The sequence below is a fragment of the uncultured Acidaminococcus sp. genome, assembly GCA_900538365.1.
In the GTDB taxonomy this organism is placed as follows: domain Bacteria; phylum Bacillota; class Negativicutes; order Acidaminococcales; family Acidaminococcaceae; genus Acidaminococcus.
The window spans coordinates 1-93,348 of sequence record UPXT01000001.1 but is presented as its reverse complement, the minus strand read 5'-3'; the positions used below and the strand labels follow the sequence as shown (position 1 = coordinate 93,348).

The following is a 93,348-nucleotide window of genomic DNA, read 5'->3' as shown; positions in this document are numbered from 1 at the left end:
TGGCCTTGCAATGAGGGCAGATGTGTTCTTGAGGCGGCAGCTGAATCGCTAAAACCAAGGCTGATTCCGTTTCCTTTAAATTTTGAATCCAGTCCTCTTTAATTCCTGTTAATTTTTCGATATAATCTAGGGAAGGCATATGTATTCAACTCACTTTCTTTATTGTTTAGTCACTTTAATTGTAAAGGATTTGAGTGCATATGCCTATTTTTTTATTGAAAAAAGTAGGCGCTGAGAGGACACGAATCTGGACGGTCACTTTAGCGCCCCAAAATAAATTATAGAACCTTTCTATTGCCTAAAAGTTATTTAGCCGCAGCCAGCGCTTTTTCCACGGCTTCGTAGATGACTTCATACGTATCGCCGGGATGGGCCTCGTAACTCTTATTATGATCCACGAAAAGGGTCGGGACATAGTAATACGCACCGGCATAAGGTTTTACTTTGTCGGCTTCACTTGTTTCATCGACAAGTTCCACAGGAATATCCTGGTAGACTGTCTCTTTCTGAAGGGCTGCCAGTGCCTTTTTGGCATTGGCACAGTAGGGACAGCCCGGCATAACAATCATCGTTACTTTTTTCATGGAAACTCCTCCTTTTACCAGGCGGCGACAGTGCCATCCGCCCGGGGTTCTGTGGCTCCAGCAAGGGAACCGTTTTTTTGACGCATAATCATTTGACCTCGGCCAAAGCTGGTAAAGTCCTCTTTGACTGTCACTTCATGGCCGCGACGTTTCAGATCTTCAATCACAGTGGGGCCAAACCCCGGTTCGATTTCAATCTTCTTGCCGCCCATCCACTGCCAGCGCGGTGCATCAAGGGCTTCCTGTTCATCAAGGCCAAAGTCGATATAGTTCATCATGACCTGGAGATGACCCTGGGGCTGCATATAGCCGCCCATGACTCCGAAGGGGCCAAGGGGTTCTCCCTGTTTCATGAGGAAACCAGGAATAATGGTATGGTAAGGCTTTTTACCCGGTACGAGGACATTTGCCGTCTTTTCGTCAAGACGGAAGGAACTAGCCCGATCATTAAGGGAAATGCCATACCCAGGAATGACGATTCCGCTGCCAAAACCACGGAAGTTGCTCTGAATGAAGGACGCCATATTGCCTTCTCCATCGGCAGCGCAAAGATAGACCGTACCGCCGCAGTCCGGATCGATAGGACGCGGCATTTCAGCGTCTTCCATAAGACCTTGGGAGCGACGGTCAGCATAGGCATCGCTTAAAAGATCGTTCACGTCTACTTTCATATGACAGGGATCGGTAATATATTCCATGCCATCCACAAATGCACGCTTCATGGCTTCAATGGCGTAATGGACGCTCCGCGGCTCCGTCCGGTCCTTGATGGGAAGGCGGCTGGCAAGGGCTAGGGCCATGAGGGCCACAATGCCGTGACCATTGGGCGGGATTTCACAGATTTCGTATCCGTGGTAGGAACGGGACACAGGCGTCACCCATTCTGCCTCATATTGGGCCAAGTCCTCTGCACGCAGATAACCGCCCGTTTTTTGGGAAAAGTCGTCAATGGCACGGGCAATCTCACCACGGTAATAGCTTTCGCAGTGGCTTTCAGCAAGAAGGCGTAGGGTCTTTGCATGATCTGGAAGGCGGACCAAGTCGCCAGGCCCAGGGGACCCGTTCTGGAAGAAAGTTTCAAATAGCGGAGCAAAGGCTTCTTCCTGTTGGAAGGGCGCAAACGTTTGGGCGCTCCGGTTCCAGAGAAGACTCGTCACAGGCTGGACAGGATACCCGTCTTCGGCGTAGGACAGCGCCGGTTCAAAGAGACTTTGAAAGGGCAGCTGCCCAAAACGGCGATGCAGGACGGCCCAAGCTGAAACGGCTCCTGGGACGGTCACGGAAGCCCAGCCCCGTTCCGGCATGGCGGCATAGCCTTTTTTGCGCATGGCCTCAAGTGTCAGGGCCCGAGGCGCCCAGCCGCTGCCATTGAGGCCGAATAGCTGATGATCCTTTTCGCTCCAATAAAGAGCAAAAGCATCACTGCCCAGGCCATTGCTGGTTGGTTCAAGAACGGTCATGGCAATTGCTGTGGCGATAATGGCATCGGCAGCGTTCCCGCCTTTTTTCAGCATGGCAAGGCCCGCCTGCGCTGCAAGGGTCTGGCTGGTAGCCACCATGCCGCGTCTGCCATAGGTCACACTGCGGCGCGAAGGATAAGGATGCCTAATTTGCGAAAAGTCCATGAAAGGACCTCCTTTACGTATCGTCAACTACCGCCACTTATAGAAGTAGCGGCTTGTAAGTCGGAATTGCATAGGTGCTAACGATACATAAGTATCTTCCTAAATCCGCCTACATTATCGGGTGGCTGACAGCACCCGCTTTGCCAAGGAGTTTACTCCGAGGCAGTTGTTATTCGTTCGTAGTGGGGATTATTGTCCCCAGAAATCCACATAGTTCCGAGAAGCTGGATATTCATAGCTCCAATTCGGTCGTCGTTTGATTTATAACCACATTGGCAACTGTATAAATGTTTTTTGTGATCTCGATTTTCTTTATGGATAGTTCCACATTTGGGACAACGCTGGGATGTGTATCTTGCTGATACTTTTAAAACTTCAGATCGGTTTTCGTGAGCTTTGTAGGTTAAAAATTGTTCTAATTGGTAAAATGCCCAACTTCGTAGATCATAGTTCTGTTTAGTTGTTTTAGAAAGATTTCTCTCTTCAAAACTAACGCCAGCTAAATCTTCCAGAACAAAAAGCGTATCTTTGCCGTATTTCTGCACGAGTGTCTTAGAAATCTGATGATTTACATCGGACATCCAACGGTTCTCTCGTCCAGAAATAGCTTTGAGTTTACGCTTTGCAGATTTCGTCCCTTTCGACTGAAGTTGTTTTCTTAGCTCTTGAAATTTATGACGTTTAGTGGCAATCTTTTTACCAGAAACAAATTCTGTCTTGCCTTGCTCGTCATAACTGACCGTAAGAAAACGAAGTCCACGGTCAATACCAACAACATGGCGGACGTTTTCTTTCTGAAAATCTTCCACAGTTTCTGTAACAGGGATATGGAGATACCACCAGCCTTTAAGCTTTACAAGTTTTGCTGTCCCGAGTTTATAAGAACCGTTAAGATATTCAGTAAAATGCTTGCTTTCAAATGGGCATTTGGTTCTCCGATCAAGGGTATTAATAGACAGTGTTTGTCCATCGTTTACAAAACTGTAGTCTCGATTACGAACAAGGTCAGCTTGTGGACGGCTGAAAAATATAGGCTTCCAGAGCCATTCCAGGGTTTTGGGAATACGTTGCCAATCGTTATTCTCATCCTTGTATCTATAAGGATTTTGGAAAAGCTGCTGTTTAACGGTCTTGTATTTAGCAATAGTTGTCTTAATGGAAGATTGTGCCAACTGTGATTTTAGCCCGAATAAATGTCGGAGGTTGCTATAAAGTTCTTTATTGAGGTTTTGATATGCTAGATCAAATTGATGATCAAAGATATATTGAGATACGAAGTTGCAAGCTAAGCGGTATTGTTCAGTCATTTGACGAAACAATATTTCCTGTTCAGGAGTAACGTATATACGAAGTTTTATCGTTTTGGTTAGGTTGGACATTTTTTTCACCTGCCTTTCTAAAATAGATATTACTTCATCAAGAAAATTATATTATAGATTTTGCTGAAATTCTAGCTATTTAGAAAGCGAGGTGAAGCGGGCTTCCTCCCCGACCTAAGAGGTCGGAGTATCCAGCCCGCATTTAGATGAAGCAAGTCCATGGAATCTGACAGCATATTCATATTGCTCATTATAACATGAAAGGACATGGAAAACACAGCATTCTCATCAAGATTCATTTTTTTCGACTTCCTTGACCACAGATGGTTAAAAAATTCTGGAAATGTCCATGCTTTCAAAGAATTCAATTGTCAAATATATTACATAATTTTCCTTTATATCTGGAAATCCCCTTTTTGTCATTGTGTCTGCCTAGGCCCTTTGCTATAATAAAAAACAAGGAAGTACCTTAGTTTTTTCTTATGCTTCCCGTGGAGCAAACTTGAACGGAGGGGTCCTCATGTATTTACGGAGATTATCTCAACCTGCTAAGGAAGTCTTTATTGAAATTGCCAAATATTTGTGCAACGCTGATGGAATTGTCGATAAACGGGAAGAAAAACTGCTGGCAGCCTATGGCGAGGAACTGCAGATGAGCATTTCCCCCGACTTGCCGAAAAAATCTCTGGAAGCCCTGGCAATGGACCTCAATGCCGCAACGGACCGCATCCAAAAACGCATTGTCGTCTTTGAACTGATGGGGCTTGCCCTTGTGGATGGGACCTATGCCGATGAGGAAAAGGCCTTTTTCAAGCTCCTTGGTAAAAAACTCGACCTGCGCCCCACCTTCACGGAACGGTGCGAAGCCTCCATTCGGGAGTATATGGCCGTGCAGAAAAAGATTGATGAAGTCATTTTTGGATAAGAAAAAAACACTCCTGCAAGGGCGGGGGTGTTTTTTTAGAAAAAAACAATGAGGGAAAAGCTGGGAAGCCGGCTCCAAACCGTTTCCTTCGGACGGGGGCGCCGAATAGGCCCTTTACTTCAGACTTAGCATCACCACTGTCCCTACAATGCATATAACGCCCAAATAATCTGGCAGGGCAAGGAAGGTTCCTAAAAAAGCGACAGAAAACAAGACGGAACAAAGAGGTTCACTGCAGCTGATGAGGGAGGCCTTGACTGGGCCGATGACCTTGAGTCCGCCAAAGTACATGAGAAAAGGCACAACCGTCCCAAAGACAATGATATAGCCCATGGCCCCCATGCTAATAAAAGTCCAGTTTTCTACGCCGGAATGAAAGGGGCTGCATAAAGGCAGAAGAACGAGTCCTGAAAGGAGCTGCCCCCACCCCATCAGATAAGGACTGCTGTATTCTTTAAGGATATGTGCCGGTGCCACCGTGTAAAGGGTCATGGCGATGGCCGATAAGATCGCCCAAAAAAGAGCAGCCGGCGAAATGACAAGGTTGGTCGGACTGCCATGGGTGGAGACAAGAAAGACGCCCAAGAGGGCCGTAAAGATTCCCACCACCTCCTTTTTTTCCACAGGCCGATGCTGCATCAGCACTTGCTGGAGCACGACAAAAACCGGCGCTGTATAGATAAGGACCGTTGCTGTAGGAGCGTTTGACAGCTTGATGGCGTAATAAAAACCATACTGGGAGCCTAATAGGCCCAAAGTAAAAAAGAGCATTTCCCAAAAGGTCTGCCGCTTCGCCCTGAAAATGGCAAAAAGCGGTTCCTTTCCCCTTTGGATAATCACCATCATATAGATGAGACCGGCAAGAATCTGCCTCACGGCAATCAGCCAGGTCGAATCAATCTGCGTGTGTTCAAAAAGATACTGGCCGCACACGCCAGAGATGCCCCACATGCCTGTCGATAAAAGGACAATGAGGGTTCCCATGGTTTGGGTCATTTTAGCTTTCTCCTATTTTGCCCTTAGGCGCATCGTCGATCACTTCCGCCGGCCTTGCCGTTTCTGCCGAAAGGCCACGGCAAAAATCCTTGACTTCATCCATACGGAGCACGCCGTAGGCAAATCCTTTCTTTATAAGTTCCTCGGGCAAATATTCGTCATATTTATCAAATAAAGGGACCTCATTCGGATACACCAGGTCCATTGGATTGCTCAGCTTTTCCCCCTCTTCCCGCAGGACAGCATAAAAAGCAGCTGCATCCGCTTCCATGGTAAACTGCATGAAAAAGGGCCGAAAGGATTCCAAATTCTTTAGGCCAAGCTTTTCTCCGCATTTCAGACGCAGGAAACGTTCCATAGCAAGAAAGCCATAGGTGCCAAGCCAGGGAATAAAGCACCACATCTTGCCGCCCAAAAAGATCAGGTTTTCATCAGCAGCGCCGCTCTGGGTTGCTGTATAGCGCGCCTGCGTCAGACGGCTGACGGCATTTTTCATAAGATAAGGATAGATGGTGTCTTCCCGCAGGACCTGGCGCATCCGTTTCAGGACCTTGGTATGAAGGTCACCGGGGCATTCGCCAAAGTAGGCAGGCACTTTGCCCTTTACCATTTCGCAGTAGATCAGATGTCGTTTGCGGTCCACCTCAAGGACACGCCAGACGTGGCCGGCAAGGGCAATCTTTTCACCCGGCGGCGGTGGTGCGACAACGGTACCCAGTTCCTGGGATTCGCTGCGAACCGTGTATTCCTCGCTTTCCTGAAAAACGCCATAGAACTTAAAGGAATTGATGACCCGCTCCCCGGCAAGGCCAACAATGAGGCCGCCTTTTTCCGTAAGCTGGATGTGGTCCGTTGTGATGAGATGATGCAGGAGAACGCGGTAATCATCAGGAGTAATGCGGTGAAAATAATGCAGTGTCAACACGCGGGACGCAAGGGCAGCAGGACTCATCTCCCCACAGGAAGCAAGGACACTCATGGTCTGGTGATAAAGAAGGCTGAAAGGCAGTCGGTCAAGCCGCGGCGGTTCCACCCAGCGCTCTTCCAGGTACAGCTGAATCAAAGCACAGGCCTGAAGAAGCTTCCAGGGGATGGTCGCTGGCAGCATGGCCCGGATTTCCGGTTCATCTTCCCGAATGACAAACCACATTTCCTGAGGCAGGGCACGCCGCCCCGTGCGTCCCATGCGCTGCAGGAAGCTCGAGACCGTCCAAGGCGCGTCGATTTGGAAGGCTCGTTCCAAGCGTCCAATGTCAATTCCTAGTTCAAGGGTCGACGTCGTGACCGTCGTAAGGGGCTTGGTCTCGTCCTTCATGAGCATTTCGGCGGTTTCCCGGTAGCTTGCGCTAAGATTGCCGTGGTGAATCAGGAACCGATCCGCCTCGTGGTTCAGGTCGCAGTATTGGCGCAGGCTCGTCGTCACGCCTTCACACTCTTCGCGGGAATTGACAAAGACAAGGCACTTTTTTCCCCGCGTATGTTCAAAGATGAAGCCAAGACCGGGATCCGCCTCACGAGGGGCCGTATCGGTCTTTTCATCGAGGGCGGGCAGGGCTTTGATATCGGTCCGTCCTTCACCGGCCTGGGCATCCTTGACATAAAAATGTTCAAGGCAAAGGCGCCAGCGGCTCCCTTTTGACTTTATACGGGGGATGATGGTGCGCCGCCCTGTGCCGAGAGACAGAAAGGCCCCCGTTCGTTCAGGGTCCCCCATTGTGGCCGACAGCCCAATGCGGCGGGGATTGACGCCGGCAAGACGGCTGACTCGTTCAATCAGGCACAAGGTCTGCCCGCCCCTATCACCGCGCAAAAGGGAATGGACCTCGTCAATGACAATAAAGCGCAAATCCCCAAAGAGCTTGGGAACAGCCATATGCTTATGGAGCAGGATGGCTTCCAGGGATTCCGGTGTCAGCTGCAGGATGCCTGATGGATGACGCATGAGTCCTGCTTTGTGGGACTGGGACACATCACCGTGCCAGTGCCAAATGGGGATATTCCCATCGGAACAAAGGTCGGTCAGGCGCTGGAATTGGTCATTGATGAGGGCTTTTAACGGGCCGATGTAGATACAGCCCACAGAACTTGGCGGATTGGCATCAAAAAGGCTCAGGATGGGGAAAAAGGCGGCTTCCGTCTTCCCTGACGCCGTCGATGCCGTAAGGAGCAGGTTATCATCGGTATGAAAGATGGCGTCCCCCGCGGCCACTTGGATGGGGCGCAGTTCATCCCAGCCATTTCGATAGATGAAATCCTGCACAAAAGGGGCATATTCATCAAAAATAGACAAAATCAGGATCCTTTCCTGTTAACAAACAGCAAGCGGGTCAAAGGGTAAATTCGGCAAACTTTGTGTCAGGGGCTTCCTCACTTTTGGCATAGGCAAACTCACCGCTCTGGAGGAAATCACCGATCCTTTTATCGGGATGCTGGTAGACAAGGTCAAGCAGCTCGATAAAATCACGGATGATTTCCCGGGGCGTAATATGCGAATCGGCCCCAACGCGGGCAAATTCCTGGCGAATGAAAGCAATGCGGTCTTCCTGGGTCACTTTATTGTCATACGCATAGAGCAAGCCGTGGATCTCGGTCAGTTTTTCCGTCAAGATGAGCAGTTCTTCCGGCGTCAGGGGCTGGAGGTAGATTACAGGCGCCAGCAGGTCTTTATAATCACCGCTGAAATGCCCTGATGCCAAGCGGGAGCGCAGTGCTTCGTAGCTATAGACGCCGCGACGCGGGTCTTCCATGCATTGAGGCGTACCGCTGAGGATGATGCCTAGATAGTGGGCCTTTCCCTGCATGGTATCGTTAAACATGGTGAGGATTTTCTCATAGTTATACTGACGAGAAATGGCATTGGGAATCTTATAGATATTGACCAGTTCATCGATTAGGATAAAAAAGCCGGCATAACCTGCCTGTTTTAGGAAATAGGCAAAGATTTTCAGGTATTCATACCAGTCATCATCAGTAATGATGATATTGACGCCGAGCTCCTTTTTGGCCTCTGTCTTTGTGTCATATTCCCCACGGAACCATTTGATGACAAGAGACTTCAGGGCATCGTCACCGTTGCGGTAGGCTTCGTAGTAAAGACTCAAGAGACGGGCAAAATCAAAGCCGTGGACCATATCCCCCAGGGAATATAGAACCTTGCGGATCTTTATTTCCACAGCGTCCATGAGGGCCCCATCCCCTATGGCAAGGCCAGTTTCTTCCATGGTCAGTTCCTGGACGCGGTCAATCCAGCGGTCGAGGATGAGCGTGAGGGCACCCCCTTCGGGCCGGGTCTTGGTCGACATGTTGCGTACAAGCTCACGGTACGTGGCAAGTCCCTGCCCATGGGTCCCTTGAAGCCGCCTCTCCGGTGACAGGTCTCCGTCCACCACGACAAAATTCTTTTCAAGGATATAGTTGCGAATGGTTTGGAGAAGGAAGCTCTTGCCGCTTCCGTAGCGCCCGACAACAAAACGGAAGGAGGCTCCGCCTTCTTCAATCACCGAAACATCGTGGAGCAACGCGTCAATCTCGTTCTTGCGCCCCACTGTGATATAAGGCAGACCAATGCGGGGCACGACACCGCCCTTTAAGGAACTAATGAGGGTCCGAGCAATTCTTTTTGGGATCTTGATCAAAGTAGGACTCCTTTCAGGTCATCAACGTAATCAGCAAGGATCACAGGTCCTCCGTCGTCAGCAAGGACCGTATCCATAAATTCATCGTAAAGTTTCTCATTGATCCGGTCAATCATGAGGGAAACCATCATGCCAGGGGGAAGCGTCTCCTCATAGGATGCATGCGTAAGCAGCGCCCTGAGAAAAGCTGCTTCCGGCTCCGCAAGGCCATAGGGAAGCGCCTTCTGGTCCGCCACGGGCGGGCATTCAGGAAGCGTTTGGGCTGCATCTTTTTCTATTTTCAAGGAGGCGAACTGCGGCCTTTGTTCAAAGACTTTTAAGGCGGCAGGCTCATGAGAGGAAGCCTCATGTTCTTCCTTTTTTAGGTCATGGAGACTTTCTTCCCGCATTTCCTCTTCGGTCATGAGCTTATCCCGCGTATGTGCGGCATCCTTACGGATTGAGCCCAATTTACTCAAATCAAAGGAAACTTCCTTTCGGGCCTTGCGTACGGCCTCTTCCTGAAACCCCGCCACAATGGCATCTACACTTTTCACCAGCCATTTAGGCGGCGTTTCAAGCGGCTGGAGGGGCGGCTCTCCCATGACCTTTCGATAATGAACCTCGGCCATGCGCAGATAGGACCCCAGTCTTCGCTTATGCTTATTATCTGCCGTGCGGTACCATAGGGTCCAGATCTCCCCATCCGTCTTTACGTACGCATACTGATCGAACCGATAAATCAGTTTTTTTCGTTCCCGCCGTTCGGGAAGAAAATACGCCGTTTCAAAAATGTCGAGCCAGCGATAGGTTTCACTGGCAAGGCACGTATCCATGAACCCCATCTGTCGATGGTCCTTGAAATAGGCCACAATCTTTTGATAGATTAGGGCAATGAAGCGTTCATAACGCAGGGGATCTTTATGATAGAGAAGGGATTTCTTAATGTTGTAATTGGAATGTCTAGAAAGGACCTCAACGGTCTCATGATGATGAAGAACAAGGTCTTCCGTTTCCAGATACGTAAGGTCCTTACCAAGGACCATGAGATTCTGAACGACGGGCGGGAGTTTTTTGGGCGTCACCCCATAATAGACCATGAAATGAAAGAGCCACTCATTGAGGCGCATAATGAGGGTCGGTTCCTTTGGCCCATAGTCGTCTCGCAGCTTTAGGAGCCGTTCGTACCCCTCCTCCGGAGATTTGACACCAATGAGATTGATCAGTTCATTGGCATAAAGGGTGTAAAAAGTGAGGTTTGATGGTTCCACCTGCCCTCTGCGAACTCGCGTACGCCAGCCAAAGTAGCCCCGCAGCTCGCGGTCACTAAGTGCTGAATAGCATGGATAATAGTGAAGGCATGGATCTTTATAGACCGTTTCATCGCTATAGTTTTCCGCGGCTTTACCCTGCAGGACAAACAGTTCGGAAGGGCTATACTTGTTGCGTGCCTGCCATTGATATTCCCGAAGCTTCTGCAGCGTCGCAGGAAGCGGTTCCTGCCGTTTCCTGCGCCCGATACTTTCCCTGTCATATTCCACATCAGGCAGATGGAGAAGCTTCCGCATCATATCAGTGGTCACAAACCCCATTGTCACCCCTCCTATTATAAACATGTATTCACTTTCATTATAGTGCAAGTTGGTGAAAAAGCAATGCTTTGTCCTTCATTTTACCAAAGAAACGGAGGTCGGTACAACTTGACTTCCAAAAATCTCGAAAGAAGGAACAAAAGACGATAAAAACAAGACCTGCAGCGCTCATTCCACGCTTACAGATCTTGTTGACTGTTCATTTCTAGGTTTTACATCCCTCTTTAACGGATATGCAAATGGCAAAAGGAAACGGCTTTATTCCCACTTGCCCCAATGGACTCGGAAAGGTCTCGCGTCAGCCAGCTGCCTTGGACGAATGGGATGGAGCGGATATCCCAGGGAAAGGATGGCCTCCACCTCAAGCCCATCCGGAAAATGGAGCAGTTCCTGCAGATCCTTACTCGACGTAAGAGGCTTTCCGTCAGGCCCTATTTTTTCAGAGACCATATGCCTCACCTGCACCCAACAGCTGCCAATTCCCAGTTCCTGGGCCTCCAGCATCATGGCAAACATAGCAAGGGATGCGTCTTCTACCCAGGCGTGGGATTCGAGCCGGCCCAGAACAACGATGGCTGCCGATGCCTGTTGGAGCATTTCCCCAAAGCGAGGCTTGCAGTGGGCCATCTGGGAAATCAGCGTCCGGTCCTCGACAACAAGAAACTCCGTACTGCGCAGATTCTTGCTGCTCGGCGTCATCAGTCCAGCGGCGGCAATCTGTTGGAGCTTATCGTGCTCAATTGGTTCTTTTGTATACTGGCGCACGCTTCGGCGGGCAGATAAAAGATCAAAAAGGTTCATGATAGCGTTCTCCTTTCGGGCAATCAATGCAACTAACATAGGATATTTTGAAGGCTGCAGGTGCACAAGCGTTGCTTGATGGGAGGGATCCCTTTAGCCAGGCAGCAACACAGCAAAGACTGAAACACCGCATCAGTCCTTATGTAAAGACTCATGCGGTGTTATTTGAATTTATGTGGAAACCGTTCGCATAGGATATTTTCAATTGGCGGAGAGGGTGGGATTCGAACCCACGGTCCCTCGCAGGATCGCCAGTTTTCAAGACTGGTGCCTTAAACCACTCGGCCACCTCTCCATAACATAAGAAGTATATCGGAATGGAACGAACTTGTCAAGATGAGGCATTTATTCACCCCCATCTAGTAACAAGCTTTGCAATATAGTATAATGGGAATGTTAAGTAGATGTTAGTGACCGACTATAGGGAAGTTGAGGAATTGTCATGGATGTTGTCGACCTGCTGATGCAGCGTTCATCCCTTGCGGATGAACAATATTTGGAACTTCTGCGCTCCCAGGACCCCTTACTGCGCAATAAGCTTTTTGCGGCCGCGCAGGAAGCGGTGAATTATTTGTTTCATCGCCGGGTCTATATGCAGGGCATTCTGGAGTTTACCAATCACTGCCCGCGAAACTGTTTTTATTGTGACCTCAGGGAAGAAAACAGGGATAAAAATAGGTTCCGCCTCAATTCAGAGGAAATCCGAGGCGCCCTGAAAGAAGGGTATGAACTCGGTCTGCGCTCGTTCATCCTGGAATCAGGAGAGGATCATTACTATACGGACATGATTATGGGCAACCTCATCTCGACACTCAAAGGAGAGTTTTCCGACTGCGCGCTGGGCCTTTCCATTGGTGAGCGAAGTCGCCGTTCGTACAGCCGGATGAAGAAATCCGGTGCCGAGAGATATCTCCTGCGTTTTGAAACGGCAGATCCCCTGCACTTTTCAAGGCTCCATCCCCCGTCAGATTCTCTATCCACCAAGATTGACTGCCTAAACGACCTTAAGCTCCTCGGCTATGAGCTTGATACCGGGTTCCTTGTCGGGGCCCCTTATGAGATGGCTGAGTACCTCGCCCGCGACCTCACCATGCTCCAGGAAATCAATCCGGATACGATCAGCCTTTCCCCTTTTGTGCCTAGGGAAGGAACGAGTTTCCGTCATCAGCTGCCATGCAGCCTGGAAACGATCCTGCGCCTTACGGCCATCCTGCGCGTGATGTTCCCGAAGGCCAATATCGCCGCCTCTCCCCTTCTTGACAGCATCCATGTCCAAGGACAAGTCATGGCGATTTACTCCGGAGCCAACGTACTTCGTGTTCCCCTCTTCCCGCCGCCTGTGCCCGGCGTCACAAGGCGCAGGGGAGGCGTTTCCCTCCTGCGCCGTCTCCAGTCCCTTTATTCGAGTCTTTCAAGCCACAACTATGAAATGGTCGTGGACCGCGGTGACTCCTTACGATTCCTGGAACACCATCCTAAAGTAACCTCTGAAGATAACTAATTGATTTTATTCTAATGCTCTCAGCCCGTCTTTGATTTTTCAAAGGCGGGCTCATTTTATAAAACAGATGTTTTATATCGCCTGTGATTTTTCTCCTCCAGCTAGCGGCTCTTTTCCTTATCCAAAAGTTCTTTTCCCTGTGTCTTCATTTTATAAGAAAACATACTTTCGCCGCAAAGATTCTGCTATAATAGACGAAGTACCCAACTTCGGCAGAAAGGAACGATGTTACGATGATTCTCATCACATGTGTCGACGATGCAGGCGGTCTGCTCTTTAATAAGCGCCGTCAAAGTCAGGACCGGATTCTTAGAAAGGAAATCCTTGCCCAAACATCTGGTCAAAAACTTTGGATGGACGCCTATACGGCAGCCCTTTTTGAAGGGGAAACGGCTTCCATTGAGGTGGCTGAAGATTTTCTTCAAAAGGCTGGTCTTGGGGAATATGCCCTTCTTGAAGACCGGGAGGCGACTCCTTATCTGGACCGGATTGAAAAAATTGTGCTCTATCACTGGAACCGCTCCTATCCAGGCGATTTTTTCTTTGATATCGATCTCACAAAGGACTGGCACTGCATCTTTACAAGGGAGTTTGCCGGTTCTTCCCATGATAAGATTACAGAAGAGGTATACGAAAAATGAAAAAAATCATGAACCTTGCGGCTTCCCTTTTACTTTCCCTTTCACTTATTGCAGCAGGCTGCGGCCAGTCCAAGGAAGCAGCATCAAAAAAGAGCGCGCCCGCGGCGGCACCTGTCAGCACCCAAAAAGCCTCGGCAGCCCAAGCCTCATTTGATCTGACAAGCATTCCGGAATTTTCCGGCAAACCTTATGTTGTCATCAATGATAATATACCGAGCTTTTCCGATAAGGACAAAGCTTCTACCAGTTCCTTTGAACACTACAGCAAACTTGACAGTCTAGGGCGCTGCGGCGTGGCCTTTGCCAACGTGAGTCGATCTACCATGCCGACAAAAAAACGCGGAGCCATTGGAAGCATCAAACCTTCGGGCTGGCAAACCATCAAGTATGATGGCATTGACGGCAAGTACCTCTACAACCGCTGTCATTTGATTGGGTATCAGTTGACAGCAGAAAACGCCAACCCGCGCAATCTGATTACGGGAACAAGATATCTTAACGTAACAGGAATGCTGCCCTTTGAAAACATGGTGGCTGACTATGTCAAAGAAACCAATCACCATGTGCTCTATCGGGTCACTCCCATCTTTAAGGATCGGGAACTTGTGGCGCGGGGCGTTCAAATGGAAGCCTACAGTGTCGAAGATAAAGGCGCTGGAGTCCAGTTCAACGTCTATGTATATAACAACCAACCAGGGATTACCATCAATTACGAAACCGGTCGGAGCAAAAAAGCATAACGCTTAAGTCGGGATAAACATCGCTTCGCTTTGCTGCAAGCTATGAGCCCACTCTTTGGAGACGATACATCTGAAGAGATGGGCTCATTTACTTTATCGCCCGCGGGCCTCAATCTCCTCAATGTACACAAGACATGGTTTTTTACTCGAAGCAAAAATCGCTCCGACTCGATATACAAGTTGCCTTCATTGCCTTTTTTTATATTCAGGAGATGACAATGAAGACATGACGCATCGCACAAGGGTGCATAGATCAATCTCATGTTAACATTGTCCGAAATATGCTTTCGTGCGTCTTTTTTGTCCATCCAGAAATCGGGCTGAATTGATGAAGTGCATGAGCCATTGCTAAAAAAGAGTGAGGTGAAACAATGGTCTCATCGCCTATCGTACAATGGAAGAAAATACGGAGGTGTTAATAAACTGTGATTGCAGAAATTTCGCCGTCGTCGGTGGAAGCGGGGTGCTTCTCGCAGCTGGACCCATCTGAATCAAATTCGCAAAAGCAAATTGGAAAGTGGTACGGAGCATTCATTGTGCGGCGCCACCCTTCTGCTGTGCGTTTTTCTGAGCATCTGAGCCAATCGGGGGCCATATTCGAAAAAGGTACATGAAAAAAAAGACCGGAAGGAAAGACCCAACCATCAGGGTTTTTCCTAAGGCGTCCATACCAAAGGGCAATGAAAAATGACCTGCCGTCACTATACAGTGATGACAGTTCATCTTGATTTTTATTATTCAGCGGTTTGGTCTCGCACGATATCAAGGATGAGATTTCCGACATCTTCTTTTGACATGAGACCCGGTTCCTTGATGGTTCCATCGGGAAAAAGAAGCTTGACAATGTTCGTATCCGTACTGAAACCAGCACCTGGGGCCGTGACGTCGTTTGCAACAATCATATCAAGATGCTTTTTCTGCACCTTGGCGGCCGCGTTGACAATGAGGTTCTGCGTTTCTGCGGCAAACCCGACGAGGAACTGATGGGTCTTCTTTTCTCCCAATAGTTTCAGGATATCAGGGTTCTTATCAAGATCGATGGTGAGACTCTCCTCATTTTTCTTGATCTTCTGCAGCGCTTTTTCATGAGGCCGGTAATCGGCAACGGCAGCAGCCTTGATTACGGCATCCACCGAGTCATAGACATTGAGGCAGGCATCCAGCATCTCCTGGGTCGACTCCACAGGAACCAGCGTTACATTCCGTGGGACAGCAAGGGCCGTCGGTCCTGAAACAAGAATCACATCAGCGCCGCGGCGCGCGGCATCGCGGGCAATAGCATAACCCATCTTGCCGCTCGACCGGTTGCCGATAAAGCGTACCGGGTCAATGGCTTCCCGAGTTCCCCCCGCAGTCACGAGGATGCGGCGCCCCCGAAGGTCGCCGTCGCGTTTTGCAAAAAAGTCGTCAAGATAGGCTTTGATATCTTCCGGTTCAGGAAGGCGTCCTGCCCCATTGATACCGCAGGCCAAATAGCCCGCTCCGCTAGGCATGATGAGGATGCCATCCCTGCGCAGCGTTTCCAGGTTGCGCACGACAGCCGGATTATTGAGCATATTCGTGTTCATGGCCGGGCAGATGATCTTGGGCTTATCACAGGCCATGAGCGTCGTCGACAGGAGATCATCAGCAATGCCGCCAGCCATCTTACCGATGATATTGGCGGTAGCCGGTGCCACAACCATAAGATCGCACCAACGGCCCAAAGCCACGTGTTCCACATTGAATTCATCATTGCCGCGCCACATGTCATAGGCAACAGGCGCGCCGCTGATTTCCTTGAATAACAGAGGGGACACAAGCTTAGTGGCTGCTTCCGTCATCACGACACGGACCTCTGCCCCCGCCTGGACAAGACGGCTGACGAGGGTGACCACCTTATAGCAGGCAATCCCACCGGTTACACCGATTGCAATCTTTTTGCCCTCTAACACAGTGGACTCCTTTTATTTCTTGGTGTTCGCTTTGGGTTCTGCCGTTATAAGCCCTTGGGCAATTTCTTCCATGGCGATGGAAACGGGCTTATTGGAATTGCTTTCGACAAGGGCCGGTGCATGGTCAACAAGCTGACGTGCCCGTTTGGCGGCCATGATGACAAGGCCGTATTTGGAACCCACTTTTTCAGCCAGATAATCAATGGACGGATCGATCATAGTCATGATAACAACACTCCTTTAGTCTTGTTCAGTCGTCTTTTGTTGGCAGATTTCATCAACAATGTAATAGGTTCGGCCTACTTTGAGATGTTCCACATCGATGATCTTACTGACCTTGTCCGTGGCCTTTTCCACTTCATCGTTGACGACAATATAATCATACTTCGAAGCATAGGCAAGTTCTGACGTTGCTGCACTAAGTCGGCGCTTAATGACATCAACAGCATCGGTCCCGCGTTTATAGATGCGCTTGCTGAGTTCGTCAAGGGACGGCGGGACGATGAAAACAAACACCCCGTCAGGATAGCTCTTTTTGACCTGCAGCGCGCCTTGAGGATCGATTTCAAGAACGACGTCAAGACCTTCGTTCAGCTTATCAAGAACGTACTGGCGAGGGGTCCCATAGTAGTTTCCATAAACGGAAGCATGTTCCAGAAGTCCGCCATTTTTGATCATTTCCTCAAATTCCTCACGGGTTTTGAAGAAATAGTTCTTGCCGTCCACTTCACCCTTGCGGGGTTCACGGGTCGTGCAGGAAACAGAATAGGCCATTTGGTCCCGTTTTTCAAGGAGCCGTCCGCAGATAGTTCCTTTGCCGGCACCGCTTGGTCCAGAAAGGACAAGTAAGATTCCCTGGGGTTTATTCATGGTCTCCTCCTTCTCCAGCTTCGTCGTCAATGTCATCGTCAACGGCAAACCGGTTGGCAATGGTCTCTGGCTGCAGGGCCGAAAGGACCAAATGTCCGCTGTCCATGATGAGGACGGAACGGGTTCGGCGCCCATAGGTTGCATCAATGACGACACCTTTGTCGCGGCCATCCTGGATGATCCGCTTGATAGGCGCCGATTCCGGGCCGATGATGGTAACGACCCGTTGGGCCGATACAATATTGCCAAATCCTATATTGATCAGTTTGATGTCCATTTCCTACTCCTTGCCACTATTGAATATTTTGGATCTGTTCCCGGACCTTTTCAATTTCGCCCTTCATTTCAACGACAGTCTGGGTCATCGTCGAATCACTGCATTTGGAGGCAATGGTGTTGGCTTCACGGTTAAATTCCTGTATCAAGAAGTCCATACGCCGACCGACAGGATGATCTTCCTGAAGCATCTGGCGGAACTGCTTGATATGACTGTGGAGACGGACCATCTCCTCTGTCGTGTTCACCTTGTCCGCATAGAGGGCAACTTCCTGAATGAGACGCGATTCATCAAGGTCCCCTACTCCATGGGCCCGCAGGGCATCAAGGAGCCGCTCTTCAAGGCGCTTTTCATAGTCCTTGACCGCTTCGGGGGCACGTTTTTCGATGAGGAAAAGCTTTTCCTCGATGAGGTCTACGCGGCGTGCCACATCTTGGGAGATGTTACGGCCTTCTTCCTCCCGCATCGCGTCCAAATGGAGCAGTCCCGTCTTGATGGCATCCAGCATATGGGGCCAGAGCGCTTCAAGATCGATCTTTGCCTCCCCGGGGATGACCACTTCAGGACATTTTGCCACAAAAAGAACCTCCCGCCCCTCATCAACCGCGCCTTCACGAGCGCCCAAAAGGGCTGAAAGTTCCTCTAAACTATCATGATAAGCCTTTGCAAGTCCTTTGTCAATTGTAATCTGACGGCCTTCCGTTCCCGTATAGGCGGCATTGACAAAAACGTCCATATGTCCCCGGCTCACATCATCCAAGATCACCTTGCGCATCCGGTTTTCAAGGGGTGCCAAGAAACGCGGCATGCGGATGGACAGTTCCGCATAACGGTGATTCACGGTCTTGATTTCAAAGGTAAAGGAAAACGAATCATCCTGATAATCGCCACGTCCGTAGCCGGTCATACTCTTTAACAACTTAAGGCCCCCTTAGTTCACTTTGTCCAGTTTCAGCACGTATTCCCGCGTCCCGCCGACTTCATCGGTTACGGCAAGGACCATGGTCCGTTTGGGATCGAGCTTCTTAAGGTCAAAATAGATATAATACTGATCATCCCAGACATTGACCGTAACGACACCGCCCGCGGCGGCACTGTTGATCTTCATCTTGCGTCTAGCCGCATGGTTGAGATTCGTATAATAGGGTTCCACCACATTAGTGCCCTGATACATCTTAACCTTGAGGAATTTCGGTTCAAGCTTGGTCGTTGTACTAATCGTGACCCCAAGGGCAAGCACGCCGTCATAGGCCTTGGCCACCTTCATGCCCCGGCTGACTGTTGGATTTCCCCCATTTTCCGCAGCACTCTTGGCATCGATGGCAGCCATCAGATAGGGCGTGTACATGATTGCTTTTTCCCCGACGCCATAGCGGTTCGTCTGCTTGCGGTCGTAAACGGTCCAAGGCGCCACCAATTCAAGGTCCGACGCCCCTTTGCGCTGGGTTCCGTAAAGCTGGGCAGCAGCAATATTGTTTTCCGTAAGGGGGAGCATGGCGTAAGCCGATTGGGTCAATGTCAAAAGGGCAGCAAGCAGCAATCCTGTTTTTTTCATTCCATAATCTCCTTTGCGGTTTGACCAGAAGGAATCCGCATATTATACTGTGTAAAGTGCCGTCTGGCATCTTACAATTACGGACCACGCACAATGTATCCATATATTATATAGAAAAACGGAAAATCGTGCAAATATAAGCCAAAAGGAGGCTTTTTTATGAACCTCGAAGGCATGACCTTAAGCGTTCTAGCTAAAGAGCTGCGGGACCATCTGGAAAACGGCAGGATCTATAAGATTTTCATGCCGAGCCGCAATTCCCTGCTCCTTGAGATTACGCTTCCAACCCATACCGACAACCTGCTCATTGACCTATCTGGGGATTCCCCCCTCGTGACCCTTCCCGAGCGTCTTCCTGAACGTCCTGATATGCCGCCCAGTTTCTGCATGCTTCTCCGTAAGCACCTTGAAGAAGGCCGCATTACGTCCATCACGCAGCTGGGCCTTGACCGCGTCCTTGTCATAGGCATTGATTTGATTGGCCGGGAACGCAAGATCGTAACCAAAAAACTGATCCTCGAACTGACGGGGAAAAACAGCAACATCATCTTTGTCGATGAAGCAGGACTCATCGTCGACTCTTTGCGCCACATTGGAAAGAAAGAAAGCCGCGTACGTCAGATCCTGCCAAATAAGCCCTATGAAGCGCCGCCCCTTATGGAGGGCATTTCCTTTCTGGAGGGCGATCCCCATGCCATCAGGGAGGCTTGTGTGGCAAGCGGAAAAGACAGTCTTACCGCTGCCCTTATTGCCGTAACCGTAGGCATCGGAAAAGAAACAGCCCAGGAAATCGTCTACCGTGCTGGCTTTGACAAGAAACCGGCCCTTATTTCCCTGACGGAAGCAGACGCCCTTGAAAAAGCCATTGCCTCCATCCAGGAAGAAGTAAAAGCCCGTCTCACAGGGGAAAACCAGACTGTCATGGCCCAAATCGATGGGCGCAACCGGATGAAGCACCTAGCGGCCTATGAAGCCCATGTAGGGGAAAAGATGACGCCTCGCTCCTTCCCCTGTCTGCTAGCCGCCCTGCTCTACAGTGCAAGCCTTGTTCCCATCCAGATTCCCGAAAAGGATACCCTGCAAAAGCTGGTCCTCAGCCATATTGCAAAAACCAAGAAAAAACAAAAGGCGCTCCAGAACGATCTCTTGCGGGCCGAAGACGCCGATACCCATAAAATCATGGCCGATACGCTCATGGCTTATGGAACTGCCTTAAAGAAGGGGCAAAAGGCAGTAACGCTCCCTAACATCTATACCAATGAGCCCCTTACCATCCCGCTCCAGCCCCAGCTGACAGCCATGGAAAATGCCCAAGCCTACTACAAGCGCTATAACAAGTACAAACGAGCGGTGAGCGAGATCCATACCCAGCAGGAAGAAACAGACAGTCTCCTTACCTATCTAGAAAGTCTTGACGCCTCCCTTGATACAGCAATCACCAAAGGGGACGTTTCAGAGATTAAGGAAGAAATCATTGCCCTTGGCCTCCTTCCCCGGCCTCGCAAAAAAATGGCCGTCCAGTCCAAATCGGTTCCGCTTAAGGTATCCCTTTCGGAAGATACCCTCCTTTATGTGGGGAAAAACAACAAGCAGAATGACTATGTCACCTTCAAACTGGGGCGCGCCCATGATCTTTGGTTCCATGCCAAGAACATCCCCGGCTCCCATGTCATCCTGAAAACGACCCTTCCAAGTCCCAGGGAAGAAGATATTCTACGGGCTGCCCAAATCGCCGCTTACTACAGCAAAGGACGCTTTTCCAGCCGCGTTCCCATCGACTGCACGCAGCGCCGCTATGTAAAAAAGCCAAATGGAGCCAAGCCGGGCTTTGTCATTTTTACCAACCAGAAAACCATCAACGTCGAGCCAAAAAAAGAACCGTGACCTAATGAAATGTACCCTCTTTACTGGACACCCAGTAAGGAGGGTACATTTTGCGTGATACGACTGAATTTAAGCTAATGGGTAAGGAAAGGATTCAGAAAAAAAACAAAATGGATGCCTCCCGAAATATATCGGGAAACATCCACTAATGCCATTTAACCAATTTATATGCGTCCACTTTTTGGGGTACACATCACAAGGGTCCGGTTCTTTTCGTTTGCTTATTTGACGGCAAAATGGTAGACAAGTTCATTAAAAGGAGTCTTGGCCGTCTTCTTTCCATAAAGGGCTCTTACCTCGTAGGTTCCGGGCTGACTGAACGTCAGGAACAAAATGGTTTGGCCCGGAGAACCGCCGCGGCCCGTAGGGTTTTCCATAGGCAGGTAGAAGGAATGCCCCATGTCGATCACGCCGTGGCCAAGGTCCTCTCCCGTAAGGGTCCACTCAAGGCCTAGAGACGGGTTGGCATCAAGATAAAGAGCAACGAGCTCGCCGGGATTCACAGAAAGGGTCTTGCCGGCCGCTTCTTTAGTCAGCTTATAGCTGGTGAGCAGGCGTGCCCCGCCGCCAACGTTGATGGCCCCTGTAAGGTCGGCATAAGGAATCAGGTCCGTAAAGGGTCCGCCGTCGGCATTTTCTGCCAGGATGCCCGTCTCACCAAAGACATAGCGCTTGCCGCCAAGGAGCCGCTCATAGTCCGCGCTCTTGGTATAGAGCAGGTCCTTTTCATCAAGGACACTGCCGGCTTCCGTATCAATGGTGACACCGTCATAGACCGTGCGCTGGCCTTCCGCTTTCAGGACAAAACTGACAAGGCTCGGCCGATTGAGTGTGATTTCGTAGGAAAGGCGAGCGCCTTCGCCTGCCTTTTTTTGCAGGGCTTCTGCTCGGGACCGCAGGATCCCATTGACATTATTTTGCAGATACGCTTCACGCAGGCCATCGATATAAGGGACCGATCCTCCCAACCTTGAATCTGCAACAACCGTCGTATGGCCAAAAGCAAAGACCGCCGCAGGCGCCGCCAAAAGGGCTGCGCAGGAAAGGGTCAGCATCCATTTCTTTACAATCATAAGGTAACCTCCACCTAAAAAATGTAGGGTGTCCGGTAGGGAGCAAGGAGGGATTCATCCCGTCTGTAGCACGTGCCTTCCCCCAGGGTAACAGACTGCCCTGCAGCCATTATACCATCAATTTGTGAATAATCTCCGACAATCACTCGTTTCGGCGTAAAAAGAAGAACTTTTTTAAGCACAGCCTCCCGCCCGATAACGATATCAGAAAAGCTAAAGATGACCATGGGGCCCGTCAGCTGTACGCCGTCCGCAAGTTTGGCCCCATAGGGCGCAACTACAAGGGCCCGTCCTGTGACTATTTTTTTCAGGGGAATCTGCAGTGCTTTTTTGCGGGCCACATAGGCGTAGCCCCGAAGAGGCAGCTGAAGGAAATGCCCCATGGGAAAATCAGGTCCCTTCCTGCAGATTTCGTCAAAGCTGCCTTCCAAAAAAAGTGGAAAATCCGCCGTGTAAGTCGTCTTTCCTGGTGCAAATAAAGCTTGATAATGGGGATGCTGCCGTCCTCCTGGGATGGCAAATTCATAGCGTGAAGCAGACCGAAGGACCGCGTCATCCTCGCTCCGGAGTTCCGTTTTTTCTTCCTTCACAAGCGCCTTTCCTAACCTGCGGGTCTTCACCACAAGGCGATACATAGGCTCTCGTCCGCTTTTTGGGCAGCGCACGACAAAGCGGTCGCCATCACGGGCAAAATCCTCCGCCTCCCTTGCCTTGCAGAAGGAAAAGAAAAGGGCCGTGCGCTGTTCCGCCTGCCAAAGAAAGCGCTGCTTATCGCGTCTTGTGGAAAGGCTTCGGACAAGGCTCATGATAAGGGACGCGGCCGCAACGATGATGACAAGGATAAGCCCCGCAACAAACCCATTTCTTCTACCAAAGTCCATAACCATAGACCTCCTTGAAAGGGCGCGCAATTCCATTTTTGCTAAGGATCAAGGTACAGGAAACAACCACCTGGTTTCCCGGCTGTTTTTCTGCCTGAAAGTCAAGGACTCTTAAATGAGGCCCTGTAAGCGGATTGATGCCAGGCGGCTTCATACCTTCCTGGGCGCTGATATAAAGGGTTTCCCTTCCAGATTGGGGCGAAGGCGCCGCATAGTACTGAATTTTTTGATACGGGGACCGGGTCCATAACTCCAACACGTCTCCGGAGCTTCCTTTTTTGATGGTAACAGCAAGTGCTTCATAGCGAAAATAATGCTCAAAACGGCAGTCAAGGTCCACTGCCGCCCGGCGCAGTTCCCAGCTATAAAGAAGCCTTGCTGACAAGACAGCCAGGCGCCCGCCGGCCCTTGCGCAAAGGCTGATGAGGAGCGCGAAAAGAAGGACAAACAGCATACATTCAAGCGCCACAAAACCTTTATCTTTTTTCATAGCGTACAACGCGAGCAAGAAGCCGTTTATAAGGCAGCGCATAGATGGCTGCGTGCCGTTCCTTTATCTGGGGCAGTTCAGGAACAATCCGCTCTTTTTCCACCCACTGATAGGAATCCAAAAGGGGCCCCGTCTGACCTGTTGCGGCAAAATGACGCAGGACCTGTTGGGCGTAAGCCCGCTCCTCCCAAGCACGCGTCCACCAGACCCCTAAGGAAAAAGCCTCCATGAGTAAAAAACACAAAAGGGACGTGAGCAGTGTGGCAAATAGATAATCGATGAGGACGAATCCCCTGCCCTTAGGGCAAATACGCAGCATAGGTCAGACGCCCCCTTACTGGTTCGAATGTGAATCCTCGCTTTTCTTTTTTCTTTGTTGTTTCAAGATAAATCGTCTCCATCCCGCCTTTAAGGGCGCCGCTTGTTGTAAAGGCCAGCTGGCGGGGCCCGCTGAGGATGACGGAAGGTGCCTCAAGGTCAAAGGAAAGGGGACTTTCCCTAAGCTTTTCATGCTTGACGCAGATGCCCTTTTGCCCGATGTCCGCCCTATAAAAGGGGCGATTTTCAAGGAGAGCCCCTTCCTGAGCTGCGGTGATGACGCTTGCTGCCTCGTAAGTACAAAGGTCAAGATGAGAATGGGCCTGTCCTTGTTGGACGGTCCGTACAAGTGGCAGGGAAAAGGATAGGAAAAAGGTCAAAAAGCTGATTCCGACCAGCATGTCCCCTAAGAGGAAACCAGCACGCTTACCCTTCAGCGCTGCCATGGCCCCCCTTCTTCCCTAGGTCACTGCTGCGCACCGTTTCGCCGCTGCTCAAGGTCCCAGAAAAGACGCATCCGATTTCCCCATTTTCTGCGCTTTCAAGGGTGATTCCTTTATAGTCCTTGTCCGGAGCAAATTTTCCCTTGACAAGCTCATCAACGGACTGAGGGGCCGTGCCTTTTTCCATTTCATAGACCTTAGCCGCACTGTCAAGGGTGGTCAAATTCATGACCAGCTGCGTATCATGGGATTTATTCATGGCACTTTTGATGGAGGGAATCAGTGCCGCTGCCATGACACCCAATATGGCAAGAACGATGAGAATTTCAAGAAGGGTAAAACCTCTTTTCTTTTTTATTTGGGTTCCTTTGGCTTGATTCATTATTCCTTGAGGACAGCTGATGTTGTTCAACATGATTCATTTCTCCTTTTGTTCTAGATGGCTGTAGGCAGCCCATTCATAAGGCCCATAAGGGGAGACATGACCCCATAGAGGATGAGGACACTGACACCGGCCATAAAAACCAAAAGAACCGGTTCCATCAGGCGCTTGACTGTCTTTAGGGTCAAGGTCAGTTCCTCGGTCATGAGGCGCGAAGCCTCGCTGAGCATTTGCGGAAGGCGTCCGCTTTCTTCCCCCATGCTGAGAAATTCCCGTGTCAGGGGAGAAATCAAAAAAGGCGCCGCAAAGGCTGCTCCCGAAAGCGACTCACCGCCCGTCACCGTGCGCAGGAGCTTTTGTCCTTCAAGACGCAGCGGCCCCATAGGCAAAAGGTTTCGGGCTTCTTCCAAGGCTTCATGGAGGGAAAGGTCGCTTTCAAGCAGAAGGGCCAATAATCCTACATAGCGAACTTCCCAAAAGCGGCCGTAAGCCCGCCGGAAGGGTGGAATGACAAGAAAAAGACGAAGCCTGTAAGGACGGATTGCGTGGTGGAAAAGAAAAAGTCCCAAAGTGACCCAGACCAGTGCCAAGGGATGATCCGTGAAGGCTGCCCTTACGGTCATCATCAGCGTCAGCCCAGCAGGAACGGAGAGATTGAGGTCTCCATAAAGCCCGGTAAATAAGGGCAGGACAGCGATGATAAAATAAAGCACAACGAGGCCGCCTACCCCCATGACTACCAGGGGATAAAAAAGGGCTCCCATCAGTTCCTTCCGAAACTCCCGTTTGCGATGATAGGAATCAGATAGACGCAGACACAAAACTGAGGTCCTGCCGCTTTTTTCCCCAGCTTCCAAGAGGACAGGGGCCAAGGGCCCAATTGCCTGCTGATGCCGCAAAAGGGCCTTTGATAAAGGTCTTCCCTTTTTCAGTTCCTCGCCGATCTGCCGGCAGAGAAGGGTCACCTTTTCACTTCCCCTAAGGCCCATGATTTCCAAGGCCCGCAGGATGGGAATCTCACTTTTAAGCAGGATGCCCAGTTCCTTGAAGAGCCGTTCCCGCTCTTCATCTGAAAAATGTCTGCTGGCTCCTCTTACTGAAAACCAGTCTTCCTTAAGGGATAGGATGCGGTCATGATTCCGTTTCAGGACCTGCAAGGCTTCGCCTTTATGTTCCGCCAAAAGGACGCCGCTCATGACTGCCCCCTTTCCTGTCCGTACTTTGTAGCGGTATCGTTTCATAGGTCATTCCTCCTTTGCTCGCCTTCTTTATTCAAGATGGAGCCCCCTATTCCTTGTTAAGGCAGCTCAATGTGCGTTTTCACGGGGCAACTGGAAAATAAAGGGACCGTCTTGATCTACGCTGCTGTGCTAAAGCATTAGGTACAAAAGAGGCCAAAAGGGTGGCCGGTCAGGAATCGAGCCACCAGGGAATCGATAGGGAAATGGACGGAACTGGGAAACCATGGACAGGAAGCAAGAAACGATTCTTCACAAAGTCAGCCGATTCGGGCGCACACAAAAAGAGCCATGAAGCGTACAGCTTCACAGCTCTTCTTAGGTATCAGTTATTTTTTGTCGTCCATCTTGTTCAGCATGCCTTGGATTTCCTGCATGAAACTATTCACGTCAGCAAATTGACGGTAAACGGAAGCAAAGCGGACATAGGCAATCTGGTCAATCTTTTCCAGTGCCTTCATGACGGTTTCGCCAATGAGGGTCGATTTGACCTCACTTTCGCCCAAAGCCCTCAGGTCCCGTTCGATGCCAGACGCGATGGACTGGATCTGTTCATAGGAGAAAGGTCTTTTTTCGAAAGCTTTCAGCAAGCCGTTTGTCAATTTCTGGCTGTCAAACAGTTCCCGGCGGCCATCTTTTTTGATGACCAAAAGCGGCGTTTCCTCATACTTTTCGTAAGTCGTGAAACGACGCCCACATTCCGGGCACTCCCGACGGCGTCTGATTGAAGTCCCGTTATCAACGGAACGGGAATCGATGACACGGCTGTCAGCGTAGGAACAGAATGGACATTTCATAAGCGTTACCTCAAAAGAATGCCTTATTTATTGCGGATCCAGGGCGGAATCTCCGAGCTCGGAGCGCCGAAAGAACCCACCTTGCCAGCAGCTTCTTTTTCAGCTGCCTGGGTAAAACGGCTCTGCGGGGTTTCCGGTTTGGTGAAAGGAGCCGGTTTCGGAGCCTTGATGGAACCGCCATTAGTGTCGTCAATCCCCGTGGCAATGACGGTGACACGGATGGTGTCACCCATGTTTTCGTCGATGGAAGCCCCAAAGATGATGGTGGCATCCGGATCAACGGCATCGGTGATGATCTTGCTGGCTTCGTTGACATCAATCAGGGATAGGTTCGGTCCCCCCGTGATATTAAGGAGTACCCCTTTGGCACCGGAAATGGTGCTGTCCAGCAGCGGGCTCTTGATGGCAGCTTCAGCCGCAGCCGCGGCGCCCTCTTCCCCATTGGAAGAGCCAATGCCCATCATGGCAGAACCAGCGTTGGACATGATCGTCTTCACATCGTTGAAATCAACGTTGATCAGACCAGGTACGCTGATAAGGTCACTGATGCCTTGGACGCCCTGACGCAGGACATCATCGGCAATCTTGAAAGCATCAACCATGCTCGTACGGCGGTCCACAACTTGGAGAAGACGGTCGTTCGGGATGGTAATGAGGGCGTCAACTTTGCTCTTGAGGTTGGCAATCCCCTGTTCGGCAACATTATAGCGACGGCGGCCTTCGAAGGTGAATGGTTTGGTGACGACGCCAACAGTCAGGGCGCCAGCCTGTTTTGCGCATTCAGCCACGATGTGGGCAGCCCCCGTACCAGTACCGCCGCCCATGCCAGCCGTAACAAAGACCATATCGGAACCCTTGAGGAGATCTGCCAGCTGGTCTTTATTTTCCTGGGCCGCTTTTTCACCGACTTCTGGATCGGCACCTGCGCCGAGTCCTCTTGTTGCTTCTTCACCAATTTGGATCTTGGTGGGGGCCTTGCTGGTCATCAGTGCCTGTGCATCACAGTTTACAGCCACAAATTCGACACCCTGCAGTCCCGTATCGATCATGCGGTTTACGGCGTTGTTTCCGCCGCCACCGACACCGATAACTTTGATTTTTTCCAGCGGCTGTTGTCCAGCCTGTTGCTTTTCCGCTTCAAACATCTCCATGGTCCTCCTCACATCGATTATCTGAATAGATTTAGAGTGTGATCTTAAAAATATCCTGTACTATAGTATACCATTTGATGCGCTTTATTTCACGCACTTTTACAAGAAAAGTCAAGAAACCTTTCGTTTTTTTTGAGGTCTTTATTTGGAACCCCGCCTGCAATCCTACTTTTTCATGAATAGCCGGCGGATGATGGCAATGTTATTGAAGATCCGCAGGCCGAAAGCCAACACGGCTACATAATAAAGGTCAATGCCCAATCTCATGCCAAAATAGCAGAGAAAAACAGCGAAAAGACCGTTTGCAAAAAAGCCACTAATGAAGACACTGCTGTCATAGGTTCCTTCTTTTACGGCACGAAGTCCGCCAAAACCAGCGTCAAGAGACGCCATAAAGGCAACGGCAACAAGCTTGCTGTAGACCTGGGGAAAGACAGGCAGGTAAGCGCCCAGCGCAATGCCCAAGGCTAGACCAAAGATGGCGTAGATCATGTTACTTCTCCTCCTTTGGTTTGGCAAACTCATAATGGCGGGTCCCTTCAAAGGCGGGGACCGTCACTTGGTCTTTTTTGATTACATCAACCGTAATCCCCCAGAACTTCAACGTTTCGACCACACCGCCGCGCAGGCGCAGGGCACTTTCAAGACGCTTGGGATCGCCAATGGCACGGACCACATAAGGCGGTGAAAACCGTGTGTTGTTGACAGAAACGGTCGGTCCGGCACAGCGCACTTCCGATATATCGAGGATACGCTGATCGTTCAGGGAAATGGCTTCCGCGCCGGCTGCCCGCAATTCATTGAGAATTCGCAGGAGGTCATCATCGTGGATGATGTAAAGATTTGGATCTTCCCCCTGTTTGGCTGGTACCTTGCTGTCATCCAAGGTCACTTCGACGCCGGGGCCCTGCATGGTCACTTCCCCTGCCCGCATCTTCATGGCAAAAGTTTCTTTGGGATCGCTGCTGCCTGCACCGGCTTCCTCCAGTTTCCTGACCCGTTCCTGAAGGGCCGTCTTTTCCTTTTCCGAAGTCTTGAGTTTCTCTACCAGATCCTCGGCCCGCTGCTGGTTGATATTATGGCTCCGCTGCATTTCGGCACTGCGAAACTGCGTGGAGACCATGATTCCGAGCACAAGGAAAACGAGAAACATGAAGAACTTCTCTCTTTTATCTTTATAAGCCATAGAACGTTCTCCTTCTACTCGAGCTTGACATAAGGCTGTTCATAGGTAATATCGATATACTTGCCCTTGAATTTCCGGTTCCCCATTTCCCGGCAGAGCATCACAAAGGTATCAATCTTTTTGTTGGCATTTTCTGCATCGCCAACGATGATGGGGAGGCTCCGGCGCAGATGGATGGTTATCTGCTTCCGCCCATCCATGGAAACTTCCGTAATCTGGTCCTGAATGGAAGGTTCCAGGCGGCCCAAAAAGTGCAGGAGCCCCCTCACATCCTCATCTTCGATTTCATCCCCATCCATAAGGTTTCCCCCATGATAGCCCGTCAATAGCGGTGCTGTCGCATCAGGGATGCTGCTATAGACGGCAAGGACGTGTCCTGAATAGGAAACCTTGGCAAACTGCGGGCCATCGCATTCCACATACAGACCGGGCAATCGTTCCGTGATATGGATATCAAAATACGTGGGAAAGGCAAAGGAAATGCTTGCCTTTTCAATGCGTACATCCTTTTCAAGGTCCTGGATCAGCTGCTTTCGGTCAATATCAAGGACATTGATGGGCTCCCACAGGCCGCCTTCTTCCATGACTTCTTCCCGTGTGATATAGGTGGCTCCAATGATGCGGATTTTCCCTATATGAAGACCCGGCCGATGGATCAGGAACCAAAAGAGCCCAAAGGCAGCCAAGAAGGCAAGCAGTGCGCTTACCACACGGGGTGAAGGACTGGGGAGTGTGAAGGACGGCCTGAAATGCCAGTGTTTCTTTCGTTTTTTACCGGTCTTTCTTTCCGCCGCCTCCTTTCCTTTCTCTTTTTCAGGAGGGGATGGCGGCACAGGCGGGCGAAAAGGCTTCCGGTTCCACTTTGGCGGTTCCATAGCCGTTAGCCCAAATGAGCCGTTTCAAGGATCTTTTCACACAGATCCGGGAAAGAAAGGCCCATGGCCTTTGCTGCTTTCGGCACAAGGCTCGTTGCCGTCATACCGGGAATCGTATTGACTTCAAGGCAGATGAAGCGGCCTTCTGTGTCAACCATTTCATCGACACGGGCGACCCCGCTGCAGCCAAGGGCCTTATAAGCCTTCACGGCTTCTTCTTGGAGAGCCTTTGTGAGGATTTCATCAAAAGGCGCCGGGCAGGTGTAGGTGGTGGCTCCCTTGGTATATTTATTGTGGTAGTCATAAAAGTCCACATGGGGCTCAATGAGGACAAGGGGCATAGCAACCGGGTTTCCGCTGGCATCCATCATGACGCCTGCGGCCACTTCCTTTCCCGTAAAGAAGGCTTCGGCAAGGACAAGTTGCCCATAAGAGAACGCTTCTTCAAGGGCCTTATCCAGGTCTTCTTCCTTTTTGACGATGGTCACGCCAATGCTGGAACCCTGTTCCGCCGGTTTGACAACGCAAGGAATCCCTAGCTGACGGAGGATGTCTTGTTTGGCCGTTTGTCTGTCCTTATCGGTTAGGTAAAGGCACTTTGCGGTCTTTACACCGTTTGCCTCAAACATTCTTTTTGTGTAGAACTTATTCATGGCAAGGGCGCTTGAAAGAACGCCGGACCCTGTGTAAGGAATGCCAAGCATTTCAAGGACGGCCTGCATCCTGCCATCTTCCCCATAAAGACCGTGGACGGCATTAAAAACGACTTGTATCCCTGCATCTTCAATCTGGGAAGGGAAAAGGGACGGATCAAGGTCAACGGGTACTGCGTCATAGCCTTTTTCCTTTAACGCTTCCACAATGGCCGACCCTGTATTCAGGGACACTTCCCGCTCCTTACTGGGTCCGCCCATAACAACGCCAATACGTTTTGTCTTCATCATGCTTTCTTACTCCCTTCCAATGCTTCTGCAAGGTTTGCACCCAGCTGATTGATACTGCCGGCACCGATGGTCATGATGAGGTCACCGGCAGCCGCATGTTCCACAAGGTAATTTTTAATGGATTCAAAGCCGCTCATATAGCTCACATCCTGACCGGTCGTCTTTTGAATGGTCTCAGCAAGCATCTTGCCTGAAATGCCGGGAATGGGATCCTCACTGGCAGCATAGATATCTGTCACAATGAGTTCATCAGCGTCCTTGAAAGCGACGGCAAATTCGTCAAGCAGGAGTTTTGTCCGCGTGTAGCGGTGGGGCTGGAAAACAACGATAAGACGTTTGGGCTGCGTCTGTCGGGCAGCTTTTAACGTGACCTTGATTTCCGTAGGATGATGGGCATAGTCATCTACGACCCAGATGCCGCGCACCCGTCCCTTGGTCTCAAACCGCCGTTTGGCGCCGGTAAACTTTTCGAGGCTCCTAGAAATTTCTTCTACGGAAAGGCCAAGTTCCCGAGCAGCGGCAAGCGCACCCAAGGCATTGAGGACATTGTGCCGGCCCGGCACAATCAGATGACCTTCCCCGATTTTTTCACCGCGGAAAAGGATATCATAGTGGGTGCCGTCCTTGGCATACTCAATATTTGCGGCACGGTAGTCCGAGTCCTTTGCGTCAATGCCATAGCTGACGACCTCTGTTGCGGTCTTTTTTCCGACGCGGCGCACCTTCTCATTATCATAACAAAGAATGGCCTTGCCATGTTCCTTGACTTGATCGACGAACTGCTGGAAAGCTTCCTGGATCTTTTCTTCCGTTCCATAATGGTCCAGATGATCATTTTCAATATTCGTAATGACGGCTAAATAAGGACGGAACTTGAGAAAGGAACCATCGCTTTCGTCAGCTTCTGCCACGACATAATCACTTTCGCCATTGACGGAGTTCGTGCCAAGGTTATTGACCACGCCGCCTACCACGACAGTCGGATCGATGCCATTATCACAGGTAATGAGGCTCAGCATGGAACTTGTCGTTGTTTTTCCATGGGCGCCGGCCACAGCAATGCCTTTATGCTTATTCATGAGATAAGCCAGGACATCGCTGCGATGAATGACAGGAACGCCGCGCTTGTGGGCTTCCACCAGCTCCGGATTATCTGGATGGATGGCTGTTGAAACGACAATGACCTCAGCGCGCTCAATCTGACAGGCCGCATGGCCAATAAAGACAAGGGCGCCTTCTTTTGCGAGCTTGGTCGCCATTTCTCCCGGTTTTGCATCGGACCCGGAGACATGGAACCCTCGTTTGATGAGGACATTGGCAAGGGCACTCATGCCAGCGCCGCCAATGCCGATAAAATGAATATTTTTGATCTGATCCAAATCGATCACGCTGTTATCCCTCCCTACCCTCACCGGTCATGGCAAGGGCTTCTGCGGCAATATGGTCCGCTGCATCCTTCTGTCCCGCTTTAAGTGCCCCTCGGTGCATCATATTCAACAGATCGGAGTCCTTTAAAAGACGTTCAATCACGTTGTACAAGGTCTCTCCCGTAAGCTCCCGGTCCAGGATGACTTCAGCCGCTCCCTGGGCCTTGAGGGCCCGGGCATTGTACTCCTGATGATTTGCTGTTGCATAGGGGTACGGAATCAGGATAGACGGGATGCCCCGCGCCATCAGTTCCGCAAGGCCAATGGCCCCTGCCCGTGAAACCGCAAGATCGGCGACAGAAAGCGCAAGGGGCATCTCATGGAGATAATTCACGATGTGAAGATTATCAGCCGTTTCAAGAAGGCCTCCCAAAGCCTCCAGATGGGCCTTGCAGCCTAAGTCACCCGTCGCATGGAGGACCTGGATCCGCTGGTTTCCGGCAAGTTTCTTTTCTACATAGACCATACTTTCATTGATGGTCCGGGCGCCTCTTGACCCGCCAAAGACGAGGATTGTCTTTTTCATAGGATCAAGGCCGAGCTTCTTGTACCCTTCCTGCCGGTCCGCTTCCGTCACATCGCGGCGGACCGGATTACCCGTAACGATTATCTTGGCGTGACGGGAAAAATATTTTCCCGCATCCTTGTACCCCAAAAAGACCTTATCCACAAAATGGGAAAGGATCTTATTGGTCACGCCAGGCATGGCATTTTGTTCCTGGATCGCCGTAGGGACCCGTTTCATGGCGCCCCAAAAAAGGACAGGACCGCAGACATAGCCGCCTGTTCCAATGACAAGATCGGGGTCGATCCGGTTCACCAGTTTATAGGCGTCGCTCATCCCGCTTACTAGAGCTGCCGCGCTTTTGAGCGTTCCCACACCCAAGCGGCGTTCAAACCCTGCGACACGGATAAATTCCAATGGATAGCCATAGCGCGGGACAATATCCTTTTCAAGGCCCTTGCGCGTCCCGACAAAAGTGATTTCCGCATCGGGAACCTGACGTCGAATGGCATCAGCAATGGTAAGGGCAGGGTAGATATGACCGCCCGTACCGCCGCCAGCAATGAGGACCTTCATTATGCTTCCTCCCCGGCTTCCTTTTTGAGCGTATGGACTATGGACTTAAAGACCCGTCCCCGTTCCGGGAAGTTTGCAAACATATCATAGGAAGAGCAGGCTGGCGACAGGAGCACAACTTGAGGCGGTTTTGCCATACCGTAGGCCAAGCGCACAGCATCTTCAAAGGAGCCATCACACATGACGATGTTCTTGACGCCATTTTTCTTGGCGGCTTCCAAAAAGCGATGGCGAGCCTCTCCCAAAAGGATCAGGGCATCCGTTTTCTTAGCCGTCACCTGCATGAATTCCGTAAGATCCGTCATCTTGTCATGGCCGCCGGCAAGAAGGATCACATGCCCTTTCTTGAAGGCTTCAAGGGCCTTGACAGCAGAATCGGTATTTGTTGCCTTGGAGTCGTTGTAATAAGGCACTCCTTTGATAGTCGTTACATATTCAAGGCGATGCTCCACCCCTTCAAAGGCTTTCAGGACCTTTGCCATATTTTCCACGGTGACACCGGCAAAGTGGCAGCAAAGGATGGCCGCAAGAACGTTTTGTTCATTGTGGGCGCCAAAGATCTTAAGATCGGACACCTTGCAGACCACATGCTTTGTTCCATCGACAGCAAAGACAAAGTTTCCCTCTTCGATCCAGGCTCCCTGTTCAAGTTTTTCTTCGGTGCTGAAGAAAAAGACGCGGCTTGCCGCACGATGTGCAAGCTTTCGGTCAGGTTCATTATCATAATTCAAGACCAGGATATCTTCCGCCGTTTGATGGGCAAAAATCTGAGCCTTGGCATTGATGTAGTTTTCCATATTGCCGTGCCGTTCAAAATGGTCAGGCGTGATATTGACGATGCAGGCAATCTGCGGATGGAAAGTCGTCATTCCCTCCAGCTGGAAGCTTGACAGTTCTGCTGCTACATAGGATTCCGGTCCCATGTGTTCCAGTTCCTTGGAAAGGGCATAGCCAATGTTGCCTGCAACCGTTGTCGGAACTGGCAGCGTTTCAAGCATCCGGGAAACAAGTGTCGTCGTTGTCGTCTTGCCGTTCGTTCCCGTAATGCCCACCCAGTGGCCTTTATAAAGGCGGCTTGCATATTCTGCTTCACCAATGATTTCGAGTTTCTCCTCGCGGGCTTTTTTTACGACCTCCGTCGTAAAAGGAATGCCTGGGGAAATGATGAAAAGTTTACTCTTTTTCAGATAAGGACGGGGATCTTCAGAAAAAACGATTTCCCCACCCCGCTTTTTCATATCCTCTCGGAACGCGTGGTCCAATTCCTTTTGATCATCATTATATAAAATTACTTTTTCGCCCTGGTCGAGAAGGACCTGGGACACGCCCTGACCGCTGATGCCAGCGCCATAAACAAATACGAAATCATGTTGTGCCAAAATAGACGCCCCCTAGTTAAAGTCGGTTTGAATAGATGAAAATTCCCGCAAGGGAAAGAAGCAAGCTCAGCATGCTGAACCGGGTAACGACCTTCGTTTCCTTCCAGCCGCCCAGCTCAAAATGGTGATGGATCGGTGTCATGCGAAAGACACGTTTTCCGCCCGTCAGCTTAAAGTACGTAACCTGGATGATGACGGACAGGGTTTCCAAAACATAGACCCCGCCAATGATTACAAGCAGCAGTTCCGTATGGGACCCAATGGCCGCCGCGGCAACGGCTCCGCCGAGGGCAAGGGAACCGGTATCACCCATGAAAACCTTAGCGGGATGATGATTGTAGACCAAAAAGCCAAGGCAGGTTCCTACAATGGAGAGGCTAAACAAGCTGATGGAAAGCTCACCAGCCAAAAAACCAATGACCGTATAGGCCAGCATCACAAAGACGGTTACGCTGGCAGCAAGGCCGTCAAGACCATCGGTGAGATTTACGGCATTGGTCGTTCCTACAAGAAGCAGGAGGATAAAAAGGGCATACCCAGCCGTACCAAGATTGATGGTCACATTAAGGATAGGAATCCAAAGACGGGTACTCAGCACATCACCGGGAAAAAAGAGATAGATGGCGGCAACAAGAATCTGCAGGGCCATCTTCTGTTTGGACGTAAGCCCTAAATTACGTTTAAAGAAAATCTTGAGGCCATCATCAATAAATCCAATGAGCCCGTACCCCACAAAAAGCCAAAGGGCAAGGTACATGGTCCGGTCATGGCCGTTCCATAAGAGATTTGCTGCAATAACGGCAAGGATCATCATGATCCCGCCCATGGTGGGCGTTCCGCTTTTCTTGAGATGTTCCTTCGGGCCGCATTCCCGGATGCTCTGTCCAAAATGCCATTTATGCAGTTCTGGAATCAGGACTTTTCCAATGAGGACGGTCAAAGCAAAAGCAGTCGCAAACTGCCAAAAGAACGTGATATTCATTTCTGGAGGCCTTCCTTCCCAAAGGCAAGGTCCGCAACCGTGTCAACTTCCATGGAATGGGATCCTTTAAGGAGAATGACGTCTCCTGTTTCAACAATGTTCTTCAAGAGGGAAGCCGCTTCAAATTTATCAGCTGCATAATGGGCGGAAACACCGGCCTTTTTTGCTTCCTCATAGATGAAGCGGGCCTCTTTTCCGTAGCAAATGACTTCCTTGATTCCATATTCTGCCGTCCAGCGGCCTACTTTGCGGTGACTTTCTTCGCTGACGCTCCCCAGTTCGAGCATATCGGCAAGAACGGCAATTCCCCTGCCATAGCCTTGGTTCTTTACCACTTCCTGAAGCGTTTCAAAAGCCACGGCCATCGAAGCAGGGCTGGCGTTATAGGCGTCATTGATAATGGTCTTATCACCTAGGCGCAGGAATTCCTGCCGCTTTCCTGTCATCTTGATGTTTTGCAGGGATTCGGCAATGGCCGTATCAGGAACGCTGTAAAGTTCTGCCACGGTAATGGCCGCAAGGGCATTCATGACATTGTGGCGCCCCAACATGGGCAGGGCCACCTTTTGTTTAGCGCCAGTGATCTTGCTTTCATAGGTAAAACAGGTCACAAGGCCAATGGTCGTAATATCCCGTGCCCTCACATCACAGTCGTGATCGATGCCATAGGTCCGGACTGCGGCCCCCGTCTTCATAACGGACACGCGGGGGTCATCCGCATTGAGCACGGCCCAGTTGTCTTTCGTAAAGTCTTCCAAGATCTCGCTCTTGGCCTTCGCAATATTTTCTAGGGAGCCCAAAAGTTCCAAATGAGTCTCCCCCACATTGGTGATGATGGCGGCATCAGGATGGGCAATCTGCTTCATCTCACGGATCTGCCCAAGACCGCGCATTCCCATTTCGACAACAGCCACTTCCGTATTGTCCTTGATACGCAGGAGCGTCATGGGAAGCCCAATTTCGTTATTGAAGTTTGCCTGCGTCTTGACGACATTGTAGCGTGCGGCAAGGGCTGCCGCCGTCATATCCTTCGTACTGGTCTTTCCGTTCGATCCAGTAATGGCAATGACCTTCAGGTTCTTCTTGGAAAGTCGGTAACAAGAGGCAATGTCCTGATATGCCTTAAGTGTATCAGACACAAGGATGCATTTTTGCGGTGCTACCCCCGGATTATGGTCCACGAGGGCAGCTGTTGCTCCTTTTTCAAGCGCTGCCGCCACATAGTCATGGCCATCAAACTTTTCCCCACGGAGTGCTACAAAGAGCGTCCCCGGCCCAATGCTTCTGGAATCAGTGGAAATATCAATGAACTCCACGCTGTCAGGAAGCAGCGTTTTTCCCTGTGTTGCTTTTTTTATGAGATCGATCTTGATCATGATTTGTTTCCCTTCCGGAAGAAGTCGCGAACAACTTCCCCATCGTCAAAATGAATGGTCCGTTCCTTGAGAATCTGGTAGTTCTCATGGCCTTTGCCGGCAATCATTATAACATCTTCCGGGCGCGCATGGGAGATGGCAAATTCAATCGCTTCCCGCCGGTCGGAAATGGTATGGATTTCCTTATGGCGAGGGTTCTCTGTAAGACCCGTTTCAATATCGCGGATGATGGCGTCCGGATCTTCACTGCGCGGGTTATCGCTCGTAACAACAAGGATATCAGCCAGCTTCAGTGCCAGCTTTCCCATGATGGGACGCTTTTTGGCATCCCGGTCACCGCCGCAGCCGAAGACGGCCCACAATCTGCCCTTGGTGATCTGTCTTGCAGTCCTTAGGACATTGTCCAGGCCGTCCGGCGTATGGGCATAGTCCACGATGACCGTAAAGGGCTGGCCTGCATCGATGAGCTGAAAGCGACCGGGCACACCGGCAAAATTGTCGAGGCCGCGGACAATATCATCATGCTTGAGGCCTTCCGCTAAGGCAGCGCAGACCGCGGTCATGACGTTATAGACATTGAATTCCCCTGTAATATGAAGCCTAAGGTCCATATCTCCTTCCGGCGTGTGAAGGGACAGTTCCATATGCTTGGCACCGACATGAAAGCGAATGGGATAGACATCGTTTGTCTTCGCCTTGCCATAGGTCATGATCTTTGTTTTCACGCGGTTCATGATCAGTGGGCTGGACGCGTCATCCATGTTGAAAATGGCCGTCTTTCCCATTTTGCAGCCTTCATGAAGATGGGTGAAGAGCAAAGCCTTGGCCTCACGGTAATTTTCCATGGTCTTATGGAAATCAAGATGGTCCTGAGTAATGTTTGTAAGGGCTGCCGTATCGTACTCGATACCGGCAACGCGATTCAGCGCCAGGGCATGGCTCGAGACTTCCATCACCACATAATCGCAGCCTGCGTCTGCCATGCGGCAGAGGGTCCGTTGCAGGTCCACCACGTCAGGCGTTGTGTTGTGGCTTGGTTCCTTCTTATCGCCGATCATGATATTGATGGTTCCAATAAGGCCCACTTTATGACCTGTATTGGTGAGCAAGGTACGCAGGATATTGGTAGTTGTCGTCTTGCCGTTAGTCCCCGTGATACCAATCATGCGCATCTTCTGGGCAGGATAACCATAAAACCACGGGGCAAGCTCCGTCATGGCTTCCTGGGTGCTCTTCACACGGATCATAACAAGCCCCGGTACAGGCGGCACGTCCTTTTCCACAAGGACCGCTTCCGCCCCTAAGCTTGCTGCTTTTTCTATATAAGCATGACCATCTGTATGGACGCCGACAAGACAAATGAACAAGCTGCCTTTACCTGCCGTCCGTGAATCAATCGTAAGGTCCGTAATGGTTTTGTTTTTGGGGTCGCCCGTCACGGTGCATCCCTTAATATGGGAAATCACGTCTTGAAGCGTTCTTTCCATAATGATTCCTCCTCAATGGTTTCAAAATCGCTGCGACGTAAAAAGAGCAGCCAATGGTGGCTGCCTTTTTTGCGGGATAAGCCCAATACAGCACGCCAAATGAGCCCTATTTCTTTGAGGGCACGTTGATGTTGACGTAGATGTTCTCTCTCGCCGTATTGAGGCCTAATTTTTTACTGGCAATCGAAGCAATGCGGTTGGGGCTCTTGAGCCGGCTCACATCAATCCGAAGGGTTACATTCTTGTCGATGAGCGCCGCTTCCTGCTTCTTCATCTGGATCAGGTTATAGGACTGGTCCATGACAACTTTTGCAAGAAAGGTATTGGCAGCTACTAATATTAACATGATTACGACAGAAAATACAAACGTTTTAGCAGAAGCTGAAGAAGCCTTGGACCGGGTCCGGCTTTTTTTGGCAGGTTCGTAGGGAGGCACCTCGTAAATCGGTTCCTCCTGTGCTGCTGTATTCCCATAGTTGTAAGCCGTATGATAGGCAAAGGTCCCATAGACCTTATGATTATTTTTAAGCATAACAATGTCCCCTACTACTGATTCCTTCATCCAGCGAGTGCTCTCCCGCTTCCTTTACGCATCAAAGAGGATTCTTTTAAAACAAGCATCCTATATTCTGATGGCCCCGCGGAGCCGCGCGCTCCGAGCACGGGGATTATCCTTCAACTCCGTTTCTGACGGAACAAATTCTTTTAGCTTCTTTAGTTCCGGTTTGTGTCCGCACACACAAACGGGCAATTCCGGCGGACAAATGCAGCCTTTAGCCATTCGTTTGAAACTTTGCTTGATGATGCGGTCTTCCAGGGAATGGAAAGTTATGACGCCAATGCGGCCTCCCTTTTTTAGGTGCCTGACAGCCGTTTCCATGGTCGTGTCGAGGATTTTCAGCTCATCATTGACTTCGATCCGGATTGCCTGAAAAGTTCGTTTGGCCGGGTGAGGTCCATCTTGGCGGGCCCTCTTGGGAATGGCGGCCTTGATCACAGAGACAAGATCACTTGTTGTGCGCAGTGGCTTTTCCTTTCTTTTTTCCACAATGAACTGGGCAATGCGGCGGCTCCAGCGTTCTTCTCCATATTTATAGATAAGGTCTGCCAAGTCTTCTTCCTTGTACGTATTCACCACATCAGCCGCCGTCAGTTTTCCTTCCTGGTCCATCCGCATATCAAGAGGGCCATCATGCATATAGGAAAACCCACGTTCCGGCGTATCCAGCTGATAAGACGAAACACCCAGGTCAAAAAAGATGCCATCCACTTTCATTAGGCCCAGCCCATCAAGGATGGTTCCCAGTTTCCGAAAATTGGAATGAACAATCTTGATCTTGCATGGAGCATCTTCAAGGCGCTTTGTGGCAGCCATAATGGCGTCTTCATCCTGATCGATTCCAATAAGGAGGCCCTCCGGGTCCAATTTTTCAGAAATGGCATGGGAATGACCAGCGCCGCCCAACGTGCAGTCGACGTAAGTTCCCTTGGGATCGGTGACAATCCAGTCAACGCTCTCCTTTAGGAGCACACTTTTGTGTACAAAGTTCACGGTCATCCCTCTTTTCGTTCACTAAATTTCAAGATCTTCCACAATGGCGGCAACATCACTTTCCACTTCGCTGCTATAGGCTTCATATCGCTTGGTATCCCAGATTTCTGCCTTGGTTCCCGTACCGATGATGGTCGCCGTCCCCTCGATCTGGGCAAATTTGCGAAGCGTTTGCGGCAGAAGGATGCGTCCCTGTTTATCAGGTTCTACTTCCATGGAATTCCCAAAAAGGAAGCGGGAGACATCACGGGCTTTTTTCTTGGGAAGCGTCTGCTGAGCAAAACTCTGCTGAAGACGATCCCAGGCATCCATGGGATAGACATCAATACAGCCATCAACCCCTTTGGTGATGACAAATGTTTTTCCCAATTCGCTCCGGAGTTTGGCAGGAACAAAAAGACGGCCTTTGGCGTCTACACTGTGTTCATATTCACCCATGAGCATCGCCGCGATTCCCACCTTTCTTCCCGAAATTCACCACTTTCCACCACTTTCCCCCATTATAAAGCACAATACCCAAAAAATCAATTCAATTAGGAGCGAAAAAGCCTGATTTTACCTAGGGTTTTGCCGTGTGGAGGAATTCAAATTGGACAGTAAAAGAAGTAAATCAATAAAAACACAAGGTATTGTGGTCAGCATTTAATCCAATACAACACCTTGTGCATTTCATCCTATCTATGAAATTTTTATATCGTTTCGGTAAAATATATGAAATTTTAACAAAAAGTCTTTATTTTACCCTACCTAGGTATGGACATTGTATCCTTTCCTTTCTATCTTTTTGGGAAGTATTGCATTCTTTGTACCTCTCCGATATAATGACTAGGATAAAAGAACAAGGAGGTTATCCTACCATGGAAAAAGTAACTGCAGATTCCCCGATTATCCTCACGGTGCAGCAGCATCCGGAGATCATCGAAATCTTCATGCAATATGGCCTCGGCTGTGTCGGCTGCATGGCTGCTAACTTTGAAACCATCGGCCAGGGCGCTGCTGCCCATGGGCTGGACGTTGATGCCCTCATTGCAGATATCAATGACTGCATCGCTGCCGCTGAAGGGGACAAGGAATAAGATCAAAGAAAGACCGTGAAATGAAAAGTACCCTCTTTACTGGACACCCAGTAAGGAGGGTACTTTTTGCGTTATACGACTGAATTCAAGCTAATGTGTGTAGAACTTTATCGTCAGGGTAAGTGGGTAAAAACACCTAAAGGAATTAAAACAGCAAACTTCCGTAGCAAGATTCGTACTTGGGATCGTATCGAACAATCCTGGCGGCCTTAGCATCGCAGCATTACAGCCAGCTTTTTCTTTTTGCTTGACCGCGATTTTCTTCTACTCCCCAATCTTTTCAAACCGATACTTCTGTCTTACTTCAGGATACTTGACATGATCCACTTCACTCATGAACATATCGAGGGGACGGCAGTAGATGCCGCCATCGCCGTAGAGGGCTTTATAGACGCAGTAACGTTCCCGCGTCTCTGAATGGATAACGGGACAGGCGATGATTTCATAGCGTTTATTTTTAAAATGAAGCCAAGTTTCCCCAGCTTTAGGCAGTGTTCTTTCCATAGAATCTTTCCTCCTTTTTTCCCCATTGTAACACAGCAAGATGATACGAAAAAAGCCCCTGCTCCCTAAGGAAAAAGAGCAAGAGCTTTATTTTTCATCAGGTAATCGGGGCTGGATTGAAAATACACAGGTCGTTATGGAAGCCATACTGGTCGGAATAAGGGATTTTCGTACCGCTTGCTGTATCCAGGATATAATTGAAGATCTCCGTTCCGACTTCAGGAATGGTCTTTTCGCCCGTAGCGACGCCACCAGCAGAAATATCAATGAGGTCAAACCAGTTGTCCTTCATTTCATTGCGGCTGCAGACTTTGATGACAGGAGCGATGGCAAGACCATAGGGAGTGCCGCGGCCCGTCATGAAGACCTGCAGCCCAATGCCGCTTGCCAGCTGGCTCGGCCCGCAAACGATATCACTAGCCGGTGTGGCGGCGTAGATGAGTCCATGTTTGGTCGGTTTTTCAGCCGGCGACAGGACTTCCACAATGGGGCTTGTCCCGCTTTTGGCAATGGACCCCATGGCTTTTTCCACAATATTGGCAAGGCCGCCTTTTTTATTGCCCGGCGTCGGGTTGGCATCACGATCAACGCCGCCTTCTGCTAGATAATCATCGTACCATTTCATTTCGGCAGCCAGTTTATCCCGCACTTGCTTATTGACGCAGCGGGCAGCCAGCATATGGACACCGTCCCGCACTTCCGTGACTTCGCTGAACATGACCGTGGCGCCGCCTTTGACAAGCATATCAGCGGCATACCCGGCACTGGGGTTTGCCGTAAGGCCCGAGAAGGCGTCGCTGCCGCCGCACTGCATGCCGACAACCAGTTCAGATAAGGGCAGCGCTTCACGGCGCCGCTGATTGAGGCGCTGGAGTTTCCGCTCAGCCATATCCATCAAGGCTTTCATCATGGCGTCATGTCCCTTGCATTCCTGCAGGGTGAGACAGTTTTCAGCATTGATTTCATCCGGTTCAAGGAGCCGCTCGTAGGTCAATTTTTCGCAGCCCAGACCAACCAGCATGATTTGTCCACCAAAGTTCGGATGACGGATGAGATTTCTCACGGCCCGGATAGGAATGACGGCAAGAGGGGCATTAATGGCAACCCCACAGCCATAAGGATGGTTCACAGCAACAACATCGTCAACGTGAGGGTATTTGGGCAAAAGTTCCTGTTTGATTTTCTGCACGGCTTTGTTGACCACCCCGGCCGCACACTGGACGGTCGTCACAACACCGAGGATATTGCGTGTACCGGCAGGCCCCACGGCATTTTTATACCCCATCCACGTCGTGCGGGGCGGCGTGGGGAGTTCTTCCATAGGGACGATGTGGGTACCATATTCCATATGTTCAACCGAAGGACTTTGAGGCAGATCAAGCATGTGTTCATTGATCCAGCTGCCGCAGGCAATATCATGCTTGGCATAACCGAGAACAACGCCGTAGCGGATAATCTCGCCCCCTTTGGGAATATCCACGAGTGCCACCTTATGGGCTTGAGGAATGGGGTCACGGGTAAGAACACCGGGCATGACTTCAATGCCTGTTTCCAAATCATGGACGGCAACGGCAACGTTATCGCGGTCCTTGACACGAATGACAAGAGGAGCTGTCATAAATAAACCTCCCTTTTTCTTTGGACAGGCTGCGCGGCAGCCCGTTGTTTTTCTCGACTTCATTATAATTCAAGTTGTCGGACGATTACAATTGCCCAGTATCTTCTAGTTTTTTAGTGAATTTCTTAAATTAATTAAGTGATTCATGATATTTTCGTGATTTTATCACGATAGTACGAAGAAACTGATCTTGCTGTACCCTTTTTTGTTTTTATGTTAACCATATTTATTTATCCGTTGACTCTCGTTTTTCTTTTTCGTTATACTGGTACCTGTACACATAAGGGAGGTTATGAGACCATGTCAGATCAAACGATCAAAACCATGACACAATCCATCATCGATGGCTATCGGTTCAAAAAAGACGATGCCTTTGTCCAGGATATGCTGACCCTGCCGCTCACAGCGCTTCAAGAAGGCGCCGGCGCCCTGCAGCGCCATTTTTGCGGCAACCATGTTGATTTCTGCACCATCATCAATGCCCGGAGCGGACGCTGCGGTGAAAACTGCAAATACTGCGCCCAGGCTGCCTGCCATCATACGAACTGTGATGAATACGATTTCCTTGATGAAAAGACCATCATGGAGACGGCCAAAATGGACCAGGACGCAGGTGCCAACCGCTTTGCCATGGTCACGAGCGGCCGTGCCCTGACGGGAAAGGATTTTGAAAAAGCCCTTTCCATCTATAAGGACATGAAAAAAGACCTTACGATTGACCTATGCGCGTCCCATGGAATCTTAAGCGAAGAACAGCTACGCCGTCTTTTTGCTTCCGGCGTCACAAGCTACCATCATAACATCGAAACAAGCCGCCGCTTTTTCCCCCACATCTGCACGAGCCATACCTTCGATGACCGCATCCGCACCATCAAGGCCGCTCAGCGCGTCGGTTTCTGCGTTTGCTCCGGCGGCATCATCGGCATGGGAGAAACTTGGCAGGACCGCATTGATATGGCCTTTACCCTTCAGGAACTCGGCATCCAGTCCATCCCCATCAATGCCCTTATGGCCATTCCCGGAACAGGGATGGAAGGCCGTCCTTCCCTTCCTGCCGAAGACATCCTGCGGACCATCGCCCTCTTCCGCTTCATTAACCCGACGGCAAACATCCGTCTTGCCGCAGGACGCAAGCTGCTGCCCGATAACGGGGAATCAGCCCTGCTCCATGGTGCATCTGCTTCCATCACGGGCAACATGCTCACTACAAGCGGAACAACCATCAAAGAAGACATGGAAATGATTGCTCGCCTCGGTCTCATCAACCACTGATTGCATCGCCCCAAAATAAATTATAGAACCACAAAAAACTCCGTCCCCGAAGGGCGGAGTTTTTCATTTTAGATGAAGTTATTTCGCCATGAGCTGGGCAACTATGGCTTCCAGTTTGGCAATCTTCTCATCTTGGGCTTTCATGGCTTTATCCTGACTTGCCACAAGCGTCTGGAGATTCGTAATGGTCTTTTGGAGATTGCCCTTCGTCACAGGGGATTCCTTGCCAAGCTTGAAACTTGCACCAAGGCCAATCATGTTTTCACCGTTGCCAAAGGTGCCGCTGATGTTCACCATGCTCTTTTCATCAGGCCGATAGAAAGCACCAATAGCCAGGGCGTTGGCATTGCGATAGTTACCAAAGCCTGTGGAGAAGCTCCACTTGTCATCAGGGTCAAAATCAAGGGGATGAAGGTTGGCCAAGGCCGCTGCACCGGCACCGACACGATTGATCTTCGTATCAAGGCGGCTGATGCGTCCGTTCATGCCTTGCTGGACGTTCCACAGCTGACCGCCGTTCACGGCATCTTTGGAGCCTGCATAAACATCCCCGTCGGCGACATTGGTGATCTTCGTATCATTCATATCGATGCCACCCTCGTTGATGGTCGGACCGCCGTTATTGATGGTAATGCTGCTTACACTAAGGTCCTTGCTGAGGGCAACCTTCACATCGCTGCCGCTGACGCTCGTCGTAATATTCGAGCCATCGCCTTTGATGCCAAGTTTATTGTCTTTATTGTCACCAAGGCTCGTCGTGTTGCCGTCATCGGCCGTAAGTTTCGTTTCGATGAAAGCCGCCTTGCCGGTATCCGAAGCCGTTCCGTCCGTAGTGGTCGCACCGCCATCGGTGTTGGCTGTATCCCCCGTATTCGTCGTATCCTTGTAAGTGACTTCATCCGAACCAGAGTTCTCGAAGTTCGTGCTGATTGTCCAGGAACCGTCGGTACCCTTGACGAGCTTGATGCCGTCGCCGGCAATGAGGTTTGCCGAACCGCCGGCGCTGCCTGCCACCTGTTTCAGCTGGGCCACGTTAACGGCATCCGTATCATTCACACCGGCCGCGACGTTCGTAATGCGGCGCGTGTCACTGCCGCTGACACCAACAGAAACCGCGGCGAGGGTCGGACGCCAAATGGAGCTTGTGTCGGTGGCGTTTGCCTTCGTCGCCGGATTATACCCGGACTGATCCAATCCCGATTCCGAGTCATTCAAAATGGATCCGGCACCGAGTGCTACGCCGCCATCAGCTTTCACATTGGTGTTATAACCAAGGAGCGTCACATTGCCGTTTGCAATGGTCATTGCCGAGAATGACGTTGTTCGCCTTTCCGCTCGAAATGGTGTACTTGTCACCAATGATGGTGTTACTCTGCGCGTCGTCTTCGACGGTGTTCTCGCTGCCGATGATTTTAGTATCGCTGGCATTCGTGATGGTGTTCTTATAGCCAATAACAGCATCAAGCTTGCTGATTTTATCTGACGAGCCCGTAACAGTATTATTGACGCCCGTAATCATAGTTAGATTTGTATAGTCAGCTTTATTGCCGCCACCAAAGGCCATGGTCGCGCCGCCGCTGTTAGATTTTTTAACAGCATCCCGAAGTGTCTTCGCGACGGCCGTAGTATCATTAAAAGAAGTTGCATCAGAAACTCCTGTAATCGTCTTGACAGAGTTTGTAATCTCATTTCCTGCGCCATACACGAGGGTCCCGTTGGAATTATTGACCCTGTTGGCAATCCCGACGATGCTGTTTGCCATCCCGGAATAGGATTTACTGAAATAGCCAGATTTCTCAGGAGCGGTGTAGGATTCATTACTATTTAATGTTCCAACAACAGTTGCGCCAAAGTTTTCAAGATTATAATTGTTGAGTCTTCCCCAGCCGACATTGCGGCTCGTTTGGATATTATAATTACCAAATGTTGAAGCCAAAAAACCTTTCGTAAAGCTATTGGTACCGATGGTCGTCGTAGCAACGGTAAAGCCATAAGCACCGCCTTCACCTTCTGTTTTAAGGGCAGAGGAATCAATGTTTTTTAAATCCCCCATGTTGCCTTTAAAACTATGGCTGCCAATCATGATACTGCCGCTTCGGGCATACGTGTAGTCCCCAATCGCAATGGCGCCCGCCGCATCCTCGGTTTTTCCGCTTGGAGAAATAGCTTCTTCCTGACCGCCACGGCCAATAAATCCCTTAGCGCCCTGACCGATTACAATATAAGTCTGGTTCGTGCCTCCATCTTTAACAACGGTCGCACCGTCCCCCTGCGTAATATGCGTTACTTCGGCAAAAGCCGTACCAGCAAAAACCATGGCAAGCACGGCAGCGGCAAGTGTTCCCTTGGTTAAAAGGTTCTTGTGTTGTTTCATTGTCATGACTCCTCTCACTGAAAGATGGCCCTTTTGTTGGTCCCATCGGCAGAATAGAAACCGCTTCACGATTTACAGCACAAAAGACCCTATGGATGATAGTCCCTAGATCATTTGATCCTGAAATTCCATTCATATGGCCGTGGTGATAAAAGGTAAGTATGGGTAACCCTTTTTCCCCGGTGCTTCATAGTAAAGCCCTTTCCCCTATCCGGAGTATCGTTTTTTACACCGCTCTCCAAAACGGCATTCTCACGAACAAGCCATTGTTTTTTATTGATAATTTTAAATAGCTAGCGTTTCTTTTTCTCAAAAGAGGCCTTTCTTTAAATGATAGTATATATTAATTTTGCGATTTTGTAAATATTATAGATAGTTTTAGATGAATCACGCTTAGATTTTATTTCAAATTATATTTATATTTTATATTGTATCAATTTATTGATATTTATTTAAGTTTTTACGATATTTAATATCATATTTCAGCCAAAAGTTATTCTTATCTAAAAAAAGTAAAGCTGCCTGCGATTCATTGACAGAAAAAGTGTTCCCCGATATGATAGGATGTATCATACATAATGAGTAGGAAAGAAGGATGCACAATGACCCTCAAAAGCCCCTTTGATAAACTGGTGAACCGATACGGAACAAGCTGCCTTAAATATGATTTTGGTCTTGCGCGAAAAGGTCGTACGGACCTTCTTCCCATGTGGGTTGCAGATATGGATTTTGCCCTTCCAAAGGATATTCTCGCTGATTTTCACGCCCGTATCGACCATGGGATCTTTGGTTATACTGATCCTGATGCCGACTACTACGAGGCCTTGGATGGTTGGTTTTCCCGCCACCACGGGTACCACATCAAACCCGAATGGGTGACAGTGGGCTGCGGCGTCGTCTACGGTCTTGCTACAGCCGTCAAGGCCTTTACACGCGCTAATGACGCGATTTTGATTCAGCAGCCGGTCTACTACCCTTTTCGTGAAGTCATTGAAGATAATGGCCGCGTCTTTGTCAATAGCCAGCTTCATAATGAAGGAGGCCGCTATACGATTGACTTTGACGATGTAGAAAAAAAGATGATCAATCACAACGTGAAAGCCCTGCTCCTTTGCAGTCCCCATAATCCTGTGGGACGCGTCTGGTCACGAAAAGAGCTGGAACGCCTAGGCGACCTTTGCCTCACCCACCATGTCATCATTCTCTGCGATGAAATTCACTGCGATTTTGTCTATGCGCCCCATCACTTCACAAGTTTCCTGACCCTTGATGAAAAATATCGCAGGAACCTCGCCGTCTTTACATCGCCCAGCAAAACCTTCAACGTTGCAGGATTCCAACCGGGAAATATCATCATCCCTGATGAAACACTCCGCCAAGCGTATCGCCGGGCCAATGCCGCGGCTGGCTACAGTCAGGGCAGCATCATGGGTCAGATTGCCGTAAAAAGCTGCTATACCAAAGGGGACGCCTGGGTAAAGGAACTTGTAGCCTACATCAAGGGCAATATCGACTGGACGCGGGAATTTGTCAAGAATCATCTTCCCAAAGCGGTCATGACCGATCCTGAAGGAACCTATCTCGTCTGGATTGATTTTTCCGGCTATGGCCTATCAGATGACGCCCTTGAAAAAACCATCACAGATAAAGCTAAGCTCTGGCTCGACTCGGGAAAGATTTTTGGCCCTGAAACGGCTCAATTCGAACGTTTTAATATGGCGGCACCGAGGGCGGTGATTGAGGAAGCCTTTGGGAGACTGAAAGACGCGTTAGAAGGGTAAAACTGGCTCGGAGCAGAAATCGCTCCGCTTCTTCACAAGAACGTGCCTCCATTTTGGAGTCGTGCGCTAGGGTCTTCTACACCAAAAAGGGCCGCACAGAAATGATGACATCATTTCTGTGCGGCCCTTTTTCTCTTACAGCTTGAAGTCGATGACGGCGGAGACACCGACGCCTTCGACACGGTTCACGTTCGTAATATTGATGCTATCAATGGGGATAAGTCCCTTGATACGGGCAATCTTGCTGAATTTAAATTCAAGCTGTCCCACGGCCTTTACCTTATCCACCTGAGCTTTTGGCCCCACAACCTGGACCGCTCCAATATAACCGCCCGTTCCCATACTAAGGATGGGAACGACCTTTGTTGCATAGTCCGTAGTGACTTCATTTTGGGAAAAAATTTTGTTGATGAACGTATTGATTTCTCCGCCAAACTGATTGACGAGATAGCTGATACCGCCGAGTTTCAAAACAGATCCAAAATCAAACGCCTGGGCCGTCATCACTCCACCGCCAAAGCCAAAAAGGGATGCAGCAAGAACGCCTGCAATAAATTGTTTCTTGATCATTTTTGTCCTCCTACTTCCTGGCAGAAATGTTTTCTTTATTGTACCCAAAAGATTTGGACAATTTGTGACAAAAAGAAAAACTGCAGGGTGAAATGTACCCTCCTTACTGTGTGTCCAGTAAAGAGGGTACATTTCAATCCCTTACAGTTCTTTTTTAAAATAGACGGTCACATGCTTTTTCCCAGCAAGCTGTTTTTCTCCCACTTCCGTAAAGCCAAGGTGCCGGTACATCTCCGCAAGCCAAGGATGACTCTTGGCCGTCCCAAGGGTCACGGCGGGCGCATGAAGCAGCTTGGTCAAGATTTCTGTCTCTACATAATGGAGGAGTTTAGTAGCGTTTCCTTGATGCGCCTCATCGGGGTCTGTAATGAAGTGTCCAATATGGGGCACACCAAAGGGGCCAGGATGATGCCCCCAAGGCATCCGCAGGGAAATGGCACTCACGAGCTTATGATCCACAAAAAGGCCAAAGGTCGGCTCTTCCTGAAGCCATTGTACGGCTTCTTCCCGCGTTTCATCCATGGCGGCAAAAGAAAGTGGATATGGCCGGTCAGTTGCGTAGCTGCGATGGAGGACGTCAAAATAAGCATCTCCATCGTCTTTAGTCAAGAGGCGGTATTCAACCATAAGGCAGCCTCCTTTTTGGGGTCCATTTCATCGCAGGAAAGGCATTGCGGAGCCAGGAACCGGCTAAGGAACTGACGGGTCCTTTTCTCTTTCGGATGGACAAGGACTTCCTGGGCACTCCCCCGCTCCACAATATAGCCATTTTCCATAAAAACAACTTGATCGGCCACTTCCCGGGCAAAGGCAATCTCGTGAGTCACAATAATCATGGTAATCTTTAATTTTGAGGCAATCTCTCGGATCACAGACAACACTTCTCCCACGATTTCAGGGTCCAGGGCGCTCGTTGGTTCATCAAACAAGATGACCTTAGGATTCATGGCAAGGGCCCGGGCAATGCCAACGCGCTGCTGCTGACCGCCTGAAAGCTGGATGGGATAGGCATTCAGATATTCTGCCATGCCGACCTGCTGCAGGCAGGCAATGGCTTTTTCACGGGCTTCTTTTTTGGCCATTTTCTGGACCGTCACAAGCCCTTCCATCACATTTTGAAGAACGGTCATATTGGAAAATAGATTGTAGAGCTGAAAAACCATGGCCGTATTGCGGCGAACATGAAGGATTTCCTTTTTGCTGGCCCGTTTCATATCAATGATGGGTTCCTCATCAAGCTGAAGCGTTCCTTTATCAGCGGGTCCCAAAAAATTAAGGGTTCTCAAAAAGGTCGTTTTCCCACTCCCAGAAGGGCCTATGATAACTGTCACACTGCCCGTTGGCACCTCAAGGCTGACATCTTTTAGGATTGGGCGTTTCCCATAGCTTTTTTCAACGTGCTCAATGCGGATCATGCTAGATTCCCCTTTCTAAACCGATTGCTTCTCCCTTCCATCTTCCCAAAAATGAATTCAAATCCGACGCCCATAAGCCAATAAAGGATTGCTACCGCCATATAGGCTTCAAAGTAGCGCATACTGTCTTCGCTGAACAATTTGGCTGCACCAAAAAGCTCAACTACGGTAATGACAAAAACGATACTTGTACTTTTCATGGTCGAAAGAAACTGATTGGCAAACATGGGCAGGGCCACCGTTACTGCTTGAGGGAAGATGACCCGAAAAAAGGCCTGAAGTCCTGTCATTCCAATGGATTTGGCGGCTTCTTTCTGACCTTCCGGTACTGCTTCATAGGCAGCTCGGAAAATCTCCGTTAAATACGCCCCCGTATGGAGGGTGAGCCCCACGACAGCTACTTGGAGGGCCGTTACTTTTTCCACGGGAAAATGAAATACGCCTTCTTGGTCCATGGCCATAACAAAAATGGGCAGTCCATAATAAACCAGATAGAGCAGGACCATATTCGGCAAGCTGCGGCAGATGAGGACATAAAGGGCGGCCAGTTCCTTAAGAAGGGGAACTCTTCGGATTTCAAGAAAAGCGCAGAAAAGGGCCAAGAAAGTGCCTAGACAAACACTGCTGACGGTCAGTCCCAAAGTCACCTTGAGATAGGGAAAAATGTAGACGAGGCCTGAGACAATATAGGATGGATCAAAAAAAGCTGTACTATTCATATTCTCCTCCTATCACGGTCAAGGTGTCTTCTGAAATCCGAAAATGACGTTCGAGGGCCCGTCCCAATAAAGTAAGGGCAAAGATCATCGCCCCATAAAGGATGGCGACATCCACGTATAGTTCCAGATACCGCTGGGAATTTCCGCCCATGAGTTCAGCTTGGCGCATAACATCAACAATGCCTACATTAAAGATCAAGGCCGTGCCTTTAAGGGTGCTGATGACCTCATTCACAAGAGGCGGGATGGAAAGCACAAAAGCCTGAGGAAGGACAATACGCCGATAAATCTGGGCATCCGTCATTCCTAAACTGGCAGCGGCCTCTTTTTCTCCCGGCTGGATGGCCGCTAAGCTCCCACGCAGAATTTCTGCCCCATAGCCAGCAACGTGGAGTGCAAAGATCACCAAAACAAAGAGCAAGGGCGGCAGGTCCGACACATCCACGCCTGCACCTGAAAGAAGCTGGGGAACGCCAAAATAGACAACAAAGAGTTGGACGATAAAGGGAGTACTGCGAATAAAGGAAATAAAGATTCGATAGCCCCCACTTACTATGCGCGATCCCTGATCCTTCCATACAGCCAGAAGGGCTGCCAAAATCAGTCCTGGAACAACGGATAGGAGCGTCACAAATAGCGTTACGGAAAGGTACCCGGCCAGTTTGGGCAGCGAGGCAAGCATATAGGCTGAACTGAAATAACTTCCCATTTTTGTTTCACTCCTTTCCTTGGTTCTTTATTTTGGCTGGACGGTGTAGTCCTTGCCAAGGTACTGTTCGGAGAGCTTTTTCAAGGTTCCGTCTGCCTGCATTTCTTTTAGCACCTTATCCATCTTTTGGATGACAGGTTCAAACTTAGGATCCTTACGGAACATGAAATAGGTCGGAACAGACTGGAAGACGGGGCCAACAGAAACAACAGGGAGATTCTTGTCCTTTCGGGCCGCAGCCACGACATATTCATATTCGCCTGCGGCATCTGCCCGTCCGGTTGCAACAAGATTCAGGTTTTCCGCAGATCCCTTATCACTGTAAATGGCCTCAATGGCATTGCCATTTTTCTTATTGAGATCGTTGATGAGATCGCGGAACTCAGAATTTGCCGTAAGGGCAACTTTCTTTCCCTTGAGGTCGTCGAGACTCTTGATGTCCGTACGGCCTTCTTTGACGACAAGTTTCCGAGCCGTGTAGTTATTGGGCACATTCGTATAAAGGTACTTTCCTTCGCGAGCCGGATTGCGCCGCATTTGGTTGGCGATGGCATCAACTTGTTTGGAGTTCATGGCAACAATGGCAGCATCGACGGCCATTGCCTTGAATTCAAAATGCAGACTCGGATCACGGCGTTCCACTTCCTTAAGGATTTCCACATCGTAACCGGTGAGGTTTCCCTTATCATCCGTATAGGTGAACGGTTTCGCCGTTCCTCGGGTGGCCACCACAATCTTTTGAGCCTCTTTATGGGGGGCATTCCCTTCTTTTTTATCATTTCCGCAGCCGGCCAATGCACCGACAGCAGCGACAACGGTCAAAACAGCCGCCCATTTTTTTACTCGGTTTATCTTCATCATACTTCCTCCCCTGCTTCTACACTTAGGAGCGGCCAAAGTGACTCCATGGTCCCCTTGGGCCAATTCCTCGTTTGTTCCATAACTTTTCCGGCCCAGTTTTCATCCTTTGAAAGGGCTAATTTGTCGAATAATTCTTCCTCTGTAAAGGGCCGATTGGGCGACCCTGGCGGTGCGGATTCCTCTGCCGTGATGACCTTTCCCGATCTTGTCAGGACTGTTACAACAATCCTGCGCACACTTTTGGGGACACGCGGCAAATCACGGCTCCGCTGCATCCTGGGTAAGGCTTTTGTAAAGCTTTCCGGTACCTTTTCCAGATCAAAGAATCGGTCTTCTACGCGCCCCTGGGTCAGGACCTGATAAGCAACGTATTCCATGGAAAACTTTCCTTCCGTTCCCGTTAGAGGGGACTCATAGCGAAGGGCTTTATCTGCGCCAGGCGGAAAATGAAAAACGATTTTTTGCAGGTCATCGAGCCGAATGCCCTGCTGCCATAGCTTCTTACAAGCAGCTTCTCCACCAATGGCGGCACTGCAGTAAGGATGGGTTTTCATCCATAATCCAGGGTCAAGGATCTGCCCTTTATTGAGCCAGTGAGACTCAAAAAATTCAGCACTTCCCGTTGGTGCCGAAAAGGTTTTCAGCCATCCCGTTTGCGGATTGAAAGGCGTTTGCCTAGCGGACAGCCCGACGGCTGTCACAAGTTCAAAGGCAAAGACCGCGTTTCTTGCGGCAAAGCCTGAATGAAGGGGTTTGCCGTCACTGCCTGCCTGCAGTCCCAGACCGCCAGACTGACTGCCGCAAAGGGATAAGAGCCGCGCTGTTTGAGACTCGTCAAGCTGGGCCCATTTGGCTAGGGCACAGGCGCCGCCCAAAGGGCCCAAGGTTCCCGTGGAATGCCATCCCTGCCATTTATGTTCTGGATTGACAAGACTTCCCAATAGGCCTTCTAATTCAGCGCCCACAACATAGGCGGTCAAAAAGTCTTTCACGGACTGCTGCGGCGCCATAACGGAAAGGAGGACGGAAAAAAGAACGGTACTGAAATGTCCGGCAATGTTTGATTGGGCATCATCAAGGTCAAGATAATGGGAAGCAAACCCGTTGTAAAAGGCAGCAAAAATAGGGTGACTGGTTCCCTTTTGCCCCACCATAAGACCCTTACCGGCAAAGCCCTGGGCCCAGTGTGCTGCAGCCTTGACTTTCTGTCGCCCTACCGCCCGATAAAGGGAAGCAAGGTAGTCCAGAAATGCGCTCCTTGCTTCCAGTAAAAGATCATCCCGATGGGTCAGATCCGTTTCCTTGATGAGCCGGACAATGGTTCCCGTAATTTCATCCATAGTGTCCTCCCCTGCTGCTTTTATTTAGCGAATTTTGCCGCCCGGTCATTGGGCTCTTCCCAGATTGACATATCCAGACCTTTAGGCACAATGCGCGGAAAATCTTCAAAAGGCGTATGATCTACATAATAAAAGCGCTTGCGCATGGAGTCAAAATCCGTATTCTTTCCAAAGGCCGGATGGGAATAAAGATCCTTTGCATAGTTCCAAAGATTAGGATAATCCACGAGCCGTTTTTTGTTCACATAATATTTTTGATAGAACACAAGATCAAAACGGGCAAGGGTCACATAAAGACGGATATCCGGATCGGTGATGGTATCGCCAAACAGGTAGCGCCGTGAACCAAGACGTTTTTCCAGCCAGTCCAGACGGTCAAAGACTTTATTGTAGTAGAATTCATAATCCTTCTGGCTGGTAACAAGGGCTGCCAGGTTGACTGCAAGATTGACGTCAGCATAGATGATGTCATTGAGGGCATCAATATCATCACGCAGGGCTTCTGGATAGAGATCCGGTGCGTCAGGACGGAAGAATTTTTTCCAGGCCGTTTCCAGCTCCGTCGTAAGGTCGTGGTAGTCGTTATTGACAACAGCCCCCGTTGTGACATCAACAATGGCAGGAACGGTGCTGCGCTGATCATAGTGAGGGTTGCCTTTACGATAGCATTCCCCCAAGGAATGGACCTTCAAAACAGGGTCAACGCCGTCGGGATCAAGAGTAAAGAACCAATCACCAACAACACCGGCAGGACGCAGGGGGTCAACAACCCCCTTGGAAATCACTTGATCAAGACCTAACAGATCGATGGCAATGGCAATCCTATGAGCCCACGGACAATGGCGGGACCAAATAAGACGATACCGTCCCGCCTCCACAGGAAGGAAACCCGGTCCTTCGCCAAAGGGCGTCGTAAACTGAGGTTCCTCATCGTCAGCATATTTTTGGCGACGGTTGAAGTTGGAATGGTCCTGTCCATCATATTCCTTTTGAACCGTATGGGCCCGGGGATTACTGGAATGAAACTCGGAAAAATCAATGGGGCAAGGGTTCATGGCTTTTTTCACCGTTACCCTTTTCCATTCTGCTGCAATTTCAGGATCTTTTGCAAAACTCATCTTATCCACTCCCTTTAATTCCTATATTTCCTCTATGTTTTAGGTTATGTCCTATATCATAGCACTTTAGTCTAATTTGTCAATCAAAAATTTTCATGATTTTTATTATTATTATTAATAATCATAATGATATGATTATTAAGCCGTTTATTGGGATGTCTTGAGATAAACCGTGTTTCTATGCGCTTTCTCGCATAAAAAAAACTTTTCGCAGCAGCCAATCAAGCTGCCTCTGCGAAAAGCCAACAAATAAAATATTGATTTCTTATCCTACTACAAAACTAGTGATTTGTAAGTTCCAATTCATGGAAAACCTCCCCATCAAGCTTTTTCCACGTCACCTGATTTCCTTCAATGACAAGGTAGCTATGGGGCGAATTTTCTTTGGGTAAGGTCACGGATCCGGGATTGAGAACCCAGTGATCCGTCCCAAAGGGCGTCCAACAGGGCACATGGGTATGGCCGTGGAGCAGGATATCACCTGGGCCCAAGGGCGGCAAGGCACTCAGGTTATAATGATGGCCGTGGGTCACAAAATAGGTCCGTTCCCCTACCATCATGAGGGCATAGTCCGCCATGATGGGGAAAGCAAGGACCATTTGATCAACTTCACTGTCGCAATTGCCCCGTACGGCCGATATGGGGCAAGACGCATTTGAAAGTAACGCAATGACTTCCTTAGGGGCATACCCTTTGGGGAGGTCATTGCGAGCCCCGTGGTATAGCAGATCCCCCAACAGAAGCATTCGGTCCGCCTCTTCCCGGGCGGCTGCTGCCATGAGTTTTTTCGTGTAAAAACCCGAACCATGAAGGTCAGACGCTACGATCATCTTCTTCATCCTTCTTCCTCCTCCAGATAATAACGAATTTCGTCGAGGCAGCGAGGAAAGAGCACAATTTCTTCATAGTCGGAAACGATGAATTCCTGCCGTCCCATGCGCTGGCACATGGATTCCAAAGGATCATAGTAGCCGCTTACATTGTAGATGAGGCAGGGGGCGGTGCACTTTTTGAGGCGTCTTAGGCTCATGATTTCGGAGATTTCTTCCAAGGTCCCCGGACCGCCGGGAAGGGCAATGAAGGCTTCCCCTAGGTCGATCATCCGCCTTTTGCGTTCTTCCATGGTTTTCACCGTATAAAGCTTTGTGAGCCGGTCATGGACCTTATCCGGGGTCTTCAAAAATTCCGGGATGACCCCAATGACGGTACCCCCTTCAGCAAGCACCGCGTCCGCTACGGCACCCATGAGACCGATCTTGCCGCCTCCATAGATGAGGGTATGGCCATTTGTGCCGATCCATTGCCCCAGTTCTTTGGCTTTTTCTTGGTAAATAGGATCCGCACCAAACTGGGATCCACAGTAAACGGTGATATTCATAGAAAGCTCCTTTGGATAATTGCGGAAAAGGACCCACTCCGCAAGGGGCGTGGATCCAAAGTAATCAGAGAATGCTCAGTTCTGAGTTAAGAAGGTCGGTTACAAACATGTGACCGGGGGCATGCGTGATCATAAACTCAGGTTTTACGGCCATGGCGACGGCTTGAGGCGTTACGCCGCAGGCCCAAAATACCGGGATCTCGCCGGGGCGAATGGTGCTTGGTTCCCCAAAATCAGGATGATTGATGTCCTTGATTCCGATGGCGGCAGGGTCCCCCAGATGAATCGGAGCGCCATGGACGTTGGGCATGCGGCTTGTGACCTTTACGGCACGGATGGCGTCCTTCATCTTCATGGGGCGCATGGAAACGACAGTCGGTCCGTGGAAGACACCGGCAGGAATGCATTCACGGTTCGTAATATACATGGGAACGTTGTGCCCTTCCGTGATGTGGCGTACTTCAAGGCCCGCATCAAGGAGCGGCCCTTCAAAGGAAAAGCTGCAGCCGAGAAGAAAGGCGACGAGGTCATCACGCCAATATTGTTCAAGGGTGGACACTTCTTCTGCCATCTCGCCGTGACGATAGATGCGGTATTTGGGGATGTCATAGCGCAGGTCGGCACCGGGCGCGGCAAGGCGCGGTTCGGGGTTTCCCACTTCCGTTACGTCAAGGATGGGGCACGGTTTGGGATTGCGTGTTGCAAAAAGGAGAAAATCAAAGGCCAGGTCCTTGGGCAAAATGACGAGATTTGCTTGAGCGTAGCCATTGCATACGCCAGAAGTCTGACCTGTAAAGCGGCCGGAACGAACAAGCTCACGAAAAGCGGTCGGTTTCATGGTACTGCAGTCCATTGTCATGCCTCCTTTTGCCGTCTATGCGGCATCCTTATGAAAATATACATAGCTTTCTTTCACTATACCCTATCTTGAAGGCTTTGTGAACTCTTTTTTCCTGAAATAAAGGCCGCCGCCCGCAGGCAGCAGCCTTTATTTCAGGAAATGAGCGCATTCCACTGACGGGCAGGACCCGTCATGCCAGATTTTTTTGAGGAAAAGGAACCTGTTGCAAGAAAGACCGTAACGAGGTCCCAGGTACGAAGCATCTTTTCTTCTGCCATTTTGACCATGAAGAATCCCTCCATTTCAGATTGATTCAAATGAGCTGGGAAGATTCTCTTCCCTTCAAGAAGAGGATTGGTATTTTTTCCTTTCTTGAATGTTTTTCATTATACACTCTTTTTTATTCATGTTAAGGCATTCACAATTCCTTCACAATTTCAATTTGCAAGTTCATTTATATTGTAATGAATTTTACTTTATCTTGAAAAACTTATCATATTTCATTCATTTCTTGAACTCATTTTCATTTAACTGTTCTATTTTATCAACAAAAATCCACACGAGATAGAATTTCCTTTTCTCGTGTGGAGAGCGATATTTTTTGGGATCTGTATTTTTTTGAACAACAAGTATCCTCAGGCGGCGGTCATGGTCACATCCCCTTTGCGTCTTTGAAGGCGGCTCATCTTGTGATAGAGGTAGAACCAGTAACTTGAAAGGACGGTAAGAAGGATGACCCAGGAAATGGGCCAGGACAAATAAACAAGGGAAACAGGGCAGTTCGGGGCGCCGAGGTAGGCAATCCAGCCCAAGCGGAAGACGCAGGTCGCAAAAAGGTTCACGACCATGGGAGCAACGGAGATCCCGAAGCCGCGGATACTGCCAACGAGGACGTCTGCAATACCAAAAACAAAATAAGGGGCTGTCACCCACAAAAGCCGTTCTACACCATAAGCGATGACATCAGGATTGCTGTTAAAAAGGCCAATCATTTCCGGTGCCCAGAGCCGTGCGGCAACAGCCTCCATGATGCCCACAAAGGTCACAAGGCTGACACAGATTGTAACGACCCGTTTCACACGCTCCCATTTACCGGCGCCAAGGTTTTGTCCCACAAAGGTCATGCTCGCCTGATGGAAGGCATTCATGAGGATATACATGACGTTTTCAATGTTGGCTGCAGCGCCGCAGGCTGCTACGACCAGACTGCCATAGGTATTGATGGCGCCTTGGATGACGACATTGGAAAGACTAAAAAGACAGGCCTGGATGCCCGCTGGAACACCGATACGGCAAAGGTCGTAAAGGGCGTGACGATGGATGGCAAGGCGCCGAACGTCAAAACGCCAGGGTCCTGTTTCCTTGCTAAGGCAGCGAAGGACCAAGAAGGCACTGAGGGCCTCACTGATGATAGTCGCAAGGGCCACACCGGCCACATCAAGCTTCAGGAAAATGACAAAGATGAGGTTCAGCACTACATTCGTCACACCGCTGATGATGAGGAAGAAAAGCGGCCGCTCCGTATCACCAATGGCGCGCAGCGCTGCTGTCCCATAGTTATAGGCCATGAGAAAGAGGGTTCCTGAAAAATAGATACGCATATAAAGGAGCGCTTTATCATAGATATCCGGCGGTGTACTCATCCAGTGCAAGACGTAAGGAATAAAGATGATGGCAATGCTCCCCATGATGAGACCGCCTACAAGGGCAACGGTCATCGCCGTATGAAGGGCATGGGAAATTTCCCGGTCCTTGTCTCCGGCGCCAACATAGTTGGCAATGAGGACATTGACGCCAACGGAAATCCCAACCAGCATGTTGATGAAAAGAAAGATGGTGGATGTCGAACTGCCAACAGCAGCAAGACTGCTATAGCCCGCAAACTGACCGACCACAATCACATCGGCCGCGTTAAAGGCGATCTGCAGAAGGCTTGTCAGCATAACGGGCACACTGAAAAGAAGGATTTTCCCAAGCAGGGGTCCGTGCGTCATATCAATATTGCGTCGTTTTCTCACAGCCATGTTCCTCCAAGCTCCAATGGTTTCCCTATTTTATCATATTGTGTGATTTTTTTGTAAACAATTTGTAGGGTAAATTGGATGAAAAATCGGGTGATGGAGCCTAGGGCGGCTAGTTAAGGCGGATTGCAAGCTAACGCACAGACTTTGCTGCTGTGATGTGGGGAAAAACGCAAAGCAGGCTGACGACGTCGGACCTGAGACGCCAGCAATCTGCTAGCGCAGCGACGCGGGAGCTGTTGCGCGAAGGTTCTCCGAAGCGGCGCCGCCAAAAACAAATCGGCGACGCGTGAGTTTCCTTGCGGCCAGAGGCCGGTACTACTAGGAAGCCTGCCGCGTTTGACAGCTCAGATGGAGCAATATGGATCGCAGGCGAAAAAGAGGTCTTCTGTCATCCGAAACAATTCCTAGGAGCGGCCCCCCAAGGGCTCTATTTTTTCGGACGTCTTAGAAATGAGATTGTGGTACGTGACTTTTTTCGAATCGTCTTGCCCTTCTTGCGCTTAAAAGAATCTTTCCCAAGCAAGGAGGGCACGTAACTGCATCGAAGCGGAGCAATTTTTGCTCCGAGTAAAAAAAGAAAGGAGGGTGGCGCCGGCCTTTCGCATCACTCCCCTATCACTTTCACGCCTTAACGGTCAAGGTATGGCCGTTTTTATGGATGGTTCCGTGATTGACAAGATGCGTCACAACAGAGTCTTCTGTCAGGTCCCACACGGCACCTTTTTCAACGGTCACAGAAAGAGTGCCGTCCGCTTTTGACGCCGCACGATTTTCTTCAATTTGGGTCGAACCCGTAAAGGTGCTTCCTGCCCCCAAGGTGAGATCCAGTTTGGAAATGGTATCGGTCACAATCCGTCCGGAAAGGGTCTGGTCCTTCGCGTGAATCACGGCCTCTCCTCCATTGGCGCCAGCTGTCCCCCACCCTCTTATGGCACTGTTTCCGGTAACGCGGAAGAGCGCCTTTGAGGTATCGTCCTGACTGATCGTTACATTTTCCAAATCAACGGTACACTTTGTATTCGTTATGTAGAGGACATCTCCCTCATGAGCCTTAAGGGAGCCGCCTTGCATAGCAAAAGAACTGGTGCCTTCTTCGGCATCTCCGCTCATGGATTGGTAGATCATGACGGCTTGGGTGTTTTCTTCCTGTATCGTCGTAGGACCCATGGTCCGCATCTTATCCATGGCGCCTTCGAGGTCGCAGTCCGTCAGTTTAATGCTGTTTTTTCCTTCAATGACAGCGCCTTCAGAATGGGCTGCCGACAGCTTGGCGCCCGAAACAGCGATGTCGGCGGTGGAGTAAATCGCAGGAGAGCCAAGCCCCGCTGTTTCAAAGACGCCTCCTGTAACGCGGACCGTACCGCCGCCTCGGTCGGAACGAATGGCCGCGGCGGAATCTCCTTCTGTCAAGACCTTTACGTCAACGGCTTTCATGCTGGCGCCGCCCGTCGTCTGAAGACCGCCGGAATTGCGTCCCAGCGTATGGATGGTGACATTTTGTGCCGATACTTTCGTACCTTTGCCGTAGCTAAAAAGGGCGTTGCCATTGGGTGCGTTTGACGTAATGGCTGTATCTTCCACAGTAAGCGCTGCCCCATCCGTTGCCAAAACAGCTGCATTCATGCCGTAGAAGTCGCCACCTTCCGTGGAAGACGAAGTGCCGCCCATTTTTTCGATTTTGCTGCTTTTTAGCGTGACCGCAGCACCTTTGACGCGCAGGGCATTTTCATTGCTCCCTGTGGAGGTATAGGTCTTTTCCGTAAGGGTTTGTGCCTTAGTTACGGTCACCTTCGCAGTTCCCTGCATCACCGTTTGCGGTGGATTGAAGCCGCCTATTTCCCCTTGCGGGGGCATTCCATCTGGCGGAGGACCAGGAGTCAGCATCTGAAAAGAAGCGATAGAAGCACGCAGGTCCGCACTTTCAGCTTCGCACTCAGTATAAAAAGATGTCCCTAGAGGACTCATGAGAAAGGCCGCCAATACGGCCGCTGTCATTTTTTTCATGGCTATCACCTCAGGGCCAATCATAGGGCAATGAAGTGAAAGGAGCATGAAGAACGCGATGATTGTCAGCTGGCGCGTAAATCGCGCCCCTAAAGGGGCTGTGAGCTGTGAAACACAAAGGAAAAAGACTTGAAACGCATAAGAACGTAAGAAAAGTCCTAAACCAAACGTAAGCGCAGGCTCAGTTTAGGGCGCTTCATTTTTATTTGGATCCTGCAGAAACTGACTTTTTATATAAAGATCATGACAGCATCCAGAACGATACGAGTTTGTGTTTACCCTTAAAACTCGATGCGCAGCATCGATTCGTCTTTGCCAAGGCGGGGGAACCGAAACGGGGAAATTTCAACAAGCATTTATCAATAAAATGACCCGGTTTTGGTGGTGGATGATAAACAGTGCGCCGTTTCCTTGCGAGCGGTCAGCGAGGCGATTCGCCCAAGCCCGCCTTAGAAAGAAGCAAAAGGGCACGGAAGGTGAAGGCAAGGGGTCAGGAAGGCAAGCGCCCAGACGTAAGGGTTTCCCCCAACCAGCAACAAAATATCGTACGAAGCGTCATGCCTTCCTTGCATCCATAAAATAAGGAATATCGCACCGAGGCTGCCTCATAGTGGATAAACGGAGCGATTCTTGCTCCCAGTCAAAATAGGGATAGCGCCTTCCTTTATTTCCTTCTTCGCGGCCCCTTCATTCACCAAGGGAACGGCCCATATCATAAGCTTTTTTAGGGCCGGATGACCTTTGATGTCGCCGACGCGCGTTACGCCGCCCGCAAAGACCGTGCCTTTAAGGCTTGCTTTGGGGTAACATTCAATCCAGCCTTCCAGACCTGTGATGGATCTCGACGGTGTTTTTGCTTCATCTTCCGCGGCGCTTGAAAGAAAATAAATGTCTCGGAACTTGTAATCTGACGGATATAGCGGATTGGCCCGATCAAGAAGGGTCTTTAGCTGACCTGTCAGGCCATAGTAGTAGACAGGGGAAGCAAAGACAATCACTTGGCTTTCTTTCATTTCTGCCGTAATGGCTTCTGCGTCGTCATGAAGGACGCAGTGCTGCGTTTCCTGACAGGAAAGACAGCCTTGGCAAAATGCCAGTTGCTTTCCGGCAAGGCTCACTTTTTTCACCTCGCAGCCTGCTTCTTCCGCACCTTTTTGAAAGGCGTCACAAAGCTTTTCAGAATTTCCTCCCTTGCGAAGGGAACTTGAGATGATCAGGACTTTTTTCGTCATAAGGGCGTGCCTCTTTTCTTCTTTTCTTTCTTTTCAGTATATCGAAAACGGTCCCCTCCTTCCAATACCTATTCTGCAGACCGCGTCATACATAAAAGGTATACGCTGCTAAATAAGGCGGGGAGCGTCCAACTTCCATTGAGCTCAGCTGACTTCATGGGCGGCCTGACGTTCCCCCATAGTCTTCTCAACGAAAAAAGGCACAACGATAAAGAAAGCCATGAAGAAAGAAGCTGCGCCTTTCTTCATGGCCTTTGATCTTGTCCTATGACTTAGTTAAAGGTTGCGTCGGCATAGGCCTTCAGTTCTTCCCTAAAGGCTGGATGGGCGACGGAAATCATGGCATAGGCCCTTTCTTTCAAGGTAAGACCTGTGAGATGGGCCACGCCGTATTCGGTGGCGACATTTTGGATGAGGCCGCGCGGTGCGGAAATAGTACTTCCACCAGGAATGGCAGCAAGGATATTGGAGTGAAGCTGCCCTTTCTTATCCTTGCGGGCCGCATTGATGCAGATGTAACCCGCCCCGCCAGGGGAGAGGAAAGCCCCTTCTAGGAAGTCCAGCTGGCCGCCCGTACCGGAAAGCTGACGGGTCCCGACGGATTCAGCATTTTCCTGTCCCATGAGATCAAGCTGGACACCGCCGTTGATACTGATGAAGTTCGACAGTTTTTCCATGTTGCGCGGATTGTGGATATAATCCACATCGGCAGGATAGAACAGATCCGGGCGATCGTTCAGCCACTGATAAAGTTCTGCACTGCCGCTTGCAAGGTTCCATGCGGCAAGACCGGTATTGATTTCCTTCCTGCGGCCCGTCAGTTTTCCAGCTTGATAGAGCATCAGGAAGGCATCGCTGATGGTCCCCGTATGGCAGCCCAGATCTTCCTTATCGGATTTTGCGAGCATTTCGGCAATGGTAAAGGGAACGGTCCCCACACCAAGGGACAAGGTGGCGCCATTGGGGATTTCATTGACGACATATTCAGCAATCTTGATGTCCGCTTCCGACGGTGTACGGTACTTGTTGGCAGCAAGCGGTGCGTGTTCCCCTTCGACGATGAAATCAGCGTCGTCAAGGCTCACGCGGTGAGAACCATCCACACCCTGAAGAGTCGGCATGTGTTCATTGATTTCAAATATGACGGTCCGGGCTTTTTTCATGATGGTCTTCCAGGCATAGCTGGCAAGGCCCAATCCGCAGCAGCCATTTTCATCAGGTCTGGAGACCGGAATGCAGGCGACGTCAACGGTTAGGTATTCACGGTACATCTGCGGCAAAAGGCGAAGCAGCATGGGAGCAAAATGGATCTGTCCAGCCGAAAAGTACTTGCGTTCCGCGTTTCCCAAATGCCAGCTGTAATAGTCGAAGCTTTCATGGTTGGGGTCGCATTCGACAACGGCAATGGATGGACGGTAGACAAGGCCGCCGCGGATCTTGACATCCGTTACGGTCCCCTTTCTTTTAGCAAGGGCGGCATCCATCAGTTCCGGGAAGCCGGAGCCAAAACCAAAATCAACCCAGTCGCCGCTTTTAATGGCTTCTGCCGCTTTGTCAGCGGTCACAACTTTATTGAGATATTTTTCAAGCATAACGATACTCCTTTCAGGAAATGAATTTACCTTCTTTCATGGATCCATTCAGGGTGCCAACGGTCTTCGGCATTCCGCGTCTTTTGAGGGTGCCCCAAAGCAAAAAGGGCAAAGGCCTCTTCCTTAACAGGAAGGCCAAGGAGCTTTTTTACGGCAAGGGCCCGCTCGCGTCTTGGATAAACGCCCATCAATGTTCCGCCAAGCCCCAGTTCTGCCGTCTTGAGCCAGAGGTTTTCCGCGGCACAGGAGGCATCGATGGGGGCAAATTCAGAAACGATGCAGTCAGTCACATAGGTGATGACAATAAGGACCGGGGCCTTTGCGCCAAATGCCGCGTAGGGGCTGGTATCACAAAGCGCCTGTTGAAGTTTTTTGTCATAAATGACGTAAAACCGCCAAGGCTGCTGGTTGCACGCCGAAGGCGCCAGCATGGCGGCGCGAAGAAGTGCCATCACCTGACTTTTGGCCACAGGTTCATCCGTAAATGCCCGGACACTGGTCCGACTCTCAAATATGTCCATCAAGGTCTCCTTTTTGCTTTTCCCAGATACGCCGCAACTCTAGACAGCATGCTGCCTAGAGTTGCGTGTAAAGAAGGGTTTCAGACGGTCCAAGGATAAGAGGGGGATGGCTTAGACCGTCAGATGGAAGGAAAATCCTGCAATATCACCATCAAGGTAGATAAAAGTAATCTTTCCTTCTTCATTTCTTCGAATGGTATTTTCTTTGAAGGTGATGCCTTTGGAGGCGAGGTCTTTCATGGCCGCCTCGACATCATTGGTCTGGAGAGCAATGTGCCCGTGCTTTCCGATCTTGTTATGCTTCATCACTTCAAAAGCCGTGGAAACAAAGGTATGGGTATCATTTTCGTGACCCGTTTCCATGTTGAAGAGATGGCACAAAAGGCTGACAAGCTTTTTGGCCTCGGCCTCATTTTCACAATTGATGCCAACATGTTTCAGTCGATAGGTTACTGCCATGGTGGGCATACCTCCTCATTTGAGCATAGTCATTGGGCCTTCTTATGACAAGGGACTCCCCTATTGTACCATAGGCCGCAAGGAAAGTCCCTTATCAAAATCAATCATGGGTGTGGAGAATGGCGCCTTTATCCGCGGAAGATACAAGGGCTGAGTACTTCTTAAGGAGCGGAGACGTTGCCTTCACAACAGGTTTGAAATGTTTGCGTCGCTCGGCCAGTTCCTCATCAGAAAGATCCACGGTCAGTGAGCGGTTCGGGATATCGATGTGGATGATATCGCCGTCTTCAATAAGGCCAATTGGACCGCCAGCAGCCGCTTCCGGAGAAATGTGTCCAATGCAGGGTCCACGGGTCGAACCGGAAAAACGCCCGTCCGTAATAAGGGCCGTGCTTTCATCCATGCCGCGTCCTACAAGAAGGGCCGTGACAAGGAACATTTCCCGCATGCCAGGGCCGCCTTTCGGGCCTTCATAGCGCAGGACAATGACTTCGCCAGCATGGATTTCGCCGTTTTCAATGGCTGTAATGGAGTCTTCCATGCTGTTAAAGACGCGAGCCTTGCCCGTAAACTGGTGCATGGACGGTTTGACACCGCTGGCCTTGACGACAGCGCCATCAGGAGCCAGGTTGCCATGGAGGATAGCAATGCCGCCCTGCTTGTTTTTCGGTGCCGACCGAGGATAAATGACATCATTTTCCACAAGGGGCTGGGCTTCCAGCACTTCCTTGATAGAGTGACCCGTGACCGTGATCTGGGAGTCATCAATCTTATCTTGGATGGCCTTTAGGACGGCAGGAATACCGCCGTTATCATGGAGCACATCCACAGCATAGGCGCCGGACGGACGCAGGTTGCACAGATAGGGCACCTGCCGGCTGATCCGGTCAAAATCATCAAGGGTGATGTCCGCATGGGCTTCATGGGAAATGGCCATCAGGTGCAGGACGGAGTTTGTAGAAGCGCCAAGGGCCATGACGGCCTTGATGCCATTGAGGAAAGCTTCTTTGGTCAGGATTTTATCCGTGGAAAGGCCTTCTTTGACCATCTTTACGATGCGTTTGCCGCTGGCACGGGCAAGGCGCCGTTTTTCCGACGCGACAGCCGGACAAGTACCCATAAAGGGCAGGGTGAGACCCAGGACTTCGGCCAAGGCACTCATGGTATTGGCCGTTCCGAACATGGAGCAGGAACCCACCGTCGGAAGCGATGCCATTTCCATCTTACGCAGTTCATCATAGGTCATCTTGCCAACCTGATATTCACCGACAAATTCGCGCAGGTTGCTCAGGCAGATATTGGTCCTGCCATTCAATTTACCGGCAATCATAGGGCCGCCCGTTACGACAATAGCCGGGATGGACAAGCGGGCTGCCGCCATCATCATCCCCGGTACAATCTTGTCGCAGCTGGCGATGAGAACGACACCGTCAAGCTGGTTGCCTTCGACAACGGCTTCTACGGAGTCAGCAATGATCTCACGGCTCGGCAGGGAGTAGCGCATGCCGCAGTGGCCTTGGCAGAGGCCATCGCAAAGGGCAATGGTATCGAATTCACGGGGAATCCCGCCGCCTTCAAGGATACCATCACTTACATCCCGGGCCAATTCACGGAGATGGATGTGGCCAGGGACGAGTTCACTGAAGGAGTTGGCAATCCCGATCATGGGTTTGCGGAAATCATCTTCCTCGAGACCCATGCTGTAAAGCAGTGCCCGGTTTCCGCTGCGCCCCACTCCATTGACAAGGATACCGCTTCGCTCGTCCTTGTAACGCAATTCTTCTTTGTCACTCATGGGGAATCCCTCTTTCTAAGGAAAGGCGCATGCCCTTCCTCTTCCTTTTCTAATTCCTCAATCGCCTCTTACTTGATCAGCGATTACAGTTCGAGGCCTCGCTTGAAGGCCTTTTGGTTCGATTCTACCACTTTCTTCTTGCCGCCGAAACGGTCTTCGATAGCTTTAAGGCAGCCTTCAGCACCCAAAAGTCCCGTCTTTTTGCTCATGGTTCCCAGGGCAACGAAGTTAGCGCTTTGGATACTGCCAAGGGCAATGGCTTCACTGCGATACGGGAAACCGATATGTTCACCTTTGGCGCCCGCCTTTGGCGTGACTTCCTCGCTGTCATAAAAGACGATTGTGTCATCACGAAAGGCGTCAACATAGCGGTCGTAGGCAACCTGGGCCAAGCAGAGGATAATATCCGGGGAAGCAACATTCGGATAGCCGATTTCCCCATCGCTTATGATGACATCCGTTTTCGTGAAGGTTCCGCGTGCTTCGGAACCATAGGACGCCGACATGGTTGCATTCAGGTTTTCTTCATAAAGGGAAGCTGCAAGACCCATGACTTCGCCAACAGAAACAACACCTTGTCCGCCGACACCGCTTAAAACGATTTCTTTTTTCATCTTCAATCCTCAACTTTCTGGGCTTCAATGATCCGGGCATATTCCGTATAGTAATCATCCCGCGGTTCGTTCTTCAGGCAGCCCACAACGAGTTTTCCTTTCAGCTCTTCCTGAGACAGTTTCGCCGCCTGGCTGACGGTGACGCTCTGCTCGTTCATGAGCTTGAGCATACGGGAAGCTTCACCCAGTTTATTGAATTTTCCATAGTGGGTCGGGCAGGCACTCATGACTTCAATGAGGGAGAACCCTTTGACCTGCATCCCTTCCTTGATGAGTTTGCGGATCATGAGGGGGTTGTAGGCCGTAGCACGGCCAACGTAGCTGGCTCCAGCGGCAATGGCAAGCTGACAGATATCAAAAGCCTGTTCAACATGGCCATAAGGAGAGGTCTGGGTAATGCTATGGGTCGGCGTTGTAGCAGAATACTGACCGCCAGTCTGACCATAATTATAGTTATTGGAAATGATGGCCGTCACATTGATGTTGCGGCGGGCCGCATGGATGAGGTGGTTGCCGCCGATGGTCGTACCATCACCGTCACCCATGGTGACAAGGACATTGAGATTCGGATTGCCAAGGGCAACCCCCGTTGCTGCTGCAAGGGCACGGCCGTGGGTCACGTGCATGCAGTTGATGTCCAGGTAGTCATCAACACGGCCAAAGCAGCCAATCCCGCTGACAAGGGCCATATCGTGCTTATCCACTTCCAGTTCAGCCATAACAGCGGCAATGGACTGGAGCACAATGCCGTGGCTGCAGCCGGCGCACCAGGTCTGCGGCAATTTATCAAAGAGCATATAATCCTTGTAGGACTTCATTATTCCCGACCTCCTTTAACAGCGCTTACAACTTCCTCTGGAGTGATGAGGACGCCATCGGTGCGGTTTGCTTGAACAACCTTGGCACCATAGTCATTGAATTTGCGGACTTCACCCGCCAGCTGGCCCATATTGAGTTCGGCAACGACAACGGTCTTTGCCTGCTGAAGGGCTTTGCGGATGGCTTTTTCTGGCATGGGCCATACGGTTACAAGCTGCAGCATCCCTGCCTTGATGCCTTCCTTGCGGAGCAGATCAACAGCGCTACGGGAGCTGCGGACAGAGCAGCCAAAGGAGATGATGACCGTATCTGCATCTTCCATCTGATACTCACGGGTGATGGTGATGTCATCGGTATGGTTTTCAACCTTATCAATGAGATAATGGGTTACACGGTTGATGTTTTCCGGCGTCGGTCTGAATTCACCTTTTTCATCATGGGTGGAACCCGTTGTTCTCATAAGGAGGTCGCGGTCTCCGGCGCCAACCATGGGAGCTGGCAGATCGGAGGAATAGTCATAGGGATGGAAATCTTTTTGAGCCGTCCCCTTTGCAGGCGCTTTGCGGTCAATGATTTCCTCCGGTTCCGGTTTGCGGATGCGGACCGTTTCACGGAGGTGGCCAATGACTTCATCAGCCAGGAAAATGACCGGCGTGCGATATTTCTCAGCAAGGTTGAACGCCGTAATGGAAAGGTCATAGCAATCCTGGACGGAAGACGGAGCCAGTGCAATGATGCTGTGATCCCCATGGGTCCCATAGCGGGCCTGCATGAGGTCCCCTTGGGCCGGTTTCGTGGCAGCCCCCGTCGAAGGACCGCTGCGCTGTACATCATAAACGACGCAGGGCAGTTCACTCATGACAGCAAGGCCGAGGTTTTCCTGCATCAGGGAGAAGCCAGGACCGCTGGTTGCCGTGAAGGCTTTCTTCCCAGCAAGGGAAGCCCCGCACAGGGCAGCCATGGAGCTGATTTCATCTTCCATTTGAATATAGACACCACCGTGACGGGGCAGTTCCTTGGCAGCCCCCTTAGCGACTTCCGAACTCGGGGAAATCGGATAGCCCGCATAGAAACGAGCACCGGCAGCGATGGCGCCGGCCACCATGGCATCATTACCTTCCATGAATTTCTTGACAGTTTTTCCCATTTACTTTCCCTCCACATCAATAGCAAAGTCCGGGCAGCGCATGGCGCACATCCTGCAGCCAATGCATTCGTCAGCACGCGCGGCAACAGGCGGTTTGCCTACTTCCTGATCAAAGACCTGTTTTGGACACAGGGCAGAGCAGATTCCGCATTGCTTGCAGAACTTTGTGTTGATCTTGATGAGAAACTTTCCTTCCATGGTCATCCCTCCATACAGATTGTCCCCCTAGAGGACAGTTAACAGCACCCCAGCCCTCAGCGGGCCGGATGATTGATGATATAAAGCGGCTCTTTGCCAGAAAAAAGATCATCAATGGCATGAGCACAATTCATGGCAACCGCAGTAACAGCTTCTTCACTAAGGGCCGCTGTATGCGGCGTCCCAATGAAGTTTGGCAGTTCAAAGAGTGGATTGTCCGGCGTCGGCGGTTCCGTTTCAAAGACGTCGCCAGCAGCGGCTCCAATCCGACCCTCCTTCAAGGCCTGATAGACAGCTTTTTCATCCCAGATGGCACCGCGGGAAACGTTCAGAAGAATGCTGCCGCGTTTCATATGGGAAATACTCTCTTCATTTAGGATATGGAACGTTCCCTTATTAAGGGGCAGATGAGGCGAAACCACATCACTGCGTTCCATCAGATCATCCAACGTGCCCGTAAATTCAATCCAGTCAGGGAACTTCGATTGGTCTACAAATTTATCATAGACAAGGATTTTCATCTGAAACCCAAAATGAGCAATCTTGACGGCCTCCATGCCAATGGGCCCAATGCCGATGGAACCGAAGACCTTGCCGCGGGCTTCGTGTGTTTCCACACGGTCGCGGCTCTTCCAATCTCCTTTGCGGACTTCCCGGTCAAGTTGGGAAATCTGGCGCAAGGCAGCGAGCATGAGGGTAATGGCATGCTCAGCCACGGAATAGGTGTTGCACCCACGGGCAAGCGTCACGGTGACGCCTTTTTTGTCGCAGGCCTCAAGATTGATGTTTTCATAGCCAATGCCGTAACGGGCAATGATCTTGAGGTTCCTAGCGGCTTCAATGACAGCCGGTGTATATTTTTCCGTACGGGCAATGACGGCATCAACGTCGCTGATTGCCTTTTTCATGGTTTCTTCATCCGTGCCTTCCAGTTCGACGAGTTCAAAGCCTTTTTCCATAAGGAACGTACGCGCCGACTCTTTCAAGGCTTTTGGAATCAAGATCTTATACATGGATAAATCGCCTCCCCTGTCTTGCAGGAAAGGGAAAAGCACTTGCTTTTCCCTTGGTTTGACTTACAGAAAGAACTGGATGACGAGCAGCTCTACGAGCCCTACACCCGCCATAATCATGGAAACAGCCGTCTTGCAGGCAAGCTGTTCCTTAAGATCGGAAACACCAAACATCCCATTCCATACCCAGAATCCGGAATCCGTAAAATAGCCGAAGGAAATGGCACCGACACAGCAGCTCATGGCCATAAGTAGCGGGCTGATGGTGAGCTGCCCCATAAGAGGCATGGTCAGCGAAGCTGCCGTAACGATGGCAACCGTAGCAGAACCAAGGACAATTCGCATCAGGGCTGCAATGCAGAAAGGAATGAGGACAGCCGGAATGGGAAGTCCTACAACCATGCTGCCGAGGACACTGCCGATGCCGGAAGCACGAACAACGTAGCCCAGGGAGCCGCCTACACCGGTAATGAGCATGATGAGCCCTGTATCCTTGATGCCTTCATTCATGATATCAAGGACTTCCTTGGTCTTTCGGTCCGGCATTAATCCATAGATAGCAATAAGACAGCCAATCATCAGTGCAACGATGGGGCTCCCAAATAGAGCCAGGGCCGGGTAATAATAAGCCGCCTTATCGACGCCAGCAAGGTCAAGGACAGTCTTTAACAGGATCAGGAAGAGCGGCACCACAATTGGTGCTGCGGAAATCCAGAAACCGGGCAGGTCGTCACGGTTCAGGAACTGGTCCAAAAGATCCGTCGAGGCCAGTTTTATTTCGCCGTCCTTACTGGGACGAACATATTCATCGTCCTCATTGACGACTTGATAGATTTTCTTTCCAATCCACATGCAATACGGCACGACCACAATCAGCATGGGAATCGTCAGGAGTGCGCCACCGGCGATCATCTGACCAACATCAACGCCGAGCATACCCGCTGCCGTCAAAGGTCCCGGCGTGGGCGGTACAAGGACGTGTGTCAGCTGAAGCCCGCAGGCAAGGGCAAGTCCCAAGCCGATGACGGATTTGCCCGTCACCTTGGAAATGGCCTTGCAGAGCGGACAGAGCATAACGACGGCCGAATCCGCAAAAACTGGAATGGAAACCACCCAGCCCGTCACACCCAGGGCCCATTCTTCATTGCCCTTGCCTACGGCCTTGATGAAGCTTACAGCAAGACGTTCGGCCGCGCCGGATTTTTCCAGGACGGCGCCCATCATGACGCCTAGGCCAATGATGATGCCCGTGCTTGACAGGGTGTTGCCAAAGCCCGTGGTGATGGCATTGATAACACCAACGATGGTCTTTCCATCCGCTGCTTTGACGGTCACGATCGGCATCCCGCCGATAATGCCAGTGATCAAGGCAGCTAAGAGCATTGCAATAAAACTGTGGACCTTGGTTTTGGCAACCAAGATGATCATGGTGATGATGCCAAGGCTTAAGCCAAGGAGCATCCGTGTAGATTCTGCCATTTTTGAAACTCCCTCACATATTTTCTTATTTACGTAGATGGGACGGGAAAGGCCTCACTCCTTTCCCGTCCGCCCTGCCGCCTCACTTCAGCAGGTCATTTTTTATCAGCGTACAAGGCACGGAGACTTGGAATCAAATTTCCAGCCCGGGATCAAGTACTGCATGGTAATGGCGTCATTGCGGGCGCCCAAGCAATGTTTCTTGTAAAGTTCATGGGCCTTCATCACCTGGTCACGGTCAATTTCAATCCCCAGACCCGGTTTATCCGGGACCTTGATCCCGCCGTCCACAATCTTGAGCGGCTCTTTGGTCAGGCGTTCGCGGCCTTCCTGCCAGATCCAGTGCGTATCAAGGGCATTGTATTCACCCGGCACGGCAGCGCCGACATGGACACACATGGCAAGGGAAATATCGAAGTGGTTGTTGGAGTGGCTGCCCCATGTATAGCCGAATTCGTGGCACATCTGAGCCACACGGACAGAACCATTCATGGTCCAGAAATGCGGGTCGGCAAGGATAATGTCGACTGCTTGGCTTTCCAGGGAGTGACCGACTTGACGCCAATCCGTAGCAATCATGTTCGTTGCCGTCGGGAAACCAGTGCGGCGGCGGAATTCGCTCATGATTTCGCGGCCGGAATAACCGTCTTCGGCTCCGCAGGGATCTTCACAATAGGTCAGGATGCCGTGCATATCGGATACATAGCGGACAGCATCATCAAGGTGCCAAGCCCCATTGGGATCAAGATCCATACGGGCATCAGGGAAAGCTTTCTTCATGGCTTTGATGACCTTCATCTCTTCATCGCCGCGAAGGACGCCGCCCTTTAGTTTGAAATCCTTGAAGCCGTATTTGTCCTTGGCTGCTTTGCACAAGGCCACAACATGTTCGGCATCAAGGGCTTCTTCATTGCGAAGACGGTACCACTGGCAGTCGGAATCTTCTTCAGACTGATATGGCAGATCCGTTTTCTTACGGTCGCCAACAAAGAACAGGTAACCGAGGAAGCGGACAAAATCACGCTGCTGACCAGCACCTAAAAGGCGGCAGACTGGCATATCGAGTGCTTTACCCAACAGGTCAAGGCAGGGAGTTTCAATTGCTGTCAGAACATGGACACCTGTACGAAGGTCGAAGGTCTGGGCACCGCGTTCATCCTTTTCGCCGCTCTTATCGAGTTCAGCCTGGACCTTAAGAAGCGTATTGCGATAATCTGAGACTTTCGTCCCAACAACAATGTCGCTCACATTTTCAAGGGCTGTCGTGATCTTGGGCCCCCCCGGAACTTCCCCTACCCCTGTATTGCCTTCGCTGTCCGTCAGGATCACGATGTTGCGGGTAAAGTACGGTGCATGACCTCCACTGAGATTGAGCAGCATGCTGTCGTGACCGGCAACAGGATATACTTCCATTTTGGTAATCACAGGAACCATTACGCTTTTTCCTCCTTCATGTTATGCATCTTGTTACAGACGCCCATCCTGAAATAAGTGTTTTCAGTTATTTTAGAATCTTTTCAAGATTCTCTCGTTGACTTTATTGTACGGTGCATGGTACTATAATTCAAATTGTTTGTTTTTAGAATTATTCTAAGAAATTCTAATTGAAAGTTAACCTAATTCCCAAAGAAGGGCCACCTCTGCAGGAAACGATACTTGTCAGCGGCTCTCCCATTTTCAAAAGTGGGCACACATGCCCAAGGAGGCATCCATGGACCTTAAACAAATTGAATACATCGTTAAAATCGCAGAAACGGGGAACATCACGCGGGCAGCCGAGCAGCTTTTTGTAACCCAGTCCGCTCTCAACCAGCAGCTTCTCAAACTGGAAAATGCCTTGGGCATCAAGCTGTTTTACCGCAGAAAGCACGACCTGACGCCAACAGATGCAGGAAAAGTCTACTTAAAATACGGCCGACAGATGCTCATTGAAAAAAGGGAAGCCTACAACATCATCAACGACCTTGCCCAAGATAACTTGGGGCATCTTTCCTTTACCTTTTCCCGTGAACGCGGCCTCGATATGTTTGTTGCCACATACCCTGCTTTCCACCGTCAGTTTCCCGGCATCATCGTGGAACCTCACGAAATGCGCGTCCATAACCAGCAGCTCCAGATTGCCCAGGGTTATGTGGACCTGGGCCTTGTCACGCTTTCGGAGCAGCAGAAATTGGCCGACCTCCAGTATGACCACATCCGCTATGAACCCCTGCTCCTGTGCCTGCCGCGAAAGCATGCCCTGGCCAAGAACGCAGCGCCCGTGGGGACCTATTTGGAAGATCTTCCTTATATGGATCTATCAGCAATCAAGGAGCTGCCCTTTGTGCTCATCTACAAAGAATCGACCATGCGAAGCCTCATCAACCGGATCCTTGGAGCAGCCAAGATCCGTCCTTATGTCCTATTTGAATCAGGCAGCATCCGCGCCCTGTTGAAGATTGTAGCAAGCGGCCTTGCCTGTACCATCACCTCGGCCGGCTATATCCGCGGCAAGGACGATGTGGCGTTTTACCGGATTCCTGGCGATCCTTTGTGGGAAATGTGCACGGTCCACAAAAAGGATACCTATGTCAGCAAGGCCATGGCCTGCTATAAAGAGCTTATTTTTAAGTACTTTACTGAAAAAGACCCGCTCCTGACGAGTAGGAAATAAGGACAAAAGAAATGCCCGCTCCCAGACGGAGCGGGCATTTCTTTTGTCCTTATTTTTTGGAAGCAGCAACCAGTGCCTTAAAGAAGGCAAGGCAGGTATCAACATCAGCATATCCTTTGGGGTCTTCATGGTTCAGGACGACTTTTTTAAGATCATTTTCCGGATGAAATTGAAGCCCGACTGCAAATTTGCGGCGAGGATCTTCAACGCCCTCGATAAGGCTCAGGCCCTGATCAGTATATTCTGCCGTCTGGATAAGACCCGTTCCTTCAACGGAAAGGATATTCTGGTGATGCCAAGAAGAAACCTTGTCAAACGTATCGGCCCCTACAATGTTCCGCAACTTGCTTTTTACGGGCAGGATGCGGATTGCATGATGGGTGTAGTCCCGTTTGGGCGTCCCCGGTGCCATACGATGGATTTCCTTATAGGCCTTAACGCCCTGGTTCTTGTAATAATCAGGAATATCCTGGATGAAGGTGACGCCGTACACAATGCCCATCATCTGCTCACTGCGGCATACGTTAAGAACGGGAATGTCATGACGGCGGCAATAGTCCTGCAATGCGTAGTCAGAAATATCCCGGGCCGCATTGATTGTTTCACCGTGATTTTTTTCTGTCTCCGGCACCTTGTACAGGGAGGGACTGATGTCTTCCCCACCTGTCCCAAATACACCGTCGATTCCCTGCATCACGGTCTTGATATTGGTTCGTTTGAATCCATCCTGGCGAATTTTGTCGGCATAGGCCTGCTTCAGCATCCCAGAAGGTTCCACATAGGCCTTATCCACCGTTCCATCGGCAGCGTAGGTAACATCCGTGCTCTTGATCTGATCCAGTTCGACAGGGATCCCACCGGCCATCGTAATGATCTTTTTGAAAGCCTCATACGATTTTGCCTGTTTAGGACTTTTCCAGGAAATCCCGATGACCGGTTTTCCGCCCACCATGGCATGGGCTTCCTGCCCATAGCCTAGGCAAATTCCTACCGTTAGGATTGCCGCCGATAAAACATGACTCCATTTTCCCATCTTTTCCTACTCCTTTCTGTATTCCATTCAAGTAACTGATTCCAGTCTATCAAGACAATAAAAAGAAGTCAAAAAAAAGGACAGCTTTGAATCAATCTGCATCGATTCTTGAAATCATTTCATCCATCAGATGACCTGGAATACTGATACGTTTGGTTAAGGAGCTTCTTTTCCCCACTCAGCTTCCCTTTGCACCAGCAAAAGAAGATGATATAATAAATAAAATAATGTTTCTGTCCTTTATCATGCAGTTTTTCTATCGTTAGGAGGCACTATATGGAGCTGCGATCCCTACGCTACTTCTTGGCGGCCGCCCAAGAAGAAAATATGACCAAGGCGGCAGCAGTCCTTCATTTGACGCAGCCCACCTTGTCAAGGACCCTCATGGAACTGGAACATGAACTGGGAAAAACCCTCTTTATACGCAGCAAAAAAGGGTTGATTCTTACCGAGGCTGGCCGTCTCCTGCAGCACCGCGCGGAAGAAATCCTTTCCTTGGTGGACCGGACGGAAGGAGAAATGAAAAAAGACCAGGAGATCAGTGGGGACATCTATCTTGCAGCTGGTGAAACGGATTCGCTCCGCGATATCGCCATGATGATGTCAGAACTGCAACAGACCTATCCCCGCCTCCGTCTCAGAACCAATTCAGGGGATACCCTCTTCGTCCTCGAATCGCTCGATAAAGGGCTTGCTGATTTTGGACTTGTTTTTGAAGTCCTTCAGGATGAACGCTACAAGAGCCTTCCCATCAAGAAAAAAGAAAGGTGGGGCGTGCTCATGAAAAAGGACCATCCCCTCGCCCAAAAACAAAGCATCTGTGCAGAAGAGCTCATGGCCTATCCCATCATCCTTTCCGAACAATCCCTGCGCAATGGAACCATGGAAAAATGGTTTCATAAAAAGCTTTCAGACCTATCCATTACAGGCACGTACAGCCTCGTCAATAATGGCATCAAGATGGCCCTTGGCGGCATGGGCTGCGTCCTGACGTACGAAGCCCTTTCCCCCTTGGGATCTGAAATACTTGTTTTTCGCCCCCTTCGTCCTGTCCTTAACGAAGAAGCCTTTCTCATCTGGAAAAAACACCGTGAACTTTCAGCACCGGCCAAACTCTTTCTTGAAGAAAGCAAAAAACGCCTGACGAAATAGCCAAAAAAAGACTGTGAAGAAATGATTCTCTCATTTTTTCACAGTCTCTTCTTTTTTACTGCAGTTCCTTTTTAAAGAAATCCGTCAGTTTGGCAAAGGGAATAAGTTCCGTCTTATCATAGAGATCGACGTGACCCGCTCCTTTTACATAATAAAGTTCCTTTGGCTCTTGGGCACGACGGTAAGCATCCTCACTGAATTCCTTGGAATGGGCCTGGTCCCCAGTAATAAATAGCAGGGGCCGCGGCGAAATGGTCTCGATATCATCAAAAGGATAAAAGTTCATGAACTTGACATTGCTTGTATAGGTCGGATGGGTCGTTGTATTCATGTCCTGTCCCCTGCCTTTGGCAGCGCCCCTTGTCGTCCTGTAGTAATCATAGAATTCCTGCTGAATGGAATCTGTATCCTTTGTGAGCGTATGGGTCGTACCGCCCATAAGCTTATGAGAAGCCCCTTCAAATTCGGCATACCGCTGCTCAGCCGCCGCTTTTAGATAGGCCTTGCGAGCCTCAAGGCTAAAGGAGTGGTGAAGGCCATTGCGGTTTGCGGCCCCCATATCATACATGGAAACAGTGGCAAGGGCCTTGATTCTGGGATCGATCTTAGCCGCACTGACAAGAAAGGACGCACTTCCACAAATGCCAATGGCTCCGATCTTTTCCCTGTCCACAAAGGGACGGGTCCCTAAATAGTCAACAGCCGCCATATAGGCTTCGGAATAAAGGTCTGGCAGGACGCTGTTGCGGGGCGTACCTTCACTGGAACCCCAAAAAGGCGTATCCACGGCCAAGGTAATGAAACCCTGTTCTGCCATCTTTTGGGCATAGAGGGTTGCGCTTTGTTCCTTTACGGCGCCCATAGGGTGCCCAACAATGAGAGCGGCCCGTTTCTCCCCTTTTTTATAATCTTTGGGGATGTAGAGATTGCCAGCGACTTTCATGTCGAATTGGTTCTTGAAGATAACAGGCTTCATGGTCACAAGCTTGCTTTGATAGAAGTTATCGGCACCATGATCTAGATGCTGAGGCTTGGGCAGCTTTTCCGGAAGAGGTGCAAACCAAGGATCTGCAGCTTGGGCACCTCCTGGTGTGGGAATTCCTAAGACAAGACAAAGGGCGGCAAGACGCATGATCTTTTGCATTTTATGATGAACGCTCGTTTTCATGGAAATTCCTCCTTATGATTCTTTTCCTTACTGTACCGCACCTTTCATTTCCTGTAAAATACTTATTTTACTTTGTGTATCATATAAAAAACGTATAGATAAAAAAAGAACCCCCATCCTCATAAGGACAGGGGTCAATTTTTTGTTTTAGCGGCCTTTTCTTGATTGAGCCAAGACCTGCATTTTTTCTTCGTAGTAGGCCGGCGTCATATCCATAAAGTGAGGATGCGGATTTTCAAAGCGCTGTTCTTCCTCCCAAATTTCTTCTGTCAATTGATGGCGCACATAATCACGGATTTCTTCAAGGCTGGGGGTTTGATAGATTACCTTGCCGTCACGGACAACGGGAACTTTGAGAGCTTTGGCCGTGCAGTTTGTATAGTGACGGAGACGCCAAGGTTCCTTGGGATCGACATAGCGGAAGGGTGCTGAAAGATCAACCGTTTCTCCCTCACAGGCAATAAGGTCACAAAGGGCTTTGCCATTGCTGTTATAGATACGGTACAGGTCCTTCCGACCAGGGTTTGTGATCTTTTCAATGGATTCAGAGACCTTGATGCGCGGCGTCCAAGTCTTATCCTGCTTTTTAACAGCAACAAGCTTATAAACCGCGCCGAAGACCGGATCGCTTTTAGCGGTAATGAGGCGTTCCCCAACGCCAAAGGAATCGATGCGTCCTCCCTGATCAAGGATGGAGCGGATGGTATATTCATCAAGACTGTTTGAAGCCACGATCTGGCAGTCATGGAGGCCTTCATCATCAAGGATCTTACGAACCCGTTTGGAAAGGTAAGCCAGGTCCCCAGAATCAATGCGCACGCCCTTAAGCCTTTTGCCCATGGGATGAAGGATTTCCTTTGCTGTTCGGATGGCATTGGGCAGACCGGAATGGATGACGTCATACGTATCAATGAGAAGGACCACATTATCAGGGTAGATTTCTGCGTATTTTTTGAAGGCTTCAAATTCGTCATCAAAGTACATGACCCAGCTGTGGGCCATGGTCCCTCCTACAGGAATGCCAAACTCCTTACCTGCAAGAACGGTTGCGGTCCCATTGGCCCCGCCAATATAAGCAGCACGGGCCCCGTAGACAGCCGCATCCATGTTGTGGGCCCGGCGGGCACCAAAGTCAGATACAATACGGCCCTGGGCCGCACGGACAATTCGGTTCGTCTTTGTCGCAATAAGGGACTGATGATTGATTTCCGCAAGGATGGCAGTTTCGAGCAGCTGGGCATCGAGCATGGGAGCCGTGACCGTAAGGATGGGTTCATGGGGATACATGACGGTTCCTTCTGGCAGGGCATCGATATCGCCATGGAAATGATAGCTTTCAAGATAGGTCAGGAACTCTTCGCTAAACAGATGGAGACTGCGGAAATAAGCTACGTCACTTTTTGAGAAATGGAAATTCTTCACAAGCTCGAGTACTTGTTCCAGGCCAGCAAAGATGGCATAGCCGCCATTATCAGGATTACTTCGATAAAAGACATCAAAAGTGACATTCTTCATCTTGTCCAGGCCATCACTGAAATAGCCATTTGCCATGGTCATTTCATAAAGATCCATAACAAGGGACAAATTGCGTTCATCTGATTGCATTGGTACATACCCTCCCAAGGTTTTGGCCCACGAAGGGTAATTCCTTGTGGGCCTCTGGATAATAAGCCGCTTGTCTTTGGGGCGGGAAGAAGCGTCCCCTTAAAGCCCTTAGGCCATTCCGTTCTCATGACAAGCGTCAACATGCTTCATTGTACCATGTTGCATAGAAAAAGTCATGGCAATTATCTGAAAAACTGGACTTCTGACAAGTCAGTGCTCTTTTATTTCAGGGAGCCGGATGATCTGGGTCTTTTTATCGTAAAGGGTCCGCGCCCCACCATAAAGGGAGGAAAAACTTGTCAAGGTAACGACAGAAGCAATGGCAATCATGATGGAAATCTGGTACAGGATGGCCAAAAGCGGCGAAGCCCCGGCAAGGATCTGCCCGGTCATCATGCCCGGCAGGGACACGATGCCCATGCCAACCATGGAGTTCAGTGTCGGCACCATGGCTGTTTCAAGGGCCCTGATGACAAAAGGCTGGAGAATGTCCCCACTGTCCGCGCCTAGGCAGGCTAAGGCTTCCATGCGCGCCTGCTGACCTACCAATGTCTCCCGAAAGGTCTTGATACCGAGGGAAACGCTGTTCATGGCATTGCCGAGGAGCATGCCTCCTAGGGGGATGACATACTGCGGATTAAAGAAAGATTTTCTTGCGACAGCCATAACGAAGAAGGCCAAAATGGAAAAACCGCCTAGGGTCATGGATAGGCCAATCACAAAACGAAAAGAAGGAGAAAGGCCAGGGTTTTTGGACAGAACGCGGTGGATGGAAAAAGTCATCATGACAAATAAATAAAGACCAGTCCATAAGGAGTTTGGATTTCCAAAAAGATAAGTGAGGACCCATCCTGAAAGAATGAGCTGGATGGTCATCTTTGCGCTTGCCGTAAGAAGCAGGCTCGTCTTTTCGATACGGCACCGCTTCATGATAAAAAGAATCAAAAGAAGCAGGAGATAAACCGTCGAAAATTGCAGGAACTGCATCAAGAACACGTTCATTTGGCATGGCCTCCTGACAGGCAAATCGTGGCGTCGGCAAATTCAAGTGTAAGGTGGGTATCATGGCACACACATAAAAGGGTCCTCCCCGTCTTATGGCTTTCTTCCTTTAAGGAACGAAACAGGGTCCGTGCCGTTTCTTCATCAAGGGATGCCGTGGGTTCATCAAGCATCAGGACATCAGGGGAAAAAGAAAGAAAAAGGGCAAGATAGGCTCGCTGCCGCTCCCCGCCAGAAAGACTGCGGCAGTCCGTTTCGATGGATATGGGAAGGGCAGCCCGCTGGAGGGCTTCCCGCATCTGATCCAGGTAAGGCGGATTTTCCCGCAGGCCCCCATAATAGGCTTCAAAGTTTTCCTTGATGGTACCATCAAATAAAAAGGGTTCCTGCGGGACACGGAGCACGTTCTTTCGATAGCTGAGGATATCATAGCTGGAAAGCGGCCTTCCCTCATAACGGACGGTTCCTTTATCGGGCAGGAGGGTGCCGTTCAGGAGCCGCAGATAGGTACTTTTGCCACAGCCGCTAGGTCCAATGAGAAAGGTCATGGCACCTCGTTCAACCTTGATTTCCGGGTACACAATCTTTCCCAGGGCCGTCATTTGGTCATCAGAAAAGAAAATCGGATTGTTCATTGCTGTCATCCCCTTTTATTCCCTTTTAATAGATCCTTTTTTCTGCAAGTGAGCACGAAAATAGGAGGAACCATCATACGGGCATCTTTTCTTCTTCTTCCACTTCTTTGATCCGGTCCATGGCCTCTTCCTCTTCTGTTCCGCCATACCGGTCGGAAAGATGGACAAGGATCATGGCAATGACAAGAAGGGCATACCCATAAAAGGCTCCATAGACACCTTCCCGCATGACCGCAACGCCTGCTGCCAGGCAGCCAGCCATAAAGGAAAGGATGGTCCCTGTATAGAGAATGGCTTTGTGGAAAAATTTCCAGTCCCTCGTCATAACGAACTGGGTCCAGGCAAGGACGGACTGCTTCGTATTATTTGAAAGAAAAATAGTCGCACTGGCATAGCCCTGGGCTTCGGAAAAAGTTCCCCACTGGAAACTGGCCGCAAAAATCATGGGATAGATGGTCATAATGGGATCCCAAGTAAGGGGCATGAGCGCCACGAGGGTAATGGCAACGGCATTGACGCAGATGACGATTTTGCGCATGTCTTTTTTGATTTTCTGGGAAAGCAGAAATGAAACCACGACCCCGGCGGCAAACATGATGAGGGCCCCTACCCTTGTCATGACGGAGAAAAAATCTCCGCCCAAAAAGTCTTCCGTAATGCTCATGAGGTTACCGGTCTGGGCATTGACGAAATTCCGGGCATGAAGCACTACAGAATACATCCCGCCAAAGCCGGCATAGCAGGCCATGAGCCAGTGGATGATTTCGTCGTAATGGGTGGCAAAATAGCCGCCTGTTTTTTTATTGGATATCATTGGCGTTTCATAAGCTCCTTTTGAAAATCTTCTTTGACCCGGTCCATGAGCTCCTTGCTGCAGATGAGGTCATAAGCCGTTCCTGCAAGGATCTTGGCCCCATATAAGATGGCAGCATGGCCCATGTCATCCTTGCCATGATCGAGATATTCCTGGGAATGGGCTGCCGCGCCTTCCGGCACGAACTTGATGCGGGCACAGGCGCCAGGCATACGGTGAAGGACGTTGCCAAAATCCGTGGAGCCTGTCTTTTCGCGAGGCGGTGCCAAACCGGGGGCGCCGCAGGCCTTGGCATTTTCCATGATGACCGCATTGAGGGTTGGTGCGGGCAGTTTATCATCAAAAGAAGGGCGGTCCACCATAGTAACCGTTACACCGGCCATAAGGGCCGCGCCTTTTAGGATGTCGCGGACGCGGCTTACAACCTTATCAAGGGCTTCCCGGGAATAGGAGCGAAGACAGAATGAACCGACCGCTGTATCAGGAACGATATTATTGGGACCGGGCAAGGTTTCGATGGTGTAGTGCATGCGGACATCGTCAGGTACATGTTCGCGCAGGAACTCGATTCCATTAAAGGCAAGGAGCAGGGCATCCAGTGCCGACCGCCCTTTGTGGGGCGCAATAGCCGCATGGGAGGATTTGCCATGGAAGGTAGCCAGGATTTCACTGAGGGCGAGGCTCTTGACATCAGTTTGGGTATAAGGACCGCCATGCATCATGAGCGCGACATCGATATCCTGGAAAAGACCGGCTTCAAGCATATTGATTTTGCCGCCAAAACTTTCCTCCGCCGGCGTTCCGTAAATGACAAGATGGTAGGGTCTATCTGTGAGGATGTCCTTCAAGGCACAGGCCGCCCCAATCACGGCGGGTCCCTGGAGATGATGACCGCAGCCGTGGCCAAAATCCTTTAGCGCATCGTATTCGCATAATAGACCAATAGATGGCCCGCCTTCCTTATTCTCATAGCGTGCGCGAAACGCAGCCTGCAGTCCGCCCACGCCAAGTTCCACGGTAAAACCCTGGTCCTTCAAAAGGCCCGTCAGCAGCGACGCTGCATGGACCTCCTTACCTTCCCATTCAGGATGGTCATAAATATCGTCAGCCGCTGCAATGAGACCCTCCTTTTCTTTATCAATCCGGCGCCAAAGGGCTTCTTTTTGTGTATCCAATGGAAAATCCCCCTCTTTTCCTTGTTTCTTCTTCCTTAAAGTATAGAAAGGCTGCTGCCGCTTGTCAAACCCTCAAAAGAAAAACGCCACCACAAACGGACGTTTGCAGTGACGTTTCAGGTTCAGGTGCAAAATTATTTGCGAAGACCCAGTCTTTCAACGATGGAGCGGTATCTTTCGATATCCTTCTTCATGAGATAATTCAGAAGGCCGCGGCGCTGACCAACCATTTTCAGAAGACCACGACGGGAATGATGGTCTTTCTTGTTGTTTTTCAGGTGTTCGGTCAGATAGCTGATGCGTTCGGAAAGGATGGCAATCTGAACTTCCGGGGATCCCGTGTCAGCTTCGTTGATGCGATAGGTTTCAATCAGTTCTTTTTTTCTTGCAGGTGTCAACATAATAAATTCCTCCTCAATACAGATCATACCGATAACTGCAGCCAGCGTCGGAGATCGCATGGCAGCGTCATGGCTTGCCCTTGTGGGCACTTTGGTAGTATATCATAGTTTAGAAGCTGCCGCAACTAAAATCCATGAGCAGCGTCGCTTTTTTATCCTTTTCCATTTGCCGGATCAGCTGTTCTGCCGAGGAAAAACGAATTTCGTCGCGAAGTTTTTCCATCAGTTTCACAGCAATAGGCTCGCCATAAAGATTACGGTCAAAGCCGAACAGATGGGCTTCCAACCGGATGTCCTCCGTAGCAAAGGTGGGATTGTTTCCCACATTGAGCATGGCTTTGTACCATACCCCCTTAGCCTGGACAAGACCTGCATAGACGCCGTATTGGGGAATGGCAATCTTTTCATTCATAAGGCTGATATTGGCCGTAGGGAACCCTAGGGTGCGGCCCCGTTTATCCCCATGGATAACGGTTCCATGAATCACATAAGGCCGTCCCAACATGAAATTGGCTTTATGGATCTGTCCTTCCCCAATGGCCCGCCGGATCTGCGTACTGGAAATCACACAGCCATCCAAAGTCAGAAGGGGACTGGTCAAGATGGTCAGCTCATACTTTTCATGGACTTTGTTCAAAAAGTCCACATTCCCGGTGCCGCCGGCGCCAAAGCTGAAATTGGTTCCAATCCCAACGGCCCGTACTCCCTTATCTTCGAGGAGCGAGAGGAATCCGTCTGCAGATAGAACGGCCAATTCCTTGGTAAAGGGAATATTGCAGAGAATATCGATTCCCATTTCCTCAAGAAGGGCAATCTTATCAGGATTGGAAAGAAGCCGGGGCGGTTCCTTTTCCGGCCGCAAAAAAGCCAAGGGATGATTGCTGAAGGTAAAGACCAGAGAAGAAAGTCCATGCTCCTTGGCATAGGCCCTGGTCGTATGGATGACCTTTTGATGCCCTCTATGGAGCCCGTCAAAGGTTCCCAATGCTGCCGCGGATGGCGGCAGCACCGCCCGATTCAGTTCATCCAATGTTGTTATGATTTGCATAGTACGCCATCACTCCGGAATGTAGATGATTTTATGGGGGCACAGCCGCCCTTGTTTGGCACGGGCAAGACCAATGACCCCATGACCTTTAAGCTCGATGACATAAAGCTGTCCTTCTTCAATGCCGCGAACCGTCGTGGCGACCCCTTGGGCAATGCGGCGGGCTTGGATGTCATTTACCTCACGATGCGGGAAATGACGAAGCACTACATCCAGGGAAAGCGCAGTTCCTTGAGGGTCCTGCTTGATTTCTTCCAAAGTATGGGCATTTTCCAAGGTAAAGTCTCCCACTTGGGTGCGTAAAAGAAAGCTCATGGTGCCTTCCATGCCGAGTTTTTTGGCAATATCCTCGCACAGGGTCCGGATAAAGGTTCCTTTGGAACAAGTGACTTCAAAGAGCAGTGTCTTTCCCCGATAGGTCAAAAGGGATAGGTGATGGATGGTAATGGGTCGAGGCTCCCGTTCCACTTCAATTCCCTGGCGCGCCAGTTTATAGAGCTTTTTGCCGCCTACGCTGATGGCCGAATACATGGGAGGAACCTGCATGCCCTCCCCGACAAAGGATTGGAGGGTTTCCTTGAGTTCAGCAAGATCAAGGTCCCGAACAGGACTTTCCGCAAGGATCTTTCCTTCCAGGTCTCCCGTATCGGTGCGAAAGCCAAAGGTCAGCTCCGCCCGATAGGTCTTGCGGTCATGGGCCGCATATTCCAAAAAGCGCGTTGCCTGCCCGGTAAAGACTGGCAGAACACCGGCAGCCATGGGATCAAGGGTCCCCGCATGACCGATTTTCTTCATTTGGAGAATCTTCCGCATGGCACCGACAACGTCGTGACTGGTCATCCCCGGGGGTTTCAGCACATTGAAGATGCCGTCCATCTCAGGCTCCCTTCAAGGCCGTTGAAAGGGCCCCAATCAATGCTTTTTTTGCTTCAGGAAGAGGTGCTTTGATGGTACATCCCGCAGCTTTCACGTGCCCGCCGCCGCCAAAGGAAAGGGCGATCTGACTGACATCAACTAAGCGGGAGCGCATGCTGACCCGCGTTTCATCTTCTTCCACAGCCTTAAAGACCACAGCCACTTCCACACCCTCAATATAGCGGGGATAGTAGATGAAACTGTCCGTGGAAATCTCCTTTTGATAAAGGTCATGACGGATTTCCAGTGTACTGATCTTTCCACCTTCATAGAAGGTCAGCGTCGGCAGGACCTTAGCCAGCAGTTCGATGGTCTCCCGTGATTTCATTTCAAGGATGTCGGAAATCTCGTCGGGATGGACGCCGTAAGGCAGAAGCTCAGCGGCAGCCATCATGCACGCTGGCGTCGTATTCCCATACTTAAAGAAGCCACAGTCCGTGACAATCGCCGTATAAAGGCAGATGGCCATGTCTTTATTGATGGAAACGTGGTTTTCCTTAAAGAGCCGATAAATGACCTCCCCTGTTGCCGCGGCTTTTGGGTCAAGGAGCAGGTAGTCAGCGTAATGCGTATTGGAAATATGGTGATCGATGTTGAGGATGGGAGATGACAGAGCCGCTTCATTGGCCCCCATCCGATCCTTGGAACTGGCATCAACCACAATGGTCAGATCGGTGGGAATGGTCTCCCCTTCCGTCACCTGATGGTACGCCTCCGCACCGGGCAGGAATCGATACGTAAGGGGAATCACATCGTCCACAAGAAGGTGCACTGCCTTTCCCTTCTGCCGAAGTGCTTCGGCAAGGGCAAGTCCGGATCCCGTCGTATCCCCATCGGGGCCAATATGGCTGACGATGGCAATGCGGGAAGCGGCCATGATGAGGTCCCACGTTTCCTTGTAGCCAACGTTTTTACTCATGATGGTCTTCTTTCTCTTTGATTTCCTTCAGGATGGACTCAATATGGGCAGAGTATTCCATGGATGTATCTTTATGGAAACTCAGATGGGGCGCCATCCGAAGTTTGATGCGTTTGGCAATTTCCGTCCGGAAATATCCCAGGCAGCTCTGAAGGCCTTTCCAGGCCTCCTCCTGCTGCTCTTTGGAGCCATAAAGGCTCACATAGATCTTGGCATAGCTGAGTTCGTTTGTGACTTCAACGCCCGTAATGGTAACAAATTTTACACGCGGGTCCTTGACTTCACGTAGCAGCATATTGCTCAATTCCTGTTTAATCAGGGCCTGAAGCTTTTCAGCCCGTAATTTTGACATAATGCTTCTCCTTATTCAGCTGCGACTTCTTCCATGATGTAGACTTCGAGCTGGTCGCCTTCCTTGATATCGCGATAGTCGGCGAGGGTGAGACCGCATTCATAGCTCGCCGCAACTTCCTTGACATCATCTTTGAAGCGGCGCAGGGAATCAAGTTCGCCTTCATGAACAATGATTCCGTCGCGGACAAGACGGATCTTGGCGTTTCTCGTAATCTTTCCGTCCTTGACATAAGCACCGGCAATAAGGTTCTTGTTGATGGGAATGACCTTGCGAATTTCAACATGGCCAATGATCTTTTCGCGGAACTTCGGTGCCAGCATCCCCTTGATGGCCGCTTCAACATCGTTGAGGGCATCATAGATGACGCGATAGGTCCGGATATCGACCTGTTCGGTTTCGGCAGCTTTGCGTGCATTGGCATCAGGACGGACGTTGAAGCCGATGATGAGGGCGTTTGAGGCACTGGCAAGCATGACGTCCGATTCGTTGATCGTGCCGACACCGGAGTGCACAATCACAACCTTGACTTCTGTGTTCTTGATATTCGTAAGAGCTTGTTCAAGGGCCTGGATGGTGCCTTGGACATCGGCTTTGACGACGATGTTCAGGTCCTTCATTTCCCCTTCCTGGATTCGGCTGAAGATATCATCAAGGGAAACCTTGGCTTTCTTCTGCTCGTCCATCTTTTGCTTATCCAGCCGCTTTTCTGCAACAACGCGCGCCGTATGTTCATCCGTTGCATCAAGGAAGTCACCGGCTTCCGGCACATCATTGAGGCCCAGAACCTCAACCGGCGTAGAAGGACCGGCCTTCTTTACTTTTTCACCTCGGTCGTTGACCATGGCACGGACTTTACCGTAAGTCGTGCCAGCAAGGATGGAATCCCCGATATGGAGCGTCCCTCGGTCAACAAGGACCGTTGCTACCGGTCCGCGGCCCTTATCCAATTTGGCTTCGATGATGGTTCCATGGGCAGGCAGGTCAGGGTTCGCTTTCAGTTCAAGCATGTCAGCTTCCAGAAGGATCATTTCAAGGATATCGGAAATTCCTGTCTTCTGACGGGCCGAAACGGGAACCATGATGGTATCGCCGCCCCAGGCTTCCGGAATGAGACCATGTTCGGACAGCTGCTGCATGACAAAATCAGGGTTGGCCCCTTCCTTATCGATTTTGTTGATGGCCACAATGACAGGCACATTGGCGGCCTTGGCATGATTGATGGCTTCCATGGTCTGGGGCATGACGCCGTCATCGGCGGCAACAACAAGGACAGCAATATCCGTGACCTGGGCCCCTCTGGCACGCATGGCCGTAAAGGCTTCATGGCCCGGCGTATCCAAAAAGACGATGGGCCGGCCTTGGCAGATGACGCGGTAAGCACCAATGTGCTGCGTAATCCCGCCAGCTTCACGGGCCGTCACATTGGTCTTACGGATGGCGTCAAGAAGGGACGTCTTACCATGGTCAACGTGACCCATGACGGTAACAACAGGAGGACGAGGCTTGCGTTTGGCCGGATTGTCCTCGATTTCCGGAAGTTCCGTCGGATCCTGCTCAGGAGGCGGTTCCTTGATTTCACAGTTGAAGTCCATGCCCACAAGTTCGGCCGTTTCATGGTCGATTTCCTGGTTGATGGTCACCATCTTCCCCAGAAGGAAGAGCTTCTTGATGACTTCATTGACATCGCGGCACAAGAGTTTGGCAAAGTCCTTGACACTGATGCTCTCGCCTACTTCAATGCTCGTCGGACGAACGACTTCAGCCTGTTTTTTCGGTGCGGCCTGGTTGTTGTTTTTATGTTTATGGTTTTTCATCATATGATCTGCACTGCGTAAGGGGCGTGTATCGCGGCTTGCGTACGATCCCTTGATTTTTTCCTTTTTCTCCTTATGTCCGAAGTTCTGGTTTCTTTTTCCCATATCCTTTCCGGCATGGGGACTGTTCATATTGAATCCGCTGTTTTGCGGACGACTGCCATTATTGCGTGGATTGTTCTGGTTGCGGCGGTTATTGCTGTTCCCGCCGCGGTTATCCCGATTGTCATTATGACGGGGGCCATTTCCATTTGCTCGGGTATGATTCTGCTGATTGCCGCGGCCGCGGTCATTGTGGTCATTATGAACAGCGCCGGTCCCATTATGCTGACTGCGCTGACCATTTTGCAGATTCATGCGGCCGCCGTTTTGGCGTTCCCGATTGTCAGGACGGCGGATCTCCCCACCATGACCGTTATGGGGACCATTTTGGCTTCCATGCTGATTGTGGCCTTCCTTGCGGCGGTCTTCCCGCTGCAGGTCTTTCTGGACAGGCTGCGCTGGATGAATAGGAGCAGCCTTGGGAGCAACTCGTTCCTTCGGCTGGCCAGAAGATTGCTGAGGAGCCTGAACCTTTTGCGGAGCCCTGGGCCCATTTCCCTTGCGGCTCATCTCCTTAAGGACCGTTTGCCGGACCCCTTCATCGACGGAGCTCAGGTTACTCTTGACAGCAATGTTGCGGGCCTTCAGGAAGGACACGATTTCCTTGCTGTCCACATTAATTTCTTTGGCGATCTCATATATTCTAAATTTTGTCATCCGCACACCTCCAGTAAAACGACTATATCATCATTTTCATAAAGTTCTTATCTAATAACACGACAGCAGCGCGAGGGGCCTTCCCTAAGGCTTGGCCAATCCTTGCAGCTGTAAGACGTTTGGTAAAAGGAACATGGGTCTCTTTGCAGAGAGCCACCACTTTTTCGACCGTCCGGGGTGCTGCGTCCTCGGCAAGGACAGCATAGCAGCCCAGCCCCTTTTTCAGTGCTTCGCTGACGGCCATATCGCCAGATGCGGCTTTTCCTGCCTTTTGGGCAAGGCCCAAGGCAAAATAGAGCTGTTCATCGGTCTTCATGATTTTTTCAGTTCCTCTAACAAGGCATCCTTGCATTCCTTGGACACGGGAATTTCAAAAGCCCGTTCCAGGCTCTTTGAAGCAAAGGCTTTTTGGATGCAGCTTGGATCATCACAGACATAGGCACCCCGTCCCGCCTTTTTTCCGGTCCGGTCAAGGACAATATCCCCATCCGGCGTCCGGACGATGCGGATCAGGTCCTTCTTGTCCTTTTTGGTGCCGCAGCCAATGCAGCTGCGCTGCGGGATCTTCTTGACCTTCATGCTTCATCCCCGTTTTCTCCGCCAGCTGCGGCTTCCACGTTTTCACGGGCCTGGGTCTCACTCTTGATGTCGATTTTCCAGCCTGTGAGTTTAGCTGCAAGCCGGGCATTCTGGCCTTCCTTGCCAATGGCAAGGGAAAGCTGGAAGTCCGGCACGACGACACGGCAAATCTTGTGTTCGGCATCGGCGGCTGCCGATACAACCTTGGATGGTGAAAGGGCGCTGGCGACATATTCTTCCGGATTGTCACTGTATTTGACAATATCGATCTTTTCGCCGCCCAGTTCATCAACAACGGTCTGGACACGCATCCCTTTAGGACCGACGCAGGCACCGACAGGATCAACACTGGGATTGGTGCTATGGACAGCAATCTTGCTGCGCATTCCCGGTTCACGGGCAACGCTGTCAATGATGACCGTTCCATCCTGGATTTCTGCCACTTCCAATTCAAAAAGACGTTTCAAGAGACCGGGATGGGTCCGGGACAGGATGATCTGGGGACCCTTGGTGGTCTTTTTGACTTCGACTACATAACATTTGATCCGCTGATGGTATTCATAGGTTTCCCCCGGGATCTGTTCGTTGGGAAGGAGCGTTCCCTCGGCCGTGCCCAGATCAACAAAGATGTTGCGGCCCTCGATACGCTGGATGGTTCCTGTGACGATATCGTTTTCCCGATCGGAATACTTTTCGTAGACCATCCCCCGCTCTGCTTCGCGGATGCGCTGGACAATCACCTGTTTGGCATTTTGGGCGGCAATGCGGCCAAAGTTCTTGGGCGTCACTTCTTCTTCCACAACGTCCCCGGCCTGGTAGCGCGGGTTCAGCTTGAACGCTTCATCAAGGCTGATTTCGGTCAAGGGATTTTCCACTTCCGTTACAATATTTTTCTGCGCATAGACGTGAATCTCCCCATTTTCCTTGTTCATGGAAACCCTGACATTCTGAGTGGAGCCGAAATTCTTCTTATAGGCTGTGATGAGCGCCTCTTCCACCGCACTGTACAGTACGTCCGGAGAAATATGCTTCTCCTTGGCCAGCTGCGCAATGGCTCTTACAAAATCCGCATTCACTTGTAAAATCCTCCCTTAAAAATCCAAATGTGGTCTGACAGATGAAATAAGCGACCGCTCCAGGGTCACTTTCTGGTTCTTAAAGTTTTTCACGACCAAATGGGCTTCATCGTGGCTGATAAGTTCATAGGTCATCACCTTCTTGCCTTCAAACGGGGCATAAAAAGATACGTCAATCTTCTTACCATAGTGATCGACATAATCGCTGTCCTTTTTTAGCGGTCTGTCGATACCGGGGGAAGAAACTTCCAGATAGTACTGTTCCTTGATGACGTCTTTTTCATCCAATACTTTTTCAAGGTCACCGCTTACAGCCGTGCAGTCATCAATATCGATGCCGCCTTCTTTATCGATGTAGACCCGGAGATACCAGTCCCGTTCCCGGACATATTCCACATCAACAAGTTCTACGCCGCACGCTTCACAAATAGGAAGGGCGAGCTCGCTGACCTGTTCCACGATTTTCTTTTTGTCCATTTGGCACCTGCTTCTTTTTAATTCATGATCCCGGAGAGCACCGGATATTGGAGCAAAACATCGGTCCGCACCTTGCTGCCTTCTCCCCGCTTCCAAGAAGAAGGGAAATCGAATTGGAGCATGCTCCTTTTGCTCCTTGTAAACGAAAGAGCGGGTATAAATACCCACTCTCCAAGGTTTGCCTCAGTTTTCTATCGTTCATTATAACACGTACGCCAAGGAAAGGCAAGGAACTGCGCGCTTTCTTTGGCTTCCCGCCTTATTGGTTGAGCAGATACGCGTTTAGGGCTTGGGATAATTCCATCCCCAGTGTATGGGGGGATAAGGGCGTCCAAGCACTGTCCCGGACGGTGGACTCGCTGATCATGGTGCCCTGGCGGCGGTTGTAATCTGCCCGATACAGGTCCATGTAGGTTTTGAGTCTTACATCGTAGCGGGAATAAAGATAGGTCGTGTTGCCTCCGCGGCGAACCCATTTATTCCAAACCGTCAAGATGCCCGTCTGTTTATCATAGCTTAGGGAACGGGAATCAAAGTAGACTTCATAGCGGGAGTTTACGGCGGCCAGTTCCCAAGCAGCCTCCTTGTCACTCGGCACGGTGGGAAGGGATTCTTCCTCAAGGGTTGAAAGCTTATTTCCCTCTGGGGAGGGTTTTGCCACCTCTTCGGCGGATTCCTGCGCCGTTTTATTTTTTTCTTCCGCCCGTCTCAAGTACTTTTTCCAAGAAGGTTCATCCTGTTCCGCCGCCAATTTTGCGTCTGCCTTGGCTGCAATAGGGTCCGCTGCCTTTTGGGTCCCATCCATTTTCTTTGAAGGGGCGGCTGCCGCTTCTTTTTTCCCCGTCATGGGTTGGACCGATGCTTCAGGCTGCAGGGCTTTTTTAGCTGTATCCGCTTCTACGGTTGAAGCCCCAAGGGTTTTACTTGTCAGGCCTTTTTCCGTGAGCGCTTTCCGTGCCGCTTTGCCGCGGCTCGTATAGCGTTTCCACAAAGGTTCCCTGGAAAGGGCTTCTTCCGCTTTTAGGCGGGCAAGAGCCGCTTCTTTTGCTTTTTCTTCCTTAGCAGCCGCTTCCTCGGCAGCTCTTTGTTTGGCCCTGGTTGTATATTTCCGCCACTGGGCACTTTCCGCGGTGCCTGCCGCTGCCGAAAAGGGCATAGCCACAATTGCACCAAGGACCAGGACGGTGATGATTTGCTTTTTCATAGCTAAGTTTCCTTTCCCCAAAAACTTATTTTAACCTTTTTATTTTACCATATTTTAAGCGCTTCGTCAGACCAATTTGTCCCCAAGTATGTGTCAACATTTTCTCGGGAGACCCATATAAGATTGTGTTGCAGCTTAATTAAATGCGGAAAATGGAGCTTAAGTGACCTA

At 50.3% G+C, this 93,348-nt stretch carries 93 protein-coding genes, 1 tRNA gene and 1 pseudogene; 10 read left to right on the top strand and 85 right to left on the bottom strand.

The window, feature by feature from the left end; all coding sequences use genetic code 11:
• Positions 1-305: 305 nt before the first annotated feature.
• The 3 genes from QZQ08_RS00475 to QZQ08_RS00465 form a co-directional block, all read right to left on the bottom strand.
• Positions 306-584 carry a glutaredoxin domain-containing protein gene (locus tag QZQ08_RS00475; RefSeq protein WP_296326426.1) on the bottom strand — a complete coding sequence of 93 codons (279 nt, stop codon included), beginning with the start codon at positions 582-584 and terminating at the stop codon, positions 306-308.
• A gap of 14 nt (positions 585-598) precedes the next feature.
• The gene (locus QZQ08_RS00470) at positions 599-2,209 is read right to left on the bottom strand and encodes a gamma-glutamyltransferase family protein (RefSeq protein WP_296326423.1); all 1,611 of its coding nucleotides are present in this window, start codon (positions 2,207-2,209) and stop codon (positions 599-601) included.
• Positions 2,210-2,361: 152 nt separating this feature from the next.
• Positions 2,362-3,588, bottom strand: a complete 1,227-nt coding sequence (locus QZQ08_RS00465) for a transposase (protein ID WP_296326435.1) — start codon at positions 3,586-3,588, stop codon at positions 2,362-2,364.
• Positions 3,589-4,048: 460 nt separating this feature from the next.
• Here QZQ08_RS00465 and QZQ08_RS00460 point away from each other — a divergent pair, with 460 nt between their 5' ends.
• The gene (locus tag QZQ08_RS00460) at positions 4,049-4,453 is read left to right on the top strand and encodes a hypothetical protein (protein ID WP_296326420.1); all 405 of its coding nucleotides are present in this window, start codon (positions 4,049-4,051) and stop codon (positions 4,451-4,453) included.
• Between the two features lie 114 nt (positions 4,454-4,567).
• On the opposite strand, the gene QZQ08_RS00455 is transcribed toward QZQ08_RS00460, so the two are convergent.
• The 6 genes from QZQ08_RS00455 to QZQ08_RS00430 all read right to left on the bottom strand — a co-directional run bounded on the left by QZQ08_RS00455 (position 4,568) and on the right by QZQ08_RS00430 (position 11,751).
• A complete protein-coding gene (locus QZQ08_RS00455; RefSeq protein ID WP_296326418.1) occupies positions 4,568-5,449 on the bottom strand; it encodes a DMT family transporter in 882 nt (293 codons plus the stop codon).
• 1 nt (position 5,450) lies between these two features.
• Positions 5,451-7,739, bottom strand: a complete 2,289-nt coding sequence (locus QZQ08_RS00450) for a DEAD/DEAH box helicase (protein ID WP_296326416.1) — start codon at positions 7,737-7,739, stop codon at positions 5,451-5,453.
• A 37-nt stretch (positions 7,740-7,776) separates the two neighbouring features.
• The gene (locus QZQ08_RS00445) at positions 7,777-9,084 is read right to left on the bottom strand and encodes an ATP-binding protein (RefSeq protein ID WP_296326413.1); all 1,308 of its coding nucleotides are present in this window, start codon (positions 9,082-9,084) and stop codon (positions 7,777-7,779) included.
• Positions 9,081-10,655: a TerB N-terminal domain-containing protein gene (locus QZQ08_RS00440; RefSeq protein ID WP_296326411.1), complete on the bottom strand. Its 1,575-nt coding sequence runs from the start codon at positions 10,653-10,655 to the stop codon at positions 9,081-9,083. The genes QZQ08_RS00445 and QZQ08_RS00440 overlap by 4 nt, the downstream gene beginning before the upstream one ends.
• A 258-nt stretch (positions 10,656-10,913) precedes the next feature.
• Entirely contained in the window at positions 10,914-11,456 is a 543-nt protein-coding gene (locus tag QZQ08_RS00435) for a nitroreductase family protein (RefSeq protein ID WP_296326406.1), read from the bottom strand.
• 206 nt (positions 11,457-11,662) lie between these two features.
• Positions 11,663-11,751, bottom strand: a tRNA-Ser gene (locus QZQ08_RS00430).
• A 147-nt stretch (positions 11,752-11,898) separates the two neighbouring features.
• On the opposite strand from QZQ08_RS00430, the gene hydE reads away from it, so the two are divergent.
• The 3 genes from hydE (at position 11,899) to QZQ08_RS00415 (ending at position 14,338) form a co-directional block, all read left to right on the top strand.
• Positions 11,899-12,957 (top strand): [FeFe] hydrogenase H-cluster radical SAM maturase HydE, encoded by a 1,059-nt coding sequence (gene hydE / locus QZQ08_RS00425; RefSeq protein WP_296326404.1) that lies wholly within the window; start codon positions 11,899-11,901, stop codon positions 12,955-12,957.
• 233 nt (positions 12,958-13,190) lie between these two features.
• Positions 13,191-13,598, top strand: a complete 408-nt coding sequence (locus QZQ08_RS00420; RefSeq protein WP_296326400.1) for a hypothetical protein — start codon at positions 13,191-13,193, stop codon at positions 13,596-13,598.
• Positions 13,595-14,338, top strand: a complete 744-nt coding sequence (locus QZQ08_RS00415) for a DNA/RNA non-specific endonuclease (RefSeq protein ID WP_296326397.1) — start codon at positions 13,595-13,597, stop codon at positions 14,336-14,338. Before QZQ08_RS00420 ends, QZQ08_RS00415 begins: the two co-directional genes overlap by 4 nt.
• A 734-nt stretch (positions 14,339-15,072) precedes the next feature.
• On the opposite strand, the gene coaBC is transcribed toward QZQ08_RS00415, so the two are convergent.
• Genes coaBC through QZQ08_RS00385 form a run of 6 tightly spaced genes read right to left on the bottom strand, consistent with a single transcriptional unit; the run spans position 15,073 to position 18,974 of the window.
• The gene (gene coaBC / locus QZQ08_RS00410; RefSeq protein ID WP_296326394.1) at positions 15,073-16,272 is read right to left on the bottom strand and encodes a bifunctional phosphopantothenoylcysteine decarboxylase/phosphopantothenate--cysteine ligase CoaBC; all 1,200 of its coding nucleotides are present in this window, start codon (positions 16,270-16,272) and stop codon (positions 15,073-15,075) included.
• A gap of 12 nt (positions 16,273-16,284) precedes the next feature.
• Positions 16,285-16,491 carry a DNA-directed RNA polymerase subunit omega gene (gene rpoZ, locus QZQ08_RS00405; RefSeq protein ID WP_366140896.1) on the bottom strand — a complete coding sequence of 69 codons (207 nt, stop codon included), beginning with the start codon at positions 16,489-16,491 and terminating at the stop codon, positions 16,285-16,287.
• A gap of 21 nt (positions 16,492-16,512) precedes the next feature.
• Positions 16,513-17,142, bottom strand: a complete 630-nt coding sequence (gene gmk / locus QZQ08_RS00400) for a guanylate kinase (RefSeq protein ID WP_296326390.1) — start codon at positions 17,140-17,142, stop codon at positions 16,513-16,515.
• The gene (remA, locus tag QZQ08_RS00395; RefSeq protein ID WP_296326389.1) at positions 17,135-17,419 is read right to left on the bottom strand and encodes an extracellular matrix/biofilm regulator RemA; all 285 of its coding nucleotides are present in this window, start codon (positions 17,417-17,419) and stop codon (positions 17,135-17,137) included. The genes gmk and remA overlap by 8 nt, the downstream gene beginning before the upstream one ends.
• Before the next feature lie 16 nt (positions 17,420-17,435).
• Positions 17,436-18,338, bottom strand: a complete 903-nt coding sequence (locus QZQ08_RS00390; RefSeq protein WP_296326388.1) for a YicC/YloC family endoribonuclease — start codon at positions 18,336-18,338, stop codon at positions 17,436-17,438.
• Between the two features lie 12 nt (positions 18,339-18,350).
• Positions 18,351-18,974, bottom strand: a complete 624-nt coding sequence (locus tag QZQ08_RS00385) for a hypothetical protein (protein ID WP_296326387.1) — start codon at positions 18,972-18,974, stop codon at positions 18,351-18,353.
• Positions 18,975-19,133: 159 nt separating this feature from the next.
• Here QZQ08_RS00385 and QZQ08_RS00380 point away from each other — a divergent pair, with 159 nt between their 5' ends.
• On the top strand, positions 19,134-20,858 hold the full coding sequence (locus QZQ08_RS00380; RefSeq protein WP_296326384.1) for an NFACT family protein: 1,725 nt from the start codon (positions 19,134-19,136) through the stop codon (positions 20,856-20,858).
• 221 nt (positions 20,859-21,079) lie between these two features.
• Here the strand turns inward: QZQ08_RS00380 and QZQ08_RS00375 are convergent, their stop codons facing one another.
• The 22 genes from QZQ08_RS00375 to mraZ form a co-directional block, all read right to left on the bottom strand.
• Entirely contained in the window at positions 21,080-21,931 is an 852-nt protein-coding gene (locus tag QZQ08_RS00375) for a protease inhibitor I42 family protein (protein ID WP_296326381.1), read from the bottom strand.
• A gap of 14 nt (positions 21,932-21,945) precedes the next feature.
• Positions 21,946-22,812 (bottom strand): hypothetical protein, encoded by an 867-nt coding sequence (locus QZQ08_RS00370; RefSeq protein WP_296326379.1) that lies wholly within the window; start codon positions 22,810-22,812, stop codon positions 21,946-21,948.
• Positions 22,799-23,266 carry a hypothetical protein gene (locus QZQ08_RS00365; protein ID WP_296326376.1) on the bottom strand — a complete coding sequence of 156 codons (468 nt, stop codon included), beginning with the start codon at positions 23,264-23,266 and terminating at the stop codon, positions 22,799-22,801. The genes QZQ08_RS00370 and QZQ08_RS00365 overlap by 14 nt, the downstream gene beginning before the upstream one ends.
• Before the next feature lie 22 nt (positions 23,267-23,288).
• Entirely contained in the window at positions 23,289-23,621 is a 333-nt protein-coding gene (locus QZQ08_RS00360; RefSeq protein WP_296326373.1) for a hypothetical protein, read from the bottom strand.
• Complete coding sequence (locus QZQ08_RS00355; protein WP_296326370.1) at positions 23,602-24,066, bottom strand: hypothetical protein; 465 nt, start codon at positions 24,064-24,066, stop codon at positions 23,602-23,604. The genes QZQ08_RS00360 and QZQ08_RS00355 overlap by 20 nt, the downstream gene beginning before the upstream one ends.
• Complete coding sequence (locus QZQ08_RS00350; RefSeq protein WP_296326367.1) at positions 24,047-24,478, bottom strand: type II secretion system protein; 432 nt, start codon at positions 24,476-24,478, stop codon at positions 24,047-24,049. Before QZQ08_RS00350 ends, QZQ08_RS00355 begins: the two co-directional genes overlap by 20 nt.
• Before the next feature lie 20 nt (positions 24,479-24,498).
• Positions 24,499-25,686 (bottom strand): type II secretion system F family protein, encoded by a 1,188-nt coding sequence (locus tag QZQ08_RS00345; protein ID WP_296326365.1) that lies wholly within the window; start codon positions 25,684-25,686, stop codon positions 24,499-24,501.
• A gap of 326 nt (positions 25,687-26,012) precedes the next feature.
• Positions 26,013-26,480 carry a transcriptional regulator NrdR gene (gene nrdR, locus QZQ08_RS00340; RefSeq protein ID WP_296326362.1) on the bottom strand — a complete coding sequence of 156 codons (468 nt, stop codon included), beginning with the start codon at positions 26,478-26,480 and terminating at the stop codon, positions 26,013-26,015.
• Between the two features lie 23 nt (positions 26,481-26,503).
• Positions 26,504-27,625 carry a cell division protein FtsZ gene (gene ftsZ / locus QZQ08_RS00335; RefSeq protein ID WP_296326360.1) on the bottom strand — a complete coding sequence of 374 codons (1,122 nt, stop codon included), beginning with the start codon at positions 27,623-27,625 and terminating at the stop codon, positions 26,504-26,506.
• Between the two features lie 171 nt (positions 27,626-27,796).
• Positions 27,797-28,123, bottom strand: coding sequence for a small basic family protein (locus tag QZQ08_RS00330; RefSeq protein WP_296326357.1), 327 nt, complete (start codon positions 28,121-28,123; stop codon positions 27,797-27,799).
• A gap of 1 nt (position 28,124) precedes the next feature.
• Positions 28,125-28,817: a DUF881 domain-containing protein gene (locus tag QZQ08_RS00325; protein ID WP_296326354.1), complete on the bottom strand. Its 693-nt coding sequence runs from the start codon at positions 28,815-28,817 to the stop codon at positions 28,125-28,127.
• Between the two features lie 14 nt (positions 28,818-28,831).
• Entirely contained in the window at positions 28,832-29,527 is a 696-nt protein-coding gene (locus tag QZQ08_RS00320) for a cell division protein FtsQ/DivIB (RefSeq protein ID WP_296326352.1), read from the bottom strand.
• Positions 29,528-29,697: 170 nt separating this feature from the next.
• Positions 29,698-30,636 carry a D-alanine--D-alanine ligase gene (locus QZQ08_RS00315; RefSeq protein WP_296326349.1) on the bottom strand — a complete coding sequence of 313 codons (939 nt, stop codon included), beginning with the start codon at positions 30,634-30,636 and terminating at the stop codon, positions 29,698-29,700.
• Entirely contained in the window at positions 30,633-32,024 is a 1,392-nt protein-coding gene (murC, locus tag QZQ08_RS00310) for a UDP-N-acetylmuramate--L-alanine ligase (RefSeq protein WP_296326346.1), read from the bottom strand. Before murC ends, QZQ08_RS00315 begins: the two co-directional genes overlap by 4 nt.
• A gap of 4 nt (positions 32,025-32,028) precedes the next feature.
• Complete coding sequence (murG, locus tag QZQ08_RS00305; protein WP_296326343.1) at positions 32,029-33,144, bottom strand: undecaprenyldiphospho-muramoylpentapeptide beta-N-acetylglucosaminyltransferase; 1,116 nt, start codon at positions 33,142-33,144, stop codon at positions 32,029-32,031.
• Positions 33,144-34,523 carry a UDP-N-acetylmuramoyl-L-alanine--D-glutamate ligase gene (gene murD / locus QZQ08_RS00300; RefSeq protein WP_296326340.1) on the bottom strand — a complete coding sequence of 460 codons (1,380 nt, stop codon included), beginning with the start codon at positions 34,521-34,523 and terminating at the stop codon, positions 33,144-33,146. Before murD ends, murG begins: the two co-directional genes overlap by 1 nt.
• A gap of 16 nt (positions 34,524-34,539) precedes the next feature.
• The gene (gene mraY / locus QZQ08_RS00295) at positions 34,540-35,505 is read right to left on the bottom strand and encodes a phospho-N-acetylmuramoyl-pentapeptide-transferase (protein ID WP_296326338.1); all 966 of its coding nucleotides are present in this window, start codon (positions 35,503-35,505) and stop codon (positions 34,540-34,542) included.
• Positions 35,502-36,881, bottom strand: a complete 1,380-nt coding sequence (gene murF / locus QZQ08_RS00290; RefSeq protein ID WP_296326335.1) for a UDP-N-acetylmuramoyl-tripeptide--D-alanyl-D-alanine ligase — start codon at positions 36,879-36,881, stop codon at positions 35,502-35,504. The genes mraY and murF overlap by 4 nt, the downstream gene beginning before the upstream one ends.
• Complete coding sequence (locus QZQ08_RS00285) at positions 36,878-38,368, bottom strand: UDP-N-acetylmuramoyl-L-alanyl-D-glutamate--2,6-diaminopimelate ligase (RefSeq protein ID WP_296326333.1); 1,491 nt, start codon at positions 38,366-38,368, stop codon at positions 36,878-36,880. The genes murF and QZQ08_RS00285 overlap by 4 nt, the downstream gene beginning before the upstream one ends.
• A 106-nt stretch (positions 38,369-38,474) precedes the next feature.
• The gene (locus tag QZQ08_RS00280; protein ID WP_296326329.1) at positions 38,475-38,900 is read right to left on the bottom strand and encodes a cell division protein FtsL; all 426 of its coding nucleotides are present in this window, start codon (positions 38,898-38,900) and stop codon (positions 38,475-38,477) included.
• 90 nt (positions 38,901-38,990) lie between these two features.
• Positions 38,991-39,920: a 16S rRNA (cytosine(1402)-N(4))-methyltransferase RsmH gene (rsmH, locus tag QZQ08_RS00275; protein WP_366140894.1), complete on the bottom strand. Its 930-nt coding sequence runs from the start codon at positions 39,918-39,920 to the stop codon at positions 38,991-38,993.
• A gap of 21 nt (positions 39,921-39,941) precedes the next feature.
• Positions 39,942-40,364 carry a division/cell wall cluster transcriptional repressor MraZ gene (gene mraZ / locus QZQ08_RS00270; protein ID WP_296326324.1) on the bottom strand — a complete coding sequence of 141 codons (423 nt, stop codon included), beginning with the start codon at positions 40,362-40,364 and terminating at the stop codon, positions 39,942-39,944.
• 413 nt (positions 40,365-40,777) lie between these two features.
• On the opposite strand from mraZ, the gene QZQ08_RS00265 reads away from it, so the two are divergent.
• Positions 40,778-40,996 (top strand): DUF1858 domain-containing protein, encoded by a 219-nt coding sequence (locus tag QZQ08_RS00265; RefSeq protein WP_021736499.1) that lies wholly within the window; start codon positions 40,778-40,780, stop codon positions 40,994-40,996.
• A gap of 264 nt (positions 40,997-41,260) precedes the next feature.
• Here the strand turns inward: QZQ08_RS00265 and QZQ08_RS00260 are convergent, their stop codons facing one another.
• On the bottom strand, positions 41,261-41,500 hold the full coding sequence (locus QZQ08_RS00260; RefSeq protein WP_296326317.1) for a DUF1653 domain-containing protein: 240 nt from the start codon (positions 41,498-41,500) through the stop codon (positions 41,261-41,263).
• Between the two features lie 97 nt (positions 41,501-41,597).
• On the bottom strand, positions 41,598-43,118 hold the full coding sequence (garD, locus tag QZQ08_RS00255; RefSeq protein WP_296326314.1) for a galactarate dehydratase: 1,521 nt from the start codon (positions 43,116-43,118) through the stop codon (positions 41,598-41,600).
• 300 nt (positions 43,119-43,418) lie between these two features.
• Here garD and bioB point away from each other — a divergent pair, with 300 nt between their 5' ends.
• Positions 43,419-44,390 (top strand): biotin synthase BioB, encoded by a 972-nt coding sequence (gene bioB / locus QZQ08_RS00250; RefSeq protein ID WP_296326311.1) that lies wholly within the window; start codon positions 43,419-43,421, stop codon positions 44,388-44,390.
• Between the two features lie 78 nt (positions 44,391-44,468).
• Here the strand turns inward: bioB and QZQ08_RS00245 are convergent, their stop codons facing one another.
• The gene (locus tag QZQ08_RS00245; RefSeq protein ID WP_296326309.1) at positions 44,469-45,695 is read right to left on the bottom strand and encodes a YadA-like family protein; all 1,227 of its coding nucleotides are present in this window, start codon (positions 45,693-45,695) and stop codon (positions 44,469-44,471) included.
• Positions 45,655-46,764, bottom strand: a complete 1,110-nt coding sequence (locus QZQ08_RS00240) for a hypothetical protein (RefSeq protein ID WP_296326306.1) — start codon at positions 46,762-46,764, stop codon at positions 45,655-45,657. Before QZQ08_RS00240 ends, QZQ08_RS00245 begins: the two co-directional genes overlap by 41 nt.
• A 602-nt stretch (positions 46,765-47,366) precedes the next feature.
• On the opposite strand from QZQ08_RS00240, the gene QZQ08_RS00235 reads away from it, so the two are divergent.
• The gene (locus QZQ08_RS00235; RefSeq protein ID WP_296326304.1) at positions 47,367-48,545 is read left to right on the top strand and encodes a MalY/PatB family protein; all 1,179 of its coding nucleotides are present in this window, start codon (positions 47,367-47,369) and stop codon (positions 48,543-48,545) included.
• Positions 48,546-48,680: 135 nt separating this feature from the next.
• Here QZQ08_RS00235 and QZQ08_RS00230 read toward each other — a convergent pair whose 3' ends face one another.
• The 26 genes and pseudogenes from QZQ08_RS00230 to QZQ08_RS00105 form a co-directional block, all read right to left on the bottom strand.
• A complete protein-coding gene (locus QZQ08_RS00230; protein ID WP_296326301.1) occupies positions 48,681-49,115 on the bottom strand; it encodes a hypothetical protein in 435 nt (144 codons plus the stop codon).
• 141 nt (positions 49,116-49,256) lie between these two features.
• Entirely contained in the window at positions 49,257-49,742 is a 486-nt protein-coding gene (locus tag QZQ08_RS00225; protein WP_296326298.1) for a GNAT family N-acetyltransferase, read from the bottom strand.
• Positions 49,721-50,530, bottom strand: coding sequence for an amino acid ABC transporter ATP-binding protein (locus QZQ08_RS00220; protein ID WP_296326296.1), 810 nt, complete (start codon positions 50,528-50,530; stop codon positions 49,721-49,723). The genes QZQ08_RS00225 and QZQ08_RS00220 overlap by 22 nt, the downstream gene beginning before the upstream one ends.
• A complete protein-coding gene (locus tag QZQ08_RS00215) occupies positions 50,527-51,249 on the bottom strand; it encodes an amino acid ABC transporter permease (protein WP_296326293.1) in 723 nt (240 codons plus the stop codon). The genes QZQ08_RS00220 and QZQ08_RS00215 overlap by 4 nt, the downstream gene beginning before the upstream one ends.
• Positions 51,242-51,958, bottom strand: coding sequence for an amino acid ABC transporter permease (locus QZQ08_RS00210; protein WP_296326290.1), 717 nt, complete (start codon positions 51,956-51,958; stop codon positions 51,242-51,244). Before QZQ08_RS00210 ends, QZQ08_RS00215 begins: the two co-directional genes overlap by 8 nt.
• A gap of 27 nt (positions 51,959-51,985) precedes the next feature.
• Positions 51,986-52,819: a transporter substrate-binding domain-containing protein gene (locus QZQ08_RS00205; protein ID WP_296326287.1), complete on the bottom strand. Its 834-nt coding sequence runs from the start codon at positions 52,817-52,819 to the stop codon at positions 51,986-51,988.
• Entirely contained in the window at positions 52,816-54,159 is a 1,344-nt protein-coding gene (locus QZQ08_RS00200; protein WP_296326284.1) for an MmgE/PrpD family protein, read from the bottom strand. Before QZQ08_RS00200 ends, QZQ08_RS00205 begins: the two co-directional genes overlap by 4 nt.
• A gap of 20 nt (positions 54,160-54,179) precedes the next feature.
• Complete coding sequence (locus QZQ08_RS00195; protein ID WP_296326281.1) at positions 54,180-55,277, bottom strand: glutathione S-transferase family protein; 1,098 nt, start codon at positions 55,275-55,277, stop codon at positions 54,180-54,182.
• A gap of 281 nt (positions 55,278-55,558) precedes the next feature.
• On the bottom strand, positions 55,559-56,116 hold the full coding sequence (yfcE, locus tag QZQ08_RS00190) for a phosphodiesterase (protein ID WP_296326278.1): 558 nt from the start codon (positions 56,114-56,116) through the stop codon (positions 55,559-55,561).
• Positions 56,113-56,655, bottom strand: coding sequence for a TIGR00730 family Rossman fold protein (locus QZQ08_RS00185; protein WP_296326270.1), 543 nt, complete (start codon positions 56,653-56,655; stop codon positions 56,113-56,115). The genes yfcE and QZQ08_RS00185 overlap by 4 nt, the downstream gene beginning before the upstream one ends.
• A gap of 64 nt (positions 56,656-56,719) precedes the next feature.
• Positions 56,720-57,514, bottom strand: coding sequence for a putative hydro-lyase (locus QZQ08_RS00180; RefSeq protein ID WP_366140895.1), 795 nt, complete (start codon positions 57,512-57,514; stop codon positions 56,720-56,722).
• Between the two features lie 134 nt (positions 57,515-57,648).
• Positions 57,649-57,813, bottom strand: coding sequence for a hypothetical protein (locus QZQ08_RS00175; RefSeq protein ID WP_296326263.1), 165 nt, complete (start codon positions 57,811-57,813; stop codon positions 57,649-57,651).
• Between the two features lie 318 nt (positions 57,814-58,131).
• A complete protein-coding gene (locus tag QZQ08_RS00170) occupies positions 58,132-59,520 on the bottom strand; it encodes an MATE family efflux transporter (protein WP_296326260.1) in 1,389 nt (462 codons plus the stop codon).
• Positions 59,521-60,141: 621 nt separating this feature from the next.
• Entirely contained in the window at positions 60,142-61,524 is a 1,383-nt protein-coding gene (locus QZQ08_RS00165) for a hypothetical protein (RefSeq protein WP_296326258.1), read from the bottom strand.
• Between the two features lie 687 nt (positions 61,525-62,211).
• A pseudogene (locus QZQ08_RS00160) lies at positions 62,212-62,756 on the bottom strand (flavodoxin family protein).
• A gap of 272 nt (positions 62,757-63,028) precedes the next feature.
• A complete protein-coding gene (locus QZQ08_RS00155) occupies positions 63,029-64,348 on the bottom strand; it encodes an acetyl-CoA hydrolase/transferase family protein (RefSeq protein WP_296326251.1) in 1,320 nt (439 codons plus the stop codon).
• Positions 64,349-64,374: 26 nt separating this feature from the next.
• Complete coding sequence (locus QZQ08_RS00150; protein WP_296326249.1) at positions 64,375-64,869, bottom strand: nitroreductase family protein; 495 nt, start codon at positions 64,867-64,869, stop codon at positions 64,375-64,377.
• A gap of 111 nt (positions 64,870-64,980) precedes the next feature.
• On the bottom strand, positions 64,981-65,328 hold the full coding sequence (locus QZQ08_RS00145; RefSeq protein ID WP_296326247.1) for a VOC family protein: 348 nt from the start codon (positions 65,326-65,328) through the stop codon (positions 64,981-64,983).
• A gap of 100 nt (positions 65,329-65,428) precedes the next feature.
• A complete protein-coding gene (gene ilvD / locus QZQ08_RS00140) occupies positions 65,429-67,123 on the bottom strand; it encodes a dihydroxy-acid dehydratase (RefSeq protein WP_296326243.1) in 1,695 nt (564 codons plus the stop codon).
• 83 nt (positions 67,124-67,206) lie between these two features.
• Positions 67,207-67,737, bottom strand: coding sequence for a 2-oxoacid:acceptor oxidoreductase family protein (locus QZQ08_RS00135; RefSeq protein WP_016459453.1), 531 nt, complete (start codon positions 67,735-67,737; stop codon positions 67,207-67,209).
• A 2-nt stretch (positions 67,738-67,739) separates the two neighbouring features.
• The gene (locus QZQ08_RS00130; protein WP_296326238.1) at positions 67,740-68,555 is read right to left on the bottom strand and encodes a thiamine pyrophosphate-dependent enzyme; all 816 of its coding nucleotides are present in this window, start codon (positions 68,553-68,555) and stop codon (positions 67,740-67,742) included.
• Positions 68,555-69,703, bottom strand: coding sequence for a 2-oxoacid:acceptor oxidoreductase subunit alpha (locus tag QZQ08_RS00125; protein WP_296326237.1), 1,149 nt, complete (start codon positions 69,701-69,703; stop codon positions 68,555-68,557). Before QZQ08_RS00125 ends, QZQ08_RS00130 begins: the two co-directional genes overlap by 1 nt.
• Complete coding sequence (locus QZQ08_RS00120; protein WP_296326235.1) at positions 69,704-69,901, bottom strand: ferredoxin family protein; 198 nt, start codon at positions 69,899-69,901, stop codon at positions 69,704-69,706.
• Between the two features lie 56 nt (positions 69,902-69,957).
• Positions 69,958-70,914: a hydroxyacid dehydrogenase gene (locus tag QZQ08_RS00115; protein ID WP_296326232.1), complete on the bottom strand. Its 957-nt coding sequence runs from the start codon at positions 70,912-70,914 to the stop codon at positions 69,958-69,960.
• A gap of 63 nt (positions 70,915-70,977) precedes the next feature.
• Positions 70,978-72,393 (bottom strand): GntP family permease, encoded by a 1,416-nt coding sequence (locus QZQ08_RS00110; RefSeq protein ID WP_296326229.1) that lies wholly within the window; start codon positions 72,391-72,393, stop codon positions 70,978-70,980.
• Between the two features lie 105 nt (positions 72,394-72,498).
• Positions 72,499-73,827 (bottom strand): enolase C-terminal domain-like protein, encoded by a 1,329-nt coding sequence (locus tag QZQ08_RS00105; protein WP_296326226.1) that lies wholly within the window; start codon positions 73,825-73,827, stop codon positions 72,499-72,501.
• A gap of 277 nt (positions 73,828-74,104) precedes the next feature.
• Here QZQ08_RS00105 and QZQ08_RS00100 point away from each other — a divergent pair, with 277 nt between their 5' ends.
• Complete coding sequence (locus tag QZQ08_RS00100; RefSeq protein WP_296326224.1) at positions 74,105-75,046, top strand: LysR family transcriptional regulator; 942 nt, start codon at positions 74,105-74,107, stop codon at positions 75,044-75,046.
• A 49-nt stretch (positions 75,047-75,095) separates the two neighbouring features.
• Here the strand turns inward: QZQ08_RS00100 and QZQ08_RS00095 are convergent, their stop codons facing one another.
• Positions 75,096-76,079 carry a gamma-glutamyl-gamma-aminobutyrate hydrolase family protein gene (locus QZQ08_RS00095; RefSeq protein ID WP_296326221.1) on the bottom strand — a complete coding sequence of 328 codons (984 nt, stop codon included), beginning with the start codon at positions 76,077-76,079 and terminating at the stop codon, positions 75,096-75,098.
• A gap of 276 nt (positions 76,080-76,355) precedes the next feature.
• Between QZQ08_RS00095 and QZQ08_RS00090 the strand changes: the two genes are divergently transcribed.
• Positions 76,356-77,231, top strand: coding sequence for a LysR family transcriptional regulator (locus QZQ08_RS00090; RefSeq protein ID WP_296326218.1), 876 nt, complete (start codon positions 76,356-76,358; stop codon positions 77,229-77,231).
• Positions 77,232-77,286: 55 nt separating this feature from the next.
• Here the strand turns inward: QZQ08_RS00090 and QZQ08_RS00085 are convergent, their stop codons facing one another.
• The 17 genes from QZQ08_RS00085 to QZQ08_RS00005 form a co-directional block, all read right to left on the bottom strand.
• A complete protein-coding gene (locus QZQ08_RS00085) occupies positions 77,287-78,399 on the bottom strand; it encodes an alpha/beta hydrolase (RefSeq protein WP_296326215.1) in 1,113 nt (370 codons plus the stop codon).
• A gap of 147 nt (positions 78,400-78,546) precedes the next feature.
• On the bottom strand, positions 78,547-80,004 hold the full coding sequence (locus tag QZQ08_RS00080) for a nicotinate phosphoribosyltransferase (RefSeq protein WP_296326212.1): 1,458 nt from the start codon (positions 80,002-80,004) through the stop codon (positions 78,547-78,549).
• A 210-nt stretch (positions 80,005-80,214) separates the two neighbouring features.
• Positions 80,215-81,006, bottom strand: coding sequence for an ABC transporter permease (locus tag QZQ08_RS00075; protein ID WP_296326210.1), 792 nt, complete (start codon positions 81,004-81,006; stop codon positions 80,215-80,217).
• Complete coding sequence (locus QZQ08_RS00070) at positions 81,003-81,650, bottom strand: ABC transporter ATP-binding protein (RefSeq protein WP_296326207.1); 648 nt, start codon at positions 81,648-81,650, stop codon at positions 81,003-81,005. The genes QZQ08_RS00075 and QZQ08_RS00070 overlap by 4 nt, the downstream gene beginning before the upstream one ends.
• A 64-nt stretch (positions 81,651-81,714) precedes the next feature.
• Positions 81,715-82,455 (bottom strand): YoaK family protein, encoded by a 741-nt coding sequence (locus tag QZQ08_RS00065; RefSeq protein WP_296326204.1) that lies wholly within the window; start codon positions 82,453-82,455, stop codon positions 81,715-81,717.
• On the bottom strand, positions 82,452-83,630 hold the full coding sequence (locus QZQ08_RS00060) for a M20 family metallopeptidase (RefSeq protein WP_296326202.1): 1,179 nt from the start codon (positions 83,628-83,630) through the stop codon (positions 82,452-82,454). The genes QZQ08_RS00065 and QZQ08_RS00060 overlap by 4 nt, the downstream gene beginning before the upstream one ends.
• A gap of 134 nt (positions 83,631-83,764) precedes the next feature.
• Positions 83,765-84,031 carry a 30S ribosomal protein S15 gene (rpsO, locus tag QZQ08_RS00055; protein ID WP_009015234.1) on the bottom strand — a complete coding sequence of 89 codons (267 nt, stop codon included), beginning with the start codon at positions 84,029-84,031 and terminating at the stop codon, positions 83,765-83,767.
• A 109-nt stretch (positions 84,032-84,140) separates the two neighbouring features.
• Positions 84,141-85,079: a bifunctional riboflavin kinase/FAD synthetase gene (locus tag QZQ08_RS00050; RefSeq protein ID WP_296326198.1), complete on the bottom strand. Its 939-nt coding sequence runs from the start codon at positions 85,077-85,079 to the stop codon at positions 84,141-84,143.
• Between the two features lie 9 nt (positions 85,080-85,088).
• Positions 85,089-85,955, bottom strand: a complete 867-nt coding sequence (gene truB / locus QZQ08_RS00045) for a tRNA pseudouridine(55) synthase TruB (protein ID WP_296326196.1) — start codon at positions 85,953-85,955, stop codon at positions 85,089-85,091.
• A gap of 1 nt (position 85,956) precedes the next feature.
• On the bottom strand, positions 85,957-86,913 hold the full coding sequence (locus QZQ08_RS00040; RefSeq protein WP_296326192.1) for a bifunctional oligoribonuclease/PAP phosphatase NrnA: 957 nt from the start codon (positions 86,911-86,913) through the stop codon (positions 85,957-85,959).
• Positions 86,906-87,265, bottom strand: coding sequence for a 30S ribosome-binding factor RbfA (gene rbfA, locus QZQ08_RS00035; protein ID WP_296326189.1), 360 nt, complete (start codon positions 87,263-87,265; stop codon positions 86,906-86,908). The genes QZQ08_RS00040 and rbfA overlap by 8 nt, the downstream gene beginning before the upstream one ends.
• Positions 87,266-87,276: 11 nt before the next feature.
• Positions 87,277-89,841, bottom strand: a complete 2,565-nt coding sequence (gene infB / locus QZQ08_RS00030; protein ID WP_296326186.1) for a translation initiation factor IF-2 — start codon at positions 89,839-89,841, stop codon at positions 87,277-87,279.
• A gap of 22 nt (positions 89,842-89,863) precedes the next feature.
• Positions 89,864-90,157, bottom strand: coding sequence for a ribosomal L7Ae/L30e/S12e/Gadd45 family protein (locus QZQ08_RS00025; RefSeq protein ID WP_296326183.1), 294 nt, complete (start codon positions 90,155-90,157; stop codon positions 89,864-89,866).
• Positions 90,154-90,420 carry an RNase P modulator RnpM gene (locus QZQ08_RS00020; protein ID WP_296326180.1) on the bottom strand — a complete coding sequence of 89 codons (267 nt, stop codon included), beginning with the start codon at positions 90,418-90,420 and terminating at the stop codon, positions 90,154-90,156. The genes QZQ08_RS00025 and QZQ08_RS00020 overlap by 4 nt, the downstream gene beginning before the upstream one ends.
• Positions 90,417-91,496, bottom strand: a complete 1,080-nt coding sequence (nusA, locus tag QZQ08_RS00015; RefSeq protein ID WP_296326177.1) for a transcription termination factor NusA — start codon at positions 91,494-91,496, stop codon at positions 90,417-90,419. The genes QZQ08_RS00020 and nusA overlap by 4 nt, the downstream gene beginning before the upstream one ends.
• Before the next feature lie 15 nt (positions 91,497-91,511).
• Positions 91,512-91,973 (bottom strand): ribosome maturation factor RimP, encoded by a 462-nt coding sequence (rimP, locus tag QZQ08_RS00010; RefSeq protein WP_296326172.1) that lies wholly within the window; start codon positions 91,971-91,973, stop codon positions 91,512-91,514.
• A gap of 259 nt (positions 91,974-92,232) precedes the next feature.
• Positions 92,233-93,177: a hypothetical protein gene (locus tag QZQ08_RS00005; protein WP_296326169.1), complete on the bottom strand. Its 945-nt coding sequence runs from the start codon at positions 93,175-93,177 to the stop codon at positions 92,233-92,235.
• Between the last annotated feature and the right edge of the window lie 171 nt (positions 93,178-93,348).

Excerpts from the sequence above, each read along its gene's own strand:
- QZQ08_RS00475 (WP_296326426.1), bottom strand. The coding sequence starts at position 584 with ATGAAAAAAGTAACGATGATTGTTATGCCGGGCTGTCCCTACTGTGCC.
- QZQ08_RS00470 (WP_296326423.1), bottom strand. The coding sequence starts at position 2,209 with ATGGACTTTTCGCAAATTAGGCATCCTTATCCTTCGCGCCGCAGTGTG.
- QZQ08_RS00465 (WP_296326435.1), bottom strand. The coding sequence starts at position 3,588 with ATGTCCAACCTAACCAAAACGATAAAACTTCGTATATACGTTACTCCT.
- QZQ08_RS00460 (WP_296326420.1), top strand. The coding sequence starts at position 4,049 with ATGTATTTACGGAGATTATCTCAACCTGCTAAGGAAGTCTTTATTGAA.
- QZQ08_RS00455 (WP_296326418.1), bottom strand. The coding sequence starts at position 5,449 with ATGACCCAAACCATGGGAACCCTCATTGTCCTTTTATCGACAGGCATG.
- QZQ08_RS00440 (WP_296326411.1), bottom strand. The coding sequence starts at position 10,655 with ATGGGGTTTGTGACCACTGATATGATGCGGAAGCTTCTCCATCTGCCT.
- QZQ08_RS00435 (WP_296326406.1), bottom strand. The coding sequence starts at position 11,456 with ATGAACCTTTTTGATCTTTTATCTGCCCGCCGAAGCGTGCGCCAGTAT.
- hydE (WP_296326404.1), top strand. The coding sequence starts at position 11,899 with ATGGATGTTGTCGACCTGCTGATGCAGCGTTCATCCCTTGCGGATGAA.
- QZQ08_RS00420 (WP_296326400.1), top strand. The coding sequence starts at position 13,191 with ATGATTCTCATCACATGTGTCGACGATGCAGGCGGTCTGCTCTTTAAT.
- QZQ08_RS00415 (WP_296326397.1), top strand. The coding sequence starts at position 13,595 with ATGAAAAAAATCATGAACCTTGCGGCTTCCCTTTTACTTTCCCTTTCA.
- rpoZ (WP_366140896.1), bottom strand. The coding sequence starts at position 16,491 with ATGATCGATCCGTCCATTGATTATCTGGCTGAAAAAGTGGGTTCCAAA.
- gmk (WP_296326390.1), bottom strand. The coding sequence starts at position 17,142 with ATGAATAAACCCCAGGGAATCTTACTTGTCCTTTCTGGACCAAGCGGT.
- remA (WP_296326389.1), bottom strand. The coding sequence starts at position 17,419 with ATGGACATCAAACTGATCAATATAGGATTTGGCAATATTGTATCGGCC.
- QZQ08_RS00385 (WP_296326387.1), bottom strand. The coding sequence starts at position 18,974 with ATGAAAAAAACAGGATTGCTGCTTGCTGCCCTTTTGACATTGACCCAA.
- QZQ08_RS00380 (WP_296326384.1), top strand. The coding sequence starts at position 19,134 with ATGAACCTCGAAGGCATGACCTTAAGCGTTCTAGCTAAAGAGCTGCGG.
- QZQ08_RS00375 (WP_296326381.1), bottom strand. The coding sequence starts at position 21,931 with ATGATTGTAAAGAAATGGATGCTGACCCTTTCCTGCGCAGCCCTTTTG.
- QZQ08_RS00370 (WP_296326379.1), bottom strand. The coding sequence starts at position 22,812 with ATGGACTTTGGTAGAAGAAATGGGTTTGTTGCGGGGCTTATCCTTGTC.
- QZQ08_RS00365 (WP_296326376.1), bottom strand. The coding sequence starts at position 23,266 with ATGCTGTTTGTCCTTCTTTTCGCGCTCCTCATCAGCCTTTGCGCAAGG.
- QZQ08_RS00360 (WP_296326373.1), bottom strand. The coding sequence starts at position 23,621 with ATGCTGCGTATTTGCCCTAAGGGCAGGGGATTCGTCCTCATCGATTAT.
- QZQ08_RS00355 (WP_296326370.1), bottom strand. The coding sequence starts at position 24,066 with ATGGCAGCGCTGAAGGGTAAGCGTGCTGGTTTCCTCTTAGGGGACATG.
- QZQ08_RS00350 (WP_296326367.1), bottom strand. The coding sequence starts at position 24,478 with ATGTTGAACAACATCAGCTGTCCTCAAGGAATAATGAATCAAGCCAAA.
- QZQ08_RS00345 (WP_296326365.1), bottom strand. The coding sequence starts at position 25,686 with ATGAAACGATACCGCTACAAAGTACGGACAGGAAAGGGGGCAGTCATG.
- nrdR (WP_296326362.1), bottom strand. The coding sequence starts at position 26,480 with ATGAAATGTCCATTCTGTTCCTACGCTGACAGCCGTGTCATCGATTCC.
- ftsZ (WP_296326360.1), bottom strand. The coding sequence starts at position 27,625 with ATGTTTGAAGCGGAAAAGCAACAGGCTGGACAACAGCCGCTGGAAAAA.
- QZQ08_RS00330 (WP_296326357.1), bottom strand. The coding sequence starts at position 28,123 with ATGATCTACGCCATCTTTGGTCTAGCCTTGGGCATTGCGCTGGGCGCT.
- QZQ08_RS00325 (WP_296326354.1), bottom strand. The coding sequence starts at position 28,817 with ATGGCTTATAAAGATAAAAGAGAGAAGTTCTTCATGTTTCTCGTTTTC.
- QZQ08_RS00315 (WP_296326349.1), bottom strand. The coding sequence starts at position 30,636 with ATGATGAAGACAAAACGTATTGGCGTTGTTATGGGCGGACCCAGTAAG.
- murG (WP_296326343.1), bottom strand. The coding sequence starts at position 33,144 with ATGAAGGTCCTCATTGCTGGCGGCGGTACGGGCGGTCATATCTACCCT.
- mraY (WP_296326338.1), bottom strand. The coding sequence starts at position 35,505 with ATGAATATCACGTTCTTTTGGCAGTTTGCGACTGCTTTTGCTTTGACC.
- murF (WP_296326335.1), bottom strand. The coding sequence starts at position 36,881 with ATGATCAAGATCGATCTCATAAAAAAAGCAACACAGGGAAAAACGCTG.
- QZQ08_RS00285 (WP_296326333.1), bottom strand. The coding sequence starts at position 38,368 with ATGGAAAGAACGCTTCAAGACGTGATTTCCCATATTAAGGGATGCACC.
- QZQ08_RS00280 (WP_296326329.1), bottom strand. The coding sequence starts at position 38,900 with ATGCTTAAAAATAATCATAAGGTCTATGGGACCTTTGCCTATCATACG.
- mraZ (WP_296326324.1), bottom strand. The coding sequence starts at position 40,364 with ATGCTCATGGGTGAATATGAACACAGTGTAGACGCCAAAGGCCGTCTT.
- QZQ08_RS00265 (WP_021736499.1), top strand. The coding sequence starts at position 40,778 with ATGGAAAAAGTAACTGCAGATTCCCCGATTATCCTCACGGTGCAGCAG.
- QZQ08_RS00260 (WP_296326317.1), bottom strand. The coding sequence starts at position 41,500 with ATGGAAAGAACACTGCCTAAAGCTGGGGAAACTTGGCTTCATTTTAAA.
- garD (WP_296326314.1), bottom strand. The coding sequence starts at position 43,118 with ATGACAGCTCCTCTTGTCATTCGTGTCAAGGACCGCGATAACGTTGCC.
- bioB (WP_296326311.1), top strand. The coding sequence starts at position 43,419 with ATGTCAGATCAAACGATCAAAACCATGACACAATCCATCATCGATGGC.
- QZQ08_RS00245 (WP_296326309.1), bottom strand. The coding sequence starts at position 45,695 with ATGACCATTGCAAACGGCAATGTGACGCTCCTTGGTTATAACACCAAT.
- QZQ08_RS00240 (WP_296326306.1), bottom strand. The coding sequence starts at position 46,764 with ATGAAACAACACAAGAACCTTTTAACCAAGGGAACACTTGCCGCTGCC.
- QZQ08_RS00235 (WP_296326304.1), top strand. The coding sequence starts at position 47,367 with ATGACCCTCAAAAGCCCCTTTGATAAACTGGTGAACCGATACGGAACA.
- QZQ08_RS00230 (WP_296326301.1), bottom strand. The coding sequence starts at position 49,115 with ATGATCAAGAAACAATTTATTGCAGGCGTTCTTGCTGCATCCCTTTTT.
- QZQ08_RS00225 (WP_296326298.1), bottom strand. The coding sequence starts at position 49,742 with ATGGTTGAATACCGCCTCTTGACTAAAGACGATGGAGATGCTTATTTT.
- QZQ08_RS00220 (WP_296326296.1), bottom strand. The coding sequence starts at position 50,530 with ATGATCCGCATTGAGCACGTTGAAAAAAGCTATGGGAAACGCCCAATC.
- QZQ08_RS00215 (WP_296326293.1), bottom strand. The coding sequence starts at position 51,249 with ATGAATAGTACAGCTTTTTTTGATCCATCCTATATTGTCTCAGGCCTC.
- QZQ08_RS00210 (WP_296326290.1), bottom strand. The coding sequence starts at position 51,958 with ATGGGAAGTTATTTCAGTTCAGCCTATATGCTTGCCTCGCTGCCCAAA.
- QZQ08_RS00205 (WP_296326287.1), bottom strand. The coding sequence starts at position 52,819 with ATGATGAAGATAAACCGAGTAAAAAAATGGGCGGCTGTTTTGACCGTT.
- QZQ08_RS00200 (WP_296326284.1), bottom strand. The coding sequence starts at position 54,159 with ATGGATGAAATTACGGGAACCATTGTCCGGCTCATCAAGGAAACGGAT.
- QZQ08_RS00195 (WP_296326281.1), bottom strand. The coding sequence starts at position 55,277 with ATGAGTTTTGCAAAAGATCCTGAAATTGCAGCAGAATGGAAAAGGGTA.
- yfcE (WP_296326278.1), bottom strand. The coding sequence starts at position 56,116 with ATGAAGAAGATGATCGTAGCGTCTGACCTTCATGGTTCGGGTTTTTAC.
- QZQ08_RS00185 (WP_296326270.1), bottom strand. The coding sequence starts at position 56,655 with ATGAATATCACCGTTTACTGTGGATCCCAGTTTGGTGCGGATCCTATT.
- QZQ08_RS00180 (WP_366140895.1), bottom strand. The coding sequence starts at position 57,514 with ATGACAATGGACTGCAGTACCATGAAACCGACCGCTTTTCGTGAGCTT.
- QZQ08_RS00170 (WP_296326260.1), bottom strand. The coding sequence starts at position 59,520 with ATGGCTGTGAGAAAACGACGCAATATTGATATGACGCACGGACCCCTG.
- QZQ08_RS00165 (WP_296326258.1), bottom strand. The coding sequence starts at position 61,524 with ATGAAAAAAATGACAGCGGCCGTATTGGCGGCCTTTCTCATGAGTCCT.
- QZQ08_RS00155 (WP_296326251.1), bottom strand. The coding sequence starts at position 64,348 with ATGCTTGAAAAATATCTCAATAAAGTTGTGACCGCTGACAAAGCGGCA.
- QZQ08_RS00150 (WP_296326249.1), bottom strand. The coding sequence starts at position 64,869 with ATGGACATATTTGAGAGTCGGACCAGTGTCCGGGCATTTACGGATGAA.
- QZQ08_RS00145 (WP_296326247.1), bottom strand. The coding sequence starts at position 65,328 with ATGGCAGTAACCTATCGACTGAAACATGTTGGCATCAATTGTGAAAAT.
- ilvD (WP_296326243.1), bottom strand. The coding sequence starts at position 67,123 with ATGAGTGACAAAGAAGAATTGCGTTACAAGGACGAGCGAAGCGGTATC.
- QZQ08_RS00135 (WP_016459453.1), bottom strand. The coding sequence starts at position 67,737 with ATGAAAAAAGAAATCGTTTTAAGCGGTGTCGGCGGACAAGGTGTTGTT.
- QZQ08_RS00130 (WP_296326238.1), bottom strand. The coding sequence starts at position 68,555 with ATGAAGTCCTACAAGGATTATATGCTCTTTGATAAATTGCCGCAGACC.
- QZQ08_RS00125 (WP_296326237.1), bottom strand. The coding sequence starts at position 69,703 with ATGGGAAAAACTGTCAAGAAATTCATGGAAGGTAATGATGCCATGGTG.
- QZQ08_RS00120 (WP_296326235.1), bottom strand. The coding sequence starts at position 69,901 with ATGGAAGGAAAGTTTCTCATCAAGATCAACACAAAGTTCTGCAAGCAA.
- QZQ08_RS00115 (WP_296326232.1), bottom strand. The coding sequence starts at position 70,914 with ATGTATAAGATCTTGATTCCAAAAGCCTTGAAAGAGTCGGCGCGTACG.
- QZQ08_RS00110 (WP_296326229.1), bottom strand. The coding sequence starts at position 72,393 with ATGGCAGAATCTACACGGATGCTCCTTGGCTTAAGCCTTGGCATCATC.
- QZQ08_RS00105 (WP_296326226.1), bottom strand. The coding sequence starts at position 73,827 with ATGGTTCCTGTGATTACCAAAATGGAAGTATATCCTGTTGCCGGTCAC.
- QZQ08_RS00100 (WP_296326224.1), top strand. The coding sequence starts at position 74,105 with ATGGACCTTAAACAAATTGAATACATCGTTAAAATCGCAGAAACGGGG.
- QZQ08_RS00095 (WP_296326221.1), bottom strand. The coding sequence starts at position 76,079 with ATGGGAAAATGGAGTCATGTTTTATCGGCGGCAATCCTAACGGTAGGA.
- QZQ08_RS00090 (WP_296326218.1), top strand. The coding sequence starts at position 76,356 with ATGGAGCTGCGATCCCTACGCTACTTCTTGGCGGCCGCCCAAGAAGAA.
- QZQ08_RS00085 (WP_296326215.1), bottom strand. The coding sequence starts at position 78,399 with ATGAAAACGAGCGTTCATCATAAAATGCAAAAGATCATGCGTCTTGCC.
- QZQ08_RS00080 (WP_296326212.1), bottom strand. The coding sequence starts at position 80,004 with ATGCAATCAGATGAACGCAATTTGTCCCTTGTTATGGATCTTTATGAA.
- QZQ08_RS00075 (WP_296326210.1), bottom strand. The coding sequence starts at position 81,006 with ATGAACGTGTTCTTGATGCAGTTCCTGCAATTTTCGACGGTTTATCTC.
- QZQ08_RS00070 (WP_296326207.1), bottom strand. The coding sequence starts at position 81,650 with ATGACAGCAATGAACAATCCGATTTTCTTTTCTGATGACCAAATGACG.
- QZQ08_RS00065 (WP_296326204.1), bottom strand. The coding sequence starts at position 82,455 with ATGATATCCAATAAAAAAACAGGCGGCTATTTTGCCACCCATTACGAC.
- rpsO (WP_009015234.1), bottom strand. The coding sequence starts at position 84,031 with ATGTTGACACCTGCAAGAAAAAAAGAACTGATTGAAACCTATCGCATC.
- QZQ08_RS00050 (WP_296326198.1), bottom strand. The coding sequence starts at position 85,079 with ATGCAAATCATAACAACATTGGATGAACTGAATCGGGCGGTGCTGCCG.
- truB (WP_296326196.1), bottom strand. The coding sequence starts at position 85,955 with ATGGACGGCATCTTCAATGTGCTGAAACCCCCGGGGATGACCAGTCAC.
- QZQ08_RS00040 (WP_296326192.1), bottom strand. The coding sequence starts at position 86,913 with ATGAGTAAAAACGTTGGCTACAAGGAAACGTGGGACCTCATCATGGCC.
- rbfA (WP_296326189.1), bottom strand. The coding sequence starts at position 87,265 with ATGTCAAAATTACGGGCTGAAAAGCTTCAGGCCCTGATTAAACAGGAA.
- infB (WP_296326186.1), bottom strand. The coding sequence starts at position 89,841 with ATGACAAAATTTAGAATATATGAGATCGCCAAAGAAATTAATGTGGAC.
- QZQ08_RS00025 (WP_296326183.1), bottom strand. The coding sequence starts at position 90,157 with ATGAAGACCGATGAACAGCTCTATTTTGCCTTGGGCCTTGCCCAAAAG.
- QZQ08_RS00020 (WP_296326180.1), bottom strand. The coding sequence starts at position 90,420 with ATGAAGGTCAAGAAGATCCCGCAGCGCAGCTGCATTGGCTGCGGCACC.
- rimP (WP_296326172.1), bottom strand. The coding sequence starts at position 91,973 with ATGGACAAAAAGAAAATCGTGGAACAGGTCAGCGAGCTCGCCCTTCCT.
- QZQ08_RS00005 (WP_296326169.1), bottom strand. The coding sequence starts at position 93,177 with ATGAAAAAGCAAATCATCACCGTCCTGGTCCTTGGTGCAATTGTGGCT.